Source organism: Streptomyces sp. NPDC059256, from assembly GCF_042753785.1.
Classification (GTDB): Bacteria; Actinomycetota; Actinomycetes; order Streptomycetales; family Streptomycetaceae; genus Streptomyces.
This window is the reverse complement of the sequence record NZ_JBHYZO010000010.1, coordinates 1-115,343: the sequence shown is the minus strand read 5'-3', so window position 1 is coordinate 115,343 and position 115,343 is coordinate 1. Positions and strand designations below refer to the sequence as shown.

99 protein-coding genes and 1 tRNA gene (1 of these 100 running past the window's edge) are annotated in these 115,343 nt (G+C 67.7%); 59 read left to right on the top strand and 41 right to left on the bottom strand.

What is annotated here, in order from left to right; translation table 11 throughout:
• Positions 1-2,436, top strand: the 3' portion of a protein-coding gene (locus ACFXJL_RS22180; RefSeq protein ID WP_384694935.1) for a SpaA isopeptide-forming pilin-related protein. Its footprint begins 1,116 nt before the window's first position; only the last 2,436 of its 3,552 coding nucleotides appear in the window; its start codon lies beyond the left edge, outside the window; the stop codon is at positions 2,434-2,436.
• A gap of 187 nt (positions 2,437-2,623) precedes the next feature.
• Here ACFXJL_RS22180 and ACFXJL_RS22175 read toward each other — a convergent pair whose 3' ends face one another.
• Positions 2,624-3,535: a LysR family transcriptional regulator gene (locus tag ACFXJL_RS22175; RefSeq protein ID WP_384638284.1), complete on the bottom strand. Its 912-nt coding sequence runs from the start codon at positions 3,533-3,535 to the stop codon at positions 2,624-2,626.
• Between the two features lie 187 nt (positions 3,536-3,722).
• Here ACFXJL_RS22175 and ACFXJL_RS22170 point away from each other — a divergent pair, with 187 nt between their 5' ends.
• Positions 3,723-4,964, top strand: a complete 1,242-nt coding sequence (locus ACFXJL_RS22170) for an MFS transporter (protein WP_384694932.1) — start codon at positions 3,723-3,725, stop codon at positions 4,962-4,964.
• A 125-nt stretch (positions 4,965-5,089) separates the two neighbouring features.
• Here the strand turns inward: ACFXJL_RS22170 and ACFXJL_RS22165 are convergent, their stop codons facing one another.
• A complete protein-coding gene (locus tag ACFXJL_RS22165; protein WP_384638290.1) occupies positions 5,090-5,704 on the bottom strand; it encodes an HAAS signaling domain-containing protein in 615 nt (204 codons plus the stop codon).
• Positions 5,701-6,057, bottom strand: coding sequence for a PadR family transcriptional regulator (locus ACFXJL_RS22160; protein WP_358879610.1), 357 nt, complete (start codon positions 6,055-6,057; stop codon positions 5,701-5,703). The genes ACFXJL_RS22165 and ACFXJL_RS22160 overlap by 4 nt, the downstream gene beginning before the upstream one ends.
• A 250-nt stretch (positions 6,058-6,307) precedes the next feature.
• On the opposite strand from ACFXJL_RS22160, the gene ACFXJL_RS22155 reads away from it, so the two are divergent.
• Positions 6,308-6,928: a TetR/AcrR family transcriptional regulator C-terminal domain-containing protein gene (locus ACFXJL_RS22155; protein ID WP_384694928.1), complete on the top strand. Its 621-nt coding sequence runs from the start codon at positions 6,308-6,310 to the stop codon at positions 6,926-6,928.
• 74 nt (positions 6,929-7,002) lie between these two features.
• On the opposite strand, the gene ACFXJL_RS22150 is transcribed toward ACFXJL_RS22155, so the two are convergent.
• The gene (locus ACFXJL_RS22150; RefSeq protein ID WP_384694925.1) at positions 7,003-7,701 is read right to left on the bottom strand and encodes an NAD(P)-dependent oxidoreductase; all 699 of its coding nucleotides are present in this window, start codon (positions 7,699-7,701) and stop codon (positions 7,003-7,005) included.
• Positions 7,702-8,501: 800 nt separating this feature from the next.
• Here ACFXJL_RS22150 and ACFXJL_RS22145 point away from each other — a divergent pair.
• From ACFXJL_RS22145 to ACFXJL_RS22135, 3 genes are read left to right on the top strand one after another with little or no spacing between them, the layout of a single operon-like run.
• Complete coding sequence (locus ACFXJL_RS22145; protein WP_384694922.1) at positions 8,502-9,752, top strand: nucleotide sugar dehydrogenase; 1,251 nt, start codon at positions 8,502-8,504, stop codon at positions 9,750-9,752.
• Positions 9,753-9,809: 57 nt separating this feature from the next.
• Entirely contained in the window at positions 9,810-9,983 is a 174-nt protein-coding gene (locus ACFXJL_RS22140; protein WP_329025371.1) for a hypothetical protein, read from the top strand.
• Entirely contained in the window at positions 9,980-11,572 is a 1,593-nt protein-coding gene (locus ACFXJL_RS22135; protein ID WP_384694918.1) for a glycosyltransferase, read from the top strand. The genes ACFXJL_RS22140 and ACFXJL_RS22135 overlap by 4 nt, the downstream gene beginning before the upstream one ends.
• Positions 11,573-11,692: 120 nt before the next feature.
• Here ACFXJL_RS22135 and ACFXJL_RS22130 read toward each other — a convergent pair whose 3' ends face one another.
• Positions 11,693-13,144, bottom strand: a complete 1,452-nt coding sequence (locus ACFXJL_RS22130) for an FGGY family carbohydrate kinase (protein ID WP_384694915.1) — start codon at positions 13,142-13,144, stop codon at positions 11,693-11,695.
• A 344-nt stretch (positions 13,145-13,488) separates the two neighbouring features.
• Here ACFXJL_RS22130 and ACFXJL_RS22125 point away from each other — a divergent pair, with 344 nt between their 5' ends.
• From ACFXJL_RS22125 to ACFXJL_RS22115, 3 genes are all read left to right on the top strand, one after another.
• Positions 13,489-14,487, top strand: a complete 999-nt coding sequence (locus ACFXJL_RS22125; protein ID WP_329025367.1) for a hypothetical protein — start codon at positions 13,489-13,491, stop codon at positions 14,485-14,487.
• Positions 14,488-14,539: 52 nt separating this feature from the next.
• On the top strand, positions 14,540-16,069 hold the full coding sequence (locus tag ACFXJL_RS22120; RefSeq protein ID WP_358879616.1) for an amino acid permease: 1,530 nt from the start codon (positions 14,540-14,542) through the stop codon (positions 16,067-16,069).
• A 138-nt stretch (positions 16,070-16,207) separates the two neighbouring features.
• Entirely contained in the window at positions 16,208-16,423 is a 216-nt protein-coding gene (locus ACFXJL_RS22115) for a hypothetical protein (protein WP_384638309.1), read from the top strand.
• Positions 16,424-16,642: 219 nt separating this feature from the next.
• On the opposite strand, the gene ACFXJL_RS22110 is transcribed toward ACFXJL_RS22115, so the two are convergent.
• Positions 16,643-17,068: a hypothetical protein gene (locus tag ACFXJL_RS22110; RefSeq protein ID WP_384694911.1), complete on the bottom strand. Its 426-nt coding sequence runs from the start codon at positions 17,066-17,068 to the stop codon at positions 16,643-16,645.
• Positions 17,069-18,067: 999 nt separating this feature from the next.
• On the opposite strand from ACFXJL_RS22110, the gene ACFXJL_RS22105 reads away from it, so the two are divergent.
• Entirely contained in the window at positions 18,068-18,976 is a 909-nt protein-coding gene (locus ACFXJL_RS22105; protein ID WP_329025359.1) for a glycoside hydrolase family 19 protein, read from the top strand.
• 310 nt (positions 18,977-19,286) lie between these two features.
• Complete coding sequence (locus ACFXJL_RS22100) at positions 19,287-19,529, top strand: DUF6411 family protein (RefSeq protein WP_329025358.1); 243 nt, start codon at positions 19,287-19,289, stop codon at positions 19,527-19,529.
• A gap of 59 nt (positions 19,530-19,588) precedes the next feature.
• Here the strand turns inward: ACFXJL_RS22100 and ACFXJL_RS22095 are convergent, their stop codons facing one another.
• Positions 19,589-20,554 (bottom strand): helix-turn-helix transcriptional regulator, encoded by a 966-nt coding sequence (locus ACFXJL_RS22095; protein WP_384694907.1) that lies wholly within the window; start codon positions 20,552-20,554, stop codon positions 19,589-19,591.
• 100 nt (positions 20,555-20,654) lie between these two features.
• Between ACFXJL_RS22095 and ACFXJL_RS22090 the strand changes: the two genes are divergently transcribed.
• Both ACFXJL_RS22090 and ACFXJL_RS22085 read left to right on the top strand, forming a co-directional pair.
• Positions 20,655-21,245, top strand: coding sequence for a TIGR03086 family metal-binding protein (locus tag ACFXJL_RS22090; RefSeq protein ID WP_384638316.1), 591 nt, complete (start codon positions 20,655-20,657; stop codon positions 21,243-21,245).
• Positions 21,246-21,634: 389 nt separating this feature from the next.
• Positions 21,635-22,507, top strand: a complete 873-nt coding sequence (locus ACFXJL_RS22085; RefSeq protein WP_384694904.1) for a DUF4394 domain-containing protein — start codon at positions 21,635-21,637, stop codon at positions 22,505-22,507.
• Between the two features lie 207 nt (positions 22,508-22,714).
• On the opposite strand, the gene ACFXJL_RS22080 is transcribed toward ACFXJL_RS22085, so the two are convergent.
• Together ACFXJL_RS22080 and ACFXJL_RS22075 are read right to left on the bottom strand one after the other, a co-directional pair.
• Complete coding sequence (locus ACFXJL_RS22080) at positions 22,715-23,368, bottom strand: fasciclin domain-containing protein (RefSeq protein ID WP_358879622.1); 654 nt, start codon at positions 23,366-23,368, stop codon at positions 22,715-22,717.
• A gap of 327 nt (positions 23,369-23,695) precedes the next feature.
• Positions 23,696-24,172: a DUF5680 domain-containing protein gene (locus tag ACFXJL_RS22075; RefSeq protein ID WP_384694901.1), complete on the bottom strand. Its 477-nt coding sequence runs from the start codon at positions 24,170-24,172 to the stop codon at positions 23,696-23,698.
• Positions 24,173-24,321: 149 nt separating this feature from the next.
• Here ACFXJL_RS22075 and ACFXJL_RS22070 point away from each other — a divergent pair, with 149 nt between their 5' ends.
• From ACFXJL_RS22070 to ACFXJL_RS22040, 7 genes are all read left to right on the top strand, one after another.
• Positions 24,322-25,254, top strand: a complete 933-nt coding sequence (locus tag ACFXJL_RS22070) for a TIGR03564 family F420-dependent LLM class oxidoreductase (protein ID WP_384694900.1) — start codon at positions 24,322-24,324, stop codon at positions 25,252-25,254.
• A gap of 327 nt (positions 25,255-25,581) precedes the next feature.
• Positions 25,582-25,917: a hypothetical protein gene (locus tag ACFXJL_RS22065; protein ID WP_358879625.1), complete on the top strand. Its 336-nt coding sequence runs from the start codon at positions 25,582-25,584 to the stop codon at positions 25,915-25,917.
• Positions 25,918-26,414: 497 nt separating this feature from the next.
• Positions 26,415-27,188 carry a DeoR/GlpR family DNA-binding transcription regulator gene (locus ACFXJL_RS22060; protein WP_384638329.1) on the top strand — a complete coding sequence of 258 codons (774 nt, stop codon included), beginning with the start codon at positions 26,415-26,417 and terminating at the stop codon, positions 27,186-27,188.
• 81 nt (positions 27,189-27,269) lie between these two features.
• Positions 27,270-28,823: an amino acid permease gene (locus tag ACFXJL_RS22055; RefSeq protein WP_358879627.1), complete on the top strand. Its 1,554-nt coding sequence runs from the start codon at positions 27,270-27,272 to the stop codon at positions 28,821-28,823.
• Positions 28,820-30,253 carry an FGGY family carbohydrate kinase gene (locus tag ACFXJL_RS22050; protein WP_384694897.1) on the top strand — a complete coding sequence of 478 codons (1,434 nt, stop codon included), beginning with the start codon at positions 28,820-28,822 and terminating at the stop codon, positions 30,251-30,253. The genes ACFXJL_RS22055 and ACFXJL_RS22050 overlap by 4 nt, the downstream gene beginning before the upstream one ends.
• Positions 30,250-31,713 (top strand): NAD(P)/FAD-dependent oxidoreductase, encoded by a 1,464-nt coding sequence (locus ACFXJL_RS22045; protein ID WP_384694895.1) that lies wholly within the window; start codon positions 30,250-30,252, stop codon positions 31,711-31,713. The genes ACFXJL_RS22050 and ACFXJL_RS22045 overlap by 4 nt, the downstream gene beginning before the upstream one ends.
• Positions 31,713-32,990 (top strand): NAD(P)/FAD-dependent oxidoreductase, encoded by a 1,278-nt coding sequence (locus tag ACFXJL_RS22040; protein WP_384694894.1) that lies wholly within the window; start codon positions 31,713-31,715, stop codon positions 32,988-32,990. Before ACFXJL_RS22045 ends, ACFXJL_RS22040 begins: the two co-directional genes overlap by 1 nt.
• A gap of 216 nt (positions 32,991-33,206) precedes the next feature.
• Here ACFXJL_RS22040 and ACFXJL_RS22035 read toward each other — a convergent pair whose 3' ends face one another.
• Positions 33,207-34,652 carry a glyceraldehyde-3-phosphate dehydrogenase gene (locus ACFXJL_RS22035; protein WP_358879631.1) on the bottom strand — a complete coding sequence of 482 codons (1,446 nt, stop codon included), beginning with the start codon at positions 34,650-34,652 and terminating at the stop codon, positions 33,207-33,209.
• A gap of 210 nt (positions 34,653-34,862) precedes the next feature.
• The gene (gene cobF, locus ACFXJL_RS22030; protein ID WP_384638345.1) at positions 34,863-35,618 is read right to left on the bottom strand and encodes a precorrin-6A synthase (deacetylating); all 756 of its coding nucleotides are present in this window, start codon (positions 35,616-35,618) and stop codon (positions 34,863-34,865) included.
• Between the two features lie 110 nt (positions 35,619-35,728).
• Between cobF and ACFXJL_RS22025 the strand changes: the two genes are divergently transcribed.
• Genes ACFXJL_RS22025 through ACFXJL_RS22015 form a run of 3 tightly spaced genes read left to right on the top strand, consistent with a single transcriptional unit; the run spans position 35,729 to position 38,510 of the window.
• On the top strand, positions 35,729-36,457 hold the full coding sequence (locus tag ACFXJL_RS22025; RefSeq protein WP_384638348.1) for a (Fe-S)-binding protein: 729 nt from the start codon (positions 35,729-35,731) through the stop codon (positions 36,455-36,457).
• A complete protein-coding gene (locus ACFXJL_RS22020) occupies positions 36,454-37,872 on the top strand; it encodes a lactate utilization protein B (RefSeq protein ID WP_384694890.1) in 1,419 nt (472 codons plus the stop codon). The genes ACFXJL_RS22025 and ACFXJL_RS22020 overlap by 4 nt, the downstream gene beginning before the upstream one ends.
• Positions 37,869-38,510 carry a lactate utilization protein C gene (locus tag ACFXJL_RS22015; protein WP_384694888.1) on the top strand — a complete coding sequence of 214 codons (642 nt, stop codon included), beginning with the start codon at positions 37,869-37,871 and terminating at the stop codon, positions 38,508-38,510. Before ACFXJL_RS22020 ends, ACFXJL_RS22015 begins: the two co-directional genes overlap by 4 nt.
• An 88-nt stretch (positions 38,511-38,598) precedes the next feature.
• On the opposite strand, the gene ACFXJL_RS22010 is transcribed toward ACFXJL_RS22015, so the two are convergent.
• Complete coding sequence (locus tag ACFXJL_RS22010) at positions 38,599-39,072, bottom strand: DUF309 domain-containing protein (RefSeq protein ID WP_358879636.1); 474 nt, start codon at positions 39,070-39,072, stop codon at positions 38,599-38,601.
• 114 nt (positions 39,073-39,186) lie between these two features.
• Here ACFXJL_RS22010 and ACFXJL_RS22005 point away from each other — a divergent pair.
• Positions 39,187-39,260: transfer RNA gene (locus ACFXJL_RS22005), tRNA-Pro, on the top strand.
• Between the two features lie 462 nt (positions 39,261-39,722).
• Here the strand turns inward: ACFXJL_RS22005 and ACFXJL_RS22000 are convergent.
• The 11 genes from ACFXJL_RS22000 to ACFXJL_RS21950 form a co-directional block, all read right to left on the bottom strand.
• Positions 39,723-40,775, bottom strand: a complete 1,053-nt coding sequence (locus ACFXJL_RS22000) for an AraC family transcriptional regulator (protein WP_384694884.1) — start codon at positions 40,773-40,775, stop codon at positions 39,723-39,725.
• A gap of 200 nt (positions 40,776-40,975) precedes the next feature.
• Positions 40,976-42,541 carry a carbamoyltransferase C-terminal domain-containing protein gene (locus ACFXJL_RS21995; protein ID WP_384694881.1) on the bottom strand — a complete coding sequence of 522 codons (1,566 nt, stop codon included), beginning with the start codon at positions 42,539-42,541 and terminating at the stop codon, positions 40,976-40,978.
• Between the two features lie 95 nt (positions 42,542-42,636).
• The gene (gene hisN / locus ACFXJL_RS21990) at positions 42,637-43,446 is read right to left on the bottom strand and encodes a histidinol-phosphatase (protein WP_384694878.1); all 810 of its coding nucleotides are present in this window, start codon (positions 43,444-43,446) and stop codon (positions 42,637-42,639) included.
• 79 nt (positions 43,447-43,525) lie between these two features.
• Positions 43,526-44,245 (bottom strand): methyltransferase, encoded by a 720-nt coding sequence (locus tag ACFXJL_RS21985; RefSeq protein WP_384694875.1) that lies wholly within the window; start codon positions 44,243-44,245, stop codon positions 43,526-43,528.
• Positions 44,242-45,531 carry a DegT/DnrJ/EryC1/StrS family aminotransferase gene (locus ACFXJL_RS21980; protein ID WP_384694872.1) on the bottom strand — a complete coding sequence of 430 codons (1,290 nt, stop codon included), beginning with the start codon at positions 45,529-45,531 and terminating at the stop codon, positions 44,242-44,244. Before ACFXJL_RS21980 ends, ACFXJL_RS21985 begins: the two co-directional genes overlap by 4 nt.
• A 259-nt stretch (positions 45,532-45,790) precedes the next feature.
• Positions 45,791-46,789 carry a Gfo/Idh/MocA family protein gene (locus ACFXJL_RS21975; protein ID WP_384694869.1) on the bottom strand — a complete coding sequence of 333 codons (999 nt, stop codon included), beginning with the start codon at positions 46,787-46,789 and terminating at the stop codon, positions 45,791-45,793.
• A gap of 117 nt (positions 46,790-46,906) precedes the next feature.
• On the bottom strand, positions 46,907-47,380 hold the full coding sequence (locus ACFXJL_RS21970) for an NUDIX hydrolase (protein ID WP_384694867.1): 474 nt from the start codon (positions 47,378-47,380) through the stop codon (positions 46,907-46,909).
• A gap of 174 nt (positions 47,381-47,554) precedes the next feature.
• Complete coding sequence (locus ACFXJL_RS21965) at positions 47,555-48,451, bottom strand: SAM-dependent methyltransferase (protein ID WP_384694864.1); 897 nt, start codon at positions 48,449-48,451, stop codon at positions 47,555-47,557.
• Positions 48,452-49,088: 637 nt separating this feature from the next.
• The gene (locus ACFXJL_RS21960) at positions 49,089-49,997 is read right to left on the bottom strand and encodes a LysR family transcriptional regulator (RefSeq protein ID WP_384694861.1); all 909 of its coding nucleotides are present in this window, start codon (positions 49,995-49,997) and stop codon (positions 49,089-49,091) included.
• Between the two features lie 139 nt (positions 49,998-50,136).
• Positions 50,137-50,565, bottom strand: coding sequence for an ester cyclase (locus ACFXJL_RS21955; protein ID WP_384694858.1), 429 nt, complete (start codon positions 50,563-50,565; stop codon positions 50,137-50,139).
• 1 nt (position 50,566) lies between these two features.
• The gene (locus ACFXJL_RS21950) at positions 50,567-50,767 is read right to left on the bottom strand and encodes a hypothetical protein (RefSeq protein ID WP_384694855.1); all 201 of its coding nucleotides are present in this window, start codon (positions 50,765-50,767) and stop codon (positions 50,567-50,569) included.
• Positions 50,768-50,986: 219 nt separating this feature from the next.
• Between ACFXJL_RS21950 and ACFXJL_RS21945 the strand changes: the two genes are divergently transcribed.
• The 17 genes from ACFXJL_RS21945 (at position 50,987) to ACFXJL_RS21865 (ending at position 71,807) form a co-directional block, all read left to right on the top strand.
• Positions 50,987-51,238 (top strand): acyl carrier protein, encoded by a 252-nt coding sequence (locus tag ACFXJL_RS21945; RefSeq protein WP_384638380.1) that lies wholly within the window; start codon positions 50,987-50,989, stop codon positions 51,236-51,238.
• On the top strand, positions 51,235-52,212 hold the full coding sequence (locus ACFXJL_RS21940) for a 3-oxoacyl-ACP synthase III family protein (RefSeq protein WP_384694851.1): 978 nt from the start codon (positions 51,235-51,237) through the stop codon (positions 52,210-52,212). The genes ACFXJL_RS21945 and ACFXJL_RS21940 overlap by 4 nt, the downstream gene beginning before the upstream one ends.
• A 212-nt stretch (positions 52,213-52,424) precedes the next feature.
• Positions 52,425-53,765 (top strand): cytochrome P450, encoded by a 1,341-nt coding sequence (locus ACFXJL_RS21935; RefSeq protein WP_384694848.1) that lies wholly within the window; start codon positions 52,425-52,427, stop codon positions 53,763-53,765.
• Between the two features lie 157 nt (positions 53,766-53,922).
• Entirely contained in the window at positions 53,923-54,969 is a 1,047-nt protein-coding gene (locus tag ACFXJL_RS21930) for a 3-oxoacyl-[acyl-carrier-protein] synthase III C-terminal domain-containing protein (protein WP_384694845.1), read from the top strand.
• Positions 54,970-54,988: 19 nt separating this feature from the next.
• Positions 54,989-57,610: an aminotransferase class III-fold pyridoxal phosphate-dependent enzyme gene (locus ACFXJL_RS21925; RefSeq protein ID WP_384694843.1), complete on the top strand. Its 2,622-nt coding sequence runs from the start codon at positions 54,989-54,991 to the stop codon at positions 57,608-57,610.
• Between the two features lie 784 nt (positions 57,611-58,394).
• A complete protein-coding gene (locus tag ACFXJL_RS21920) occupies positions 58,395-59,240 on the top strand; it encodes an IclR family transcriptional regulator (RefSeq protein ID WP_384638392.1) in 846 nt (281 codons plus the stop codon).
• Between the two features lie 679 nt (positions 59,241-59,919).
• A complete protein-coding gene (locus tag ACFXJL_RS21915) occupies positions 59,920-60,639 on the top strand; it encodes an aspartate/glutamate racemase family protein (RefSeq protein ID WP_329025285.1) in 720 nt (239 codons plus the stop codon).
• 49 nt (positions 60,640-60,688) lie between these two features.
• Entirely contained in the window at positions 60,689-61,672 is a 984-nt protein-coding gene (locus ACFXJL_RS21910) for a membrane dipeptidase (protein ID WP_384694839.1), read from the top strand.
• A 44-nt stretch (positions 61,673-61,716) separates the two neighbouring features.
• Positions 61,717-63,324, top strand: a complete 1,608-nt coding sequence (locus ACFXJL_RS21905) for an NAD(P)/FAD-dependent oxidoreductase (RefSeq protein ID WP_358879655.1) — start codon at positions 61,717-61,719, stop codon at positions 63,322-63,324.
• The gene (locus ACFXJL_RS21900; RefSeq protein ID WP_358879656.1) at positions 63,321-64,973 is read left to right on the top strand and encodes an ABC transporter substrate-binding protein; all 1,653 of its coding nucleotides are present in this window, start codon (positions 63,321-63,323) and stop codon (positions 64,971-64,973) included. Before ACFXJL_RS21905 ends, ACFXJL_RS21900 begins: the two co-directional genes overlap by 4 nt.
• Before the next feature lie 13 nt (positions 64,974-64,986).
• The gene (locus tag ACFXJL_RS21895; RefSeq protein WP_358879657.1) at positions 64,987-65,934 is read left to right on the top strand and encodes an ABC transporter permease; all 948 of its coding nucleotides are present in this window, start codon (positions 64,987-64,989) and stop codon (positions 65,932-65,934) included.
• Positions 65,935-65,953: 19 nt separating this feature from the next.
• On the top strand, positions 65,954-66,901 hold the full coding sequence (locus ACFXJL_RS21890) for an ABC transporter permease (RefSeq protein WP_329025275.1): 948 nt from the start codon (positions 65,954-65,956) through the stop codon (positions 66,899-66,901).
• Between the two features lie 14 nt (positions 66,902-66,915).
• The gene (locus ACFXJL_RS21885; RefSeq protein ID WP_358879658.1) at positions 66,916-67,938 is read left to right on the top strand and encodes an ABC transporter ATP-binding protein; all 1,023 of its coding nucleotides are present in this window, start codon (positions 66,916-66,918) and stop codon (positions 67,936-67,938) included.
• On the top strand, positions 67,935-68,972 hold the full coding sequence (locus ACFXJL_RS21880; protein ID WP_384638402.1) for an ABC transporter ATP-binding protein: 1,038 nt from the start codon (positions 67,935-67,937) through the stop codon (positions 68,970-68,972). The genes ACFXJL_RS21885 and ACFXJL_RS21880 overlap by 4 nt, the downstream gene beginning before the upstream one ends.
• Positions 68,969-70,450, top strand: a complete 1,482-nt coding sequence (locus tag ACFXJL_RS21875) for an aldehyde dehydrogenase (RefSeq protein WP_384694834.1) — start codon at positions 68,969-68,971, stop codon at positions 70,448-70,450. The genes ACFXJL_RS21880 and ACFXJL_RS21875 overlap by 4 nt, the downstream gene beginning before the upstream one ends.
• Positions 70,451-70,513: 63 nt before the next feature.
• Positions 70,514-70,801 carry a muconolactone Delta-isomerase family protein gene (locus ACFXJL_RS21870; protein WP_358879661.1) on the top strand — a complete coding sequence of 96 codons (288 nt, stop codon included), beginning with the start codon at positions 70,514-70,516 and terminating at the stop codon, positions 70,799-70,801.
• A 238-nt stretch (positions 70,802-71,039) separates the two neighbouring features.
• Positions 71,040-71,807, top strand: coding sequence for an aminoglycoside adenylyltransferase family protein (locus ACFXJL_RS21865; RefSeq protein WP_384694831.1), 768 nt, complete (start codon positions 71,040-71,042; stop codon positions 71,805-71,807).
• Between the two features lie 102 nt (positions 71,808-71,909).
• On the opposite strand, the gene ACFXJL_RS21860 is transcribed toward ACFXJL_RS21865, so the two are convergent.
• The 15 genes from ACFXJL_RS21860 to ACFXJL_RS21790 form a co-directional block, all read right to left on the bottom strand.
• Positions 71,910-72,425, bottom strand: coding sequence for a hypothetical protein (locus tag ACFXJL_RS21860; RefSeq protein ID WP_384694830.1), 516 nt, complete (start codon positions 72,423-72,425; stop codon positions 71,910-71,912).
• Positions 72,426-72,765: 340 nt separating this feature from the next.
• Positions 72,766-74,661 (bottom strand): ABC transporter ATP-binding protein, encoded by a 1,896-nt coding sequence (locus ACFXJL_RS21855; protein WP_384694827.1) that lies wholly within the window; start codon positions 74,659-74,661, stop codon positions 72,766-72,768.
• 24 nt (positions 74,662-74,685) lie between these two features.
• Positions 74,686-75,366 (bottom strand): lysophospholipid acyltransferase family protein, encoded by a 681-nt coding sequence (locus tag ACFXJL_RS21850; protein ID WP_358879665.1) that lies wholly within the window; start codon positions 75,364-75,366, stop codon positions 74,686-74,688.
• Between the two features lie 163 nt (positions 75,367-75,529).
• Complete coding sequence (locus tag ACFXJL_RS21845) at positions 75,530-75,772, bottom strand: hypothetical protein (RefSeq protein ID WP_384694824.1); 243 nt, start codon at positions 75,770-75,772, stop codon at positions 75,530-75,532.
• Between the two features lie 97 nt (positions 75,773-75,869).
• On the bottom strand, positions 75,870-77,336 hold the full coding sequence (locus ACFXJL_RS21840; RefSeq protein ID WP_384694821.1) for a hypothetical protein: 1,467 nt from the start codon (positions 77,334-77,336) through the stop codon (positions 75,870-75,872).
• Between the two features lie 303 nt (positions 77,337-77,639).
• Entirely contained in the window at positions 77,640-78,071 is a 432-nt protein-coding gene (locus ACFXJL_RS21835) for a nuclear transport factor 2 family protein (protein ID WP_358879668.1), read from the bottom strand.
• 154 nt (positions 78,072-78,225) lie between these two features.
• A complete protein-coding gene (locus ACFXJL_RS21830) occupies positions 78,226-78,942 on the bottom strand; it encodes an SDR family oxidoreductase (protein WP_358879669.1) in 717 nt (238 codons plus the stop codon).
• 63 nt (positions 78,943-79,005) lie between these two features.
• Positions 79,006-79,509, bottom strand: a complete 504-nt coding sequence (locus ACFXJL_RS21825; protein ID WP_358879670.1) for a DoxX family protein — start codon at positions 79,507-79,509, stop codon at positions 79,006-79,008.
• A 19-nt stretch (positions 79,510-79,528) separates the two neighbouring features.
• Positions 79,529-81,274 carry an FAD-dependent monooxygenase gene (locus ACFXJL_RS21820; protein WP_384694816.1) on the bottom strand — a complete coding sequence of 582 codons (1,746 nt, stop codon included), beginning with the start codon at positions 81,272-81,274 and terminating at the stop codon, positions 79,529-79,531.
• Positions 81,275-81,330: 56 nt separating this feature from the next.
• Entirely contained in the window at positions 81,331-82,254 is a 924-nt protein-coding gene (locus ACFXJL_RS21815; RefSeq protein WP_358879672.1) for a VOC family protein, read from the bottom strand.
• A gap of 745 nt (positions 82,255-82,999) precedes the next feature.
• Positions 83,000-83,470 carry an ATP-binding protein gene (locus ACFXJL_RS21810; RefSeq protein WP_384694813.1) on the bottom strand — a complete coding sequence of 157 codons (471 nt, stop codon included), beginning with the start codon at positions 83,468-83,470 and terminating at the stop codon, positions 83,000-83,002.
• A 383-nt stretch (positions 83,471-83,853) separates the two neighbouring features.
• On the bottom strand, positions 83,854-84,528 hold the full coding sequence (locus ACFXJL_RS21805) for a CoA transferase subunit B (protein ID WP_384638437.1): 675 nt from the start codon (positions 84,526-84,528) through the stop codon (positions 83,854-83,856).
• 70 nt (positions 84,529-84,598) lie between these two features.
• On the bottom strand, positions 84,599-85,387 hold the full coding sequence (locus ACFXJL_RS21800; RefSeq protein ID WP_358879675.1) for a CoA transferase subunit A: 789 nt from the start codon (positions 85,385-85,387) through the stop codon (positions 84,599-84,601).
• Positions 85,388-85,466: 79 nt separating this feature from the next.
• Positions 85,467-87,236, bottom strand: a complete 1,770-nt coding sequence (locus ACFXJL_RS21795; RefSeq protein ID WP_384694810.1) for an FAD-dependent monooxygenase — start codon at positions 87,234-87,236, stop codon at positions 85,467-85,469.
• A gap of 370 nt (positions 87,237-87,606) precedes the next feature.
• Positions 87,607-88,446 carry a fumarylacetoacetate hydrolase family protein gene (locus ACFXJL_RS21790; RefSeq protein WP_384638443.1) on the bottom strand — a complete coding sequence of 280 codons (840 nt, stop codon included), beginning with the start codon at positions 88,444-88,446 and terminating at the stop codon, positions 87,607-87,609.
• Between the two features lie 132 nt (positions 88,447-88,578).
• Between ACFXJL_RS21790 and ACFXJL_RS21785 the strand changes: the two genes are divergently transcribed.
• Positions 88,579-89,280 (top strand): GntR family transcriptional regulator, encoded by a 702-nt coding sequence (locus ACFXJL_RS21785; RefSeq protein WP_358879678.1) that lies wholly within the window; start codon positions 88,579-88,581, stop codon positions 89,278-89,280.
• A gap of 251 nt (positions 89,281-89,531) precedes the next feature.
• On the top strand, positions 89,532-91,892 hold the full coding sequence (locus tag ACFXJL_RS21780) for a SpoIIE family protein phosphatase (RefSeq protein ID WP_384694806.1): 2,361 nt from the start codon (positions 89,532-89,534) through the stop codon (positions 91,890-91,892).
• A 55-nt stretch (positions 91,893-91,947) separates the two neighbouring features.
• Here ACFXJL_RS21780 and ACFXJL_RS21775 read toward each other — a convergent pair whose 3' ends face one another.
• Both ACFXJL_RS21775 and ACFXJL_RS21770 read right to left on the bottom strand, forming a co-directional pair.
• A complete protein-coding gene (locus tag ACFXJL_RS21775) occupies positions 91,948-93,747 on the bottom strand; it encodes an ABC transporter ATP-binding protein (RefSeq protein WP_384694803.1) in 1,800 nt (599 codons plus the stop codon).
• Positions 93,744-95,510 (bottom strand): ABC transporter transmembrane domain-containing protein, encoded by a 1,767-nt coding sequence (locus tag ACFXJL_RS21770; protein WP_384694800.1) that lies wholly within the window; start codon positions 95,508-95,510, stop codon positions 93,744-93,746. Before ACFXJL_RS21770 ends, ACFXJL_RS21775 begins: the two co-directional genes overlap by 4 nt.
• Before the next feature lie 85 nt (positions 95,511-95,595).
• Between ACFXJL_RS21770 and ACFXJL_RS21765 the strand changes: the two genes are divergently transcribed.
• The 11 genes from ACFXJL_RS21765 (at position 95,596) to ACFXJL_RS21715 (ending at position 107,781) form a co-directional block, all read left to right on the top strand.
• A complete protein-coding gene (locus tag ACFXJL_RS21765; RefSeq protein WP_384694797.1) occupies positions 95,596-96,456 on the top strand; it encodes an AraC family transcriptional regulator in 861 nt (286 codons plus the stop codon).
• A 120-nt stretch (positions 96,457-96,576) separates the two neighbouring features.
• Positions 96,577-97,596 (top strand): ABC transporter substrate-binding protein, encoded by a 1,020-nt coding sequence (locus tag ACFXJL_RS21760; RefSeq protein ID WP_384694794.1) that lies wholly within the window; start codon positions 96,577-96,579, stop codon positions 97,594-97,596.
• Positions 97,593-98,480 (top strand): siderophore-interacting protein, encoded by an 888-nt coding sequence (locus ACFXJL_RS21755; RefSeq protein ID WP_384694792.1) that lies wholly within the window; start codon positions 97,593-97,595, stop codon positions 98,478-98,480. The genes ACFXJL_RS21760 and ACFXJL_RS21755 overlap by 4 nt, the downstream gene beginning before the upstream one ends.
• On the top strand, positions 98,477-99,592 hold the full coding sequence (locus ACFXJL_RS21750; protein ID WP_384694789.1) for an iron chelate uptake ABC transporter family permease subunit: 1,116 nt from the start codon (positions 98,477-98,479) through the stop codon (positions 99,590-99,592). Before ACFXJL_RS21755 ends, ACFXJL_RS21750 begins: the two co-directional genes overlap by 4 nt.
• Positions 99,589-100,644 carry a FecCD family ABC transporter permease gene (locus ACFXJL_RS21745; RefSeq protein ID WP_384694786.1) on the top strand — a complete coding sequence of 352 codons (1,056 nt, stop codon included), beginning with the start codon at positions 99,589-99,591 and terminating at the stop codon, positions 100,642-100,644. The genes ACFXJL_RS21750 and ACFXJL_RS21745 overlap by 4 nt, the downstream gene beginning before the upstream one ends.
• A 28-nt stretch (positions 100,645-100,672) precedes the next feature.
• A complete protein-coding gene (locus ACFXJL_RS21740) occupies positions 100,673-101,536 on the top strand; it encodes an ABC transporter ATP-binding protein (protein WP_384694783.1) in 864 nt (287 codons plus the stop codon).
• A gap of 423 nt (positions 101,537-101,959) precedes the next feature.
• Positions 101,960-103,153, top strand: coding sequence for a lipid II:glycine glycyltransferase FemX (locus ACFXJL_RS21735; protein WP_384638473.1), 1,194 nt, complete (start codon positions 101,960-101,962; stop codon positions 103,151-103,153).
• A complete protein-coding gene (murJ, locus tag ACFXJL_RS21730; RefSeq protein WP_384638476.1) occupies positions 103,150-104,913 on the top strand; it encodes a murein biosynthesis integral membrane protein MurJ in 1,764 nt (587 codons plus the stop codon). The genes ACFXJL_RS21735 and murJ overlap by 4 nt, the downstream gene beginning before the upstream one ends.
• A gap of 23 nt (positions 104,914-104,936) precedes the next feature.
• The gene (locus ACFXJL_RS21725; protein WP_358879691.1) at positions 104,937-105,620 is read left to right on the top strand and encodes a response regulator transcription factor; all 684 of its coding nucleotides are present in this window, start codon (positions 104,937-104,939) and stop codon (positions 105,618-105,620) included.
• A 113-nt stretch (positions 105,621-105,733) separates the two neighbouring features.
• Complete coding sequence (locus tag ACFXJL_RS21720; protein WP_384638504.1) at positions 105,734-107,155, top strand: ATP-binding protein; 1,422 nt, start codon at positions 105,734-105,736, stop codon at positions 107,153-107,155.
• On the top strand, positions 107,152-107,781 hold the full coding sequence (locus ACFXJL_RS21715; RefSeq protein ID WP_384638480.1) for a hypothetical protein: 630 nt from the start codon (positions 107,152-107,154) through the stop codon (positions 107,779-107,781). The genes ACFXJL_RS21720 and ACFXJL_RS21715 overlap by 4 nt, the downstream gene beginning before the upstream one ends.
• Before the next feature lie 157 nt (positions 107,782-107,938).
• Here ACFXJL_RS21715 and ACFXJL_RS21710 read toward each other — a convergent pair whose 3' ends face one another.
• Positions 107,939-109,378, bottom strand: a complete 1,440-nt coding sequence (locus tag ACFXJL_RS21710; RefSeq protein WP_358879693.1) for an MFS transporter — start codon at positions 109,376-109,378, stop codon at positions 107,939-107,941.
• A gap of 1,555 nt (positions 109,379-110,933) precedes the next feature.
• Here ACFXJL_RS21710 and ACFXJL_RS21705 point away from each other — a divergent pair.
• The 5 genes from ACFXJL_RS21705 (at position 110,934) to ACFXJL_RS21685 (ending at position 115,285) form a co-directional block, all read left to right on the top strand.
• Positions 110,934-111,617, top strand: a complete 684-nt coding sequence (locus tag ACFXJL_RS21705; protein WP_384695080.1) for an LmbU family transcriptional regulator — start codon at positions 110,934-110,936, stop codon at positions 111,615-111,617.
• Between the two features lie 284 nt (positions 111,618-111,901).
• Positions 111,902-112,405 carry a hypothetical protein gene (locus ACFXJL_RS21700; protein WP_384638490.1) on the top strand — a complete coding sequence of 168 codons (504 nt, stop codon included), beginning with the start codon at positions 111,902-111,904 and terminating at the stop codon, positions 112,403-112,405.
• Positions 112,406-112,447: 42 nt separating this feature from the next.
• Positions 112,448-113,305: a DUF4097 family beta strand repeat-containing protein gene (locus ACFXJL_RS21695; RefSeq protein WP_329025210.1), complete on the top strand. Its 858-nt coding sequence runs from the start codon at positions 112,448-112,450 to the stop codon at positions 113,303-113,305.
• 175 nt (positions 113,306-113,480) lie between these two features.
• Positions 113,481-114,440, top strand: coding sequence for an ABC transporter ATP-binding protein (locus ACFXJL_RS21690; protein WP_358879696.1), 960 nt, complete (start codon positions 113,481-113,483; stop codon positions 114,438-114,440).
• A complete protein-coding gene (locus ACFXJL_RS21685) occupies positions 114,437-115,285 on the top strand; it encodes an ABC transporter permease (protein WP_358879697.1) in 849 nt (282 codons plus the stop codon). The genes ACFXJL_RS21690 and ACFXJL_RS21685 overlap by 4 nt, the downstream gene beginning before the upstream one ends.
• Positions 115,286-115,343 lie beyond the last annotated feature (58 nt).

Genomic DNA, 115,343 nt, shown 5'->3' with positions numbered 1-115,343 from the left:
AAGCTCACCGATGTCACCGTCTCCGGCGCAGCGAACAGTGTGGGCATCGGTGTCGACCTGGCCCGCGCCACATCGGTGACCATCGACAACCCGAACATCAGTGGCCTACGCACCGGTGTCAGACAGGTCTGGGTCCGCACGTCCGGGCATCCGCTGGCCGGTCCCGTGGTGACCGGGGGCACCTTCACCGATGTCGCGACCGGCATCGTCGTCGCCAACAACTCGGGCTTCCGGGTCACCGGCACCTCCATGAAGCTCGTCGCCGGCGGGGCGGGCGGCGGTGGCATCGGAATCGGGGGCTACGAGAACACGGACGTGGTGATCAGCGGTGTGACCGTCGAGGGGTACGAGAACCCCGACGATGTGCGCCGGGGCTCCGCCGCCGTCCGCTTCTACTACTCGGACCACATCAAGGTCCAGAACTCGACCTTCACCGGCGGTGCGAACGCCTTCTACTGGGACATGACAACGGACGTGACGGTCACCGAGGCCACCGTCAGCGGCATCGACTGGTGGGCGACGTACACCGAGTCCGTCATTCGGCTGACCGTGCAGAACAGCACCTTCACCGACAACGCGGGCGTGGCGAACCTGACGATCAACCCGTCCGCGAGCGCCGACGGACTGGACGTCATCCAGAACAGCAGCGACATCACCTTCACCGACAACGAACTGGCCGACAACCCCGCCGGCATCCTCTTCCCGTACGGCGGGAACACGCTCGACTACCTCCGCAACCACGTGAGCGGGGGTCCCGCGTACTACGTCGTGTACGCGGTACCGGCGCACCATGTGGTCGTCACGGACAACGAGATCTCCTTCAGCCCGCTGGAGGACAACTCGGCGGCGATTCGCGCGGGCACGGCGTTGGAGAACCTGGACCCGGCGACCTTCCCCAACACCCCCGAGGACCAGCAGTCGCGTTCGTCCTCGGACATCGACGTCCTCGGCAATGTCTTCACCGGTACGGGACCGATGGTCCAACTCGGTGAGAAGGAGGGCACCTGGCGCGTCATGCGGGACACCGTCCTCGTGCGGGGCAATGTCTTCCCCAAGGACTCAGTCGCCATCCGCACCTTCCCCAACGCCGAAACGGGGCAGGACAGCAACACCGAGAACGACATGATCGGCGGAAACGTCGCCGTCGACGCCCGGGACACTCCGGCGGCGGGGACCACCACCGAGCAGGAGGTCGGCCAGCGCGGCAGCAACGACTGGGGCAGCCCCTGCGGGCCCCGGGTCACCGTCGGCGACACCTACACACCGGCCGACACCCTGATCTACGACGGTGGAGGCGCCTGGATCCATGAGACGCGCGAGCCGCAGACGCTGTATCCGACCCGCTGCGCGGACATCGGGCTGAGCGTCACCAAGACCGTCGACTCCCCCACTTACACACCCGGCCAGACGCTGACGTACACGGTGACGGTCGCCAATGCGGGTCCTCAGGACGCGCACGCCGTCCGGGTGGTCGATGAGCAGCCGACGACGCTGACGGACTTCACGTGGACGTGTGAGTCCGAGGGGACAGCGAGCGCCTGCACCGATCCGTCCGGCACCGGCTCCATCGACACCTTGGTGGACATCGCGGCGGGAGGCCGGATCACCTTCGTCATCACCGCCACCACGGCGGCGGACGCCTCGGGCGACATCGAGAACACGGTCACCGTCACCCCGGCCGTCGGCACCGACGATCCCGGTTGCGAACCGAGTTGCAGTGCCGGTGTGATCACTCCCAGGACACCGGTCGTGGGTACGGTCTCCGTGACCAAGACCGATGCGGACTCCGGCACTGCTCTGGCGGGTGCGGTCTTCGAGTTGTGGGCGGAGACCAACGGCGTTCCCGGTCTCCAGACCACCGGTGCGGTCCCCGACAGCCAGGTCGGCGCGGTGTGCACGACCGGCCCGAGCGGAGGGTGCACCCGTACCGTCGGCGTCGGCACGTACTACTGGCGGGAGACACAGGCACCTGAGGGCTACGAACTCCCGGCCGACCCCGTCTTCGGGCCCCTCGTCCTCACGGAGGAGAACGCCGGTCAAGGGGTTGCCGTCAGCGCCGAGAACACCAAGGCCACCGTCACCGGCACCATCAAGGTCCTCAAGACCGACGCCAAGAACGACGAGGCCCTGGCGGGCGCTGTCTTCGAGTTGTGGCGCGAGACCAACGGCGTCGATGGACTCCAGACCAGCGCCTCCGGTTCCACACCGGCCGACACACGTGTGGGCAACGGCTGTGCGACCGACGACGAAGGCATCTGCCTCTTCGACGACCTTCCCACCGGGGAGTACTACCTGCGCGAGACGGCTGTCCCGGAGGGCTACGTACTGCCTGGCAACCCCGTCAGCGGTCCGTTCGAGATCACCGATGCCAATGCCGACGAAACCGTTCTCGTCAGTGTGGCCAATGAGAGAGGAGAACCCCCCAAGGGCAAGTAGTCGCGCCCGGGAGGCGGAAGCCCGCTGCGAACCGTCCCGCCCGGGCACGACATCTCGTTCGGCCCGCGCCCCGAAGCGCGGGCCGAACCGTTGTGATCGTCCTGGCATCGGGTTCGCCCGTCACGTACTGACAGAGTCCGGGTGGGAGGCGGTACGGGGACGCCGGGTGTATTGCCCCCAGGGTTGCTTACGTGGGCGACTGGTCGGTGTCCACCACCCGGGCGTCGATCAGATCGAGCAGAGCGCGGACAGCTGCGGTGGGCCGTCGGGTCGCCGAGGTGGCGACGGAGAGGCTCCACCGGAGCGGGGCGTCCGCGACCGTCAACGTCCGCAGACCGGGATCGTCCGGGATCGCGAACCGGGGCACGAACGCAACGCCCAGCCCCTCGCGCACGAACGCCGCAGCGGTGGTGAAGTCCGGCACCTCCAGGGTGACGCGTCGCTGTACCGCCGATGCGAGGAAGGCTTGGTCGGCGAGCTCGCGGTTGCCGTAGCCGGGCGGGAAGTCGATGAAGGGCTGTTCCGCCAGCTCCCCCAGTGACACTTCGTTGCGCTGGGCCAGCGGATGCCCCGTCGGTACGAGCAGGCGCAGGGGGTCCGCCAGCACCTCGCGGGCCGCCACCCCGGCCGGCACACGGCCGGGGAAGGACAGGAAGGCGGCGTCCAGCTCGCCCGCGAGCAGTGACCGGGTCAGACCGGCGGAGCCTGTCGGATCCAGCCGTAGTCTCACGGTGACCTGCGGATGCTGTGCGTTGAGCCGTCCCAACAGCCGTGGCAGATCGATGCCGACCCGGCCGATCCCGATGATGACGCCCACGGTGACGGTGCCGCTCAGGCTGCCGTAGGAGTCACGGACCGCATCGCGGGCCGCCTGCGCGGCGTCCAGGGTGGCGCGCGCTTCCGGGAGCAGTGCGAGACCTGCGGTGGTCAGTGTCACCTTCTGCGAGGTCCGCTCGAACAGGGCGGCGCCCAGCTCCCGCTCCAGCGAGCGGATCGCGGTGGACACGCCGGACTGGGCGACGTGCAGCCTCCGCGACGCACGGGTGAAGCTCAGCTCTTGCGCAACGGCGGCGAAGTACTCCAGGTGCCGCAGTTCCATGACGACGCACCTCTCTAAAGATCTATCTCTCAATCGTATCGAATGCATCCGAAACTATCGTTGGACTCGATCCATCGATGGCGTGACGATGGGCGGTACGCAACCGACCGAGGAGTGGATGGGTGTGTCCGTGTCACCTTCACCGGCACCGTCGAGAACCGGCCCGGCGCCGTCGACGGCGAGGTTCATGACGTCAGCCGCCGGCCAGCACACCAGGGCCGACACCGACCTTGCGACGCGCGCATCACACCATCGCGGCTTCTGGTTCGCGGCCGTGGCGTTCACGGTGCTGATGGCCTTCGGCACCGCGCCGACACCGCTGTGGCCCCTGTACGCGGCACGGGACGGCTTCGGCACGACCACAATGACCATCGCGTTCACCGGCATGGTCGCCGGTGCCGCGGTGAGCTTCTTGACCCTGGGGCATCTGTCCGACCGGTTCGGGCGTCGCCGGATCATCGTGCCGGCCCTGGTCGTCGGCCTGGTCGCGGCCGTCGTACTGATCGCATGGCCGACCCTGCCTGGTCTGCTGACCGGACGGGTGCTGAACGGCGTCGGGGTGGGGCTGATGGCCTCGACCGCCACGACGTATTTGCACGACCTGTACCGCGAGGCGCACCCCGAGCGCCGCTTCTCCGTCCTGCCCGCGACCGTCGCCACCGCGGCGAACCTCGGTGGACTGGCACTCGGCCCGCTGGTCGCCGGGGCCATGGCCCAGTGGGCGCCGTCGCCCTTGGTCACCACACAGGCCGTGTTCGCCGCTGCGATGGCCGTCTCCCTGGTGCTCGTGCTGTCCAGCCCCGAGACCGTCGACCGGCAGCTCCAGGAGCAGCGCCCGAGCCGGTTCGCCCTGCTGCCCGGCGCTCGGAGGGTGTTCGTCGCTGCCGCGGCGATGGGCTTCGTCTCCTTCGCACTGCTCGGCTTTGTCTCTTCGCTCGGTGCGACCCTGATCCATGACCGGCTGCACATCGACTCCCACCTGATCACCGGTCTCACCCCGTTCCTGATGTTCGCGTCCGCGGCGCTGGCCCAACTCGCTGCCGGACGGCTCGGCCTACCCCGTACCTTGCGGACCGGAGCGGTCGTCTTCCCCATCGGTCTGACCCTGACCGCGCTGTCGCTCTACCACCCGGCCCTCTGGCTCCTGCTCATCGCGGTCTCCGTCGCGGGTGCCGGCGCGGGCCTGCTGTTCAAGAGCGGTGTCACGATCGGCGCGACGGTCGCCGAGCCCGCGTCCCGTGCCGGTGTGCTCTCGGTGTACTTCGTCATCGGCTACATCGGCATGGGTGTGCCCTCGATCCTGTTCAGCATCGCCACCCAGCACATCGGCCTCGGCAGTGCCGTGATCGGTCTGGCGAGCGTACTGGCGATTGGTGCCGCCCTGTCCGTGGCCCTGGCCACCTCCGCACGCCAGAGCATCCGAGGCTGATCCGCCAGCCGGTCCATTCGGCGAGGACACCCGCACTGGACGCCCCGGCCTTGGGACGGCAGCAACCCCAACGGCCCGTACCGTGCCCGCGAAGGGCTGGTACGGGCCGTTGGGCATTGCGCAGGTCAGAAGGTCGGGGCGCTGGCAGCGCCCGAGGGCTCGAAGAACCCGTCCAAGGGCGGCGAGGTGGGTTCGATGCCCCCGTCCGACGGCCACTCACTCGGAAGCGCACCCTCGGATGAGCTGATGGCCGGTTCCAGATACGCGGGTGATTCCTGGGGATGCCCGCTCTCTGCCATGGCAAGGCCGAAGACCACGAAGCCCGCCATGAGTACGGCGATGGTCAGCCCGGTCAGGAGGAACACTCTGCCTCGCGAGACCGAAGCCGGCGCGGGTGCGGGCGGTCCCTCCTTGTCGTCCTGTGCTTGTCGAGCAGCCTGCTCGATCGGTTCCTCCGCGGCCACCTCGACCGGGGGATCCGTCGGTGTGACCACGGGGGTCGAGCCGGTGGACCCTCGATCGGCCAGCTCGGCGGCCACGATGTCCGCGGGCGGTCCCAGTCGTTCCAGGACCCCGCGAACCGCTTCGATGTGTTGGGCGTCCGCCTCCTCCAGACCGATGTCTATGTGCTCGACGATCTCCTGCCGCAACTCTGCGCGCCGATCGCCGGCGAGAAAGACGGAAGCGTTGTCGAAGCGGTGCAGATAGTCGTCTACGAGTTGATCTCGCCTCAAGGTCACTGGTGACCCTCCTCACGGTCCAAGAGGTTGTCCACGGCAGTTCTGAAGGGTTCCCACTCACCGGCGAACTCGCTCAGCGCCCGTCGCCCGGTTGCGGTCAGGGTGTAGTAGCGGCGTGGCGGACCCGAGTCGGACTCCCGCCAGGACGAGTTGACCCATCCCTCCTTCCGGAGTCGTGACAGCAGTGGGTAGATGGTGCCTTCGCTGGTCACGAGCCCATGCGCGTCGCACAGCTCCCGTACCAGCTCGAAGGCGTACCGCTCGCCGTCACGCAGCAGCGCCAGAACACAGAACTGTAGGACTCCACGACGGAGTTGACTCACCCCGGAACGCGCTCCACCCGGCAGTACCATGCACAACAAGGTACCTGCCGCCGACTGGAACCGCCAGCACGATGGCCCGAAGGGCAGTCCGTCTGGGGCCGGTAGCGGCATGGAAGGCCGATGTCACAGCGACCGTGCGCCATGAGCCGCCCCATACAATGGGCGGGAAAGGTGGGTGGTCGTCGACGTGGGCAAGTCGCGGGGAAACGGTCTTACGGGCTCGGGTTCCGGGCAGAGCGTCTGGTTGCGCCGGCCATCTGCACCGCGCCAGGAGCCCCCGTTGACCAGGGAGCGCATCACCGAGGCGGCCATCGCCCTGCTGGACGAAGAGGGTATCGAGCGGCTGACCATGCGTCATCTCGCGGAGCGCATGGGCATCGGCGCCACGACTCTGTACTGGCACATCGACACCAAGGACGACGTCGTCGACCTGGCGACCGATGCCATCTTCGCGGAGGCACCACTCCCCGACGGGAGCGAGCAGACCTGGCAGGAGAGTGTCGTCGCCCTCCTCTCCGGGTGTCGGTCCATGCTCCTGCGGCACCCGTGGTCCGCCGCGCTACCACTGCGTCAGCGACCCTCGATCGGGCCGAACTTCCTCACCTGGCTGGAGTTCCTCCAAGCCACACTGTCACGCGCCGGCTGCGGAGCACAGCAGACGCAAGCCGTCTGCTGGCTGCTGTACAACCATGTGCTCGGCTCCGCGGCGAGCCAGTCCAACTTCCAGTGGTCGAAGGCCGAACGGGTCGCCGCACAGGAGCAGTTGCGGACGGAGGGCGACAAGTACCCCACGCTTGTGGCGTATGAGTATCCGCTCGACGAGGATTGGGAGGCGAATTTCCGACTGGGCGTGAAGCTCGTCCTTGCTGGCCTCGCATCACAACTGCCGGCAGACGACTGACTCCCGTCTCGCCCATCGGCGGTCGGTGCCCGACCGCGTCCACCCATCTGGTCGTCAGCAATCCCGCCGCCGACTCACTTCTTGCCGATATGCAGGGCCTCCCTGAGGAAGACCTGGAAGTAGCTGGGAACGCCCTCGGTGGTGATGACCTCGACTCGGGACTTCGGGTTGAGGTTGTCGACCGCCTCGCGCACCAGCACGTCAGCCAGGTCCCTGCGCGAGGTGAACCAACCGGGGTGGCGAAGCGTGCTGACGGTGTAGTCGCTCACGGTCGTGGCGTCAAAGAGACCCGCAGGACGGACGACCGTCCAGTCCAGGCCGCTGGCGCTGACGATGTCCTCCATCCGACTCGTGTCCTCGTAGAGGGGGCGGCCCATCCTGAGCAGGATCGGAACGATGACCTTGCGGAAGACGAGCGCTTCACCCGGTGCGTCCTCGTAGTTGGCTCCGATCGAGCTGACGCAGACCAGACGACGAATGCCATGCGCGTCCATCGCCTTGATGACGTTGGCGGTGCCTTCCGAGTAGACGGTCACCGGCTCCTTCGTATACGGAATACCGACGGTGGAGATGACTCCGTCGTGGCCGGCGACCACACGGTGCACTCCATCAGGGTCGAGGACATCCGCCTTGACCACATCTAATCGGGTGTCATCGAGCGGGAAGGCATCGGGCCGCCGAGTCACCGCAGTGACCTCGTGGCCTTCCGTGATCGCCTGTTCGACAGCCAGCCGGCCCGTAGGGCCGCTCGCGCCGAAGATGACCAGCTTCATGTGTTCCTCCTGTGTGGCGCACGGCCGGCTCGATAGGGGTGTGGGCCCGTGCAGGTGCCCATAGGGATCGTGCGGGTGCCCAAAGGGATAGGGAGCCGACCGGCGCGGATCCGATCACCAGGGTGTGGGGCGGAGGCGGACCGTGCGAACCCTCCCGTCCACGCACCGGGTGTTCCGCCGCTCCTTGTGCAGGCTTGCATCGCCCCCGCCCTTCATCCCGGAAAGGCGATTCACTGCCGGGCACCGCTTCACTGCCGAACATCGTTCGACCACTAGAACATTGATCCATAACTCGATCAATGTACCACCGTCGAACGGGGATCGACCGGCCCAACTCCCCTACAGAGAGGTGATGTTCCCGCGACAAGCGGGAGGGGAGCCTGGCGCCGAGCGGCACGCCGGCGCACCCACCAGCGTTGAACGGGCGCCATCCGACCGGGCGACCCACCGCGATTCGATGGGCAGCCCTGCGGAACGGGCCCGATGGATTCGATGAGCACGGATCACCGCAAGATGAGAACTGGCCAATGTGCGTCATGGAACGGCAAAAGAGCGCCACACCGGCCACTTCGATCGGCTGAAATCTCAGCTACACCTCGGGCTTCACGGTGTCCATCGATCGAACGGTCATGACACGGACCCATGCCCCCAACCGAGAGGCCGGCCATCTCCCCGCAGACATCCCACCCCGTGGGCCACCTCAAGGACCGTCGCCACGGGCCCGGTCATCCCTTCGGCTCTCCCCCCGGCCGATACGACTCGCGCACTTCCGCACCGCCGGCAGAAAGACCCCCACCCCCATGAACATCACCGTACTGGGACAAGGCTATGTAGGACTCCCCCTGGCCATGCGTGCGGCTGAGGTCGGACACCACGTCATCGGCTACGAACCGGACCTCGCCCGCTGCGCGCTCCTCGACTCCGGCGAGTCGTACGTCGAGGACGTACCGTCCCACCGACTGCGGAACGCGATCGACGCCCACACCTACCGAGCGACGTCCGACGCGGCCGACCTCAAGGGCTTCGACGTCGCGGTCATCACGGTCCCCACCCCGCTCACCGATCGCGCACCGGACCTGACCTGTGTCCGTGCCGCAGCCCGCACGCTGGCGGGATACATCGAACCGGGTTGCACCGTGGTGCTGGAGTCGACGACCCACCCGGGCACCACCCGCGATGTCCTCATCCCCCTCCTCGAAGAGGGTTCAGGCTTCATCGCCGGCCGTGACTTCTCGGTCGGGTTCAGCCCGGAGCGCATCGATCCGGGCAATGCCGTCTGGCGCTTCGAGAACACGCCCAAGGTCGTCGCGGGGCTCACCGCCGACTGCCTCCACCGGGTCCGTGCCTTCTACGACTCGATCGTCGAGCAGACCGTGCCCGCCCGGGGGTTGGAGGAGGCCGAACTCGCCAAGGTCTTCGAGAACACCTTTCGCCATGTCAACATCGCGCTGGTCAACGAACTCGCCAAGCTCGGACATCTGCTGGGCATCGACGTCGGGGACGCCCTCGACTGCGCCGGGACGAAGCCGTTCGGATTTATGCGGTTCACACCGGGCCCCGGGGTGGGCGGGCACTGCCTGCCCATCGATCCCGTGTACCTCTCCCACCACGTACGGCAGCAACTCGGTGAGACCTTCCGCTTCGTCGAGCTCGCGCAGGAGGTGAACGAGCGCCAACCGGCCTATGTCGTGGAGCGTCTCCAGAACTCCCTGAACCAGAGGGGCAAGTGCCTCAAGGGCGCCCGAATCCTCGCGCTGGGCCTGACCTACAAGGCGGGAACGTCCGACACCCGCGAGTCCCCGGCGCGGAGCGTCGTCGACCTCCTCATCGCCAAGGGCGCGCACTGCACCACGGTCGACCCCCATCTCCCCACGACGCCCGAGGCCGGCCACCTGGCCGAGATGACTCCCGAGGACCTCGCGGCGGCGGACGCGGTCATCGTGCTCACCGACCACCCCGAGTTCGACTTCGATGCCGTGCGCCGGCTGGCCCCGTACGTCCTGGACACCCGCCGGGTGGTTCCGGTCGGCGATCACATCGAACACCTCTAGGACGTGTCCGACACATGGCGCCGTCCGCCCGAACCCCATGATCAGAGCGAGGCATACATGTCCGAGAACTCCCAGCTCGCCCGTACCGGCTCGGCAGCCGGCGCCATCATCGTCGGCGGGACGGTGGTCACCGGATGGTGGCTCCTGGGCATCGCCGCCCTCGTCGTCTGTGCGGGTGCGGTCATGATCCGATTGGGCTTCCGTCGCGACCGCACGGCCGGCGAACGATGACCCCGAGACCCCTGGCCGCCCACCCGCACCATTCCGGCACGGTGCTCGCCGGAGCCATCGCCTTGACCGCGGCTGCTGCCTGGGCGGCGCAGCACGCCATCGCCGCGACCCACTTCGGCGATGCGACCCGCGGTCGGCTCGGCGCCGTCTGGGCGGTCACCTTCGTCCTGCTGATGGCCCAGACGGTCATGTACCACTTCGACCGGCCCTATCGCGCCACTCCCCGCACTGCCCGACGGTTGGCGGACCTCCATGTCGCCGTCCTCGTCCCCGTGTACAACGAGGACGACGGCTATCTCCGCCTCGGACTGCAATCCCTCCTGGACCAGACGAGGCTGCCCGACAGCGTGCACATCGTCGACGATGGATCGACCAACACCCAGTACCCCGAGGTGCGGCAGTGGTGGCTGGCAGCGGCCAGGCGGGCCGGTGTGCACACCACCTGGCGCCGTGTGGACAACGGAGGCAAACGCCATGCCCAGGGACACGGGGTACGGGCGAGCCCGGAGGCCGATGTCTATGTCACGCTCGACAGCGACAGTTGCCTCGCACCGAACGCCATAGCGGAGATACTCATCCCGTTCCGGCGGCGTTCCGTGCAGTCCGTGGCGGGAATCGTCCTCGCCACCAACCACCGGGTCAATCTGCTGGCCCGGATCACCGACCTCTGGCTGTTGACCGGCCAGCTGGTCGACCGCTCGGCGCTGTCCACCGTCGGTGCGGTACTCGTCAACTCCGGTCCGCTGGCCGCCTATCGGGCCGAGGTCATCCGTGACAATCTACACGCCTATCTGAGCGAGACCTTCCGTGGTCGGCCCGTGACCATGTCGGACGACAGTCTCCTGACCCTGTACGCACTTCTGCGCGGAAGGACCGTCCAGCAGCCCACCGCTGTCGTCTTCTCCGCCATGCCCGAGAAGTTCGGCCATCTGTGCCGGATGTACCTGCGCTGGATGCGCGGCTCGACCATCCGCTCCCTGTGGCGCATGCGCTATCTGCCACTGGACGGCGTCGCCTACTGGATCCATCTGCTCCGCTGGTTCCAGGTCGCCCTGTCGACATCGGTTCTGGTCTGGCTGCTGCTGGTCGAACCGCTGAAGTACGGCAACGCACCGGACGCCTCGTTCTTGCTGATCCCCTTTCTCATCGGTTGGGCCCAGGGGTTGCGCTATCTGAGCATCATCCGCTCCGATGAACGCATCCGTTCGAGGATCGTGACCTGGATGCTGATGCCGCTGGCAGTGGTGTTCGCCTGGACCGTACTGCGCTTCATGCGCTGGTACGGGGCCGCCACCTGCGCCAACACCGGTTGGGGCACGCGGCAAGGGGGTGCCGAGGTCTCCTTGGACGGCGCTTCGGCCTCCGCTGCACAACCATCGGGCACCCCAGCTGACGCCGAACCGTCCCCTGCCGGACAGTCCCCTGCCGGGCAGTCCTACGGCGGGCAGTCCGGTACAGGACAGCCCGGCGCAGGGCCGGTCGACACCGAGCCATGGGCACCCGCGTACCACTACCCGTCCCCCACGCATCCGGAGTCGCTCGTGGAGATGACCCTTGAGCTGCGCGTCCTTCCGGTCCGAGCGGGGTGAGCGGCCGGTTCCCCGGCGGGGCCGACGCGTGCGGACCGTTCGTCATGGGTTCGGCCGGGCAGGTGCAGCCGACCGCGGCGCACCCACCTGCCCCGTCGACGGGCGGTCCTGAGCTCGGAGCTACCGGTTGGGCCGGCCGCCCGACCAGTCGAGCAACTGGTCCACATGCATACGGAATCGTTCGAGGCGCTGCGCCGCCTCGTCCGCGCTGATGGCGGGCTCGTACACGGCTGCGGGCTCCCATCGGGGCACCGCCTGTTCGATGGTGAGCCCCGGGACGATCCCCATCCGGGCGACTGCCCCGACACCGAGCGCGGTGGCGTCGGGCAGCGCCGAGACCTCGATCGGGATCTGGAGCAGGTCGGCCTGGGTCTGCATCAGCAGTGCGGACCGGGTCAATCCGCCGTCCACCCGCAGCACGGAGAGCGGTTGGCCCAGATCGCCAGCGGCAGCCGCGGCCAACTCGGTGATCTGGGCCGCGATGCCCTCGCACAGGGCGCGCACCACATGGCCGGGAGAGGTGTCCAGACCGATTCCAGTGAGCGAACCGCGAACGTCACCGCGCCACCACGGGGCGGCCAGGCCGGCCAGTGCGGGCACGAACGTCACTCCCCCGGTGTCCGGTACGCCCGATCCGATCGGGTCGAGGTCGGCAGCCCCGGAGATCACTCCGAGTTCGGTGAGCCATCGCACGGCAGAGGCGACCGTGTACACCTGACCGTCGAGGCAGTAGTCGGTGCGCCCGCCCAATCGCCAGGCGACACAGCTGACGAGACCGCTGCTGGTGCGCAGGGGGGACTTCCCGGTCTGGGCCATGAGGAAGGCCCCGGTCCCGTAGGTGCACTTGGCCGTCCCCGGTTCCGTAACGCTCTGCGCCAACAGGGCCGCCTGCTGGTCGACGAGCAGACCGGTGAGCGGAACGGTCGCACCGAAGGCGGTCGTGGTGCCCACCGGCCCTGCCGAGTCGACGACGTCCGGCATGCGTTCCGAACCGAGCCCGAAGAGTTCTTGTGCCCGCGCCGACCAGGTGACGTCATCGAGGTCGAGCAACTGGGTCCGGCCGGCGGTGGCCGCGTCGGTCACGAAGGCGCCCGTCAGCTGGTGGACCAGCCAGGCATCGCTGGTGGTGACCACACCCTCACGGGTCCGCTCCCGCCGTATCCAGGCCATCTTCCCCGCCGCGAAGTAGGGGTCGAGGGGCAGACCGGTGAGCTGGGCGAGCTCATCGGCGTACGGGGCCAGCTCGGTGCAGATGGACTCGGCCCGACGGTCCTGCCACACGATGGCCTCGGTCAGGGGTGCACCGCTTGAGGGGTCCCAGGCAAGCACCGTCTCCCCTTGATTGGCCAGACCGACGGCGGCCACGGGCTCGCCGGCCTCTGCGAGGGCCTGCCGACCCGCCGCAATGACGGAGTCGAGAAGTGACATCGGATCCACTTCCACCCGGTCGCCGGGACCGTACCGCGGGTACACCGGTACGGACCCAGTGCCGATCACCCCACGCTCGGGGCAGATGACCAGGGCTTTGGTGCCCGAAGTGCCTTGGTCAACGGCAAGTACGGCGCTGGACATGGGTCACCCGGTTCTTCAGCTGACGGGACCCTCGATCATCACGAATGCGTCAAGAACCCCTTGATCAATGATCGTTGACGACATGCCAGGGTGGATCAGGCGTCGCGCTACGTCAAGGTACGCCCCTGGTAGGGGCGTTGATCGCTAACGCACACGGCTTCATCGATCCGTAGCAATCAACTTCTTGTCGTTGTCGTCGGGTTGAGTAAGATCGGCGCGCATACGCGGAGTGGATCGAGACATACCCACTCCGCTCCCACCCCCCACCCGTCCCTATGAGGACCCATGACGACCTTTGTGCGACATCCAAGCCGACGCAGACCGATGGGGGCGGCGGCGGACTGATGTCCCAGGACCAGTTTCGCCCGGTATACCACCCGGCGGGCCATGACAACGAGCTGCGCTCCGCCATGCAGGATTTAAGGACGGGCCGCTGGTTGTCGATGCGCAACCTGCTGAACTCCACTGCCGATTGGGGCATGTGGACACAGCGCACCCAGGTGTTGGCCGCAGTTGCGGCGGGCTCCGATGCAGTGCACGCCTGGCGGACCGAGGAGCCCGCCTCCCTGTCGGCGATCGTGATGCACTGCCGGGTGTCGGTCGAGCGCGCGCTCAGGGCTCATCGCGAGGGCCATGCGCGGACCCAGGATCTGTGGCACGAGGCTTGGGACGCCTGCCGTATCGCCGCCCACCAGGCACCCAACGACCCGGTGCCGTGGGTCTGCCTGCTCGCACTCGCCCAACTCGACGACAAGCAGAGGCTGGAGGAACACCGACAGGTCCCCCCGGGCCCCATGCTGTTCCCCGGCCCCTGGGGGCTACTGGCAGAGGCCCACAAGCGGGACCCGTTCAACCGCGAGGCGTACCACCGGATGCTCCAGTTCGTGTACAGCCGCAAATCCGGGAACGGACATCTCTCGGAGGCGGTGAACTTCGTGCTGTGGGCCGCCTCCGCCGCTCCCGTCGGCTCCGCAATCCTGGCGCTCCCGCTCTATGTACGGGTGGAGCGCTACCGCAGGGACAACGGGCACGAGCGGGCGCTCGATCTGCACTGGGTGACCGACGATGCAACGCGTGAGGCCGTTGTGGCGTTGGAGTCGTGGTTCGACCAGGTCGACTCCACCAAGTCCTCGCTGCTGGACCTCAACCATCTCGCCCACGCCCTGTGGGGAGCAGGACGGTTCATCGAGGCCGCTCGGGTCTTCAGGGCTCTGGGCCCCTATTACACAGCACCCCCCTGGCTGTACCGCTCGCAAAGTCCCGGTGACTCGGCCCTCGCGGAGGACGTCTACCTCCGCGCCCGTGCCCGGTGTCTGAGCGCCGCTCGCGACGCGGGCCTCTGACCACTCATCCATCGCCTTTCCATGACATCACCCTTCCCCCGGAGGTATTTCCATGTCCATACCCGGACCAAGATGGTCGAATTCGACCTCTGCGGCCCCGATCGACGAAGAGGAACGGCTGAGAGAACTGGGCTACCAGCCCGTTCTCGCCCGCCGAATGGGAGGCTTCGGCAACTTCGCCATCAGCTTCTCCGTGATCTCCATCCTCTCCGGATGCATGACGCTGTACGCCTTCGGCATGAACACCGGTGGACCGGCGGTCATGATGTGGGGCTGGGCGATCGTCGGTCTGTTCGTCCTCTGTGTGGGCATGGCACTGGCCGAGGTGACCAGTGCGTACCCCACGTCGGGTGCGCTGTACTACATGGCGGACCGGCTCGGCGGGCGTAAGTGGGGTTGGTACACGGGCTGGTTGAACCTCCTCGGGCTGCTCGGAGCCATCGCCGGCATCGACTACGGAGCCGCCCTGTTCACCGGTGCACTGCTCCACCTCCAGTGGGGGTTCGAACCCACCCCGGGCACCACGATGCTCATCTTCATCTGCATCCTGCTGCTCCACGCCACGCTGAACCTCTTCGGTGTGAGGCTGGTCAGCGTGCTCAACTCGATCAGCGTCTGGTGGCATCTGGGGGGCGTCGCCCTGATCGTCGGCGTACTGGCCGTCGTGCCGAAGAACCACCAGTCCCCCGAGTTCGTGTTCACCGAGTTCGTCAACAACACCGGATGGGAGAACCCCATCTACGTCGCGGCGATCGGTCTGCTGCTCGCCCAATACACCTTCTCGGGATACGACGCGTCGGCGCACCTATCGGAGGAGACCTCCAACGCCTCGGTGACCGCCGCCCAAGGCATCGTGCGCGCGATCTGGGTCTCATGGATCGCGGGATTCGCCCTGCTCGCGGGGCTCACGTTCGCCATCCAGGATTACGACGGCGCTCTCAACAGCTCGACCGGGGTACCCCCGGCCCAGATCCTGTTGGACGCACTCGGAACCGGTGGTGCCACCGCACTGCTGCTCGTGATCATCGTCGCCCAGTTGTTCTGCGGCAACGCCGAGGTAGCCGCGGCGAGCCGCATGGTCTTCGCCTTCAGTCGGGACAATGCACTGCCCGGGTCGGCGCTGTGGCGCAAGGTCAGCAGCAAGACGCAGACCCCCGTGCCCGCGGTGTGGCTGTCGGTGGGATTCGCCTGTGTGCTGGCGCTGCCTTCGCTCTACTCCTCGACCGCCTACGGCGCGGTGACCGCGATCAACGTCATCGGCATCACTCCCGCCTATGTGATCCCGGTCTACCTCAAGCTGCGGGCGGGCGACCGGTTCGAGCCGGGGCCATGGACCCTCGGCAAGTGGAGCAAGCCCATCGGTTGGATCGCCGTGGTGTGGGTGGCCTTCGTGACCGTCCTCTTCCTGCTGCCGCAGTCGAGTCCGGTCACGGTGGACACCATGAACTACGCGTCGGTGGCACTGGTCACGGTGTTGACCCTGGCGACCGTCTGGTGGTTCGTCGCCCGCGGATCCTATGGAACGCCGAAGGCGTACGGGTCGGCGCGCGAGCAGGCCGAACTGGAAGACCAGATCGTCTGACGCCTTCGAGGTGAAGCCCCACGGGGTCCGGCCCACTCGGACGGAGGGCCGGGCCCCGTGCTGCTGTGTGCCGACTCGGCGATGTCAGTGCGGCACGAGATGCTGACGGTCCGACATCTCGTCCCCCGGGAGGCTGACATGACCCATCGTGAGCTCGCTGCCGCGCAGGCGTATCTACGGCTGCTCCAGACCACCCGCGCCGTGCTCGACGGACCGACACACACTCCGGCGGCCCTGCCCCTACTGGCCGTGCCCATCTCGGAGGTCGACAAGGCTCTCGGTGAACTGGGCATGGCAGGAAACGAGGCCGCGTTCTTCCGGCTGGTGGCAGAGCTCCAGTCGGGTCCGGGCTAGCTCCGCTCGGGCCGTTGCAGGTGCCGGACGGGCGATGGCTCTCGTGAGCCGGCGGGAGCGCAGCTCGACTGCTCCGCACCCCGCTGGCTGCCTTAGACCGTGCCCCTGCCCCTGCCCCTGGCCCTGTCTCCTCGTCGCAGGGCGCAGCTTCGTGTGCGTGAACTCACTTGCGTTCGGCTTCATTCGCCTGCGTTCGCCTGCGGTAGCCCGCGTTCGCCTTCATTCGTCGACGAAGATGTTCCGCTCCCATCGGGAGAGGCGGTCCCGGTCCTGCACCGCTCGTCCCGCGGAGTACGAGGTGCCGCCTGCCGGGACCTCCAGTACCTGATGGTGGAAGAAGAACAGCCACCTCACGTTGCTCAGACGGGCCCGACCGGAGAAGACGGCCATGAGGAATGCCTCCAGATGCTCCACCACGACATGGTCGAACACCCAGTCGTCGAACAGCACCCGGATCACGTCAGGGTGACGCCCATGGCCCATGAGGCCGATGCACAGCTCGATGCCGTCCAGGTCACCGCCCCAGTCGGCGAACCAGGCTTCTCCGTCCGCCCGTTCGGTCCACTCGTCGCCCGCAGCGCCCAGGGACCGCAGGGCCGCATCGACCCTCCGCACCGGCTCGAAACGCGACTGGGAAGGTCCCACTCCGGCTCCCCTCTGATCGACTGCTTCACGGTGTTCGATGCCCGTCGAGTGTGCCGCGGGGGGTGCATGAGAAGCCAGTGGAAGTTGGCAAGTACCGGAGGTTCGATGTGCTTGCTGTGGCTCAGGGGGTGCAGCGGGTCGATGTGAAGTGTGGGTTCGATGGCCTGAGCAACGGTCCACGCCCCACCGAAGCCCCACCGAATCGGAGCACCTCCATATGACTGGAACGCAGGGCGCGGCCCGATCTACTCTTGCTCCAGAACGGCGGCCCCGGTGCATGTTCCGCTCTGGATTTTGGCAGTAACTTTCATTGCCTTCGCGAGTCTCTACCAATATCCTTGATCGTCGATCATGCTCAGTCGAACACTTCGACCCCCCTTCCGGGATCTCCCTCTGCGGGCTCACCGGGCGCCAGCAGAGCCCGTCAACGCATCGAGGACACATCGGCGGCACTCATCCCCCGGCTTCACGGTCGAGCGTCGGGGGTGGGGCAGCGCCACCTCGTATCTCGTCGCGAGTCATGAGCAGTTGCCCCTCACAGCCCCCTCAGCGCTTCAGGTCTACCGCGGTTTCACCTTTTCCTCTAGCAGTCGACCTGCCTGTACGACCCTCGCTCCCACGCTGGCGACGGCATCGAAGGACATCTGGATCACTGCCGACAATCGCCTCCTCGCAGGTGCAAATACGACCGGCCCACACCGTGCGCCCCCCGATCCACCGGCCGCACCACCATCGGAGACACAGGTGCCCGCTGACCCCGAGCGATCCATCGCGGAGCGCCGGAAAAACGGCCGAGCCGGCTCGGCCTTCGCACCTCTTTGCAGGCCAACGGCCCCTGGAAATTGGCTCGTTGTTTCAGAAACTTCATTGGTCTATACCTTGACTCGCCCCCACTCGGGACGCTTCAGTGTGATCTACACCCCCGCCACGGAGTGCCTGGCGAACCCGGTTCCATCGGGCTTCGCAGGCATGTCCGCTGACGCACGAAAGGGAAAACTCGTGCTCAAAGATCGTATGAAGGCGCTGATGGTCGGCGTGGTCGCGGCCGGTTCCTTGGCAGCGACGGTTCTCGTGCCGACCGCAACGGCTTCTGCCGCTTCGCCGGCGGACGATTGCGCCATCGCACCCAGTTGGGTCGCCGGCGCGAACTACCAGACCGGCGACATCGTCAAGTACAACGACGGTGAGGTGTACATCGCCGAGCGCAACAACCCGGGCTACAACCCGGTGGTCAGCACGCACTACTGGGACCCGTACACCTGCGGCACGGGTGGGAACCCGAACCCCAACAGCTTCGTGGTGAGCGAGGAACAGTTCAACCAGATGTTCCCTCGCCGGAATCCGTTCTACACCTACAAGGGTCTGACGGACGCCATGAAGGCGTTCCCCAAGTTCGCCCACACCGGCACGGACACGATGCGCAAGCAGGAGGCCGCGGCCTTCCTCGCCAACATCAGTCATGAGAGCGGTGGGCTCTTCTACATCACGGAGATCAACAAGGACAACTACCCCCACTACTGCGACACCACCCAGCCCTACGGCTGTCCTGCGGGCGGTTCGGCCTACTACGGCCGCGGCCCCATTCAGCTGAGCTGGAACTTCAACTACAAGGCCGTCGGTGACTGGCTCGGCATCGATCTGTTGAACCACCCGGAGAAGGTGGAGACGGACCCCGCGATCAGCATGATGACGGCCCTTTGGTACTGGAACACGCAGGACGGTCCCGGCCCGGTCACCGGCCATGACGCCATGGTCAGCGGCGCCGGCTTCGGCCAGACGATCCGCTCGATCAATGGCTTCCTGGAGTGCGACGGCAAGAACCCAGCGCAGGTCCAGAGCCGGATCAACCGGTACAAGAACTTCACCCAGATCCTGGGCGTGCCCACCGGCGCGAACATCTCGTGCTGATCAGCTCACCCGCTGATCAACCGATGTACTGAAGGTGAGGAACGGGCCGGAGGGACACCCTCCGGCCCGTTCTGCCGTTCACCACCGCGCGAGGGACCCGACCCGGTCCAGCATGTCCCATCGACGGCACATCTCCTTTCGTTTCGGCGAGTGCGGCACGGCATCGCGGGCAGACGCAGTTCAGCGAGGGGATGAGCCCCCCGCACCCCGGTCCCGTACCGGATCTGCCCGCTCACCGCCCTGGGCTCCGAGGACCGACACACCGGTGTCGGTGCCGGGCGAGTGATCGAACCGAAGTGAGGAGTCACCGATGATTGTTGTAGGCATCATCGCCGTCTGCGTGGTACTGGCCGTCCTGGCCTTCTTCGTGCCCCGCCTCTCCCGCCATCCCGAACGCGGGACCCAACGCACGCTCGGCCTCGGCTCTCGCGCCGGCGGCAAGGCGCCCGGGATACTGGGGCGCATCCTCAGCAAGCCGTTCCACAGCAGCTCGCGTGCCGTGAGTCGGAGCAGTTCCGCCGGTCGTCGGGCCCGCTGGCGGCTGCCGTTCTAAGGGCCGCCGCCCCCCGCTCGCCGGGGGGTGCCTGATCCCTTGGCACCCCGTACGGCGTCTCACGTCGCACCGACGGCGTACACCCCCGCCACCGAGGCCGCCAACCGTGCCAACTCCTCACGTACAGCCGGCGGCGAAAGCACTTCCAGCTGGTCACCGAGTGCCAGCAGCACCCCGGTCTCCAAAATGTTGTCAAACACCAGATCGGCCCGCAGCCAGTCCTCTCCCTCCGGGGTGACCTCCCCGGTGGTCCGGCCAGAGGTCAGGCACTGGAAGCGCACCAGGGCGTCCTTGCGCAGCCGTACCGCCACCAGCAGGGGGAGACGGCGTTGTTCGGCTTCGTACCGCATCGTCTTCCACACGTCGGCGAGCTCCCAACCGGGCCTTCTGCGCACCGGCTCGTCGATGAGGGACGCCTTGACCACACGGTCGGCACGGAACAGCCGCGGAGAGCCGGCCTTGTCGGCCACCAAGTACCAGACACCCGCTTTCACCACGAGCCCGTAAGGGTCGAGGACGTAGTCGCCGGGCTCGACTGCGCCACTGCGGCGATAGCGCAGGGCCAGTCGACGGTCCGTGAACACGGCCGAGTTGAGTACGTCGAGATCGACTGCGGGTCTGGGCCTCATCATCCAGCGTTCCGGATCGACCAGGATGCGCCGACTCGTCAGCTCTGCCGCTGGTCGGTGCGGTTCCGGTATCGCCGCCATGACCTTGCGGAGCGCGGACCCCAACGCCGCATCGAGCCCGAGGGCTGCATGGGTTCCGCGTGCGGCGAGGACGAACAGGGCCCTCGACTCGTCCTCGGTCAGCCCTGTGACGTCGGTGCGAAACCCCGGCATCAGCGCAATGCCTCCGTGACGCCCCCGCTCGGTGTAGATGGGAATGCCGGAGGTGGAAAGTGCCTCGACATCGCGGTAGATGGTTCGGACGGACACCTCAAGGCGCTCGGCGAGTTCGGCTGCTTGCACCAGACCGCGCGTCTGGAGGAGCAGGATGATCGAGAGCAGGCGGTCGGACTTCACGGGCGCAGACTCTCCGGGGAAACATGACGGGAGTTGTCAGGTTACTCCTCGAAGGTACGGGCGTCAGAGCACCTGATCCGACGCACAGGAGACCCACCAGATGAACGACCCACGTCCGTTGTACGAACGAGCAGCCGCCCAGTTCGCCGTGCTGCTGGAAGCCGTGACTCCGTCCCGGCTAGGCGATCCGACGCCCTGTTCGGAGTTCGACGTTCGGGCACTGCTCTCGCACAGTGTGAACGGGCTGTACTTGATGGCGCACATCGGTGAGAACGGGGACTGGAAGTCGGCTCCCCCACCGGTGTCGGACTTCGCCGACGACGCCTGGCGCGAATCGTATCGGGATGCGCACCAACGCTTCGGCGAGGCGTGGTCGGACGATGCGATGTTGAGCTCGACGGTCTCTTCGCCCTGGGGCGAGGAGACCTCCGGGCATGCGATGGTGGGTTTCGCCCTCCTGGAGACCGTTGCGCACGGCTGGGACCTCTCCGAGGCCCTCGGCCGGCCGGTGGAGTTGGATCCCGTGCTCGCCGAAGCGGTCATTCCCATGGCCCACGACGCGCTCCCTGCCGCCAGCCGTGGCGGCCCGGTGCCCTTCGGTGCCGTACGGGAGGCACCCGTGGGGGCTGATGCGTACGACCGGCTGGCCGCGTGGTTGGGCCGGGAGGTGCCCGACCGTTCCCACGGCTGAATCGGCCGATTCCTGGTAGCGGGGGGCCGGTAGCCCTCAGAAGCGACGTGCTCGCCCTCACAACGCTCCGCCCCTCCCGTGCGCACAGCCGCCGGGTGGGGCGGAGCTCTGCTCGGGACCACCGACGAAGCGGTGCACCGAGCTCGGGCTGCTGCTACTGCTCCGCATGCTCGTCACGACCACCTCAGCCACGATGCCCATCGCAGGGCCGGGGTGATCCATGGGCGGGATACAGGCCCGCGATCGCCACGGCTGGCCCCCATTTGTATCTGTCCACGACGGCCATCGGAGTGATTTCGAACGTTTCGCCCAAACTCGGGCGTTCTTTGCTCCGAACCCTGTACGGACAACCGCCCATTCCGGGCGAACCTCCTACAAGGAGCACGAGCATGCGAATCTCCGTCGTCGCGGTCCCCGTCTGTCTGGTCGCGGCTCTTGCCGTCCCCGCAGCCGCCTTCGCAGAGTCAGGGGCGGAGCGTCACCACGGCCGCACCACAGCCGCACCGAAGGCTCTGGTCGCGTACGGCCTGACAACCGACCAGCGATTGGTCCGGTTCGGTGTCGACAAGCCGTCGGCTGCCACTTCGGTGGGCGCGGTCAGCGGGCTGGCGGGAGACAGCAAGTTGGTCGGCATCGACTTCCGGGTCCAGAACCTCAAGCTGTACGGGGTCGGCGACCAGGGCGGGGTCTACACCATCGCCACCAACGACGCGCGTGCGGTGAAGGTCTCCCAGCTCACGACCGCACTCTCCGGGACCTTGTTCGGTGTGGACTTCAACCCGGCGGCCAACCGGCTGCGGGTGGTGAGTGACACCGGGCAGAACCTGCGCCACAACATCAATGACAGCACGGGGACGCTCGGTACCGTTGTCGATGGAGAGCTGACCAATCCGACGGTGCCGCCCACCACGGCGAAGGGAATCACCGGGGCCGCCTACACCAACAACGACCTGAACACCGCGACCGCGACGACCCTGTTCGACATCGACACGCTGGCTGATCGAGTCTCCCTCCAGTCACCGGCCAACGCCGGCACCCTCGCCCCCACGGGAGGGCTCGGCATCCACGCCGATCCCAACGCTGGATTCGACATCTACTTCGAACCCACACAGGGCACGAACCACGGCTTCGCCACACTGCGCAGCGGCAGCACCCACCGCCTCTACGAGGTCAACCTGCTGACGGGTGCGGCCCGCAGTCTCGGTTCGTTCCCCGCCGATCGGCAGGTCACTGACATCGCCCTGCCACTCGACCAGAGCTAGCGTCCCGGCTGCAACAGCCAAGCGGCGTTGACGGGCTGGCGTCGGCTTCGGCTTCGGGTGCACCCACAGTGGAGCCGGGCCCGGCTCGTTCAGAAGGTCCGTTCCAGAGGGCGGCGCGAGGAGGCATGGCGGTACGGAGGTGGGTCCTCGATCACTGTGGAGTGATCGAGGACCCACCTCCGAAGCGCTCACCACCCCGGATGCGAACTACTTGGGCATCAGTACGGTGTCGACGATGTAGACCGTCGCATTGGCAGTCTTCACATTGCCGCAGACGACCTTGGAGGTGTTGTTGACCGTGTACGCCTCACCAGAGCCGGTGGCGGTGATCTTGCCCTTCTGGAGGGTTTCGAAGTTGCCGTTCTCCAACTGCGCGGGGGTCACGCCCTGGCCGACGACGTGGTACGTGAGGATCTTCGTCAGCATGGCCTTGTCCGCGAGAACCTTGTCGAGGTCGGCCTTCGGGATCTTCGCGAAGGCGTCGTTCGTGGGTGCGAAGACGGTGATCCCCTGGGCGTTGTTGAGGGTGTCGACCAGTCCGGCCTGCTTGACGGCGGCAACGAGGGTCGACAGCGCGGGGTTGTTCGAGGCGGCCGTGGCGACGGGGTCCTTGGACATTCCGTCGAAGGAGCCCGACCCCTGCTTCGGGACGGAGGCGCAGGCGGTGCCGAACGGCTGGTCGCCCGCCGCCGCGTCATCGGGCGCGGCGGATTCCTGAGACTGCGAGTCATCCTTGCTCGCCTCGGTCGCGGAATCGGCGGACGTGTCCTTGCCCGAATCCGAACAGGCTGCCAGGGCGAAGGGCAGGACGGTCACGGCGGCGACGGCGACGGCGGTGCGGCGGAAGCGAAGGGCGTTCATCGAAACTCCATGAGATGTCGAGTTCTTCGGCAGGGCTGCGAGCCGTCTGGTGTTGGGAGGAACGGCGGTCTGTCATGACTGCGCTCCTCTCGACGGGCAGAACCTGCTCACACTCGGCATTCGGAGCCGACGGCCAGGCGGATTGGTCAGTCAACGGATCGAATGACGGCGGGCGGACGAGTTGACGAGGCGACGGCCGGCCGGAGAGCCTCCATTCGAGCTTCCCCGACCCGGCGTCGGTGTGCCGCCCACCCGTCACCCATGGACGTGGCCGCCGTACGACGCGCATGGGTCATGCCACGCCCGCACGGCCTCGCCTACGGGTCCTCAGTCCAGCACTCGGCCCCCGTGGTACCGCAGTTCATAGGCTCGGACTCCCTCGGCCGTGGTGATGTGCTCGACGCCTTGGAAGCGCAGCACGTCGCCGGTGTTCTCATCGACGTACGACAGCCCGTCGACGGTATGGCGAAAGCCGCCGAGGAATCTGTTCTGGCGGTACAGCTGTGTCAGAGCCCCCTTGATGGTCTCGCCCGCGGTGTAGGCGTCGATGTCGTCGCTCAGCAGATATCCGTAGTAGTTCATCCCCCACACGGGCCGGTCCGCGTGGTGCACGGTCTCCTGCCCCAGGAAGTCCGTACCGCCGAAGTAGCTGTCCCGATAGACCAGCTCACCCTCTCGGTACTCCAGATCGTGTGAGGCGGTCCGGGCCGGGGCAACCTTGCCGGTACCCCCGACATAGGTGGCGGCCTTGGCCCGAACGACAAATGCCTCCAGCGTGGAAGCGGTGAGCGTCAACGTATCCATGGTCGCGTTCTACCAGCAGGGTCTGACAGTCGACGGGGACATCGCGCCCTCCTTCAGAGCATGGGGCGGTCTGGCCGCGGCTGCGGTGGAAACATGTTTGTCACAATTGAACCGGAATAGAGCCTCAACTCCGTTAGTTCCAGGCAGATATGAATGTGGGAGTGGCTCTCAACGCCATCGATTCCGACAACCAAGTCGACGCCACCGTCCGGTTAGCCGCGGAGGCAAAAACGGCGGGGCTCCGATCCGCATGGTTCGGGCAGGGCTTCGGCATCGACTCGCCCCAGCTGGCGGCGATCGTCGGACGCGAAGTACCCGGTCTCCAGGTGGGGACGGCCGCGATCCCCGTCTTCGGGCGTCATCCGCTGGTGGTCTCCAGCCAAGCACTCACCGCCCAGGCGGCCACGCACGGTCGCTACCACCTCGGGCTCGCACTCGGTACGCGACTGCTGACCGAGGACGGCATGGGCATCCCCTTCGAACGGCCCATCGCCCGACTGCGTGAGTTCCTGGTGGTCCTGCGACAGCTGATCGAGACCGGCACCAGCGAGTTCCGGGGCGAACTGATCAGCGCGGCCACCCCGCTCCCCGCCCGGGTGCCCGGAGCCACGACGGGCGTACCACTGCTCGTGGCCGCCATGGGTCCCCAGGCGCTGCGGGTCAGCGGTGAGCTGGCGGACGGGATCCTGCCCTATCTGGCCGGACCACGTGCCTTGGCAGAGCACATCGTGCCGGCGGTCACGGTGGCTGCCGCGGCGGCCGGTCGTCCCACGCCGAGGATCGTGGCCTTCGTGAACGGGGTGGTCACCGACGATGTCGAGTCCGTACGGGCCCGGGCCGCCGAACGGCTCGCCTTCTACGAGCAGATCCCTTCCTACGCACGGGTGATCGAACTGTCCGGCGCCAAGAGCGCCGTGGACGTGACCGCGATCGGCAACGAGGCGACGGTACGGGCGGAGGTCCAGCGCTATCTGGACGCCGGGGCGACGGAGGTCGTGTTCGCGAGTACGGAGATCGCCGGGGACGCCGACCGGCACCGAACTTGGTCACTGCTCGGCGAACTCGCCGCCGAGCGGCCCTAGTACCAGCCGTACCGGACACCCATCGATCCGACGTCCCGCTCCACCCGAAGGGCCCGGCGCGTACCCTCGTGCGTGCCGGGCTGTTCGGTCAGGCGATGTGAGGCCAACGGCCTTGCGGAGAAGCGAGGCGAAGGTGCTCGCGGGTGAGGTGGGTTGGGGCGATCGATTCACCGAACGTGCGTTGAACACCTGCCCCCGCACCCTCCTGGGGTGTGCGCGGCCTCACGCCCCTGCTGCCGTGAAGGTCGGGTGGACGTTCTCCAGCGGAGGCGGATCGGTACGCAGCCCGATGCTCCTCCCTTGGCCAAGTGAAGTTGGTGTGCACGGATGGTCTTGCCTGAGTGGCTCGCGACGGTGTTTGAGCACGAGTTCAACGAGAGCCAGCGATCCAGAGTCGCCGAGGTGATCACGGCCGTCAACGCATCCACCCTCAGTGCAGCTGAGATTGAGCGTGGATACGGAGTGATCGAAGGGAACGCACGATTCCTTGGCGCGGTCATCCTCCTCCACAGAGAGGGTGATGACCTTGAGGAGACCCTGGAGACGGCAACCTGGGACTGGCGGGATCTCCTGTTGGGTACCGGGCTTGAACATGAGGACTGGCCGAACGTCCTCGCGGAAAAGCTTGGCGGACCCTCTGATGGTGACCCCCTGAGGGGCTGACCCTCGCAGTATCACTTGACGAGTCGGAATCTCCGCGATCGCGCATCGCGCACCTGTCTGACCGTTGGAGTCGAGCCGCCGAGGGTGTTCCGCCCGAAGTTCGCGTCCTACCGGCTCCCGCGCTATCACTTTCGATCCGGTCGATCAGCGGCAGGTCGTGCTCTGCGCGGACGCGCATCAGCTCCGCTCCCATCCGGATAGCAGGGTGCGATGACGCGGCCCCGGCCCGAGCCGTCGAGCACGAGGGTCGGTGCGGCAGCCGCCGTCCCCGCAGCACAGGGCAACGGAGACAAGGGCCGCAGCCTCCAGCTGGACGAGTCCCCGGCCCCAGGGCTGGGTAGCCACAGCCCGGCACCGCCCTGCCTCGCGATCGGACTCGATCACCCTTCACCCCAGTACGGGTGATTTTCGCCCTACCTCTTGACGGTTTTCGGGCAACAATCCACACTTCCAGTCATGCCCGGTCATTTTCGGGCGATGGCGATCAGGAGTCAGTGATGCTTCCCGCAGAACGACATCGGCGGATCTCCGCCGTGGTGGACCGCGTCGGCACCATCAGCAGCGAGGATCTCGCCGAGCAGTTGCACGTCTCCGTGGAGACCGTGCGTCGGGACCTCGGACAGATGGAGAAGCGCGGTGCCCTGCGGAGGGTGCGCGGTGGGGCAGCGTCGTTCGCGGTGGTGCAGGGGGTCAGCGGTGAGGAGGCGTCGTTCGCCGACCGCTCCGAGTCGCAGACCCTCGCCAAAGCGGCCATCGGCAAGGCAGCGGCCAAGCTCGTCCTGCCCGGGATGACCGTGGTGATCGACGTCGGAACGACAGCCGTGGAGATCGCACGGGCCCTCCCGCTGGACTTTCGGGGCACGATCGCCACCCCCTCGCTCCTGGTGGCCCAGGTGGTCTCCGTACTTCCCCAGGTCTCGGTGCTGCTGCCCGGTGGGCGACTGCGCGCGGGGGATCTGGTGTGTTCCGGGCCGCAGACCGTGCACTTCTTCGCAGATATCTACCCTGACCTGGCCTTCCTTGGTTCCGGTGGCATCGACCACACCGCCGGGGTGACCGATTTCCACTTCGAGGAAATCGCCACCAAGAAGCAGATCCTGTCGTGCAGCGCCCGTACCTACGTACTGGCGGACGGCAGCAAGTGGGGACGGGTCGCCGGACATCGCGTCTGCGGGTTCGGGGACCTCACGGGGGTCATCACCGACACGGCGGCGGAGGACGACATCACCGCGGCCGTGAAGGACACCGGATGCGAGGTCGTGGTGGCGTGAGCGCCGCCTTAGCCCCCGTACGGTACATACCGATTGTTTTCCACCCTCCCAGCGAGCAGGGTTTCGAAAGGGATCACTCCTATGGCCACCCATGAGTCAGTGGACACCGGCGGCGCCAGACCCGGCGCAGGCGCACCGGACGAAAAGAAGGAGATGAAGCGGGAGCTCACCCGCTACGCCTCCTTCGCCATGGCCTTCGGCTTTGTGTCGATCGCCACCGGCATCTTCACCACCTACGGATCGGTGCTCAACAGTTCCGGCCCGCGCGGAATATTCGCCTGGCCCATCGCGGTCATCGGCCAACTCTCCGTGGCGCTCGTCTTCGGCGCCCTCGCCGCCCGCATCCCCATCAGCGGCTACGCCTACCAGTGGGTCTCCCGCCTGGTGAACCCCGTATGGGGTTGGATCATGGGCTGGATCTCCTTCTCCTTCCTCGGTGTGGTCGTCGTCGCCGTCGACTACACCATCGCGTCGACGATCCTCCCCGAGCTCCTCCAGTACCAGGGGACGCAGGAGAACGCATGGGCGATCACGGCCGTGGTGATCCTCGTCCAGGCGGTCCTGGTCGCGCTGTCCACCCGGGTCACCCACCAGGTCAACAAGACCGCGGTGACGATCCAGCTGATCGGCATGATCGGGCTGACCGTGCTGCTGTTCGTCGTCGGCGCGGCCTCCGGCAAGCTGGACTTCTCCACCCTCTTCCAGTCCGCTCCGGTGGCGGAGGCCGGCTACTACAGCCTCGGCTCGGCCGGTGAGGTCGGCCCGTTCGCGTTGGCGTTCCTCCTCGGCGCGTTCACCATCGTCGGCTTCGAGTCCGCTGCCAACCTCGCCGAGGAGACGCGCGACCCCGCCCGGGTGATCCCCAAGGCGATGGTGCAGGCCGTCCTCTCCCTCGGTGTCCTCGGCTTCCTCTTCCTGATCGCGGTGACCGCGCTCATCGAGGACCCGGTGAAGCTGGCCGAGTCGGCCACCCCGGTGGCCACCGTGATCACTGCGGTCCTCGGGTCGGGTGTCGGCAAGGCCCTGCTGGTCCTCGTCGTGGTCTCGATCTTCTCCTGCGGTCTGGTGATCACCATGAGCGGTACGCGCCTGGTCTGGGCGATGTCCCGCGACGAGCGCTTCCCCGGCTGGCAGTCCCTGCGGAAGATCAACGTTTCCCGGGGCACTCCGCTCAACGCCACGCTGTTCATCTTCGTGGTGGGCGAACTGGTGCTGGCATCGTTCGCGATGTCCACGGACGCCTTGTTCTCCCTCTTCTCCGCGGCCACCCTGTTGCCCGCGATCATCTACGCGGGCACCGTGCTGATGTACATCGTCAAGCGCAAGTCGCTGCCGCCGACCCAGGGCTTCTCGCTGGGTCGTTGGGAGATCCCCGTCATCGTGATCGCCTCCGTCTGGCTCGTCTACGAGTTGCTGATCTTCCGTGATGAGTCCTTCCGCGACCCGTGGCTGTACGTCCTCGTGCTGTTCGCCATCGGCGCCGTGTACTTCGCGTACCTGCTGGCCCGCCGCGGTGTCGCCGGGCTCACCATGCCCGACATGGCCGACGTCGACCGCACCCTCGACGCCGACGACACCACGACCGGAGCGGTCAAGACCCCGGTGACCTCGCCAGGGGAGGTGTCAGACCGATGACCGTGGTCCTCGCCATCGACCAGGGGACGTCCGGCACCAAGGCGGTGGTAGTGGACGCATCGGGCGCGGTGGCCGCCATCGCCGAAGCCGAACTGCGTCCCCGCTACGGCGACGGCGGTCTGGTCGAACAGGACCCGCGGGCGCTGCTCGCATCGGTCCTGGAAACCGGCCGCCGCGCCATCGCCGAGGCGGGGCTCCCGATCGACGTCGTCGCCCTGGCCAACCAGGGCGAGACGGTCCTGGCCTGGGACCCTGCGACCGGTACTCCGCTGTCGGAGGCGATCGTGTGGCAGGACCGTCGGGCGGAGTCGGTGGTCGCGGGGATGCGGCAGCACGCCGACGCCATCGCGGCCCGCACCGGTCTCGTCCTGGACTCCTACTTCTCCGCGCCCAAGATGACCTGGCTGCGCCGGAACGTGACGCGCGAAGGCGTCGTCACCACCTCGGACACCTGGCTCCTGCACCACCTCACCGGGGAGTTCGTCACCGACGCCTCGACCGCCAGCCGCTCCCTGCTGCTCGACCTCGACACCGTCGAGTGGGCACCCGACCTGGCCGACCTGTTCGACCTGGGAGGGGAGCGGCTGCCCCGGATCGCCGCCGGCGACGAGATCATCGGCACCACCGGGGCGTTCGGCGGTCGGATCCCGGTGGCGGGGCTGATCGTGGACCAGCAGGCGGCGCTCCTCGCCGAGAGTTGCTTCGACGCGGGCACCGCCAAGTGCACCTTCGGCACCGGTGCCTTCGTCCTCGCCAACACCGGCACCAGCCCGGTCCGCTCCACCTCGGGGCTGACCACGTCCGTCGCCTGGCGGGCCGCCGGGAACACCCCGTACTGCATCGACGGACAGGTGTACACGGCGGCTTCCGCGGTGCGTTGGATGCGGGACCTCGGGTTCATAGGGTCAGCGGCGGAGCTGGACACGGTCGCCGCGAAGGAGTCCGACGGCACCCTGTGCGTACCCGCCCTGGCGGGTCTCGCCGCGCCCTGGTGGCGACCCGACGCCACCGCCACCTTCGCCGGAATGACACTCTCCACCCGCCCCGGGCATCTGGTGCTCGCGGTGCTCCAAGGCATCGCCGCCCAGGTGGCCGAGGTGTGCCAGTCGGTGGCCGTCGACCTCGGCGCACCGCTGACCAGTCTGCGCGCGGACGGCGGCCTCACCCGCAGCCGTACCCTGATGCAGGCGCAGGCCGATCTGGCCCAGATGCCGGTGGAGATCTATCCCTCGGCCCACGCCACCCCGTTGGGCGCCGCCGCGCTGGCCCGACTCGCCCTCAACCCGGGCATGACGCTCCCGGAGGCCGTCGGCAGCTGGAAGCCGGCGGCGTTCTTCGAGCCGCAGTGGTCGGCGGATCGGGCAGCAGAGTTTCGCACGTCATGGACGGCGGTCGCCGAGACGGCCGTCCGCAAGGGAGATCTCACATGAGTCACACCCCAGGCAGCACCACTCCTGGGCGCGGTCCGGCTCCCGTTCACGACATCATCGTGATCGGGGGCGGGATCGTCGGATCCGCCATCGCCCGCGAACTCGCGGGACACGCGGTGTCCGTCGCACTGGTGGAGGCGCGCTCCGACATCGGGGACGGTACGAGCAAGGCGAACACCGCCATCCTCCACACCGGCTTCGACGCCACCCCCGGCACCCTCGAATCCCGACTGGTCGCCCGGGGGTACGACCTGCTCTCCGACTACGCCCGCGAGACCGGAATCCCGGTGGAACACACCGGGGCCATCCTGGTCGCCTGGAACGAGGAGGAACTCGCCGCGCTCCCCGCGCTCCGGGACAAGGCCGAGGCCAACGGCTATCACCACAGTCGGCTCATCGGTCCGGACGAGGTGTACGCCGAGGTCCCGGCGCTCGGCGAAGGCGTGCTCGGCGGGCTGACCGTGCCCGACGAATCGATCATCTGCACCTGGACGACCAATCTCGCCCTGGCCACCGACGCCCACCGGCGCGGCACGGACATCCTCCTCGATCATGCGGTCACCGCCATCACCGTCGCGGACGACATCACCACCCTGCACACGCGCGGCGGTGACGTCCACGGACGGTGGATCATCAATGCCGCAGGTCTCGGCGCAGACCGTCTTGACGCGCTCTTCGGGTACGACCGGTTCACTGTCACCCCGCGCCGCGGCGAGTTGTTCGTCTTTGACAAGTTGGCCCGCCCGCTGGTGGACCGCATCGTCCTTCCCGTACCCACCAAGCGGGGCAAGGGCGTCCTCGTCTCCCCCACCGTCTACGGCAATGTGATGCTCGGCCCCACCTCCGAGGACCTCACCGACCGCACCGCCACCGGGACCTCGGAAGACGGCTTCGCCTTCCTCCTCGGCAAGGGTGAACGGCTGATGCCGCGCCTGCTGGAGGAGGAGGTCACCGCCACGTACGCGGGCCTGCGCGCCGCCATCGACCGCTCGGATTACCTCATCGAGGCCGATGCAGACCAGCGCTATCTCCTCGTGGGCGGCATCCGCTCCACCGGTCTGACCGCGGGCATGGCGATCGCCGAGTACGTCGGCGAGATGCTGACCGCGTCCGGTGTCGTCCTCAAGGAACGCGACGCACTGCCACCGCCACCGGCAATGCCCTACATCGGCGAGGCGGGCGTACGTCCGTACGAGGACGCCGCACGGATCGCCGAAGACCCCGCGTACGGGGAGATCGTCTGCTTCTGCGAACGAGTGAGCGCCGGTGAGATCCGGGACGCCTGTAACGCTCCGCTGCCCGCCCGGACACTCGACGGGTTGCGCCGTCGCACCCGTGCCATGAACGGGCGCTGCCAGGGCTTCTTCTGCGGCTCCGCCGTCCAGCAACTCCTGAACGACCACACCGACCACGACACAGGGCGCGGCTGTGCCCGTCCGTGCCACGAGGTGACCTCCTGATGACCGACGCGCGTACCGAGCAAGCACCTCCCATGACCCTCACCCCTGACGTACTGGTCATCGGTGGCGGACCGGCCGGTCTCAGCGCCGCCGCGGCCCTCGCCCCCCGGGTCACCGGTGATGTCCTCGTACTGGACCGGGAGAAGGAGGCCGGGGGCATCCCCCGGCACAGCGACCACACCGGATACGGGCTGCGGGATCTGCACCGGGTGCTGACGGGGCCCGCATACGCACGCCGGCTCACCGAGACCGCGCGGCGGGCGGGTGCCGTCATCCATACCAACGCCATGGTCACCCACTGGGCATCGGGGCTGGCCGTGGACGTCACCAGTCCGCAGGGCCGGTTTCGGGTCGAGCCCCGGGCCGTGGTCCTCGCCACCGGAGCCCGCGAGAGGCCGCGCACCGCCCGGCGTATCCCGGGGGACCGCCCGGCCGGCGTCTACACCACCGGCCAGTTGCAGAACGCCGTCCACCTCCACCACCAGCGGGTGGGCGAGCGCGCCGTCATCGTCGGCGGTGAGCTGGTCAGTTGGTCGGCCGCGCTCACCCTGCGGGAGGCGGGTTGCTCGGTCGCCGCGATGGTCAGCCAGTACGAGCACACCGAGTCGTACGGTGCCTTCAACCTCGGCGGCAAGGTCGTCCTGGGCGTGCCGGTGATCAATCGGTCCCGCGTGGTGCGGGTGATCGGCAAGCCTCGGGTGGAAGGGGTCGAGATCGAGGACCTCGACACCGGTCGGCGTCAGGTACTCGCCTGTGACACGGTCGTCTTCACCGGTGACTGGATCCCCGACAACGAACTCGTCCGCACCGGTGACATCGCCCTGGACCCGCACACGCTCGGCCCCGTCGTGGACACCGCGCTGCGCACCAGCCGTCCCGGGGTGTTCGCGGCCGGGAACATGCTCCATCCGGTCGACACCGCCGACATCGCCGCGCTCGACGGTCGGCACGTCGCCGATCAGGTGGTGCGTTGGTTGGCCACGGACTCCTTCCCGCACTCCTCCCCCGCAGTGCCACTGCTCGCCGAGAAGCCGTTGCGTTGGGTGTCGCCCAGCCTGCTGCGTCCCGGTGACCCGGCTCCACCGCGTGGTCGACTGTTGTTGTGGACCGATGAGTTCATGCGCGTACCGCGGGTCACGGCCCGTCAGGGGGGTGAGGTCCTCTCCGAACGGCGGCTGGCCTGGCCCGCTGCTCCCGGCCGGGTGTTCCGGGTGCCGTGGTCCATCCTGCGGGGAATCAGCCCACACCGCGGGCCCGTCACCCTCACCGTGCGCTGATCGGTGCTCCTGCCCCGGGACGCATCGATGCGTCCGGGGCCGGGGCGGATGCGGACGACGGGACCCGTACCGGCATCGGGCGCTGGGCCAGGCCGCCGGGCGGACGCGGTGCACGTGCAGAGACGAAGACGCCGTTGACGTCATCAGGGAGATGGCGTCAACGGCGTTGCCGTGTGGGTCCGGGCGGCTGGGGTTCCGCCCGGACCGACCGCGGAATCAGGCGACGGGAGCCGGGTAGGTCGGGTACTCCACCCCGGACACATGCTGCACGACACGGATGACCTGGCAGGAGTAGCCGAACTCGTTGTCGTACCAGAGGTAGAGGATCGCGTTGTCTCCGTCGACCTTGGTGGCACCCGCGTCCACGATCGACGCGTGGCGCGAGCCGATGAAGTCGCTCGACACCGCGTCCGGGGCACTGGTGAAGTCGATCTGGCGCTTGAGCGGCGAGGTCAGCGACACCTGACGAAGGTGGTCGAGGACCTCTTCGCGGGTGGTCTCGCGGGCGAGCTGCAAGCTGAGGATCGCGATGGAGACGTCCGGTACGGGGACGCGGATCGAACTGCCGGTGATCTTGGCGTTCAGTTCCGGCAGCGCCTTGGCCACCGCGGAGGCCGCGCCCGTCTCGGTGATGACCATATTCAACGGCGCCGAACGGCCACGGCGGTCCGAGTTGTGGTAGTTGTCCAGCAGGTTCTGATCGTTGGTGAACGAGTGGACGGTCTCCACGTGCCCGCGCAGCACGCCGTACTCGTCCGCCATCGCCTTCAGCGGCGGGACGATGGCGTTGGTGGTGCAGGACGCACAGGAGAGGATCTGCTCATCCGGCTTGATCATGTCGTGGTTGACGCCGTGGACGACATTGGGCACGTCCCCCTTGCCGGGCGCGGTCAGGACGACCTTGGCGATGCCCGGCTGGAGGTGCTTCGACAGACCCTCGCGGTCGCGCCACTTACCGGTGTTGTCGATGAGGATGGCGTCCTTGATGCCGTACTCCGTGTAGTCCACGGACGTCGGATCGTCGGAGTAGATCACCTGGATCTCATTGCCATTGGCAATGATCTTGCCGCTCTCCTCGTCCACGGAGATCGTCCCGTTGAACTGGCCGTGGATGGAATCACGGCGCAGCAGCGAAGCGCGCTTGACGAGGTCCTGGCCGGCTCCCTTGCGGACAACGATGGCACGCAGCCGCAGACCGTTGCCGGACCCTGCCTTCTCGATGAGCAGCCGGGTGAGCAGCCGGCCGATGCGTCCGAAACCGTAGAGGACGACGTCGCGCGGCTCACTGCGTTCGATCTTGTTGGCGCCGGTGGCGCCGACGACGGCACGCGCGGTGAACTCCGCCACCGACAGCCCGTGACCATCGGTGCGGTAGGTCGCGGCGAGCATGCCGATGTCGATCTGGGACGGACCGAGATCGAGGGTGGTGAGTGCCTCAAGGAAGGGCAGCGTCTCGGTGACCGAGAGTTCTTCACCGGCGATCTGCCGGGCGAATCGGTGGGTCTTGAGGATGCTGACCACTGACTTGTTCACCAAGGAGCGGCTGTGCAGCAGAATCGTTACGTCCCGCTCCCGGTGTAGCTTGCCGATGATCGGAATCATCGACTCCGCGATCTCTTCGCGGTTCTTCCAGTTGATGAACGAGTCCTCGTTGACAGTCACAGATTCATCTTTCGAGCTAGGCGGCGCTCATATGCTAACCCGCCGCCGTTTTGATCATTCAGGCGGTGCCACCCGAGCCGGCTCGCACGATCGGGCCGTACGTGCAGATCAGGGCGGGAGCAGGGCCCGTTCCCCCGTCGTCCGGGCCCCTTTCCCGGCACCACTTCCGGGCCCCACTTACCCCAGGACCCCTCCCTGGGGCCGGAACGGCTACCCCCGCCGCAGCAGATACGTATCCATGATCCAGCCCTTGCGTTCCCTCGCCTCGGCACGCAGTCGCTCGATGCGATCCGATACGTCCGCAAGCCGACCTGAGACGAGGATCTCGTCCTTCGTCCCCACGTACGCGCCCCAGTAGATGAAGAGGTCCTGATCCAGATGGCGGGTGAACGCCTGGCGCGCGTCCAGCATCACCACCACGTCGTCCACGTCCTCGGGCCACCCCTCGGCCAACCGGCGGCCGGTGGTGATCTGGACCGGGCGGGCCACCCTGTTCAACCCGGTGCGGTGGCGCGCCAGCAATGCCGAGACACTGCTGATCCCGGGCACCACCTCATGGTCGAATGCCACATTGCCCCGGCGCAGCACCTCCTCCAGGGACCCCAGGGTCGAGTCATAGAGGGAGGGGTCGCCCCAGACGAGGAAGGCACCGCACTCGTCTTCCGCCAGGTCCTCCGCGATGAACCGTTCGAACAGGTCCGCGCGGCGGCGACGCCAGTCCTCGACCGCCGGGGCGTAGTCGGACGTCACCCGGTCGCGCTCGGGGTCCCGCCCCTCGACCAGTCGGTAGGACCCGTCCTCGACGTGCGCATCGAGGATGTCCCGCCGCAGTTGGATCAGGTCTGACTTGTCCTCGCCCTTGTCGAGGATGAAGAACGCGTCCGCGGCGTTCAACGCCTTCACGGCCTGGAGCGTCAGTTGGTCGGGATCACCCGATCCAATACCGATGACATAGATTTTCCTCACCCGCCGAGTCTGCCTCACGCGCGCCGCCCATCGGTCCCCAGGGTGATGTCGCCGCCAAGTACTGCGCCCTCCTCGGCCCACGGGGCACCGGCTGCCCCTATCCTCCCGCTATGCGTGTCGCCCTCTTCGTCACCTGCCTGAACGACGCCCTGTTTCCCGCCACCGGTGTCGCGACCGTGAAGCTGCTGGAGCGCCTCGGTGTCAGCGTGGACTTCCCCACGGCGCAATCGTGCTGCGGACAGCCCCATTTCAACACCGGCTACCGAGGCGCCGCGGAGAAGCTCGTCCAGCACACGGCACGCGCCTTCGCGGACTACGACCATGTCGTGACCCCCTCGGGCTCCTGCGCCGCCATGGTCCGTGAGCAGTACCCGCGGTGGGGGGAGACCTCCCTGGCTTCGCGGACCCACGAGCTCACCGAGTTCCTCGTCGACATCCTCAAGGTCACCGATGTCGGTGCGTACTTTCCACACACGGTCACCTATCACCCCTCGTGTCATGGATTGCGCACCTTGCGCCTCGGGAGTCGGCCGCACCGGCTGCTGCAAGCGGTCAAAGGGCTGGAACTGCGGGAACTACCAGGCGCCGAGGAGTGTTGTGGATTCGGCGGTACCTTCGCCGTGAAGAACGCGGCGGTGTCGACCGCGATGGGGCAGGACAAGATCCGTAGCGCTCTCGCGACCCGCGCCGAGGTGCTCTGTGCCGCCGACAACTCCTGTCTGATGCACCTCGGCGGTCTGATCCGTCGCCAGGACGAGCCACTGCGCCCCCTCCACATCGCGGAAATCCTCGGTTCCACCGAAGAGGACCCCTATCGCCCCGAGGAGCCCACCTCATGAGTGCCGCCTTCCTGGGGATGCCACCGTTTCCCCGAGCGGCCGAGGAGGCCGTGCACAACACCATCCTCCGCGCCAATCTGCGCCACGCGACCCATACGATCCGCGCCAAACGCGCCAAGGCAGTCGCCGAACTGTCCGACTGGGAGCAGCTGCGGGAGGCGGGACGGCAGATCAAGGACCACACCCTGCGCCATCTCGACCGCTATCTGATCCAGTTGGAGGCAGCGGTCACCGAGGCAGGCGGCACGGTCCACTGGGCCGCCGACGCCACCGAGGCCAACCGCATCGTCGCCGACCTGGTGAAGGCCACGGGCGAGACCGAGGTGGTCAAGGTCAAGTCGATGGCCACCCAGGAGATCGGTCTCAACGAAGCACTCGCCGCGGAGGGCATCACCGCGTACGAGACGGATCTCGCCGAACTCATCGTCCAGCTCGGTGATGATCGGCCCTCCCACATCCTGGTCCCGGCGATCCACCGCAACCGCGCCGAGATCCGTTCGCTCTTCGCCGATGAGATGGGCAAATGGGGCAGGGCGGCGCCGCACGGGCTCACCGATTCCCCGGCCGATCTCGCCGAGGCCGCCCGTCTCCATCTGCGGGAGAAGTTCCTCCGAGCCCGCGTCGGCATCTCGGGGGCCAACTTCATGGTCGCCGAGACCGGCACGCTCGTCGTCGTCGAGTCCGAGGGCAACGGGCGGATGTGCCTCACGCTCCCCCGCACCCTGATCTCCGTCGTCGGCATCGAGAAGACCGTGCCCACCTGGCGGGACCTGGAGGTCTTCCTCCAGACGCTGCCGCGCTCCTCCACGGCCGAGCGGATGAACCCCTACACCTCGCTGTGGACGGGAACCACTGACGACGACGGGCCCCGCGAGTTCCACCTGGTCCTCCTCGACAACGGTCGCACCGACGTACTCGCCGACGAGGTGGGACGCCAGGCCCTTCGATGCATCCGCTGCTCGGCCTGCCTCAACGTCTGCCCCGTGTACGAACGAGCCGGAGGTCACGCGTACGGCTCCGTCTATCCCGGCCCGATCGGGGCCATCCTCACGCCCCAACTCCGGGGGACCGGCAGCGCGATCGACGCCTCACTCCCCTATGCGTCCACGCTGTGCGGTGCGTGCTACGAGGTGTGCCCCGTCGCCATCGATATCCCCGAGGTCCTGCTCCACCTGCGTGGACGCATCGCCGAACGAGGCGGGCCCGGCCATCGTGTCGAGCGGGCCGCCCTCGCTGCCACCGGCTGGGTCCTGCGTCATCCGACCGTACTGGCGGTGGCCGAGAAGTTGGCCACGGCGACGCGTGGGCTGCACCCGCGCAGACCACCCGGCAGCGGCGCCTGGACCGCGAGCCGCGAACTGCCCGACGTACCGGCCCGGTCCTTCCGCGACTGGTGGCAGGAGAACCGCCGATGACCGACACCTCCCGCGAGCGCATCCTCTCCCGTATCCGGGCAGCGGTCGACCGGGCCCAGGACGTGCCCCCGCCCGAGCGCGACTACCTCATCACCCACACGAGCGACGACCCGATCCAGAACACGGAACTGCTCCAACGCAATCTCAGCGACTACCGGGCCGTGGTTCACCGGGTGACACCACCCGGACTCCCCGGCCTCATCGCCGAACGCCTGGCCGCCCACCGCGCGAGGTCGATCGTCGTCCCCGACGCGGTGCCCGACTTCTGGCTGAGCGCCTCCACCGTCGCCCGCCACCGGGACGAGGGACCCTTGACCCCCGCCGTACTCGACACCGTGGACGCGGTGCTCACGGGTTGCGCGCTCGCCGTCGCGGAGACCGGCACCATCGTGCTGGACGGCGGCCCTGACCAGGGACGCAGGGCCCTGACCCTCATCCCCGACCTCCATATCTGTGTGGTCCGGGCACCCGACCAGATCGTGTCGTCGGTGCCACAGGCCCTGCCCCTGCTGTCCCCGAGCGCCCCGCTGACGTGGATCTCCGGCCCCTCAGCCACCAGTGACATCGAACTGGACCGGGTGGAGGGAGTACACGGCCCGCGCAGACTGGAGGTCATCCTGCTGGGTGCCGTCCCCTAGTCCGTTTTGTGGCTCACGAGGTCTTCGAGGATGCCTGGAAGTCTGGCCCGGAGTCGTCGTGGACCCGCAGGGGACTGCGGGTCCGTCCTCAGCGGTCCAGGGTGAGCCGGGGGGCCTCGGCCCGGGCGTCCACCGGCCCGCTCAGCCGGGAGGCCAGATCACGGGCCCACGCCGCCAGCCCCGACACATCGACCCCATGGGGATCGCCGAAGCCCTCGATGTGCCCGGCCCCCCGCAGGAGGAGCCGCTTCCCGCCCATCACATTGCCGCGTGCGGCGTGCGTGAGGCCGACCGCCAACTGTGCGAGCCCCCGCCACAGCTCACGCTCCGGTTCCGGGCCCGACTTCCAGGCATCCTCGAAGACCTCGTGAGCATGGAAGGGCTTGCCCGCATCCAACAGTCGCTGCGCCTCCTTCAAACTCTGGTCGGGGCTACGCACCACTCCCTCTGGCTGCCGCTCCACCCCAGGCACGCCATAGGGGAGCGGGCGTCCCAGTCCATCGCGAGGGCGGGCGCTTCGGGCACGCCCTTCGTCGTCGCGGTCTCTCGGCGCCTTATCCACTCCTCGATTCTCCCCGAACCGGGTGCCCGCCCGCAGGCCGGACGCTCAGTCCGTGCCGCGAGTGGGGTAATGTTGTCTTGCGCGCCGGGCCTTGGGTACAAAACCGGCGCACATCGGGACGTGGCGCAGCTTGGTAGCGCACTTGACTGGGGGTCAAGGGGTCGCAGGTTCAAATCCTGTCGTCCCGACTTGTGTTTTCGCAGGTCGTGAGCGGTATCGGAGAGATCCGGTACCGCTTTTTCGTATGTCGCGGGGACCAGTTGGGGACCAGTTGGGGGCCACACGGTCCAGCGGCGCCTTCCGGGGCGGGCTGGACAGCCAGGCCGAGGGGGCGCACGGACAAGGTTGAGGTGGGCGGTGAGGGCTGTCCCAGCGCTGGTGATCTGGGAAGTGTCTGAGTCGAGGCAGCGCCGGGTGGTGAGGCAACGCCGGGTGGTGAGCAGCGATCCGTGTCCGGCGATCTCGCGGGTGCGTGGGCGGGGGCTCTCGCGGAGGACGTGGGCGGGGACTTCCGGCGTCGGCGAACCAGGTGAGTCCGGTGTGGCGCAGGTCCTGGTGGCGCAGGCGCCACCTCATCTGCGAGCAAAGGCCGCCAGACGTCCTGCGACAGGAACACAGCCGGGCAGCGCGGGTCACAAACGTCGGTCTGATCACAGGAGCTGGGCGTCCACCGACTGGTGTCCGGCTCCTCCTGGCCCAGGTGACCTGCTGAATGCTGCGGCAATCGCTCGTTCGACCTCGCTGCGCTCACGTGGCACGCGAGCGGCGTCCCGGAAACGCTTGGGGGCGACTCCGGTCTCCCTTTTGAAGGCGTGGCTGAAGGCGCTCTCGGAGGCATAGCCGAGGGAGAGGGCCAGTTGCGACACAGGCGTGTTCGTCTGGAGCAAGGTCTGTTCGGCCAGGCGCATGCGCCATTGGTGGAGGTAGGTGAGCGGTGGCACACCCGCGACGGAGGTGAATACTCCGGCGTATGCGCTACGGGACATGGCCGCGGCTTGGGCGAGTTCGGCGAGTTGCCAGGGCCGAGCGGGATCGGTGTGCATCAGCCGCAGTGTTGGAGCGATGCGCTCGTCGGCCAAGGCTCGGAGCCAGCCCGCGGGATACGACTCACCCCGGGCGAGGTAGTCACGCAGGACATGGGCGAAAACCAGTTGGGAGAGGTACTCAGTCACCCTGCTCCCCCCGGGGCGATCGGAGCTCATCTCCCGCAGCAACTGTTCGAGATGCTGGCAGAGCGTGGGCGCCTCCTCTCCGGTGTGGGGCATGTGAATCACCGGAGGGAGGACCTGGAGCAGTAAGTCCGCGCCGGCTGTGTTCAGTTCGAAATGAGCGCCGATCGACACGACATCCGTGACGCTCTCCTCCCCCGCGTGTGCGAAGAGGTGGGGAGAGGTCGCGAGCAGCGTCAGCGCGTCCTGTGGAGGTGTATCCGGATCGGCGGCCAGTACATAGGGCAAGCTCCCGTCGAAGGTCACGACATCTCCCGGCTCCAAGAGCACCGGGCTTGCCCAGCCGTCGACCGTCAGCCAGGTGACGCCGTGTAGTACGGCGTGGACCTTGAGTCTGCCGGGGGCCGGAAATCGCAAGGCCCATGCTCCTCCGGCGGTGAGACCTCGGGCGAGCACGCACCGCGCACCGGTAACACTGAGGGTGTGGGTGAGCGGGTCAGGACTGGTCGATCCCAAATACGGTGGTGTGCCCATGGAAATACCCTCGCGCAACTTATCTGCACTGACAAGCATTTATCACGGATGGCTGTCGTTTAATCCCTGATTGCCCCCACAGTGAGATTGACAGGCGTCACAAAGCATCAAGACACCATGAGTTTCTCGCACACTTACGGCATCTTCTTGTACGGGACGACGAAATGATCCCTGCGAAGCCTACTTCTGCGGCTGGCACACTATCGCCGCGGGGTAATGAAGGTGTCATTGACGACGTATCCATCCAGCCCATGGAGTTCGCCGTACGCAATCAGATCGCTGTTGCGATTGATGAAGCCGCGCCCCGAATAGTTGAGCGAGGTGTTGCAGAGGACGCTGAATCCCGTCAATTCACCGAAGGCTGTCAGCAGATCGGCCATTTTCGGGTTCGCCTTCGGGTCGACGGTTTGGGTGCGAGCGGTTCCGTCAACGTGCGTCACCGCCCGTAGATCGTTGGACTCGACCTGGGTGAAGTACAGCATGTAGGGGTCAGGGACGCCTCCTGCGAACCAGCGGTCGGCGTCCTGCTCCAGACAGATCGGGGCGATGGGTCGATAGCTCTCGCGTTGCTTGATCTTGTTGAGCCTGACTGTTGTCTCGACGGTGAAGGGAGCGGCCAGGATCGAACGGTTTCCGAGTGCGCGAGGGCCGATTTCCCAGCGACCCTGCGCCCAGCCGATGATGTTTCCGTCGCGGAGGTAGCGGGCGACCTCCGCATGGCGCACCGGGCGGACTTCGTAGCGCTGGGGGTCGAACTCGATGTCCTCGACGAACTCGCCGCCCGCATAGACGTCCCAGTCCAGATCCGCTGACCCGGTGTAGAAGTGCTGGGCGTCGATGGCGGTCCCGATCGCAGAGCCGCTGTCGTTGGGGCACGGCGGGACGAAGACAGCGGGGAAGAGTCCGCACTCGCGCCAACGGCGATTCCACTCGCAATTGAGTCCACAGCCCCCTGAGATGAGCAGCGGGAGACCCTCCGTCAAATGCTCCCGAGCGTACGCGTGGAACCGCTCGAAGATGGCGTTCGACAGACGGGCGGCGAGGCTCTTGTACGCATCGGATTCCACGCCGATGTTATGGAAGGGGGACTCGGCCATCCGGTCCTTCAGGTTGCCGGTGATGACCGTCTCCTGGCCGAGGATGAAGTCGATCGCTTCCTGTTCTGCTGTGGTCGCAGCCCGGTTCTCGGCGAATCCGGCCAGGGCCATCTGCTTGCCCGCGTCCTGGAATCGGACAAATTCTTGGTGCGGACTGAACTTGGGGTCTGCGAGCGCGAAACCGTAGGAGTACTTGTTGCCCGGGTGGTTGAGCACCTCCCTGAGATGGGTCACCTTCCCATGCTCGTCGATTCGGTAGAACGAGCCGATGTTTCCCTCCCATACCAGGCTGTAGAAGGGTTGGTCCCGACGCAATGCTGACATCCCGTAGGACGTCATGATGTGGGAGCGCTCATGTGTGGAGGAAAAGACGCGCACGGCCTTCCCGAAGAACCGGCCGGCCTCGTCCGAAATCGCGGATTCGCCCACACCGTAGTAGCCGGTACGCGAGGGTTGGTCCGTGGCCTGGGTTCCCTTGATCCAGCCGCTCATCGCGATGACGTCCGGCTGCTTGTCCAGTCGGTCCGCCGCTACGGCGAACACTTCGGCGGTCAGGCCGCTGTAGCGGATGAACGTGTCCTTTTCGGCCTCCAGGGAGAAGAGCAGCTTGCCGTCCTCAACGGCTGCCATTGCCCCGTCGTGGCCCTCCTTGAGGGAAAGAATCAGCATGGTGGTCCATTTCTCTGAGGATGTCCGACCTGACAGTTGGGCGCCGGTGATGGGGCGGGATCGGCCGCCCGGCGCGAAAGCACGGGGGTGGCGACTCAGTGATCGAAGGTGGCACCAGGTGGGGCCGAGAGGGCTCTCAGGGCGAGCTGATGCAACCGCGGATTGGCCGAGAGCGCGCCGGTGCCGCTTTGGGGCGGGGCCCCCAGGAGATCGGTGCAGACACCGCCGGCTTCCTCCACGAGGATCTGGACGGCGGTGATGTCCCAGGGGTTCACGACGGGTTCGGCCGCGATGTCGAGGGTTCCTTCGGCGACCATGCAGTGTTGGAGGAAGTCCCCGAAGGCACGGTCTTCCCAGCATGCTTCGGCCAGGCGTAGATATGCCTCGCGAGAGTGGAAGATGTCCCAGGTCCGTGTGCTGGTGGTGGACAGGTATGCCTCGGCGAGACGGGTGTTGCCGGAGACGCGTAGGGGCAGGGGCGCGCTGTCGACGGCCCCGCGGCGCAGCCAGGCTCCCCCTTGGGCCGCCGCCCACCAGCGGCTGTGCAGGGCGGGGGCGCTGATCACACCGACGGTGGGCCGCCCGCCCTCCAACAAGGCGATCAGTGTGGCCCAGACGGGTACCCCGCGCAGGAAGTTCTTGGTGCCGTCGATGGGGTCGACCATCCAGGTGCGCCCGGCCGTGACCGAGCCGCCGGTCTCCTCCCCAGCGAAGGCGTCAGCTGGGCGGGCGGACCTCAGTGCTTCGCGTACGGCCGTTTCGACGGCGGTGTCCGCGTCGGTCACGGGCGTTCGGTCCAGCTTCTCGTGGACTCGCAGGTCGCGGGATTGGAATCGACGGCTGGTGATGCTGTCGGCGATATCGCCGAGTCGCAAGGCCAGTTCGAGATCGGCATGTTGTGACATCGAGTGCCTCACCGCACACTTCGTAGGTTTCGGTCCCGGTCCCCGGAACGGTCCGGGCGGGGCGCCGAGGGCTCCCGGATCACTTCGCGTGCAGTTCGAGCACGTGGTACTCCATGACCCGTACTTCTTCGATCCGACGCACTCGGTGCAGCAGCTCGACCCGCATACCGGCTTCCTCGGCGAGGGCATCGAGGCGTTGGCGGTCCCCGAGGTCGGCCGTGCCCAGCAGCAGCCTGCCGCCTTCGACCAAATGCTCCGGAGCGCCGGCGATGTACCGGGCCTGGCCCTGGTAGCCGGGGTCGAAGACAGCGGAGTGCAGATCCGTGGAGAGTGAGAATCCGTCCTCCACATAGGTCCAGGGCACGTTCCAGAAGATCGTGTCGAAGCGCTCCGTGGGCTCAAGCGCCGTGTACATGTCGCTGTGCAGGACCCGTACCCGGTCGCTCACACCGTGCAGCTCGGCGTTGGCCGCCGTGTTGGCCACTGCCTTGTCGTTGATGTCCAGCGCGGTGACGGAGGCACAGCCGCTGAGTGCGGCCATCACGGAGATGACGCCCGTACCGCAGCCGACCTCCAGGAACGAGCCACCGTCGGGATAGGGCACGATCGAGGCCATCACCTCGGTGGCGGCGCTCAGGGTGCCGGGGAACACACCTCTGTGCAGGCTCCACTCCCGTCCCACCAGGGTGAAGGAGTCCGGCAGGTCGTCACCGACGAGGGCGTGCTGCAGGACCTGGGCCACATCCTCGGGGGACTCCTTGAACGTCATGGTCTCCACCTGTTCGCTGGTGTTGGTCATCGGGACGGGTCGGTCGCGTACCGCACGAGCGCTGCGCGGTGACGACCGACCTTGCGGAAGGCGTCGGCGTACTGGTCGATGAGCGACTTGTCCTCGGGCCAGTTGGAGAAGGTCGGCAGGGACAGCGCGTGCTGCTCGACGTACTCGGCGTGTGAACCGGTCTCCGGTGCGATGCCCTTCTTCGGCGTTCCGGGGAAGAGGGGGTTCTCCGAGCGGGCGTAGAGCGGCAGGGTCGACAGTCGGGGGCCGGAGGGGGCACCCACTTCCATCCCTTCGGCGCGCAGCGCCTCGATGAGCACGGAGCGCGGAACACCGTCGAGGGCCTCGGGCCGGTAGAGCGGTTTGTAGCCGTACCAGGCACCCATGTCGACGTGGTCGGCAGTGTGTACCGGCTCCAGATAGGTCACGTCACCGAGGCGCTCACTGAAGTAGCGCAGACAGCGGTGTCGAGCCTCCTTGCGTGCGGGGAACGCTGCAAGCGCGTGCCGGGCGACGATGGCGTTGAACGGGGACATGCGCAGCTTGAGCCCGAAGCCGGTGACCCAGTGCGCGCGCAGATCCTCGTCGAGGACGGTGTCCCGCGAGCGATCCCGGTAGTGCCCGAGGAGCGTGGCGCGGTCGTGCACCTGGGGGTCGCTCGTGACGAGGATGCCGCCCTCTCCCGCGTAGACGGCCTTGTTGGCCTGGAGGGAGAAGACCGCGGCGTCGCCGAACGTACCGACGGGCTTGCCCTTGTAGCGGCTGCCATGGGCGTGGGAGCAGTCCTCCAGAACGCGCAGCCCGTGTCGCTCGGCGATCCGCAAGATCGCGTCCATATCGCAGGGGTGGCCCCACTGGTGGACGACCGTGATGACCTTGGTGTGCTCGGTGAGCGCGGCTTGAAGTGCTTTGGGTTCCAGACAACGGGTGTCGGGGTCGATGTCGGCCAGGACCACGTCACCGCGGAGCGCGAAGACGGGACTCAGCGCCGCATGATAGGTGAGCGCCGGTCCTACGACATCCACGCCTTCGCGTACGCCGAGCGCGAAGTAGGCGGCGAGGAGGGCACTGGTACCGGAGTTGAAGGTGATCGCGAAGCGGGCTCCGTCGTCCAGGAAGGCGAGGAAGTCGGCCTCAAGCCGGCCGATGGGACCGCTGTTGCCCTTGATGGAGATGTCGGTGTTCCGTTGCTCGGCCAGTTCGGAGAGCTCCACTGCGTCAGCGGGAGGAGGCCAGACCTCGTGCGGCAGCGGTCGTGTAATTGCGGGTGCGCCTCCGAGGAGGGCGAGTGGTTCGGCAGTGGTCATGTGTCCTTCCTGCTTTCGAGGATGGGTTTGGACACCCGGCACGGCTGGAATGCCGGTGCCCTGCGGTGCTGGTCCTCCGGTATCGGTGGAGGTGGGGGTTGGCCCCCAGGGGTGTCCGAGCGGATTTCGAACTCGAACGGCCATGGCTTCGCCCCCTGCGGTTCCTCCCTCCCACACCTCTGCGTCCCCACCGGGGATGCGCTGCCGTTCAGTGCCCGGGTCCGGTCAGCGCGCTCGCCAACTGCCTCGAAGGGTGTGGTCAGGCGCACCGGTCGGCGAGGGCGTTCCGGTCACGTAGTCGGTCGCGGTAGATCCTGTCGATCGTCCGCACGGTGACGAGTTGACGTTGAAAGTGGTCCCGGCGGTAGTTGCGGTCGTCAAGATGTCCCAGATGGTGGGAGAGCATGGAACGTACGGCGTCGACCTTGGGGCCTTCCCAGGTGTAGCCCTCCAACGGCAGCCCTCCGACGGAGTGCAGGGTGGCGACCCCGGGTGAGACGTTCAACGCGCCCTCTGTGCCGAGCACGCAGAGGTGTTCGATCTTCTCGTGGTTGTGGCGTGAGATGCGGAGCGAGCCGGTCAGTCCCGTTGAGGGGTAGCTGCACATGAGGCTGACGAGATCCTCCAGTCGACGATCCCGCATCTCCTGGAACTGGTGCACGAATGCGGAGTGCACTCGGAGTGGGCCGGGTTCGGGGAACATTCCGCTGAGCACGTCGATCAGGTGGTAGCCCATGTCGAGGAGCACACCGCCCATCGCCTGCTCCCTGAATGCGCGCCAACCTGTAGTCGGATGAGCCAGGTTGAAGTGGTAGTCGTAGGAGAACCAGTGGGGCTCCCCGATGCGAGCAAGATTCGCTTGGGCGAACTGGAACACCGGGTTGAAGTTCCGTTGCAGGAGCGTGAAGACGCTGCGGTCGGCGCGTTGGGCCAGGTGTATCAGTTGCCGGGCTTCCCCTTCGGTGACGGCGAACGGCTTCTCCTTGATGACGTGTATGCCACGCGCCAGGAGTCTCGTGCAGACCGGGAAGTGCTCACTATGCGGCACGGTGACCACTGCGGCGTCGAAGTCGACCTTCTCGAATGCCTTACTGAGGATTTCGAAATGAGGGAATCCCCATTCATCGGCGAGCGAGGAGGCCGCCGGGGCTGGGTCGACGCCACCGACGATATCTGCACTCTCCCGAACGATCGGCAGATACTCCTTTCCTTGATGCCCAGCAAAACCGACCACCAGTACCCGCAGTCGCGGACGCACGTTCTCTAACCTGTCACCGAGCATGCAAAGTATCCCCTCGCAGAATTTCATTCGAGGACGACGCAGGTAGTCACCATTGGCTTGTAGGTATCCGGATCGGAATTCTGGCGGCAGACGTCAGAGGGCTCCGCGGCTCCTCCCCGAGGTGTTGGCGAGCCAGGTGTGTGCGGCGGTCACCACGTCCTTGATGAAGGTGCTTCCGCTGCGCCGTTCGTTCTCGTCGAGCAGCGAGACTCCCCCGGCCGCCACCCAGGCGAACTCGGTGTGCTTGTCCCGTTCGAGCTCGGGCGACGAAAGGTCCCCGTCCACCTCGACGACATAGTCCGACTCGATGTGCCGTAGTCCCTTCGCCGTCCACTCCTCGTGTGCCACCCGGGCGAGAACGCGTCGCAGCCGCCACCCGGTTTCCTCTGCTATCTCCCTGTGGAGCGCGTCCAGGAGGGACTCCCCTTCCTCCACGGCGCCGCCGACGACGTCCCAGCACTCGGGGAAGAGGCGCCGGCCCGCTGAGCGACGCTGGACGAAGATCCGGTCGCAGGGGTCACGGATCAGCGCGCCGACCACCAGCCGGGGTTCGGCCATCTCGGTCATGTCAGGAGCCATCGGGCCCCGCCGATGTACAGACGGCCACTCGTTTCTCCTCAACAATCATTCTTCGCCCTGTTGGCCTTCCTGCGGTCAAATAGTTCGGCTTGATCGACCACTTGTCGTGACTCGGTGTCGTCCATCGACATCAAGGCCCTTTCACCCCCGGGCCCGTCGCCCCTACCTGCCGGCAGGGTCCTGTAGTAGCGCCCTTGCTCTGCTGGGCAGGGCCTTGCCTTCACGGCGGGCAACCAGGAAGGCATAGCCGATCTGTGGGAGCGCACCGAACCTGGGCAGGAAGCGGGTGGAGTTGAAGAACTCGTGATGACGGTCATCGGCAGAGGGCGCAATATCGCCGAATGCATCGGCGAACGCCTGGTAGGTGCGCCGGACATGCTCACCGATGTCGTTGAACACCACCAACTTCAGACCCGCACGGTTGAGGGCCGTGCGAAGCTCATCCGGTTCGGGGAGCGAAGGGGACTGGAAAGCCCGGCATGTCTGGCGAACAATCTCCGCGGAGTGCCCGGTCACTGGCGACCGGAGCAACACATCGGTGATGACCAGGGTGCTACCGGGGCGCAGGGTTCGGGCGATCTCGGTCAGGGCGACGGTCCGATCGGGGATGTGCATCATGGACTCGATCGCCCAGGCCCCGTCGAAGGACTCGGCTTCGAAGGGCAGTGCACAGGCGTCCGCGTACCGGAAGTCCACCCGGTCGGCGAGCGAGGTGGCATTCGCCCGCGTCCGGGCGAGGTCGATGTCCTGGTTGCTGACCGAGATTCCGGAAACACGGGCGCCGCTGGCCCGGGCGATACGCAGGGCGGGCCGCCCGGTTCCGCAGCCGACGTCCAGCAGGTGCTGGCCGGGTGCGGCGGCCAGCCGTTCCGCCACGAGGTCGGTGAGCCGGTCGGTGGCTTGGTTGAGGGAGCGGTCGTCCGCGGCGCTGTCCCAGTAGCCGACGTGGATGTTCCCGTCGACGGCCGCGCCGTCCGCGATCTCCGTTTGCTCGTCATGGAGCCGGCCGGCTTCCAGTGACGACGGGACGGTGCGGTGCACGGATGAGTCATGGGGCATTGAGTTCTCCCGAGCATGGGCGGTGTGGCGGGTGGCGCAGGGGCCCGTCTATCGCCTCGCCGCCGTGAGCAAGCCTCCGGCAGCGCACCGCCATGATCCGCTGCTCGTCTGCTGATCTCTTCCGGGCCGGGGTTGCGGTTGGCCCGTACGATCGCGTTGACGGCGGGCCGACGCATCCTGTCGTATCAACGCGGCCGGGACACGGGCCGCTGGACTTGGCAATACCCATGGCGACCGCCGTTCTACTGGGGCATCCGAGAACCTGGCCGTGGACCAACGGCCCGGCATCAGCGTCGGGTTGGCGATCGGTGCCGTCCAATACGCAGGGGTGATGGCAACCGTCATCATCCGTGATGGCACCTGGACCACGGGCGGGTGCGGGGGTGGGGCCGCCGTGCGATGTCACCCGTTCGGGGCGGGCGTCGCGTGCCGGGACCGGTCGGCGCCGACTGCGCGTCGAAGACCTGGCGGGAGGATCGCCGTACGCGCCTCGGTGACTGCTGGTCCTACGCCCCGAGGGTGGGCGCCGGGGGTCCACGGGTCCTGGCGATTTCCTCCAACCCACCGTTGGATGGGACCGGTCGGGCCGTGCTGATGGTGCCCTGGCGCCCCGTGGCTGGGATGAAGCGAGGCGGAGCTAGGTGGTCGCTCCGGCGAGCGTCGGCCCGTCGGACAGCTCGGTCCACAGGTCGAGAATGGTCCTCAGCGGCGCGCTGAGTTGTGGGCCCAGCCTCCAGACGAAGACCTTTCGCAAGCGGATGGCGGGTTCCAGGGGTACGACGACGAACCGTGGATCAGCGGTGAGAACGGGACTCGCGTGGGAGGTCAGGGCGATGCCGACGCCTTCCGCTACCAGGGCGATCTGAAGGGCCACATCGTTCGTCGCGTACGCGATGTCCAACTGGATTGCCTTGGCCGCGAAGGCATCGCGGATGAACGCATGGACTCCGCTGTCAGGGCCGTAGCTGATCAACGGACTCCGAGCTGCCTCGTGCAGGCGCAGCGGGCGGTTCGCTGCCCTGCCTCCGGCGGGGAGGACCGCGACGATGCGGTCCTCCAGGAGGACCCGGGACCCCACGGATGCGGGCAGGCCCTCGGGTGGGGATGCGACCACGGCAGCATCGATGCCCCCGTCGCGGACCTTCGTCAGCAGGGACGGGCTTGACGCCCCGGTGAGACTCACGGAAACGCCGGGATAGCGGCGGTGGTACTCCCCGAGCAGCCGGGGAATGTACGTCCCTTCCAAACCGCCGACGGTCCCCAGCGCGAGCGAGCCGCTGAGCAGCCCCGACCGATCCGCGAACTCCAGTGCGGCTGCCGCAGCCGCGGCCAGACAGGATCGGGCGTGCGGCAGAAGAGCGGCGCCTCCCGAAGTGAGGACCACCTGACGGGGCAACCGCTCAAACAGCGGCTCGCCCAGCTCCTTCTCCAATCCCTGGATCTGCTGACTGATCGCAGGCTGAACGACATGACACCGGGCCGCAGCCTTGGTGAACGAGCCCTCCTCCGCCACCGCGACGAAGTACTCAAGTGTGCGGAGCTCCATGTCAGGAGGCTAGCAACCCCCCGTACAGGTAGGGGCGTCGTGAGGCCAACCCTGGTCTTGTCCGCATTCCCAGCGGGCTCCTGTGTCCCTCCCGTTGCCTTGCGTGACCCATGGCGGGGCACGTGAGGACCGGCCGACGTCAGTGGCCGGTGGAAGTTGGCGAGATCTGCTGCATCAGGCTGAGCAGGTCCGGAGCGACCCATTCCTCCGCGATCCGATGGCCATCGAAGCGATAGACCTCGACGCTTCGGTATCCGACCTGCCGGCCCGTCGCCTCGAACTGCTGGAACACACCCAGGTGCGTGCCGTGCATGTGGAGCAGCACTGTCACCTTGTCATCGACACCGAACATGTCCTGGACGTCGATCTTCAGGTCGGGGAAGGCGTCCTTCATGACCTTCGTGCCCTGCCGCCATATCTCCCGGCCACGCAGCGGCGCCGGGCTTCCGGGGACGTTGGCGATGAAGTCCTCGGTCAGCAGCTGAGCGGCCTCCTCTAGGTCCCCGCTCTCCACAAGCTGATATGCCGTGCGTATCAGGGCCATGTTCCTGTCCGCAGATGCGGTCATCTCAAAGGTCCTCTCGGGGATCGCCCGCGTGCTCGGCGAGCACTTCGGCCGGGACGAGGCTCAGTACAAACCATGACGTCGCGACAAGGTCAAACCGGTCGAGGGCACCACCGTCGAACATCCCCTTGAGACTCCCGGCGGCACACAGCGCGGGCCGGCCCATCGGGGCCTTGGGTGAGCGAGCCAGGATGCGGCCGTGCACGCAAACAATGGACTCTCACGCATCTTAAATGGACTGACAAGCATTTACCGCAGATTCACGTCGTCGCATCCTGAACAAGGTAGGCGCAGCCGCCGATGGGGCGTCACGGACACGATGATCCCATCTCGGCTTCGTATGAAGTCATGAAGCAGGCGCGTTCAGGCTACGCATGCCCGAGGATTCCCCATCGAGATTGGAGACTCCATGACACCCTCAGAAATGGAAAAGCTCATCACCACCCTTGTGCACGGCGAAAACCACCCAGCTGACCGAGTGGTGAGACTCTCAGAAAGCGATCTGGACAAGACCTTTGACCAATTGGACGTCGACTCGCTGGCACGGGCGGAAATGGTGGAGACGATCAGCGACACCTACCAGATCGAGATCAGCGATGCGCAGGCCGGAGAACTGGGAACCCCACGTGCGGTGTTGGAGTTCGTAGCGGCACACGGCACACGGAAGGATCTGTGACCATCGAGGGGCGATCGTGCAGGATCGTGGCCGCGGGCGCGTACCGTCCACCCCAGGTGGATTCCCAGGCGACAGCCGAGCAACTGGGAGTGAGCCGGGAGTGGATCGTGTCACGGACCGGTGTGGAGTCCCGCTGTGTGGCCGGACCGACCGACTCGGTGGTCGCCATGGCCGTCCACGCCGCGCAGGACGCGCTGTCCACCGCAGGCGTGTCAGCGGACGTGGTGGGCGCCGTTCTGGTCGCGACATCGACCAATCCACAACTGTGTCCGGCCATCGCCCCTCAGGTCGCCGCAGCACTGGACCTACAGGTGGCGGCCTTCGACATCAACATCGCCTGTTCCGGATTCTGCTACACGCTGCATGTGGCCAGATCGCTTATCGTCGCCGGCAGTTGCGACACGGTGCTTGTGGTCGGCGCGGACAGAATGCTCGACATGGTCAACCCCAGCGATCGGGCCACTGCCCCGGTCTTCGCCGACGGGGCGGGCGCAGTCCTGGTCACCGCGACAGACGGAACGCCCGGAGTGGGGCCGGTGGTGTGGGGCTCGGCCGGGGACCGGGCGACCGCCCTGGAAATGCGGCCGACCCTGTTCGAGGCCAACAACAGCTCCCTGCGAGCGGAGTTGAAGATGGACGGTCTCGCGGTCACTCGTTGGGCCTGCTCCACCGTGCCGGCCGTTGTGCGTGAAATCCTCTCGGTGACCGGTATCGGCTGGGATGACGTGGCCATGTTCATCCCGCATCAGGCGAACGGGAAACTCATCCAAAAGATCGCCAAAGCCCTCCACCTCCCCGAAAGCGTGACGGTAGCCGACGATGTGCGGCTCACGGGCAACACCAGTTCCGCATCGGTCCCGTTGGCTTTGCACCGGCTGCTGAGCACCGGCCCTTCTCGCTCCGGCCAGTGGGCAGTGCTGGTCGGATTCGGCTCTGGTCTGGCCTACGCCGGGCAAGCCGTCCGCCTTCCCTGAACGAATCCACCGGCAGAGATCGAACGGCGACACGGGAGCAATTCGACAATTGATGGAGCCCAGTGCTGGTACTGACTGGGGCACATCGGACTGATGCCTCCCCCCTCTGCTCGCTCGCTGCGCCATACCAAAAGGGCGCACGCCTCGTTCATACCCGTGGCACAGCTGTCGATGGGATCTCTGATATCCAAAAAGGGAGACACAGTAACTTGTTGATCAGGACGATCGAAAGTGGCGAGGCACACGGGCCACCACCGCCCGGTCCGCGCCTGCCATCGCCGGTGCAGACAGTTATCTTCACTTGGAAACGCCAGCGATGGGCGAACAGACTGCGCGACAAATACGGTGATGTGGTCGCGTTAAAAGTCTTCCCGTGGGGTCCCGTGATCCTCGTCTTCAAGGCGGAGCACATCGGGGCCATGTTCAGCTCACCACCGTCCAGATTCCATGGCGGTGAAGGCAATAGGGTGCTGGTGCCCGTGTTCGGCGAGCACGCACTGATCACTTCGGACGGTGACGATCACCAGCGACTACGCAAGACGCTGGCGCCACTGTTCGGCAAGGCCGCCGTGCGCGGCTACCAGGACGCGGTGCGTGAGCTGACCGAGCAAGAGTTGGCTCGATGGCCCGTCGGAAGGCCCTTCAAGAGCCTCGACCGGTGCCGCGTGCTGATCCTCGACATCATCTGGCGAGTCGTCCTCGGCGCCGATGACAGCCCGGACGACGGGCGCCTGCACCGGCTTGTCGGACGACTTCCGGTCGTGGATCTCATGATCCTGATGGGGCTCAACAGCCCTCAAGCACGACGTTTGTGGCCATGGAGACGAGCGGCCAGAATGCTCGACCGAATGGACGTGCTGCTCTACCAGGCGATTGAGCGACGGAGATCCGCACCGGACCTGGCACAGCGTACGGATGTCCTGTCCCGTCTGGTCAGTCTTGAGGGGGCGGAGCGGCTGCGCCCCGTCGAGATTCGCGATCAGGTCGTGACGCTGCTGTTCGCGGGCCACGAGCCCACGGCCACGGCATTGGCCTGGACGTTGCACGAGCTGGCCCGCAATCCGCGGGTGGCGAGGGATGCCACCCGGGCCGCGCTCATCGACGACTCCGCCTATCTGGAAGCTGTGGTGAAGGAGTCCCTGCGACGGCGCCCGGCAATCTTCGAGTCCATCTGGACCCTGGCCGAGGACGTCGAGCTGGCCGGTCTCCGGCTGCCCAAGGGAGCCACCGTGATGCCGATGCTCGGAGTCGTGCACTCGGACCCCGAGAACTACCGCGCACCGGATGAGTTTCGCCCCGAGCGCTTCCTCGAGGACGAGATTCCCCCGCATGCATTCATCCCTTTCGGTGGTGGTGCACGCCGCTGCATCGGCGCGCACCTGTCTGTGATGCAGGCCACCGAGGTCCTGCGGGTGCTGTTGTCCAGCCGTGTCATCACCACCGATCTGGAGAAGCCCGAAAAGCCGATCGCCAGAAACGTCACCATCTCGCCCGGAGAAGGCGCACGAATCATCGTGCGGCCACTCTCCGAGGTCAGCCACGAACCGTCGTGACCCGCGGAACCAGGTCAGTTGGGTCCCCCAACGCCTGACGATCAGCCCGTCGGGCAGACCACTCGCGGCGCGTGCACCACTACCCAACAGTCCACCGATCACCTGATCACCCGACGACCGACACCGGGGTTCTCAGGGACAACAGGAGTGCTGTGAAATGAAACTCCGTGCCGTATCGGCCGCACTTCCCTCTCGCAAGGTCACCAACGCCGACATCCTGGAACTCATCGGCGAGCACAGTGCCGATCACTTCACCGGTGACCTGCAAAGGGTGCAACGCAAGGTGGGCAATCTGCTGAGCTACACAGGCTCGGACACACGCTACTGGCTCGGCGCCGACGAGCGACCCATCGATCTACTGCGCGCCGCTGCTGATTCCGCGATGGCTCAGTCCGACATCAGCCCTGAGCAGGTCGAACTATTGATCTACACGGGAGTCGGGCGCGGATTCCTTGAGCCCGGAGGCGCTTACCACTCGGCAGCCGCCATCGGGCTGCGCAACGCACACTGCTTCGACATCCTCGACGCCTGTATGAGCTGGACGAGGGCGGTGCAGCTCGCGGAGTCCCTGTTCCGGACCGGGCAGTACCGCAATGCCATGATCGTCAATGCCGAGTTCGCCGTGAGCCGGGGTGGGGCGGTGGTGCCTCATGTGTTTCGGCTTGAGCGCCTTGAGGATCTGAGATCAACCCTGCCTGCCTACACGCTTGGTGAGGCAGCAACAGCCACCGTACTCACTGCGGACGACACCAACGAACCATGGCGGTTCCGTTTCATTTCGCGGCCGGAGCTCGCGCCGTTGTGCAACATCACTCTCGACGGTTACGAGGGCTACTGCGACCCCTCCGACAAGCTGGCCCACAACGGCATCGGTGTCTTCACCTCCTTCGGCTTCGACATGCACGAGGTGGGCAGGGACGAGGTCCAGGCCGTGTTCGATCAGCTGAACCCGCCGGTCGACGAAGTGGCGGCATTGTTCACTCACGCGTCGAGCAAGCGCCTGTGGCAGGACTTCGCCGACACGATCGGGCTGGGCTCGGTGATCCACCATGTGTACGACCGGATCGGCAATGTCGTATCAGCCTCGGTGCCAGCGGCTGTCGCATCCGCCATCGAGACCGGGCAATTGCGGCCAGGACAGCGCGCGGTCGGTCTGGTGGGCAGCGCGGGAATGTCCTTCGGCGCCTTCACCTTCGTTCTCTGACCACCGAACAGGAGCCGACGTGTTGCCACACCTGGCCAAAGCGGCCTCTGCGATCCTGGTAGGTGCGGCCAAGTACGGGTTTGCATGCGTGCGCGCACGCGGTGCCGGGACACGCAACCAGCGCCGTGCCGACGCCATCCTGACCTTCCTGACCCGCATGGGCCCGCTCTACATCAAGATGGGCCAGATCGCCGCCACCCGCTCGGACCTGCTGCCGGCTGAGTGGGTGAGCACACTGCGGAGTCTGCACGACCGGACACCACACATGTCACCGCAGCGCACCCGCCGAGCGATCGAACGGGAACTGAGCGATTCACTCGAATCCGGCTTCAGCGCCTTCGAACTGCGGCCAGTGGCCAGCGCGTCAGTGGCCCAGGTGCACGTGGCCCATCTGCACAACGGACGCAAGGTGGCCGTCAAACTGGTCAAGGACGGAGTTCCCGCACAGATCGAGGAGAGCCTCCGTACCCTCGGTGCACTCGTCACACTGGTGCACCGCCTTGTGCCGCGGGCACGGAGGCTCAACCTTCCAACACGCTTCGACGAGCTTGCGCGACTACTCCGGCCGCAGGCTGACATGAAGCACGAGGCAGGCCGGCAGCAGCGCATTCACGCGAACTTCGCCGAGCACCCATATGTGCGGGTGCCTGCCGTGTTTCCGGAGCTGGTGACCGAGCGGATGCTCGTCATGGAGTACATGGACGGCATCCCGGGAAACCGCGCCGAAACGGTCGGGTTTCCGCGCGAGAGGCTGGCCCGTCGGCTACAGGACGTCGTATACACCATGCTGTACATGCATGGACTCAGCCACGGAGATCCTCATCCGGGAAACGTCCTGTTCACCCCCGACGGCGAGTTGGTACTGCTCGACTTCGGCGTCACCGTGGAACTGAGCGAGCACGAGAAATGGGGGCTCTCCTCGTTCTACTACGCCTGTATCCGCAAGGAGTGGACCCTGGCGAGTGAGCGCTTCACCAGGCACTTCGTGCTGACGAGCCCGGAGCTGGAAGCCCGACGAACCGAGTACGACCGGCACATGATGGAGATCCTGCGCCATCACTTCGACATCAGCTCGACCCGGTGGTCTTCCATGGCCTACGTGGGCGACGTACTGAAGCTGCTGGGGAACTTCCATGCCCAGTACACCACCAATTTCACCAAGGTCGAGCTGGTCTTTCTGTCCAGCGAAGGTTTCGTCACCCAGATCGACCCCGACATCGACATCTGGTCCAACGCGCGCAAATTCACCGACCGCTACTCCCCCTACATGAGCGCAGAGGTGGAGAGTCGATTCGCAGCCGACTTCGCCCGGCAGATGCCCGCCACACTGCAACTACGCGAACGTGCCCGCGACACACTGGTGGCCCCCGGCCACGCCGACCGCTACTTCTTCCCGAGCGCCTTCCCCGTCTTCGTACGGCAGGCGACGGGCGGCCGGGTGCGCGACTTCGATGACAACGAATACCTCGACCTCTGCGGCGGATACGGTCCTCATCTACTCGGCTACGCGCACCCCGCCATCAACGCGGCGATCTCCGCGAGTCTTGGGAACGGACTGGTCAACGGCATCGGCAACCCCCACGAAGTCGAGTTGGCCGAACTGCTCGTCGCATCCTTGCCCTCGGCGGAGAAGGCCCTGATGTGCAATTCCGGCACCGAGGCCATCCTGTTCGCCATCCGGATGTGTCGCGGGTATCGACGGCGCAACAAGGTCGCCAAGTTCGAGGGCCACTACCACGGCTTCTCCGACCAGGGCATGGTGAGTTCCTGGTTTCGATTCTCCGGAGAAACAGACCGGCCGCAGCCCATCGCGGGATCGCTGGGCACCGATCCCGACACGGTCGACAACACGCTGGTACTGCAGTACGGCGATCTGTGCGGTTTGACGCGGCTGCGTGAGCACGCCGAGGAACTGGCCTGCGTGGTCTTGGAACCGATGCCGACCTCGGTGGTCACACTCGACGTGCCCTTCCTCACCGAACTGCGAGCTCTCTGCACCGAACTGAACATCCCCCTGATCTTCGACGAGGTGGTCAGCGGCTTCCGGGTCGCCTACGGAGGAGTTCAGAACCTGGTCGATATCCACCCGGACCTCACCTGCCTCGGCAAAGTGATCGGCGGTGGCCTGCCGTGCGGTGCGGTGGTCGGCCGCGCGACGTTCATCGACATGGCGAAGAGCTCCCAGGACCCGTTCTACGACTACGAGAACAAGGTCTTCGCCGGCGGCACACTCAGCGGGAACTCCCTGACCTGCGCCGCGGGCACAGCCGTCCTACGGCACCTCGACGCGAACCCACAGCTCTACACCCAGTTGGATGACAAGACTCAACGGCTCGCCGCCATGCTCCGCCAGTCCACGAGTCAGCGCGACATCGCCTGCAAGATCAATGCCCGCAACTCCATCTTCTCGCTCACCTTCAGCCATCGCGAAGCGAGGCTCTATCGAGAACGCATGGCAGGCAGCAACTTCAAAGCCACCATCGCGCTCGCCTACTACATGCGCAAGCACCGGGTGTACCTGCCGGAACTGCACAGCTTTCTCATCAGCGCCGCCCACACCACCGAGGACCTGCACCAGATCGCCCTCGCTTTTGAGAGAAGCCTCGACGAAATGCTCGCCGACGGGCTCTTCGTACTCTGACTCCGCCAGGTGACTCCGCCAGGTGCCCTGGGCGGGATCGGGTACAGCCACACGTGCGACGACGAGAGCGCCTTCGTCGGCCAGCCGGGCGAACTCGCTCATCCGGTCCAGCGCATCTCGATCCGGGCAGTCGGGTTCCCCAGCTCCGCTGCGGCGGCGAAGTCCGAGACGGTGCGGACGCGGTCGGAGTCTCCGGCCGGCTCCACCAGGGCGACAGCGAGCCGCCGCCCGGGCCGGGCTGGTGTGCGTGGTCGATCCGACCGCCGGTCTGAGCCGTCCCAGGGCGTGGTCGACGCGGCCTCCGGCCAGTGCGGCGACGCGTTCGGCCATGCCGTCGCCGTAGTCGGTCACCCGGGCGACGATCTCCCCCGGGGCTGCGGCCCGCGTCGGCCCGGCGGTGGCGATCACCCGGACACCCCGGTAAATGTGAAAGCCCGGACCGCCACCCATCGCATAGGGGAGGCCCCGGCCGTCGGGCCGAACACACGGTCGCAGACCTCGTCCGCGCCCGGGCTGCTGCACGCGGTCCAGGGCGCTCGCACGGCACCGAGTCGAACGCCGTTCGGAGCGGGCCGGGCTTCGACCAGGTCACGGGAGTCGGGGACGTGCTCCGGTGCAAGCGGCGGGACCGCTCGTACCAACACTCGGAAGTGACTCCTCCTGGTCGCTGTGTGATAATCGCGAACGATCACTCGATACGGCACTGTCCGACAGCGGAGGGCGCCTTCGCTACGCGGATCCCACAACGGGCTTCCGTCGTTCACAGGGAGAGGAACCGGTCTCCATGGCGACCGAACCAGGGTCGGAGCCTGCGGAGACGGCCTGGCCGCGACCCGAGTCGGAGCCATCGCCCACCGCGGAAGAACCCATCGCGCCGAGCACCAACACGGTGCAGATCGTGGACCACGCGCTTCTGGTCCTCAAGGCGATCGCCGAGGCCGACAGGCCCCGCGGCGTCCGTGAGCTGAGTCGCGACCTGGTGATCAGCAAGAGCTCCACCCAGCGGATCCTGGCCTCTTTGGAGCGGGTGGGCCTCGCGGTGTTGGAGGAGCACTCCCGGAAGTACGTCATCGGGCCGGCAGCGCTCACCCTCGCCTGGAAGCACGCGGCCAACAGCGATCTGGTGGGCGCCGCTGCCGAGGCCACGACCCGGATCGCAGCGGTGACGGGCGAGACGGCCTGCGTGTCCACCGTGGTCGACGGCCGTCGGGTGACGGTGTTCGAGGCGGAGAGTTCACAACCCCTGCGTCTGATCACCGGAGTCGGTCGCCCGTACTCCCTCTTCTCCGGCGCCACGGGGCGCATTCTGCTCTCCATGCTGCCCGAGCCGGAGTTGGAACGGCTGGTGCAGGCCCACGAGGCGAGCGGCGCGGGCGCGGCAGCCGACTCCCGGGAGCTCATCGATCGGATCGCCGCCGCCCGGGACCTCGGATACGCGGTGAGCCGCGGCGAGTGGATCAACGGTGGGTGCGGAGTCGCGGTCCCCATCGGGACCCAGGGGAACATCACCGCGGCCTTGAGCATCTACGGCCCGGAGGCACGGCTCAGCGACCAGCGGATGCGGGATCTGGTGCCGGCCCTGCGGTCCGCGGCGACGCAGATCGCCGTTCACTGGCGTCAGCCCGGCTAGACGTCCCCTCCTCCTCTTCTTCTTCCTGACGCGTCGTGTGGCGTCCGCGCATCGAGAGTCATACTCCCCTGCCGGTGTTGGACACACTGATTTTCGGGGCTCGACCCCGCGCTGCGCCGGCATGGGACATCCGCTTGCGGGATGGGTGCGGATGTCACCGGTGCTGGTTGCTCCTCAGGCCCCAGGTGCGTTCCGTGGGCGACGCCGTTGTGTCGTGAGGATTCCCTGCGCGTAGGGAGGCCGTGACCGCGCCGGCTCCCCCGCCCGGCTTCCGCGTCGACGCGGACCCCTGGGTGTTGTGCCGGATGTGTTGTCAGGCCGTCGGCGCGCCTGCCGTGAGTCCGTCGTCCCCCTGGTGACGCTCTCTCATCGTGGTCCGGATCGTGGTTGCGGCCGACACAGCGGATACGGCCCGCCCGACGGACGAGTTCGACGTTCGTCATGGCATACCCATTGACCTGGCCGAAAGCCGTCGGTACGTTGTCCCAAACGATCTGGTCCACTGTCCCAGATCGCTGGACACGGCGAATGAGGACCGGCTGATCCCGGTGCCCATCGGGCGTTCCAGCCACACCCGGAGCCATAGCCCGGACGTCATGCAGTCACTCCGTCGACCCGGGCGGCACACTGCCGGGTGCTAGGACAGTTCCGTACATATTCCGATGTTGAGGAGATTCCCATGATGCTCGGCTGGCGTGCACGAATCGGGCAGATCCGCCCGGCCACCGCGATCGAGGGGGCAGAGGAGTGGCGATCGGTCGCTCCCACCGGAGTCGCCTTCGCCGACGCCCGGACCATCGTCCCCCGGGTCGATGCGGAAGGGCTCAAGGAGATGATGGGTCAGGTCCTCGAAGCCTCGCGGCAACTCGCAACCGCCAAGGTGGACCTGATCGTGCAGTGCGGTGCACCGGGCACCTTCATCCCGGGCCCCGGCACCGACCAGAAGGTCACCGACGAGATCACCGAGGAAACGGGCATCCCGGCGATCACCATGATGCAGGCGACCGTCGACGCCCTGCGCGCGGTCGGTGCCACATCGGTCGCCGTCGGCAGCATCTACACCGACGAGGTCAACGAGGCCCTGCGGGACTACCTCACCGCGCTCGGCTTCGAGGTGCCGGTGATGGAGGGCCTCCAGATGACCGATCCGTACGAGGCCAGCGTGCACGACGCCGACAGTGCGTACCGGCTCGGGCGACGCCTGCACAAGGCGGCCCCGGACGCGGACGCCCTGCTGATCTCCTGCGGCACCTACCGGACCTTCGAAATCCTGCCCTACCTGGAGATGGACACCGGTGTACCCGTGGTGACCAGCAACCAGGCGTCGTTGTGGAAGGCACTGCGCCACCTCGGTCTGCGCGACGAGATCGCAACGCTCGGCCGACTCGGCCGAATCTAAGCACTCCCGACCCCAGCCCTTGCGACCGGACCAGCAGAGGAAGTAATCCGTGCTCATCGATGCACTCCAGTTCGTCAAGCCCTCCCGCGAGCGTTTTGAGGAGTGGCACACTGCCGGCATCTCCGCAGTTCACGCCACCGTGGCGATCTGGGAGGACTCCACCGAGACCATGCGCGAGGTGGGTCGTTGGCAGCGGCTGCTCGCCGAGAACACCGATCTGCTCCGTGAGGGACGCTCCGGCGACGACATCCGCGCGGCCGATCAGGACGGGCGTACCGCCATCGTCCTCGGGTTCCAGAACAGCAGCCCCTTCGAGGACGACCTCGATCTGGTCGGTGCCTTCCACCAGGCCGGCGTCCGCATAGCCCAGCTGACCTACAACACCCAGAACTCCGCGGGTGCCGGCTGCTGGGAGGGCGACGACGCAGGGCTCTCCCGCACCTACGGCGTCAATCTGATCCGTGAGATGAACCAGGTCGGGATGCTCATCGACATCTCGCACTGCAATGAGCGCACTTCCCTCGAAGCCCTGGAGGCGTCGGAGCGCCCGGTGGCGATCACCCACTCCAACCCCAGGGAATTCGTCGGCGAGAACGTCGAGCTCGCTTTCCGCAACAAGTCCGACACGGTCCTGAAGAAGGCAGCGGAGAAGGGCGGGGTGGTGGGTCTGAGCATGTATCCGCGCATTGCCCCGCAGGGCATTGCGTGCACGATCGGCGAGTTCTGTGACATGGTCTCCTACACCGTCGAACTGATCGGTGTGGACCATGTCGGTCTCGGCTCCGACTACTACGCGGGGCAGGGCGACGAGGAACTCCACTGGTGGCGTCAGGGCCGCTGGAGCCGTAAGCCGATGGTGCCGATATCCGGGCCCGTGGAGTTTCCCGAGTGGTTCGCCGCCGGCAGCGGATACGGCCCCGTTCTGGAGGAGCTGCGCAGGCGCGGATTCAGCGAGTCCGAAGTCACGAAGATCTCCGGCGGCAATTGGCTGCGGATGTTCGACGACGGATTTGCCGCCGGTTCGCCGAGCTGATGTCCAAGAGCTCGGGAATCGGCGTGGAGAGGAGCGGAGCCGGCATGAACCGGTTTGATGTGGTGGTCGTCGGCGGCGGTCACAACGGGCTCGTGACGGCGGCCTATCTGGGACGGGCAGGGCTGAGCGTCGCCGTGCTCGAATCCCGCCCGGGCCTCGGCGGTCCGTGCGGAGCGTATGAGTTCCTACCGGGGCGCAGCCTCTCGTTCACCAACTCCCCGGGCTCGCTCAATCCGGCGGTCGTGCGGGAACTGCGACTCGCGGAGTACGGCCTTCGGTTCGTTCGGGCGGATCCGACCGTGGTCCAGCAGTTCGACGGGGAGTGCTTCCTCGGCTGGCGCGATCAGTCGCTGGTGGACCGGCAACTCGATGCGTTCGCACCGGGAGAGGCCGACCGCTATCGGGGGTTGATCAGCGCCCTGGAGCGCCTCGGCGCGAGCCTCGGCGTATCGCTGGACGAGCCGCCGCCCGCCCTGGGCGATCTACGGGAGCGGCTGACCGATCCCGATGAGCTCAAACTCTTCACCGCCGTCTTCGAAGGCAGCCTGTCCGGACTGCTCGCCGAGCACCTCAGGTCCGACCAGGCCAAGGCGCTGCTGGCGCTGCTCGCCCTGAACGCGCAGTTGGTCTCGCCGTCCGCCCCGGGAACGGCCATCGGGCTGATGATGCGCCCGTTCGCGCTTGCCGCGGCGGCGGGCACGGATCCCGGTGGCGCGGCCGAGCGGGTCGCCCTGCGCGGCTCGACCGGTCTCCCGGTCGGATCCATGAGCGCGATCATCGATGCGTTGGAGGGGTGCTGTCGCCACTACGGCGTGCAGATACGCACGGGCACCGCGGTGGAGCGAATACTGTACGACGCGGCAGGTGCGCGCGGGGTGGTCACATCGACCGGCGAGGAATTGACCGCCGACCGTGTGGTGGCGGCCGTCAATCCCGTGCACCTGTTCCGCGATCTGCTCGACGACGGGGCCATGGGTGCTCCCGTACGGAAGGCGGTGACGGGCACCGAGATGCGGGGATCGGCCTTCAAACTGGTCCTCGAAGTCGACTCGCTGCCCGCTTATGCGGGGCTTCCCGACGGTGTCGATCCGGATCAGGTGAGAGCCTGCCAATTCCGTGTCGGTTCCTCACTCGGTCGCATCGAGGAGTCCATTGCGGGCGCCCTGTCGGGGCGTCCTTCCGAGCACCCGTTGATGTGGGGTCTCATTCCCACACTCACCTCCCCGGAACTCACGCCCGGAAACACCCATCTCATCAGTGTCAATGCCTGGCACGCCCCCTACCGTCCGCATGACGGGGAGTGGGACGGCCGGCGGACCGAAGAATTCGGTCGGCGGTGCATCGACGAACTCTCACAGCTGATGCCGGGCATCGCCGATCGCATCGTCGACTACCGGTTGATGAATCCGGTCGACATCGAAAGCGAACTGGGGCTCGTGGAAAGCAACATCACCCACGGCGACATGCTTCCGGAGAACCTCTTCGGAAGCCGCCCCCATCCCGCCCTGGCCGGATACCGCACCCCTCTCGCCGGTTTCTATCTCACCGGCGGAGGGACCTGGCCCGGTGGCTATGTCACCGGAACACCCGGCAGGAACGCGGCCACCGCGATTCTCCGCGACCTTTCCGACAAGCAAAGGCGACAAGCATGAGGCTTTCGCACCGCAGTGGGTCGGCGCACCCACGCACACGACGTCTGCGCAGCGCTGTCGGCTGCGCGGTCGTCGCCGCCGTCCTGCTCACCGGTTGCAGTACGAACCCCGGGTTCGGTCGCGACCCCCAGACCGTGGTCATCGGCGCCGAAGGCGAGATACCCGCCCTGGACCCGCACCGGCTCTCGGGAACGGTGGGACTTCGACTCGTCGACGCCCTCTTCGACCCCCTCATCCGCGAGGACCTCGGCCGTACGACGGAGCAGGCACCCGCCCTCCGTCCCGCCCTGGCCGAGTCCTGGAAGACCTCCCCGGACGCTCTGACCTACACCTTCGCCCTCCGCAAGGGCGTCACCTTCGCCGACGGCACCCCGTTCGACGCCACGGCCGTCAAGGTGAACTTCGACCGGATCATGAACGAGGACGCGGACGTCTACGACGCGACCGCCGGCGGGAACATGAAGTTCCTGACCCGTTGGATCGAACGCGTCGCCGTCACGGACCCGCACACCCTGTCCCTCACGCTCACCCGTCCGTACGCGGGTCTCCCCCGGCTGCTCACCGATCGGCGCATGTCGATCGTCAGCCCCAAGGCCCTGCGCGACCACCGACCCGATGACATCGGCCTCCATCCGGTGGGGACGGGTCCCTTCTCCCAACGACACGCCGACCACGGCAAGCGGATCAAGATGGAGCGGAACACCGACTACTGGGGCGGAGCCCCGAAGGCCCCCTCCATCATCGTCGAGTCGGTGACCGACCCCACCACGCTGGCGATTGCCGCCCAGACCGGCGAGGTCGATGCGATCCTCAGCGCGGGCGCCCAGCAGGTGGAGCAGCTCACCCACGACGACATCATGTCCGTGCAGTACCCGGAACCGGCGAACCAGTACTTCCTGCGCCTCAACACGAAGATCGCCCCGACCAATGACACCACCTTCCGGCAGGCGCTGAACTACGCCGTGGACCGCAAGGCCATCGCCACCCTCACCGGTGGGCAGGTCACACCGTCCACGGGGCCCCTGCCGCGCGGCAACGAGGCGTACTCCGCCGCAGCGGCCTCACGCACGAGCTCGGGGAACGCACCGTACGCCCACGATCCCGAGCGGGCGCGGCAGCTCATCCGCGAGAGCGGGGTGAAGACACCGATCCGGCTGAGGCTGCTCGCACCCGACAGTGGACCGGGCTTCTCCCAGGCCACCGAGATCATGTCGTTGGTGCAGCAGGACCTCAAGGCGGTGGGGGTGCAACTGGAGCTCCAGTACATGGAGTTCGCCTCACTGGTCGCCGAGGAGGGCAAGGGGTACAACGGAAAGACCCACGGCTCCTTCAACGGTTGGACGACCGGTGCGGACGCCGCGGACTTCCTGGAGCGGATGTTCAGCGGTGAGCTCCATCCGCCCAACGGGGTCAACCGCGGGTGGTACCGCAACACCGACGTGGACGCACTCTTCGACCGTGCGCGCGCCGAGCCCGACAACAGCCGCCGCATGGCGCTCTACCAGGAAGCCGCTGCCGACATCGCATCGGACGCCCCTTGGCTCTTCCTGTACCAGGACCGATTGCCTCGGCTGCTGAGCCACAAGGTCAGCGGGGTCACCTCCGCCGCATCGGCCTACATCGACTACACCACCATCCGCCGTCGGTGAGGAGAAACCAGCCATGAAGGCCCCTGTGGCAATCGGCCCCGACACTGCGGGGGCCACGCGTTCCCGCTGGCGGGACCGGTTCCGCGTCAACGCGGGAGGCGGTCGTGCCACCGCCGTCATCGGTGGCGTCATCGTCGCCACCACCGTCCTCGTCGCCGTCCTTGCGCCGCTCATCGCCCCGTACGACCCCCTCGACACCAATCCGTCGTCGGTCGGTCTCGGACCCTTCAGCGACGGCCATCTGCTCGGCACCGACGAAGTCGGTCGGGACATCCTCAGCCGACTGATGTACGGGGCCAGGCTCGCCCTGCTGGTCGCGGTCCTGCCGACGCTGCTGGCCCTGGTGGTCGGCGGCTGTCTCGGACTGCTCTCGGGCTATGTGGGCGGCTGGCTCGACAGCACCCTGATGCGGATCTTCGACGTGATGTTCTCGTTCCCGGGCATCCTGCTCGCCCTGGGCATCAGCGTCGCGCTCGGCCCCGGCATCACCTCGATGATCATTGCGATGGTCGTGGTGACGGTCCCGGAGTTCGGACGGATCGTGAGGGGCTATGTCGTCGCCCTGCGCGAAGAGCAGTACGTGGAGGCGGCCGGCGCCCTCGGCTACGGACATCTGCGCATCGCCCTGCGGCACATCACCCCCAACCTCCTGGGCGGTGTGGTCGTCTTCGCCACCCTCCAGACCGGTCGCAACGTCATCCTCAGCTCAAGCCTCGCCTTCCTGGGCCTCGGAGCCCAGCCCCCGACCCCCGACTGGGGACAGATGCTCAGCGGTGGGCGCGCCCTGTTGGTGACGGCACAACACGTCGCCACCATCCCCGGTCTCGCGATCGTGGTGCTCGCGGTCGGGTTCAACCTCCTCGGGGACGGCATCCGCGACCGCCTCGACCCGCGCACCCGGCAGTCCCGGGCGGCACGCGGAAGCAAGCCCACGCTACGGACCCGGTGGAGCCGGTCATGAACAGTCCTGGAGATTCGGCATGCTGACCTTCACCCTGCGCCGCGCCCTACAGATGCTCCCGGTCATCCTGGGCGTCACCATCGCCACCTTCGGCCTCGGCCAGATCATCCCCGGAGACCAGGCGAGCGCACTGCTGGGCCCGAGCTCCTCGGAAGAGGACCGACAGGCGCTCCGCGAGGACCTCGGACTCGACGAGCCAGCGCTGTCGCGCTACTTCAGCTATCTCGGCAGTCTCTTCAGCGGGGATCTGGGGCGTTCGCTGTCCTTCGGGCGACCCGTTTCGGAAGTGCTGTCCGAGCGTCTGCTCAACACGGTTCTGCTCTCCGGCACCGCCATCGTGGTGGCGGCCGTGGTCGGTGTCGCGATCGGCACCTGGGCCGCGCAGAAGCCGGGTTCGGCCCGTGACCGCGGGCTGACGGTGGGGGTCCTGTTCTTCAACTCCGTACCCTCGTTCTGGTTCGGACTGGTGCTGATCGTCGTCTTCTCCCTCCAGTTGCGGGTGCTTCCCGCCACCGGGATGACCTCGATCGGTGGGGGCGGTGCCCTGGACGTTGCCGCGCACATGGTGCTGCCGGTGATCACGCTCGCGGCCTGGTCGCTCGCCGTGATCGCACGGATGACCCGCTCGGCGGTGCTTGAGGTGATCGGCAACGACTATGTGCGGACCGCCAGGTCCCGTGGCGTCGGCGAGTTCCGCGTCATCGTCCGCCATGTGCTGCCCAACGCCATGCCTTCGGTCATCACCGTCATCGGCCTCCAGGCGGGCTTCCTGCTGAGCGGCGCGGTGCTGACCGAGACGGTGTTCTCCTGGCCCGGCATCGGACTCGCGCTCCACCAGGCCATCTCCACCCGGGACATCCCGCTCGTCCAGGGCGGAATCCTGATCATCGCCATCGCATTCGTACTGATCAACTTTCTGGTCGACGTGCTCCAGGCGTACTTCAACCCCAAGATCAAACTGGCGTAGAGGGAGGGATCACCATGACCATTTTGGAAGTAGAGCACCTCAAGGTCGCCTACCGCGGCCAGGACGCACGGCACAGCACCCCCCTGGAGACCGTGCGCGACGTGTCCTTCAGCGTGGCGGCGGGCGAGTCGCTCGGAGTCGTCGGCGAGTCGGGCTGTGGCAAGAGTCAGACCATGTTGGCCGTGCTCCGCATGCTCGGGAGCAGTGGAGTCGACATATCGGGCCGTGTCGACTTCGACGGCAAGGACCTCACCTCGCTCACCCCGCGGCAGATGCGGGCGGTCCGCGGTTCGGGCATCGGACTCGTCTCCCAGGACGCCCTGTCCGCCCTCAACCCCGCCATGACCATCGGCGCCCAGATGGCCGAACCCCTCATCCACTACGACGGGTTCAGCCGGCGGGCCGCAGCCGAGCGGTGTGCCGAGCTCCTGGACATGGTGGGCCTTCCTTCGGCCCGTGAGCGACTGCGCAACCATCCGCACGAACTGTCCGGTGGAATGCGCCAGCGGGTACTGATCGCGATGGCGATCAGTCGCAACCCCCAGGTCCTGATCGCGGACGAGCCCACCACCGCGCTCGACGTCACCATCCAGTCGCAGGTGCTCCAACTCATCGACCGGCTCCGCAAGGAGCTCCAGATGGCGCTGATCCTCATCACCCACGATCTGGGTGTGGTCGCCGGCATCACCGATCGCATCGCCGTGATGTACGCGGGACGGATCGTGGAGCTGGCACCCACCACGGCGCTGTTCGACACGCCCAGCCACCCCTACACCCGCGCCCTGATGGAATCGATCCCGCGGATGGACCGCGACCGCGTGGAACACCTCCCCGCGATCCCCGGGTTTCCGCCCGACCCCGCCGCACCCCCGCCGGGCTGCGCGTTCCAGCCCCGTTGCTCGGTCGCCCGCTCCGAGTGCGCGGAGTCCGTACCTCCGCTCCTGCGCCCGGCCGAGGCAGTCCCCGGGCACTACGTCCGCTGCCCGTTCACCTCCCCGGCGCTCGTCGGTGCGGCTGACCGAGGAGAGAGCGCATGACAACCGAGACATCCCCGGCCGACGCCGTCGTCGTCGAGGACCTGGCGGTTCGCTTCCCGATCCGCACCGGAGTGCTGCGCCGGGTGACCGGCACCGCGCACGCCGTCGACGGGGTGTCCTTCACCGTCCCCGCACGGAGCATCGTCACCATCGTCGGGGAGAGCGGCAGCGGGAAGACGACCACGGGACGCGCCCTGGTCGGACTGTCGCCGATCGCCTCGGGGCGGGTCCGGGTGGAGGGCGAAGAACTCGCCGAACTCCGTCGCGACAAACGGCTCCCACGGCTGGCCCAGATCGTCTACCAGGACCCGTACGCGAGCCTCAACCCCCGGATGACCATACGAGCGATGATCCGCGAGGTCATCACCGTGCACCGCACGGTCGACCGGGAAGCGGTCTCGGAGCGGGTCGAGGAACTGCTGGGTCAGGTGGGCATCCGTCCCGAACTCGCCGATCGCTATCCGCACGAACTCTCCGGCGGGCAGCGGCAACGTGCGGCGATAGCCCGTGCGCTGGCGGTGGAGCCCCGCTTCATCGTCTGCGACGAGATCGTCTCCGCCCTCGACGTCAGCATCCAGGGGCAGATCGTCAATCTGCTCAAGGACCTGCGTCGGGACCGCGACGTCAGCTTCCTCTTCATCTCCCACGACATGAGCGTGGTGCGGCACATCTCCGACCAGGTCGTGGTGATGTACGGCGGGAAGATCATGGAGAGCGCTCCGTGCGACGAGTTGTTCTCCGCGCCGCGCCATCCGTACACCCATGCGCTGCTCGGTGCCGTTCCGGTTCCCGACCCGCGCTCCCCCGGCCTCAGAAGCGGCATACGAACCCGCGCAGAACCGCCGGACCCCGCCGCTCCGCTGGCGGGATGTCGCTTTCAGCGGTCGTGTCCCTTCGCCACCGACGTGTGCCGTGAGGGTGACTCGCCCCCGCAGGTGTCCGTCGGCACCTCGGGCCACACCGTGGCCTGCCACCACTTCGACACACCGGCCGTTCGCGAAGCCCTGTCCCTGGAAAGGACCCCCGCGCCATGACCTCCCCCACCCCCACCGCCGAGGACTACACCTCGCACACGCAAGGCCGACGCCGGGCACCCGCCGGGACCGTCGTGCCCCTGGTCGATCCGGCGACGGGAGCGGTCTGGGCCCGGGCGCACCAGGATCCCGACGCCGTCGACGACGCGGTCCGCGGCGCCCGTGAGGCGTTCCTCGCACCGTCCTGGGGAGGGCTCCCGGCGCACGCCCGCGCCGATCTGCTGTACCGCCTCGGGGACGTACTGGTCACCCACACCGATGAACTGGCGTCGTTGGAGACCCTGGCCAACGGCAAACCGTTGGCGGCCACCCGCGGTGAAGTGGGCGCGCTGGCCCGTTGGTACCGCTACTTCGCGGCGGCGGCCGAAACCCTGGAGAGTCGCTCCCGTCCGCTCAGCGGTACCGCCGCGGCCCTGATCACCCATGAACCGTTGGGAGTGGTGGCCGCGCTCACGCCGTTCAACGGCGCCCTCTCACTGGGCTCGTGGAAGCTCGCGCCCGCCCTGGCCGCGGGCAACACGGTGATCCTCAAGCCCCCGCCGCAGGCTCCGGCGTCCTCCGTCCGGCTCGCCGAACTGGCGTTGGAAGCGGGATTCCCGCCCGGGGTGGTCAGTGTGGTGATCGGCGGTGCGGAAGAGGGGCAGCGGCTGGTCCAGCACCCCGATGTCGCGATGGTGACCTTCACGGGGAGCACCGCGGTCGCCAGGACTCTCGGTGCGCAGGCGGCAGCTCAGATGAAACGTTACGTCTGTGAGGCGGGCGGGAAGTCGGCACACATCGTCTTCGCCGACGGAGATCTCGACGCCGCCGTCATCGCCGCCCGGCAGGGCGCCTTCTCGGCAGCCGGGCAGACCTGTGTGGCGGGCTCCCGCATCCTCGTCCAGCGCGAGGTGTACGAGGAGTTCCTCACCCGCTATGTGGACGCGGTGGCGCGGCTGCGCGTCGGCGATCCGCGTGATCCCCGCACCCACATCGGACCGGTGGCTTCGGCCGCGGCGGTGGAACGCATCGAATCCCTGGTCGACGACGCCCTGAGCCGCGGGGCCAAGGCGGCAACGGGCGGTCGACGGGCCACCGTCGCCGATGCGGAGGCCGGATTCTGGTACGAGCCGACCGTGCTGGTCGACGCGGATCGAGAGCTCGCGGTCTGCCGTGAAGAGGTGTTCGGCCCGGTGGTCACCGTCCATCCGTTCGACACCGAGGACGAGGCCGTCGCGATCGCCAACTCCGTGGAGTTCGGGCTGGCAGCGGGCTTCTGGACCGCGGACAGTGCGCGGGCGCACCGGGTGGCCAAACGCTTGGAGGCCGGTGTGGTCTGGGTGAACACCTACCGTCTGCTGCACTGGAGCGTGCCGTTCGGCGGCTACAAGCAGTCCGGCATCGGGCGTGAGAACGGCGTCGAGGCGGTCGCCGAGTTCCTCCAGACGAAGTCCGTCATCACCGAGCACGGCACACCGGCGGACCCCTTCGGCGACTGACCACGGCCAGCACGGCACCGTGCCGTCGCCCCTCTCCCGACACCGAACAGTAAGGAAGTACCGATGGAGTTCCTCGTCAACATCCGGATCTCATGGCCCGATGGCATGGAGCCCGAGCGCAAGGAGTCGATCTCCGAGGCCGAACGCCTGCGGGCGGCCGAACTCGTGGATGCAGGGCATCTGGTGCGCATGTGGCGCGTACCCGGGCGCACGGAGAACTGGGGACTCTGGCGGGCCGCGGATCCCACCGAGATGCACACCATCATCTCCTCCCTGCCGGTGTGGCCGTGGATGGACGTCACCGTCCACGCCATGGCCACCCATCCGGTTGATCCGGGACCGGTGGCCTGAGATCGCACGGAGCGTGGTGCGGGCGGCTGTGTCCCGCCGTGTCGCAGTCGCCCGCACCCGCTCCACGATCACTCACGCACCACCCGTTCGCATGCGAGTGTTCGTCGACGGCTGTCCGCACCCCGGTGAATCCGCTTGTTCGGGGCCGGCCCGCTGTCTACGATCTGCCCTTCCTTGTGTCAACGGGCCGCGCGCCCGAGCAGCGCGGCGCCGAGTGCGTACGAAGGAGGGGTTCGGCTTGTCCCAGACGAGCGACGTCATCACCCTGGTCCACCGGGTGCTCGGCCCTCGGGTCGTCGGTGTGTACTCCCACGGTTCCGCGGTGCTCGGCGGGTTGCGTCCACACAGCGATGTCGATGTGTTCGTACTCATCGCCGAGCGGACCACGGACGCCGAGCGGCGGGAGTTGGTCGACGGTCTGCTCCTCCTGTCGAGCCCCGACGCCCGAACCGGTGTACGCCCCGTGGAACTCACCGTCGCCGTACGGTCCGATGTGCGGCCGTGGCGCTATCCGCCGCGGCGGGAGTTCCAGTACGGCGAGTGGTTGCGCGACTCCTACGAGGACGGTTGGACTCCCTCGCCGACGTCGGACCCCGATCTCGCCCTGCTGATCACGATGGTGCTCCAGGCTGACAGTCCGTTGTCCGGTCCGTCACCGGGAGAGGTCCTCCCGCCCGTCCCGCGTGAGGACATCGTCAAGGCGCTGGTGGCGGGGGTGCCCGAGTTGCTCGACGAACTGCACTCCGACACACGCAATGTGGTTCTCACCCTCGCCCGAATCTGGTTGACCCTGGAGACCGGCACCATCGGTTCCAAGGAGGCCGCGGCCGACTGGGCACTCCCGCGGCTGCCGTCCGATCACCGGCCCGTACTCGTCCATGCATGCGCGGTGTACCGGGGAGACACCGAGGAGCACTGGGGCGATTTCACGGCGCAGTTGGAGCCGTTCGCGGCACGGATCGTCCAGGCCATCAACACGCTGGTCGACGACGCGGCCGAGCGGTGATCGAGCACCTTCGTCCGAGGTGGGGACACGAGCGGTGACGGGTGCACGGGGTTGTGCCAGGGGTACGGGGTTGTGCCAAATGGTACGAGGTTGTGCCAGGGGTCACTGTTCGCTCCAGCCGCACACCTTCGCCTTCTGCACCGGTTCACTGGTGATCTGTCCATCGAGTCCGGTGACCAACTCGTACTCGATGGAGACCGTCACCTGACCGTCGTAGAAGGACGCTTCGCCGCTCATCAGGCTGAACTCGCCGCTGTAGCGGCCGTCAGCGGATGTCGCCTCCACCACCTGGGCCGATACGGAGTAGCCGCGACGCAGCTCGATGGTGTTGGTGCCGTCGGAGAATGCCTTCGGGGACTGGTCGGAGGCGGGCAGTGTGTAGGAGGCGCAGTTCCCCACCGGCTCATCGGCGGCATCCGCGCCGCTGGTGTCGCTGCTGTCGGTGTCACTGGCGCTGCCGCTGTCCACCGAGGTGTCGGAGGAGGAACCGCCCGTCGTGTCGGGTGCGGATGACGACACCGATGTGTCTCCGTCCGAACCGTCTCCACCGCCGTCGTCGCCACAGCCGGTCAGCAGTTGCACGGTGAGCAACACCACGGCCAGGAGCCCGAAGGACATCGGGCGCCGGTTTGGATTCATTGGTTCCCCCCAAAGAACGGAATCGACGAGCGGTGTCCCCTGTTGTACGGATCGAACGACCAGGGCGACAGATCATTGCCCGACGATGCGTCAGGAACCGTCCACCGGAACTCGGCCACACCATGCGATGTCCGTAGGTGAATTCATCCCTGGGTGTCCGCACATCATGACCGATGTCGTACATGGGCAACGGCGAGAAGTCGGCTGGTGCAGCGCGCTTCCCCCGGGCCGCAGCCCCACCGCGGTTGGCCGGCGGTGCGGCAACCCTTCGTACCCCGGCCCGAGGTCCATGGCCGGGGTACGAAGGGTTGCCGCACGGTCACACCAGTGCACGGGATCCGGCTGACCGCTCCCCGGACTCGGCGAACTGTGTCCGGTACAGCTCCGCGTACCGGCCCTCCAGTGCCAACAGGCTCTCGTGAGTGCCGCGTTCGACGATGCGTCCTCCCTCCACGACCAGGATCAGATCCGCAGCGCGTACCGTCGACAGCCGATGGGCGATCACCACGGCGGTACGGTCCTCCAGGGCTTCGGCGAGCGCCGCCTGCACCGCCGCTTCCGAGGTGTTGTCGAGATGGGCGGTGGCCTCGTCGAGGATGACGACGCGCTGCCTGGCCAGCAGCAGCCGGGCGATCGTCATCCGTTGGCGCTCACCGCCCGACAGACGGTAGCCGCGCTCCCCGACGATCGTGTCGAGGCCCTCGGGCAGTGCCCGTACCAACTGGTCGAGCCGAGCGCGGCGCAGTGCGTCCCAGAGGTCGTCCTCGGACGCCCCGGGCCGGGCGAGAAGCAGATTGTCGCGCACGGATTCATGGAAGAGGTGCCCGTCCTGGGTCACCATGCCCAGGGTGGAGCGCAGGGATTCGGCCGAGAGATCGCGCACGTCGACCCCACCGATGCGGACCGCGCCTTCGTCCACGTCGTACAGCCGAGGCAGCAGGCTGGCCAGGGTGGACTTGCCCGCCCCTGAGGAACCAACGAGGGCCACGGTCTGCCCCGGCTCCACCCGGAAGGAGATCCCCCGCAGGACCTCTTCGCCACCTCGGGTGTCGAGGGCGGCGGTCTCCTCCAGTGATGCGAGGGACACCTTGTCCGCGGAGGGGTAGCTGAACCGCACATCGTGGAACTCCACCGACACCGGTCCGTCGGGCACCGGCCGTGCGTCCGTCTTCTCTTCGATCAGCGGCTTGAGGTCGAGGACCTCGAAGACCCGCTCAAAGCTGACGAGTGCGCTCATCACCTCGACGCGTGCACCGGCCAGGGTCGTCAGGGGTGCGTACAGCCGGGTCAGGAGCAGTGCGAGGGAGACGACGGCGCCGGGTTCCAGACTGCCCCGCAGGGCGTAGTAGCCACCGAGGCCGTAGACGAGTGCGAGGGCTAGGGCGGAGACCAGGGTGAGCGCGGTGACGAAGGCGGAGTAGGCGAGGGAGGTGCGGACGCCGATGTCACGCACCCGATCCGCGCGGGCGGCGAATTCACGCGACTCGTCTCCCGGCCGTCCGAACAGCTTGACCAGGGTCGCGCCCGGTGCGGAGAACCGCTCGGTCATCCGGGTGCCCATGGCCGCGTCCAGTTGGGACGCCTCGCGCCGTAGCCGTGCCATCCGGGTGCCCATCAGTCGAGCGGGCACCACGAACACCGGTAGCAGGACCAGCGCGAGCAGGGTGATCTGCCAGGACAGGGTGAGCATGACGACGAGTGTGAGCACCAGGGTGACCAGGTCGCTCACCACACTGGACAGGGTGTTGCTGAAGGCCCGTTGGGCACCGATCACATCGTTGTTGAGCCGGCTGACCAGCGCTCCGGTGCGGGTGCGGGTGAAGAAGGCGACGGGCATCCGTTGTACGTGGTCGAAGACGGCACGTCGCAGATCGAGGATCAATCCTTCGCCGAGGGTGGCGGAGAGCCAGCGTTCCACCAGGCCGAGGGCGGCTTCGGCGACCGCTATCACCGCGATGAGCAGGGCAAGTTGGACGACGATTCTCGATTCGCCACCGGAGACGATGACATTGACGACGCGTCCGGCCAGCACGGGTGTGGCCACCGCGAGCAGTGCGGTGAGGACGCTGAGCAGCACAAACTGGAGGATGCGACGACGGTGCGGACGGGCGAAGGCGGCGATGCGGCGCAGCGTGGCACGGGCGAAGGGGCGCCGTTCCTGCTGGGCGTTGACGACGGACTGGACCTGTGTCCAAGCGGTGACTTCGATGCTCATGAGCACGAAGGTAGAACCTCAAGTTTAGTTGAGGTCAAGGCTCGACTTCGTGCGTGCGGCCGGTTCGTCGAGATGTCCGGCTGCCGTTCGCCAGGCGGAGGTGACCGCTTCATGGGCACGCGCGGTGGGGAACGGGTGCTCGTCCGACACCAGGACGGACGCCCCGATGTGAACGTGGAGCGCAGGCCGGCGCAGCGGCGCGGTGATCGCTCCGGCGATCTGCTTCAGCCGGCTCCCCGAGGTGATCCGTCGGGCACCCGCCTGCCCCAGGGGGATGATCGGGGCTCCGGTGCGCTGCACGAGCCGGGCCAGTCCACTGCGGAAGGGCTCCGGGGCGGCTTCCGCGACGTCCCTGCGTCGCGGCAGACCGCCTTCACCGTAGATCAGGACGATGCGGCCCCGGGCCAGCGCTTCGGCGGCACCGTCCAGGGCATCAGCGGCTCGACGGTCCCTCCGGTACACGGGTATGTGCCCCTCGCGGGTGAGCGCCCGGCCGAGGAGCGGTATGCGCCAGAGGCCCGCAGCGGCCATGATGACCGGCTCTATCCCCAACTGACGTAGAGCGGCGACCACGACCACGGGGTCGGCCAGCGAGGTGTGGTTGGCGGCGATGATGCTGCCCGGCGCGAAGTCGGTGTCGGCGTCGACGGTGACCGACAGACGACCGAAGGCGGGCACCAGGGTGCCGGCGAGACGGCTGAGCATATGCGGGTCCTCGGGGTCTCGAAACGATGTGGTCCCCATCGTCGCCCGAGCCACCACTTCGGACGTGAGTACGAGTACTCAACCCGCTCGTCCCACTTCCACGGACAGAACTGGGGTGTTGGGGAGCGATGGGGGGTCAGGTCTTGATGTCGGTGGGATGCTCCTACACAAGACGCGGGGCGAGTGGCTCCGGTTGCTGGGCGCGGTCGTCGTCGCCGTCGCCGTCGCCGTTGTCGTTATCGCACCACGGGCACCAGGGGCCGTACTTGCTGTGGTGGTAGTCCTGAAGGGTGATGAGGAGCAGGAGGACCAGCGCGCACTCCTGGAGGACGATGCGCAGGAGCCCGGAGGTGAACAGCACACCACCCGTCGTCGCCATGACGCAGACCACGGCGACGGTCGTCATGAACCCGGAGCCGTAGAGGATGTGCCCGGCGCGCAGGGGGACGCGTACGGACGGGGAGGCCGCCCGCTCCTGCGGGTTCAGGGCCCGAGGAGCGCGGTCAACTGGTGATGTGCCCGCTGGGCATGGCGATGCCGAACTGGGCGTCCACGGAGTGCACCGTCAGACCGACCTGCCGTCCGCAGAGATTGACGGAACCGCCGACGGCGGGCCCCGACGGTGTCCCACGGGCGATCCACACGCACCCGTCGGCGTTCTCGCCGGGGATGCCCACGACGGTTTCCGCCCGACCGTCCCTGTTGAGGTCGGCGAGATGGACCGTCGAGCCGAAGAAGTCGTACCGCTCGGAGGCTCCCGGCAGGCCCACCGTGTTCTGTGTGTAGCCGACGGCCTTCACCGTGGTCAGTCCCCGGGCCGAGCCCCGCAGTATCGCGACCGAGCCTGCGGACGGGAGTGTGCCCACCGCCTCACTGGACGAGCCCACGATGACATCGGCGTACCGGTCTCCGTTGATGTCCGCCACGCTCAGGGCCTCGCCGAAGAAGTCGGTGTGCTCCGCCGTACCGGGGACACCGGCGGTGTCCTGGTGGAACACCTTGGGGCGTTGGGTAGTCGCGATGCCCCGGGCGCTGCCGTGGAGGACCTGGATCTCTCCCCCGCGATGGGCCGCACCGCTCTGCCCTTCGAGGTAGCCGTCGTCGGGTATCCCGGTGATCAGATCTCCGAAGCCGTCGCCGTTCACATCGCCGACCTGTCCGGTGTGACCGTCCGCGTGGGGCAGTCTGGTGAGGACACCGGCAGTCGGGCCGAACCCGTCCAGGTACACCGGCCCTCGCAGATCACCGGCCACTGAACCGGGCAGCCAGAACCGTTCGGCCTTGCCGTCGCGGTTCACATCGCCCATCACCACCCCGCGGACTCCTCCGGGTACTGCCAGTCGCGTGCTGGAGCGGGGTTTGCCCGCGCGGGTGAACGGACCGGTGTACGAGGAGCCCTCGCAGAGGGACGCGACGCTCACTTCGGGAGCGCCGTCGCCGTTGGTGTCGCCCGTGGCCAGGTTCACTCCGAAGGCGCAGTAGGTGTCACCGTTGCCGAATCCGGTGGGCGGGGTGATGTCCGCTCCGCCCTTGAGTCCACCCGGGCCGCCCCACACGACGGTGAGCGAACCGGATGCCGTACGGGTGCTCACTGCTTCCTGTGGGGTGCCCACCAGCAGATCGGCATAGCCGTCGCGGTCGAGGTCCGCGCTGGCGACGGCGGAGCCGAAACCGTCCCCGCGCTCGGCGGTGCCCGGTATTCCGGCGCTCGCCTGCGTGATCACCGAACGTCGGGCGGTGCCCACGGATGTGGCGGACCCGTAGAGGACCACGACCGCGCCCGCTCCTGTCACGGTGCCGTTGGCCGCTCCGGACGCGCCGATCGCCAGATCGCGGTAGCCGTCGCCGTTGAAGTCGTCCTGGACGGACTTGGTGTTCGCCCCCCGGTAGGGGGTCGTCGCGGATGCCGTGGGGATGAGGGTGAGTGCCAGCGCCGTGAGCACGGGCACGGCGATCAGTGGTCTGCGCACGGGGACTCCTTGAGCGGAGGGGAGAGACGCATCGACTCGCGCGGACTCCGTACGGCTGGCGTCCACGGGCAGCCAACCACCTTGGACGGAAGGCTACTTGTCCACCTGGACGGATGAGCCATGCCAAAGGTTGTACGGCAGTCGAGGGCTCACCCGGTGGGCAGCCCCCGGCGCTGCCCACCCGCTGCGGTCCCACGATCGGCCGCTCCACCGACCGAGGCACGCTCCCTGAGCACATGCCCATGCCCCGTTCAACTCCCAGGAACGGGACTCGAAGGCGGGGCCAGGCCGTACGACTGCTCGTCAGACAGTCGTGAGCCAGGGATAGCGCGCGATGTCGGCATCGCCGTAGTCCGGGTCCAGGTAGATGTGGAGCCGCTGGATCTTTCCGTCCCGGATCTCGAACACATTGCAGAATCGTCCGCCGAGCCCTTCGGTGGCACGCCACTGCGTTCCGTCGGCCAGGACGCCGTGCGTGGTCCCTTCCACTATCAGGAAGTCCCCCTGGGCGATGTAGTTGAAGTACGCGATCTCGTGCACCACCGAGCGGAACAGCACGAAGATGTCACCAAAGAGGGCTCTGACCTCCTCAAGACCCCTGGCAGGTGTGTGCTTCGGGAAACACACGTAAGCATCGTCCGCGAAGAGGTCGAGGAAGTCCTGTCCGGCGTCCATGCGTTTGAAGTAGGCATCCGCTACGGCCCGGGGAGAGGGGTGCGAAGTGCTGTCGCTCATGACGGTGTTCCTTTCGGGAGAAGGCATCGGTGTCGGTGGAGAAGGGACGGCAGAAAAGGGGCGGCGCAGAAGGGGCGGCGGGCGTCCGCTTCCGGGCATCGCGCCCGGCTGCCGCGGGGTTTCCGGCGGAACGGCCGCCCGGTGACGCCCGTGGTCAGGCGAGGTGCATTCCCGCGTCCACCACGAGGTTGGCACCGTTGATGCCACGGCATTCGAGGAGGAACAGGGTCGACTCGACGATGTCCTCGGCGCTGGGGAGGCGCTTGGCCGGGGTGCGCTGGCGCATCGCTTCGAACCACTCGGTTCGCACCTCGTCCGCGTCGTCCACGGCGGCCGTTCCGGTGACGATGCCCGGTGTGATGGCGTTCACCCGCACCGGGGGGACCTCTACCGCGAGGGAGTTGACCAGGCCGATGATGCCGGCGTTGGCCATGGAGATGGTGGTCGACCCGGGTACCGGACGCCACATGGAGAGCCCGCTGAACATCACCACGGACGCGTCGTCGGTGAACTTCGGCAGGGCCTCGTGCACCGCCGTCGCATAGCCGACCGTCTTCATCAAGGTCGTACGGGCACAGTCGTCCGGACGGAAGTCGGCGATGGTGTTGAAGTCCCGGTCCAAAGCGGTGAGCACGAGGTGGTCCACACTGTCCATCTCGGCGAACAGCTGCTTGATGGAGCTCCAGTCCGTGAGTTCGCAGACGGCGCCGGCGGCGAGGGGGCCGAGTTCCTCGGCTCGGGCCTGTACCGATGCCTTGTCGCGTCCGGTGATGGTGACGCGCGCACCGCGTGCCAGACACGCCTTGGCGACCTCGTACCCCAGCCCTTTGGTGCCGCCGATGACGACGACGTGACTACCTGATCCGATCATGAGTGGTGCCCTTCGCTTTCGGCGCGAGAAGTTGTGGTGTGGGGACGACGAGGAACCGTACGGTTACGCACCATGGCGGCGGCGCTCACGAGCCGCTCTGGCGATGGCGATCGACCCGGTGACCAGGCCGAGTGCCAGAGCCGCGGCGCCCCAACCCGCGCCGGACAGCTCCTCCCACCCCAGTGCGTGATCGAGCGACCACTCCCCCGGGCCGGTGAATCCGAGCCCGAGTGCGAGCCCGCCGTACACCAGCGGGAGTTCGTAGCCGCCGCTCTGGGCCCAGAGTCCCTTCGACACATTGACCGAGCCCGCGACCAGCATCGTGCCGAGTGCAACGGCAGCGCCCAGGGGTGTCAGCAGCCCGAGGACGATCAGTGCCGCCGCGACCAACTCGCAGCCGGCGGCCAGCAGGACCAGGGGCTTGCCTGGGCGGAATCCCCAGGTCTCGAAGACCGCGCCGGTGCCTTCGGGGCCGTGGCCCCGGAACCATCCGAACATCTTCTGTGCGGCATGGCCGAAGAGGAGGGCTCCGAGGAGCACTCGCAGGAGGAGCAGGCCGATTTCCATGATGGTTCTCCTTGGGTGCTCAGCCGAGGCCGAGTAGTTGCCGCATGACGCCCCGCAGGGTCTGGGCGGGATCGTCGGTCATGTCCTGGGAACGCCAGGCGATATGACGGTCCGGGCGGACGAGCAGACAGCCGCGGTCGTCGACCTCCCGCAGCCGGCTCCAGTCGCCGTAGACGTCGTCGTACGCCAGGCGGTAGCCCACGGGACGGGGCACTATCTCGACGCCGAGTTCGCTCGACACCTTTTCCGCCGCGGCAAGCCACGGCTCGCCGCCGATGCCCGTGAGCAGGGCGAAGTCACCATGTCCCGCGAGATCGAGGGTGGAGATGCGCACCCCCGCGTGCTCCAGCCACACGTGCGGCAGGCTGGCGCCAGGGTGGGTCGTGGGCTGGTGGAAGAGCTCCGGGTCACGCCCGTGTGCGGGTTCGGTCGTCCCGTCGGGGACCACCGCGCTCGACGCATAGCGCTGGCCGAGCTCCACGCCGTGGGCGTTGAAGTGGTAGTCGTTCTCGCGCAGGATCGCTTCCAGCTTGCGTCTGCGCTCTCTGCCCTGCTCGCTGTCGCTGAAGAACTCGGCGAGGGCCGCTTTCCCCTCCTCATCGCTCTGACCTGCGCGGACACCGAGCACGGAGGGGATCTCAGCGACCAGCCCGACGCTCTTCAACGCCCGGTCGACGACCTGTCGGCCGACCGGCTGCCGCTCGTCGTGATAGCTGTCGAGAAGTCCGTCGCCGGCCTTGCCCCGCACCGCCAGGGCGATCTTCCAGGCGAGGTTGTACGAGTCCTGGACGGAGGTGTTGGTACCGAGACCGTTCGCCGGAGGATGCCGGTGGGCCGCGTCACCGGCGAGGAAGACACGTCCCTTGCGGTACTCGCGGGCGAGTACGTGGTTCATCTGCCACTGGCTGATGTCCTTGATGCGCACCTCGACCGAGGGATCGCCGATCGTGGCGTGCACTCGGGCGAGCATGGCCTCCTCGCTGAGGTCGAGCTGCTCCACCGCGGGGTCGTAGACGACGATGAGCACCCATTCGGTCCAGGGCTTCAGACAGATGTACGTGCCGGCGCCCAGCCAGAAGTCCTTCCCCGGCTGAACGGTGAAGAACAACGTCCCGGGCCGGTGCTCCCGGTATCGCGTGAGATCGGCTTCCAGCCAGACGTTGACCGCGTGCCCCAGTCCGGTCTCGCCCTCCAGGGAGAACCCGAGGCGCTCGGCCACGGTGCTCCGCCCGCCGTCGGTGCCGAGCGCGTACGCGGCCTTGATGCGGTACGTCTCTCCCGTGGCCCGGTCCAGGACGGTGCCGTACACCGCGTCCTCGTCCTGGGTGATGTCCAGCAGTTCGTGTCCGAAGCGGATGTCCGCCCCGTTCTCCCGTGCGGATTCGAGGATGAGCGGTTCCAACAGGTGCTGTCCGACGTTGCTCATGGTGCACGGGCTGGCCGCCTCGTAGTCGGCCTTGCGGTCGACCCGGGTTCCCCACGCCTTCATCCGGGCGAGTTCCTGCCCGGCGAAGCTGGTGGCCCACACGTTGTCGCCCATCAGCTCACCCGGCGTGGCCACCGCGCGCACCCGGTCCTCGATGCCCAGGTCGCGATAGATCTCCATCGCCCGCTGGTTGGTGATGTGCGCACGCGGGGTGTGTGCCGTGGCGGGGTACTTGGTGACGGTGACGGCATCGATGCCGGAGCGTGCAAGGAGTGCGGAAGCGGTGAGTCCGGCGGGGCCTGCGCCCACGATGAGGACATCGGTCTCAACAGTGCGCATGGGCGTGGCAGCCTCTCTTACGGACGGTTCCCCGGAGGTGGTGGATGACGTGGTGGTCATGACGCCTGGTGCGATCCGGTCATCAACGCCGCGAGGTCTTCCGGGTGGAGGAAGGACGCCGGGGGCGGCGGACCCCAGCTGAAGAGGCCCTTGGCGCCCTCCAACGTCTCGGGCGTCCACAGTTGGTCGTCGAGAATGGTGTCCATGTCGGAGTAGTACTCGGAGAAGTTCCCGGCCGGGTCCTTCAGGTACCAGAAGAAGTTCGACCCCGCGTGGTGGCGGCCGAGCCCCCACACATGTCGCTCGGGATGCTCCTCCAACATGGAGAACGCGCCCCTGCCCACCTCGTCTATGTCCTCGACCTGCCATGAGGTGTGGTGCAGGAAGTTCACCGGGGCGGCGAGCACGAGGACGTTGTGGTGGTCGGTCGAGCAGCGCATGAAGGTCCCGTGGTCCTTGATGGCATCGCTCGTCTTGAACCCCAGTCCGTCGGTGAAGAAGCGCCGGGTCACCGTGTGGTCGGTCGAGCCGATGACGACGTGGCCCAGTTTGCGGGGGCGGACGGGGTGCTCGCGCAGGACGCCGGGGGCACGGCCGGGACCGCGCTCCCTTCGGCCGGGCCCGTTGTAGGGCGTCGGCGGCTCCTCGGCCTGGGTGAGGCGGTGGGCGACGCGGATCACGGCCCGGAACCCGGCGACGGGCTCGTGGCTCACCAACGCGGCGCCCTCGCGCCAGGAGGGGATGTCGAGCTTCGCCAGCCGGCTGGCGATCCGGTCCAGGTCGTCGGGGTCGTCGACACCCATGCTCAGTTCGAGCAGACGACGTGTGGGTGCGTGCTCGATCTTGAGCTGTTGTCCGGCATCACGGGTGGTGAACCATCCCGTGTCGTCCTGGGTCAGGCCGAAGTCGGAGTAGTAGGCGGCCGTCTCGCCGACGTTGGGAACGCCGATGACAAGAGAGTTGAGGCGGTGGAGCGGCATCGTTCCACACTCCTTACGGATGCTGAATTGATCTCAGAAGCTCCGTGCTGCGGCCCTCTGCGCGCAGTTCGCGGATGTCCCGTGTGTGGTGGGGCGGGGTCGTGGCCCACTGGCGGACCGAGGGCGTTCCTTGCCGCACAAGGCGGCTGGACGACGCTCACGGATGGTGTTCGCGACCTCGTCACCGGGTGACCGCCCGCTTCGGCGGTCGTTCCGGATGTCATATGTGTACGGCACCACATTCGGCGAGTCAATAAGCTTTCGAAAGTTGTCATAACTTTCGCCTGCACGATCCGCCAGGCTCCAGCACTGGCCGCCATGCGGCCTTCCGCCAGCGCCGACGGGCGTCCATCGGCCCGCAACCAGTGCCGGCCGGGGCGACCGCACGAGGCTCGATCGCCAGGCGTCAGCCCGAAAGGCGACGGAATCCACAATTCACGAATCTGGATGAAACTTTCGAAAGTATCTTGACGTTCCGAACCGGGCGGGACTAGAACGGATCCCACGACGAACGGCCCGACGCACCCCGCCGCCGCCCGGGCGCACCTCCCCCGGAGCGACCGATCGGCGACCGAGGCAGGGCGCACAGGCGCCCGAGAGCTCGGAGGTGCGACTCCTGTCCCTGCCCTGGCGTGGAGTCGCACCTCCGGACCGATGGACCCGACGGCAACCGAGGCGCGCTCGACGCCACCGTCCGTCGATCGCTGCGGGAACACGGGCGACCACTGCGCGACCACAGGCCGACCTACCCTTGCCCGTCTCGGGCGGTGGCGGCCACCGGCAGCGCCACGCTGACCTGACAGCCGTGCTCCTTGAACTCGATGTGCACCCGATGCGCCAGGGCGTCCACGATGGGCGCGCCGCGCCCGTGCTCATCGGGATCGAACCCGTCCTGTTCTTCCGCCGGGTGGTGCGCAACGCACGCGCCGGAGTCGACGACGGCGATCAGCAGCACGCCGTCCTCCAACGCCATCACCAGCGTGGTGTCGGCGTGGCCGTGCTGGACGGCGTTGACGGCCAACTCGTCCACGATGAGCACCGCGGAGTCCCGGCCCTCTTCGTCGATCCGCCAGGCGCGGAGCAGATCAGAGGTGAAGTGACGGGCCGTGCGCACCCACTCACCCTGGGAGGGGAGGGCCAGCAGGGCGTGCCGACTGGTGGGGCGGGGACAGGGGATGGGGGTGGTCAGGGTCTTGGCGGTGCCGGAGGAGAACATCGTCGTCCTCTCACAGAGGGTTGACCGACGAGAGAGGGCAGCCGCCGTGCGGCACTGGCGGTTGCCGGGATCCGAAGGCCGAAGGGGGCCTTTCGCCGTGCGGGAGCGTCGATCCGTCCAGCCGTGGCGAGGCCCCCGTGGGTCGCTGTTCAGGTGCCGCTTCGAACAGCTCTACCTCGAATCTTTTTGTATGCGCATGAATGTAACATGCCGGCTTTTCACACTATTCCCATCCAAGTTGCGAGGATGCTCCAGATGTGCGGGTGAGCTGACGTCGTACGAGCCCCGTCCCGCCCCGCCATGCACTCCTTGACCCCTGGGCGGGACCACCCAGGTGCGGTCGGTCGCGCACCCCGATGCGCGCCCCGGGTGGACGCGACCCGTCAGGCCGCACGGGCCAGAGGAACCACCATGGTGGCGGGTGGCGCAGGCATCAGCAGCGGAGGCTGTGTACGGTCGCGCACATACTCGGGGGTGACCCCGGGAGCCAGTTCCCGAAGCACCAGACCCTCCGGTTCGACGTCGAGGACCGCCAGGTCCGTGATGATGCGTTGGACGACACCACGACCGGTGAGCGGCAGGGTGCAGGAGTCGACGATCCGGTGGGCGCCGTCCCTGGTGAGGTGTTCCATCAGCACGATCACGCGTCGAGCACCGTGCACCAGATCCATCGCCCCGCCCATGCCCTTGACCATCTTCCCGGGGACGACCCAGTTGGCCAGATCGCCGCGGGCGGACACCTGCATCCCGCCCAGCACCGCGACGTCCAGATGCCCGCCCCGGATCATCCCGAAGCTCAGGGCCGAATCGAAGAACGCGGCTCCCGGCACCGTGGTGACCGTCTCCTTGCCCGCGTTGATCAGATCCGGGTCCACATCCTCGGGGGACGGGTAGGAGCCCACGCCGAGAATGCCGTTCTCGCTGTGCAGCATCACCTCCACGCCGTCGGGAAGGTGGTTGGGGAGAAGGGTCGGTAGGCCGATTCCAAGATTGACGTACTGGCCGTCCGAGAGTTCCCGTGCCGCCCGGGCGGCCATCTGCTCCCTGTTCAGAGACACGCGCTCGCTCCTTGTGTGCATGACGACGGATGGAAGCCTGGCTCCCCGCACGAGCGGGGTGGGTACTCGGTCACGGTGCCGTTGGTGTTGCCGGATCGCGGGGCGCGCTCACGGTTCGCCTCTCCACCCGCTTGGCGGCCCGCGGATCGCTGGCCGCGGCCACGACGATCCGCTGGACGAACACACCGGGGAGGTGGATCTCATCCGGGTCCAACTCACCCGGTTCGACGAGCTCCTCGGTCTCCACGATCGTGGTCCTCCCCGCCATCGCCACGAGCGGGTTGAAGTTGCGCGCCGAAGCGTGGAACACCAGATTGCCGTGCCGGTCCGCCCGTGCGGCCCGTACCAGTGCGAAGTCGGTGGTGATGGCCCGTTCCAACACATGGACCCGGTCCTCGAAGGTCCTCAGCTCTCCGGGAGGTGAGGCGACGGCCACCTGTCCGTCCGGCCCGTACCGCCAGGGCAGTCCGCCCTCCGCGACCTGGGTGCCGACCCCTGCGGGCGTGTAGAAGGCCGGCACGCCCACACCACCGGCGCGCAGCCGCTCGGCGAGGGTGCCCTGGGGGGTGAGCTCCAACTCCAGTTCCCCTGCGAGGTATTGGCGCGCGAACTCCTTGTTCTCACCCACGTACGAAGCGGTGACTCGGGATATGCGACCGGCGGCGAGGAGCAGACCGAGCCCCCAGTCGTCCACACCGCAGTTGTTCGACACCACGGAGAGTCCGCGTGCGCCGGAGTCGAGTAGTGCTCCGATCAGCACACTGGGGATTCCGCAGAGGCCGAAGCCGCCGGCCGCGATGGAGGCTCCATCGCCGATGTCGCCCACCGCTCGTGCGGCGGAGGGCACTGTCTTGTCCATGTGACCTCTTCGGGAGGGGTGTTGTCAGGGTCGTCCCGCCCGGAGGTGCACTGCACCCGGTTCGGACGGGGTACGCGGCTCAGGGCGCGGGGCGGCGCACCGCGGCGGGGTGGGCGAGGATCTGGTCGAGGGCGTTCCGTAGTTGTTGTTCGGGGTCGGTGGTGAGGTCGTGGCTGCGCCAGGCGATGTGCCGGTCGGGCCGGATCAGTAGGCAGCCGCGTTCGGCGATCTCGCGGAGGCGGGCCCAGTCGCCGAGGACGTCGTCGTAGTCGCATCGGACGCCGACGCGGTGGGCGGGCAGTTCGATGCCGTACTCGACGGCCAGTTTCTGCGCTGCGTCGAGCCAGGGCTCACCACCGATCCCGGTGATCAGGCAGAACGTTCCCCCTCCGGCGAGGTCGAGGGTGGAGACGCGCTCGGTGCCGTGTTGGAGCCAGGCATGCGGGAGGTAGGCCCCGGGGTGGGTGGTGGGGTGGTAGTAGAGCTCGGGATCACGGGTGAAGGGCGGGTAGGGACTGCCGTCGTCGATCACCGCTCCGGAGTCGTAGCGCTGCCCCATCTCCACACCGTGGCAGTTGAACTGGTAGTTCTGGAGTTCCACCGCCTCATCCAGCTCGGTGCGCCGCCGGCGCCCGGTGTCACTGTCGCCGAAGAGTTCGGCCAGGCTGGCCCAACCCTCCTCGGCGCTCTGACCCGGCCGGAAACCCAACGCCTGGGAGACGGGCAGCATATCGGCCACGCTGCGCATCGCACGGTCCACGACCTGGCGTCCCACCGGACGGCGCTCCTGCTCGTAGCTGTCGAGCAGTTCGGTGCCCGCCTGGCCATGGATCACGGCGGCGAGCTTCCAGGCGAGGTTGTAGGAGTCCTGGATGGAGGTGTTCGAGCCCAGGCCGTTGGCCGGTGGATGGCGGTGCGCCGCGTCACCGACCAGGAACGCACGCCCTTTGCGGTACTCACGGGCCACCACCCGGTTGATCTCCCACCGGCTGACCGCCTTGATGCGGACATCGACGGACGGGTCACCGATGGTCGTACGGGCCCGAGCGAGCACCGCCTCCTCACTGATGTCCGGCTCACCCTCCGCAGGGTCATACATGAAGAGCAGGACCCATTCGGTCCATGGCTTGACGCAAATGAAGGTCCCGCTGCCGACCCAGTAGTCATTGCCCGGCTGACACATCCAGTACAACGCTCCAGGGCGGTGCGCGGTGTGAGCGGTGAGATCGGCCTCCAGCCACACGTTCACCGCTGCGCCGAGTCCGCTCTCGCCTTCGAAGGAGAAGCCGAGTTCGGTGGCGACCGTGCTCCGGCCCCCGTCGGCTCCGATCACGTAGTGGGCGCGGATGGCGTACTCGGAGCCGGTGGTGCGTTCCCGGACGGTGGCCAACACACCGTCGTCGTCCTGGTGGATCGCCACGAGTTCCGTGTTGAACCGAATGTCCGCCCCGGCCTCCTGGCCGGCTTCGAGGAGCACGGGTTCCAGGACGTGTTGGGGTGCGTTGCACATCGAAGAGGGGCTGGACGCTTCGTAGTCGGCGCGGCGGTCGATGCCCGCACCCCAGGTCATCAGCCGGGCGATCTCCTGGCCGGTGAAGCTGGTGGCCCACACGTTGTTCCCCATCAGATGGTGGGGGGTGGCGAGCGCGGCCACACGGTCCTCGATCCCGAGATCCCTGAAGACCTCGCCCGAGCGCTGGTTGGTGATGTGGGCACGGGGCGAGTTCGCCGTTCCCGCGTACTTGGTCACGGTGATCGTCTGGACGCCCGAGCGCGCAAGCAGAGCAGTGGCCGTCAGACCGGCCGGCCCGGCCCCGACGACGAGGACGGAGGTGTCAAGGGTACGCATCGAAGCCTCTCCCTACTGAGCTGGTACGAGGGTGTCGCAGTGCTGCTGGGCACGGTTCGCCATATGAACGGGGGATGGGTGGGGTGGGAGGAGGGACGGCGGAGTGGGCCGCCCTCCTCCCACCCCGTGCGTCCGGTGGCCGGCGTTCGTTGGCGTCGGCCCGCCGGACGCGGATCGAGGTCGGCCGACCCCGACCTCGTGGACACCACCGCGCTGTGCGACCGAGCACGGCGGTGGCGCGGCGACCCGGGTGCGGCCGGGTCGCCGTTGTGGACCGGGGCCCTCGACGGGTTGCCGGTGGTGAGATGGGTGGGTGGGTGTTCCGGGCGCGCTCACGAAAGGAGCGGGGCGCAGCCGGTTACGGGCTGGCTCAGTTGCGGATCATCCGGTGCCGCATCTCACCGATTCCCTCGATGTAGCTGACGAGCTCTTCGCCTTCGGCCAGATACCGCGGGGGGCGCCGACCGAGTCCCACTCCGGCCGGCGTGCCCGTGAAGATCACGTCTCCGGGGAGCAGGGGCAGCACGGCGGAGAGCCGGGCGATCAGTACGGGCACGGAGAAGATCAGGTCCGCGGTACGGCCCTTCTGCATCTCCTCACCGTCGATCGCACAGCCCAGTTCGAGGTTGTCGGGATCGTCGAACTCGTCCGGGGTCACCAGAAAGGGGCCCATCGGGGCGAAGCCGGGGTGCGACTTGCCCAGACTGAACTGCGGTACGGGGCCGGAGAGTTGCTTGTCCCGTTCGGAGAGGTCCTGGCCGATGGTGAGACCTGCGATGTGTTCCCAGGCGTGTTCCTCGTCCACCTGCCAGGCCGTGCGGCCGATGACGGCGACGAGTTCCACCTCCCAGTCCACGCTTCCTTCGGGCATGACGACATCGCCGTACGGGCCGCTGATCGACGACACGAACTTGGTGAACACCGGAGGGTGCTCGGGGACGGCGAACCCCGACTCGCCGGCGTGGTCGCGGTAGTTCAGGCCGATCGCCAGCACTTGGCGCGGGCTGGGGGCCGGAGACCGCAGTTCGGCCGGGTTCAGCTCGACATCGCCGCCCGGCGGCGCCGATTCCGCCCAGTCACGGAACTCATCCCACTGCTCGAAGAGCTGCTGGGGGTCGGCCGGGAACCGGCCACCGCTGGCCCGCTCCACGTCCGTCCACCCCCCGTCCGTCAGCAGCGCCGCCCGTCCTGCCACATTCGCCACACGCATCGCACGCTCCTGGAGTGGTTCGTCTCGATGTCGTCACCGAGAAGTACTCCACCGTTCTAAGCGGCCAGATTCGATGAGTCAATAGACTTTCGAAAGTTTGCACTCGATTCGATCCATCGTTACACTACGCGCATGGCGATCAAGGGTGGCAAGCAGACGCTGAGTGACGACGTGCGGGCACGACTGCGCGCCGACATTCTGAGCGGCCGGCTCCTGCCCGGTTACCGACTGAAGTTCCCCCTGCTCAGCGCGCGCTACGACGTCAGCGTCAGCGTGCTCAGGGAGGCCCTCGTACGACTCGCGGAACAGGGCCTCGTCCAGTCCGAGCCCCATCAGGGCTTCGTGGTCACCCCCCTCTCCAGGGAGACCCTCGGCGAGTTGACCGATGCACGCATCGAGTTGGAGACGCTGGTCCTGCGCCGCTCCGTGGTCGAAGGCGACCTCGCCTGGGAATCAAGCCTCGTCGCGGCCCACCACACACTGGAACGCACTCCCTACACCGCCCAGGGCGACGAGGACCGCATCGACGACTGCTGGTCCGAGGCCCACGCCGACTTCCACAAGGCCCTGCTCAACGGCTGCGCCAATCGGCGCCTGCTCCAGATGGCGCTGGGCCTACGGGACGAGGCCGAGCTGTACCGTCGCTGGTCACAGCCCCTCGGCGATGAACCCAGCCGGGATCTGGCGGGGGAACACCGCGCCCTGCTGGATGCCGCGCTGGCCCGGGACCCCGAGGCTTCGGCCCAGGCGCTGTGCACCCACGTCCGACACACCACCGAACTGTTGCTGTCCGCCGCAGACCGGCTCGACCGGCACACCACCCCCCTGGGGTGACCCGATCGCAGGGAGCGACGGCGGGGCGTTGGACACCTCGCCCGCCCTCGCCGCCGACACCACGGGCGGCCCAGGGACGGCCGTGACACAAGCCGCCGCGACCCACACTCAGCAGGCCCCAAACCATCGCCCCGCGTGTTCGTCCTCCCCCCTGCAGGGGAACACCTAAAGAGGGGGAGAAATGGTGCGATATGCCTGATTTTTTGGAGAATTTGAGTGGCCAATCGGCCCCTCTGATGCCCTACAGCCCCATGGTCACCACGGATGGCGGTGGCACGGTCACGGAGTGGGACGAGAGGGCACGCACACTACTGGGTCACCCCCGCGCGCAAACCGTCGGACGATCCGCAGCCGAGGTCTTCGGTGAGCAGGTGTCCCACGAGGTGGGCGAGGCACTCCAGGAGCGGGCCCTTTGGATCGGCACGGCCCCCATCCGCCATCGCGACGGGCACTTCGTCAGCACCTGGCTCATGGCCAAGCGGCAGGAGGGTGGCGACGGCACCGAGTGGTTGCTGTCGGCCAGCCCCAAGGCAGGCCCCCTGGCCGAGGAGGACCGCACGCTCGCGGAGTGGGGGTTCAACCGGTCCCCCCACCACATCGGACTCTTCGACACCGACATGCGGGCCATGCGGGTCAATGTCGCCTTCGAACGCGCCGCAGCCCTCCCCGAGGACCAGATACGCGGACTGCTCCCCTCGGACATCGTCGTGAGCGAGGCCAGCCCACAGGTCGACCAGGCCATGCGCGAAGTGATCGAGACCGGGGAAGAGCGGCAGGTGGACACCTACGCCCGGGTGCCGGGCGAGAGCGCGGAGCACGCCTGGTCCATCGCGCTCGCACCCCTCACCAATCCCGAAGGCGTGGTGTGCGGTGCGCTCCTCACCGCATCCGACCGGACAAAGCACTACTGGGCCCGGCGGCGGCTCCAGTTGGTCAACGAGGCCGGCAGCCGTATCGGCAGCACCCTGGACATCACCCGCACCGCCCAGGAACTCGTCGACGTGACCATGCCCAGGTTCGCGGACTACGTCGCCGTTGACCTGCTCAGCTTTATCCACCAGGGCGACGAACCGCCGTCCGCTCCACCGGCCGGCCCCGTGCGGATGCGCCGGACGGCCATGGGCTCGGTGAGCAGTGAATTCCCGGACGGCACGCTGCACCCGGGCGATCCGACCGACTACCCGATGGCGTCACCGGTGGCCGAAGCCCTGGCCAGGGGACGCCCGGCCATGTACGAGATCACCGAGTCCGCTCTCGCCCACTGGGCGGTCCACGACCCTGAGCGGGCGACCCGGATCCGTCTCTACGGCGCACACTCCGTCATGGCCGTCCCGATGCGCGCCCGCGGAGTGACCCTGGGAGTGGCGTTGTTCGCCCGCAAGGAGAGCCCGACGCCGTTCCAGTCCGACGACATGCTCCTCGCCGAGGAGATCACCGCCCGAGCAGCCGTGTGCATCGACAACGCCCGCCGCTACGAGCGCGAGCGCCAGACCGCCGTGACCTTGCAGCGCAGCCTGCTCCCCCAGGCCCTGCCCGAGCAGGCCGCCCTGGAGATCGCCTCCCGCTATCTGCCGGCCGGTGGCCAGGCGGGCGTCGGCGGCGACTGGTTTGACATCATTCCGCTCTCCGGTGCCAGGGTCGGCCTGGTCGTCGGTGATGTCGTCGGCCACGGCATCCAGGCCGCAGCGACGATGGGACGGCTGCGTGGAGCCGTCCGTACGCTCGCCGACATCGACCTGCCGCCCGACGAACTGCTCACCCATCTCGACGACGTGGTCATCCGACTGGGCGCCGAGGACTTCGCTGCGGAAGCAGAAACCACCGGCGACATCGGGGCCACCTGCCTCTACGCGGTGTACGACCCCGTCATCGGCCGTTGTTCGATCGCCAGCGCGGGCCACCCCCTGCCGGCCGTCGTCCGCCCCGACGGCACCGCTCACACACTCGACGCACCCATCGGCCCCCCGCTCGGCCTGGGCGCCCTGCCCTTCGAGACCGCTGAGTTCGACCTTCCGGTAGGCAGCCTTCTCGCCCTCTACACCGATGGTCTGATCGAGGCCCGCAGCCATGATGTGGACGCGGGGCGCGCCACACTGCTCCACGTGCTCGACTGCCCCGAGGACTCCACGCCCTCACTTGACGACCTCTGCGACGATGCGTTCGCGGCCCTGCTCCCCGATCGCCCTGACGACGACAGCGTTCTTCTGATCGCGCGCACCCGGCGCCTCGACGAGGGCCAGGTCGCCACCTGGGAGGTGCCGTCCGATCCGGCCGCGGTTGCGCAGGCCCGTACGGACGCCGTCCGTAGGCTGGCGGATTGGGAACTGGACGACGACATCAGGTTCACCGCCGAGTTGGTGGTGAGCGAGTTGGTCACCAACGCCATCCGCTACGGGCTGCCGCCCATCCAGCTGCGCCTCATCCATGAGCGGGCCGTTATCTGTGAAGTGTCCGATGCCAGCTACACCTCCCCGCGGCTGCGTCGGGCGCGCGTCTTCGACGAGGGCGGACGCGGTCTGCTGCTCGTCGCCCAACTCACCCAGCGTTGGGGCACCCGCTACACGCCCACCGGGAAGACGATCTGGGCTGACATCTCCGCCCTGGCCGGCTGAGGGAACACCGGTGGCGCGCCGCGGGGTGGTGTCCGGTCCCACGGGAGGATGCACGTCAGCGGCCCCACGCCCATGCCTCCCATAGCCGTGCGTACTGGCCTGCGGCACGTACCAGTTCCGCGTGGGTGCCACACTCGACGGCCCGGCCGCGTTCCATGACGACGATCCGGTCGGCGTGCGCGGCCTGGCTGAGGCGATGCGCTATCACCAGACCGGTGCGTCCGGCCAAGGCGACGGACGCGGCCCGGTCGAGCAGACCTGCGTCCGAGCTCCCCGCCTCGGCGGTTGCTTCGTCGAGGACGGCGACGGAGGGCGAGACCAGGGCGAGTCGAAGCAGCGCCAGGTGTTGTGACTGGGCGGCGGTCAACTCATGACCGCCCGCACCGACCGAGGTGTCGAGACCATCGGGGAGTTCGGCGATCCAGGAGGCGTCGAGCCGTTCGGCCGTCTGTTGGATCTGATCGTGTGTGACACCGGGGGCGAAGAGGCGCAGATCCTCCATGACGGTCCCGTCGAACACATGGACCTCCTGGCTGACCAGGACGACCCGGGTGCCACCGTCCGTGAACGACGACCCGGCCGGTTTGCCGTCGATGGTGAGCTCACCGCTGTCGGGGACCAGCACACCGGCGATGAGTTTGGCGAGGGTCGTCTTGCCGGCCCCGCTCGCGCCGACGATCGCCACGGTCTCACCGGGCTCGACGGTCAACGAGACCCGGTCGAGCGTCGGCCGACCCGGACCGTACGAGTAGGAGACCTGGTCAAGGACGACGCGGCCGGGCCGCTGCGGTCCGGGGTCGACCGTGGGTTGTGCCGTGGATGGCCGCGGCAGTGCGGCGACCCCGATGAGACGCGCCAGCCCCGCTCCTGCGTCCTGGAGTTCGTCGACGTTGGACAGCAGCACGCCGACCGGGCCGAACAGTTGGTGGAAGTAGAGGGCTGCGGCGGTGGCCGCACCCAGGCTCACCGTGGAGTCGGTGACCAGCCGGAAGCCGACCGCCAGCACGGCGGCGAGTCCGATCAGCTCGGCGATGTTCAGCAGCCCGTAGAAGTTGGCGCGCAGCCTCACGGCGTTCAGTTCATGGCCGATGGCACGCTCGGACGAGTCGGCGATCCTGGCGAGGTGCCGGCTCTGGCCGCGGAGTGCGCTCACGGTCTCGGCACCGTTGAGGGTCTCGATGATCTCCTGCCCGCGTGCCGCCTCGGCCCGGCGCAGGGCCCGGTAGACCGGGCCCGACCCGGCCAGGAAGCGGCGTAGTGCGAAGAGTTGGAGGGGCGCTGCGGCCAGGACGGCGACGGCGAAGCGCCAGTCGATGACACCGATGCCGATCAAGGTCAGGGCGATGGTGAACAGCGCGGAGACGAAGGCGGGCAGCACCCGCCCGATGACGGTGTTGACGGCTTCCGCGTCACCTGCGACACGGGAGACGAGGTCACCCGTCCCTGCCTTCTCCAGTACGGCGGCGGGCTGGGCGACCGCGGTGGCGAAGACGTCCTCGCGCAGTGCGGCAAGGGTGTGCTGTGCGGTTTGGGCGAGGAGGAGTCGGCCCCATCGGCCAAGGGCGGCGCTCAGGAGGGTCGTCGCGAGCACCCCACCGGCCGGGAGCAGCAGTTCCGTCCAGGGGCGCTTCGCCACCACGGTGTTGACCATCACTCCGAGGAGAGCGGGTGCCACCAGGGCGAACGCGGCGGTGGCGAGCAGTACCACGACGGTTGCGGCGAGCCGGGCGCGATGGGGTGCGAGGAGTCGAAGGGTGCTGGTGGTGGTCTCCCGGGCGGAGGCGACGGGGAGCAGGACCGGCCCTGTCGTGCGGAGTTCCGTGGGGTCGTGGTGATCCATCGGTGTGGTGGTCATCGTGCGGCCACCGCGTCCGGAAGCGTACCGGGCTCCGGTTCGGTCTTCGACGGCGCCGGATCGGGGAGTTCGTGGGTCCGGTCGCAGGCGTCGAGGAGGGCGGGGCTGGTGGTGATGAGGATGATCGCCCGGTCGCCGAATCCGCGCAGCGCGCGGCCGATGCGGTCTTCCGTGACGCTGTCGACGGAGGTGGTCGGCTCGTGCAGGACGAGTACGGGCTGGGGTTGGTGCAGGGCTCGTGCGAGCAACAGTCGCTGTCGTTGTCCTCCGGAGAGGAATCGGCCCTGTTCACCGACGGCGGATGCGGTCCCGTCCGGCAGTTGGGTGAGGACGTCGTCCAGTCCGGCTGCGGTGAGCAGGGCCGGGTCCACGCTCTCGGTCGCGAGGTTGTCGGCGATGCTGCCCGTGAACACAACGGGGTCGTGCGGTGGGGCGAAGACGGTACGACGGGCCTCGTCGGGCGGAAGCGTGGCGGCGTCCCGCCCGTCCAGTGTGTACTGGCCGGCTTCCGGGGCCCGACGGCAGGCGATCAGGTCGGCCACTTCCACGGCGGTCTCGCCGCGGGCATGGATGCCGATGACTTCGCCCCGCCGTGCCGTGATGACGTGGTCGTCGTGGCGCAGGGTGAGGAGTTCCCCGCGGGGAGCATCGTGGTCGCAGGCATGGGCGGCAGGGCCGGTCGTGGCGGAGGGGTGCGGGTCGGGGACCCGGTGGGGGATGGCGAGGAGTTCGGCGAGTCTGCGGGCGGAGCCGCGTTTGGAGGCGATGGCGGCGCCCAGGAATCCGAGTGTCTCCATCGGGCCGGCGACGACTTGGGCGAGCCCCACGGCGGTGACGAGGTTGCCGACGGTGATCGTGCCGTTCAGCGCCATGGAGCCCGCGGCCAGCGCGATGCCCGTGAGGAAGACCCCGGACAGTGCGGAGTTCAGGGCGGACAGGTCCGCCAGGGAGCGGACTCGGCGCAGTGCCGCGCGGACGGACTCCTGGCTGGCGTCCCGGTAGCGGTCGGCGGCGGTCCGTTCGGCACCGAACCCCTTGAGTACGCGCAGTCCACCGGTGAAGTCGGTCGCGAGCGCCCCGGCCCGTGCGGCGCCGCTCTGTTCGGCGTAGACGCGTTGCTCCAGCGGCCCGCTCAGCAGGTGGAGCAAGAGCAGTTGTACGGCGGAGACCACCAGGACGACTGCGGCGAGTTGCCAGGAGATCAGGAGCAGCGCGATCGTCGCCGTGACCAGCCCGGCGAGTGCTCCGCCCTGTTCTGCGAGTACCCAGGCGAGTCCGGACACATTGGACGCATCCGAGGTCGCGACCGTCAGCACCTCCCCCGGGGCGCGTTTCGTCGCCATGCCCCTGGGGTGCAGCACCCGGCCGGCCGCCATGAGACGCAACTCGTGTTCCCCGTAGGAGTACACCCGGGTGGCGAGTTGACTCCCGGTTCGCCAGCAGAGGATCAGGACGAGGAACAGGGCTGCCAGTGCGGTCAACCAGTTCAGCAGTGCGCCCGGGTCACCTTCGCGGATGGCCCGGTCGATGACCACCCCGATGAGCACGGGAACCATTGCCTCCGCGATCTGGTGTCCCGCGAATCCGGCACTCGCCACCCCGAGGCGCCAGCCTCTTCCGGCGCTGAACGACCCGTGCCGGATCAGCGCACCAGGGCCGGGCGGGTCTTGGGATCGCCGTACGGGCCGGGACGGTCCGGTGGGGTGCGCGGCCAGGGCGGTTCCCGGTGTCGAGGAAGCGGGAGGGGTGTCGGGAGCGGTCACCGCCTCACGCTAGGAACGCGGACGATCACAACACAAGCAGGTATCGTGACATGTTATGACGGTAAAGCGACAAAGGACGTCCGCCGTGCGCCTGTGGGGAGCACCCACCTTGGAACCGGACGAGTGGACCGCCTACATCCCGAGCGGGGAACGCCAGGTCGAGGACCCCTGGCTGCTCACCACGAGCACCTTCACCGCCCCCGAGCCGATGGAGTGGGAGCGGATGTCACATCCCGAGCCCGAACTTCTCTGGTCCAGCACGGGCAATGTGACGGTCGAGGCAGCCGGGCATGTGTGGCTCGTACCGCCGGCGTTGGGGATCTGGCTGCCCGCCGGAATGCCACACCGGGTCAAGGCGAGCGCGGACACGGTCACGTACGCCACCTTCCTCAACCCCGATCTGACCCACATGAGCTGGCACACCGTCACGGGCATCCCGCTGAGCCGCCTCCTGCGCGAGGTGCTGCTCCACAACCAGCGGGAGCCGATGCCCGACGAGGTCAGGCTGCGGCTCCAACAGGTCGGCGTGGACCTGATCAAGCCGGTCCAGGCCGCTTCGCTCGACATCCCCCTCCCGAAGACGCCGGAGTTGCGGGCGGTCGCGGACCGGATCATCGCCGACCCGGCCGACGACCGGACCACGGAGGAGTGGGCGAGGGAGCTCGGGCTGAGCGGGCGCACCCTGATGCGCTGGTTCCAGCGGGACACCGGCGTCAGCCTCACCCAGTGGCGCATCCTGGTCCGGGTCCGGTCGGCCCTCATCGACATCGCGGCGGGCAAGCCGGTGGTGGCCGTGTCCCGGCGTCTCGGCTATGCCAATCCGAGCACCTTCATCGATCTGTTCCGCCAGGTCACAGGCCACACGCCCGCCGCGTACTTCCGGTCGATGAGCGGCGGGGAAGACATGGCGCCGTTAGCCGAGCTCCCCCGAGCCCGGGTGTCGTGAAACCAGAACAAAGTGTCGCCATACCCTCATGGGAACTGAGTTACCTTACTTAGGCAAGCCTGCCCTAAGCCCGTATTCGCCGGTCATCGGACCGTCGTACGGGGTCCCTGAAGGAGTCCGATGACACCCCGCACCACCCGTGGATCCCGCCCGTCGCGACGGAGGTTCCTCGCGACGGCAGCCGCGAGCGCCACCGCCGTGCTGATCATGAGCGCCTGCTCGACGGGCGGAACGCAAACCGCGAAGACCTCGGGGGCCGAGACCCGTACGGTCACCGACATCGCCGGCAAGGTCAAGGTCCCCGCGAAGCCGCAGCGCATCGTCTCCGTCGACTTCTACTCCCCCGCGACCCTCGTCGACCTCGGGATCAAGCCGATCGGGGTCGTCGAGGGGTTCAACGACCCCGATCCGGATCTGCGCCCCAAGCGCTACCACGAAGCGCTCAAGAAGACCGCGACCGTCGGAACCTACTACGAGCTCAACGTGGAGGCCGTGGCCAAGCAGGACCCCGACATGATCTTCGCCGAGACGCGGTTCCTCCGGAAGGGCGAGTTGGAGCGGCTCCAGGGCATCGCCCCCGTGGTCCAACTCGACGCATCGGGCGTCGGTGCCTGGGAGGACCGGACGCTGATGATCGCCGCGGCCGTGGGCAAGGCGGAGGAGGGCAAGCAGCAGCAGGCGACGTTCAGGAAGCGCGCCGACGAACTGAAGGCCAAGTACGCGGACGTCCTGGCCAACAACACCATCGCCGTGTTCGGCTACGGCCAGTCCATGTCCACCTGGGGCACCTACCCCACCGGCCACTTCTACGTCCCCGGCTGGGACGCCGTCGGCGCCAAGTTCCGCCCCTTCACCCCGGGCGAGCACAAGGGCGAGCCGGGCACGGTGAGCCAGTGGCTGTCCCTCGAACAGATCGGCAAGCTGTCCAACGCGGACATCCTGATCCATTCGCACGGCGCCGGGGACTTCGTCACCTCCCTCGCCAAGAACAAGGTGTGGCAGAACCTTCCGGCCGTGAAGAACGGGCTCGTCTTCGAGAACACCCCGGCCGCGGTCGTCTCCTCCTTCGAGTGGGGCACGGAGAACCTCAACCACCTCGACCGCGTCCTCGCGAAGATCGACGCCAAGGTCACCTCATGACCGGGGCTCCCGCGTACGTCCTCGCGGAAGTGACCGCGCTGCAACTGCTCTCCCCGGGCATGACCCGGGTCACCCTGGCCAGTGACGCGCTGCGCTCGTACCCCTCGACCAGGGTCGGCGACGAGTACGTTCGCGTCCACTTCCCCGAAGAGGGCGCCGAACCCCTCCTGCCGGAGATCGGCGAAGACGGCAACTGGCACTACCCCGACGACCGCTACCCCCATGTCGCGCCGTACACGATCCGGCGGTTCGATCCGGCGGCCGGCGAGGTGGACATCGACTTCGTCCTGCACGGACACGGTCGTGCGGCGGGCTGGGCGAACCGCGCCCGAACCGGCGACCGCATCGTCTTCGGTCCACCCCGACGCCTGTACGAGCCCCCCACCGGGGCCGCCCGACAGGTCTTCGTCACCGACGCCACCGGACTGCCCGCCCTGGGCCGCCTCCTCGAACAGCTCGACCCCTCGACCGAGGCCACGGCCGTCATCGAGGTCGCCGAGCCCTCACACACCATCGAACTCAGCAGCCCCGCCCGCCGGCTCGATGTGCGCTGGATCCCCGGCCGCGGCAACGGCGTCGGCCCCAGCGCCATCACCGAGGCACTGCGCCAACTCGCCATCGCCCCCGGCACCTATGTCTGGGTGGCCGGCGAGTCGAAGGAACTGCGGAACGCACGACGGTATCTGCGCCATGAACTCCAACTGCCGACCGAGTGGTACCAGGTGATCGGCTACTGGACCTTCAAACACGAGGAGTGGCTCAAGCGGTACCAGGCCCTCGACGGCGAGACCGTGGACCGGCTGGAGGGCATCTGGGAGCAGACCAGCGACGAGGAACTCGGACGCGACCTCTACGAAGTGCAGTTGGAGCGTCTGGGGCTATGAGCACGACAGTGGCCGCCGCTCCGGCCGGGCGGCCCGGGCGGCACCAGGCCCCGCCGACCGGGCCGTCCGACCAGGGCGGCGGAGCGCGCCGAGAGCGCCGACCAGGACTGGTGAGCACCAACGCGGGGCGCACGCTCGGGCTCCTCGCCTGCCTCGCCGTCCTGGCCGCGTGCCTGGTGCTGAGCCTGGCCTTCGGCGCCAAGTCCATCCCCTTCACCGACGTCTGGAACGCCCTCACCGCCCATGACGGCTCGGAGGACGCCTTCATCGTGCGCGACCTGAGAGTGCCACGGGCCTTCCTCGGGCTGATCGTCGGAGCGGCCCTCGGAGTCTCCGGGGCCCTCATCCAAGCCCTCACCCGCAACCCGCTCGCCGACCCCGGCATCCTCGGCGTCAACGCGGGCGCCGGGTTCGCCGTCACCATCGGTATCGCCTTCCTCGGGCTCTCCTCGATCGGGGAGTACCTCGGCATGTCCTTCGCCGGGGCGGTCGTCACCACCACCGTGGTCTACATCCTCGGATCGGCCGGACGTGCCGGGGCGACACCGGTGCAACTGACCCTCGTCGGCGTGGCACTCAGCGCGGTGCTCGCGGGGGTGGCGGCGGCCATCACCCTGTTGAAGCCCGAGGTCCTGGACGCCATGCGGGGTTGGGCCGCGGGATCGCTCGCTGCCCGGGACTGGAGCGTCTTCTGGACCATCTTCCCCTTCGTCGTCGCAGGTCTGCTGCTTGCCCTGGCCTCGGCGCGCTCCCTGAACGCGATCGCACTCGGCGACGACCTCGCCAGGTCGCTGGGCGCGGGCATCGGCCGTACCCGGGTGACCGTGATCGTCGCCGTCACCCTGCTGGCCGGCGCCGCCACCGCAGCGGCCGGCCCCATCGGCTTCATCGGCCTCATGGTCCCCCATGTGGCCCGCTGGTTCGTGGGACCGGACCAGCGCTGGATCATCCCCTACACCATCGTCTGCGCGCCGATCCTGCTGATCGTCTCCGACACCGTCGGCAGAATCGTCCTCACCCCCCAGGAACTCCAGGTCGGCATCGTGACCGCATTCATCGGCGCACCCGTGCTGATCCTCCTCGTACGCCGCAAGAAGGCGAGCGGACTGTGAGCAGCACACCCGTCGACTTCGGCAAGCCCGTCGTCGTCTCCCGCGGCCCCAGTTGGTCGTTCCGCTTCGATGTGCGCACCGCCGTGGCCTGCGCGGTCTTCCTGGCGCTCACAGCCGGAACGGTCCTGGTCTCGCTCGCGTACGGAACGTACGAGATCCCCCTGGGCGAGGTGATCCGGACGCTGCTGGGAAGCGGTGAGGGCGGCACCAGGAAGATCATCATCGAGTGGCGGCTGCCCCGCGCACTCCTCGCGGTGCTCTTCGGCGCGGCCCTGGCCATCGCCGGGGCGATCTTCCAGTCCGTCAGCAGGAACCCCCTCGGCTCCCCCGACATCATCGGCTTCTCCTCCGGTTCCTACACCGGCGCCCTCGTCGTCATGCTGCTGACCGGTGGCGGCTACTACCAGGTGGCGGCGGGGTCCCTGCTCGGTGGCATCGCAACCGCCTTCCTGGTCTTCGTCCTCGCCTACCGCGGGGGAACGCAGGCATTCCAGTTGATCATCGTCGGCATCGCGATCTCCGCCATGCTCGGCGCGTTCAACACCTGGCTGGTGCTGAGGGCCGACATCGAGGAGGCCATGCTCGCCGCGGTCTGGGGCGGTGGCTCCCTCAACAGCCTGGGGTACGAACAACTCTGGCCCGTCCTGGGTATCCTCGCGGTGCTCGTGCCCCTGGTCCTGGCAACCGGTCCCGCCATGCGGCAACTCGAACTCGGGGACGATGCGGCAGCGGCACTGGGGACCCGCACCCATGCCGTTCGGCTCGTCGTGGTGGTCCTGGGCGTATCGCTGACCGCGTTGGTGACGGCTTCGGCAGGGCCCATCGCCTTCATCTCCCTCGTGGCACCGCAGATCGCCCGGCGCGTCACCCGCTCCGCATCGGTCGCCCTGTTGCCTTCGGCCGTGCTGGGGGCGTTCCTGCTGGTCCTCGCCGATCTGATCGGCCAGCGCCTCTTCGCCCCGGTCCAGCTTCCGGTCGGCATCGTGACCGTCTCGGTCGGCGGGCTGTACTTCGTGTGGCTGCTGGTGCGCGAAGCCCGCAGGGCCAACTGATCCGACCACCCAGCCAAGGAACTCAGAAATGAAGCAGACGCTCCACCACGAGGCGCCGGACACGGCACCGGCCAGGCTGCGGGCCGAGGGCATCACCATCGGCTACGACCGACACACCATCTCGCGCGACCTGTCCGTCCGGATTCCCGACGGCTCGTTCACGGTCATCGTCGGGCCGAACGCCTGCGGGAAGTCCACACTGCTGCGGGGCCTGTCCAAGCTCCTCAAGCCGTCCAGCGGCCAGGTCGTCCTGGACGGCAAGGCCATCACCTCCTACCGCGCCAAGGAGGTGGCCCGGGTGCTCGGCCTGCTTCCGCAGACCTCCCTCGCCCCGGACGGGATCACCGTCGCCGACCTCATCGCCCGCGGCCGGCACCCCCATCAGAAACTGATCAAGCAGTGGTCGGTGGCGGACGAGGCCGCTCTGCTGCGGGCCATGGAGGCGACCGATGTGTCCGCGCTCTCGGGCCGCCCCGTGGATGAACTGTCCGGCGGTCAGCGTCAGCGCGTATGGGTGGCGATGGTCCTCGCGCAGGAGACCCCGCTACTGCTGCTCGACGAACCGACCACCTTCCTCGACATCGCCCACCAGATCGAGTTGCTGGAACTGTTCACGCGCCTCAACCGGGAGGGCCGTACCCTCGTGGCGGTGCTGCACGACCTCAACCAGGCCGCTCGCTATGGAACGCACATCATCGCGATGAAGGACGGAGCCGTCGTCGCCGAGGGGCCTCCCGCGCAGATCATCACCAGGGAACTGGTCGAAGAGGTCTTCGAGCTGCCCTGCACCATCATCGAGGACCCCGTCGCCGGCAGCCCTCTCGTCATTCCCCTGGGCAGTGTGGGGGCGGCGCGGAGTCGCCCGGTCGACGTCTCCAGCGGTCGCGGCTGACCCGTCACCGTTGCACGACCCGACACCAACCGCCAGCCCGGACACCCGGCGTTCGCCACCCGGTCTCAGCGCGGCGCGCTGCGCTGCTGCCACTGTTCGAAGAAGACGAACAGGCCGTCAGGACGAGTGGGGCGAGCGGGGCGGCGGCCATCGTTGGGCGCGCGGTGGTGCGGCGTACGGGGCGCGCGGATATCGGGGCAACGGAGACCTCCATGGGAGTCGGTCGGGCTGGCTGGTGGTCGGCCGCATCGGCGACCCATGAGGTAACCGTGCGGACGAGCGCCCCGGTTGCCCCATGACGGCCTCGGTGGGAAACGGTCATCGTCCCGTCACATGCGCCGCTCGGGACGGTCACGGAGCGGTGTGAGCATCCATGGCGTCCCCGCGACAGGCCGGGGTCGGGGTGGAAGAAAGGCTCACACTGTGGCAGCGCTCCTTGTGACACCCGGCCGGGACGACCAGCGCCACCAGCCGAGAGTACGGCTCGAACCCGTCGGCGCCGATGCGTACCGTGCGTTCCTGGCCTCCCGTCCCGGCGCCGCCCTGGGCGCCGGATTCCTTCAGTGCCCCTCGTGGGCCCAGGTCAAGGACGGCTGGCGGCCCCTGCTGCTCGGCTGGGGTCCGGCTCCATCGGCAGGCGCACTCACCGGGGTCGCCCTGGTGCTGCTCCGGCAGTTCCCCGGCACCCGGCGTCACTTCGCCTATCTGCCCGAGGGCCCGGTGGTGGACTGGGCTGAGCCGGACATCGACGCCTGGCTCGACCCGCTGTTGCGGCATCTGCGGGACGCGGGGGCCTTCGCGGTGCGCATCGGGCCTGCCCCCGCGCACCGCCGTTGGGACGCCCGACCGCTCAAGGAACGCAGCGGCCCGGGCGGACACATCACGGACGTCCTCGACTGCGCTGTCGACCCGTTGGGTACGGCGGTCGCGGAGCGGTTGCGCGCCCGCGGTTGGCGTCGTTGCGGTGAGGGTTCGGGCGGCGACGGGGACGCACAGCCCCGTCATGTCTTTCGGATACCACTGACCGGCCGCAGCCGTGAGGACCTGTGGTCCGGGCTCAACCAGGAGTGGCGACGCAATGTGCGCCGTGCCCAGAAGTCCGGTGTGGAGGTGGTGGTGGGCAGTGCGGCCGACCTGCCCGAGTTCTACCGCTTGCTCTGCATCACCGAGAAGCGGGACGGTTTTCGACTCGGCCGGGCACTGGCGTACTACGAGCGCCAGTACGCGGCTCTCAACGCGGAGGAACCGGGCCGGATGAAGTTGTATCTGGCCCGCCACGACGGTGAGGTGCTCGCCGCGCACACCATGGTGACGGTGGGACGGCGGGTCTGGTACCAGACCGGCGCCTCGGCCGATCACCGTCGGGAGGTCCGTCCCTCCAACGCCCTCCAGTGGCGGATGCTGCTGGATGCGCACGCCCTGGGCGCGGAGGTGTACGACATGCGCGGGGTACCCTCCACACTCGATCCCGCCGATCGTTCGTACGGGCTGCTGCGTTGGAAGCTGGGCACCGGAGGTCAGGTCGTGGAAACCCTGGGGGAATGGGAGATACCGTTGGGTGGCACCGCCAATCACGCGCTGTACCGCGCTTTCCACGCCTATCTGGCACGCCGATGAGCGCGCCACCCGAGGCAGTTGCGTCGACCGGGACGGCGGACAGCGGGAAGCCCGAGCGGTCCGTCGCCCGCAGTGGCGCGATCATGGCGGCCGGATCGATGGTGTCCCGCGCCACCGGATTCGTACGGTCATCGGTGGTCGCGGCTGCGCTCGGCATCGGACTCGCCGCCGACGGCTACGCCGTGGCCAACGCGGTACCCGCGATCCTCTACATGCTGCTCGTCGGCGGCGCCCTGAACGCCGTCTTCGTACCGGAACTGGTCCGGGTCGCCAAGGAGCACGAGGACGGCGGAGCCGCGTACACCGACCGGTTGCTCACCATCTGCTTCGCCGTGTTGTTGGTGATCACCGCGGGTGCGGTGTGGGCGGCACCCGCCATCGTGGATGCGTACACCGGCTACAGCGGACGGCAGGCGGAGATGACGGTCGCCTTCGCGCGGTACTGCCTCCCGCAGATCTTCTTCCTCGGACTGTTCACGCTCCTGGGACAGGTGCTGAACGCCCGTGGCCGGTTCGGCGCGATGATGTGGACGCCCGTCCTGAACAACATCGTGGTGATCGCCGTGTTCGGCCTCTATCTGGCGACCGCCGACGGTGCCGCGCTGACCGATGCGGAGATCGCGCTCCTCGGCTGGGGCACCACCGCGGGCATCGCACTCCAAGCCCTCGCCCTCGCACCCGTCCTTCGTGCGGCACGTTTTCGTTGGCGGCCCCGCTTCGACTGGCGCGGCCAGGGCATGACCAGGCCCTTGCGTGCGGCCGGCTGGCTGGTGCTGCTCGTCCTGTCCAACCAGGTCGCGTACTGGGTCGTCACCCGGTTGGCGACGGCGGCGGGCGAGCGGGCGGCGGCCGAAGGCATCGACGGCGGCGCGGGCTTCAGCGCGTACAGCAATGCCTATCTGCTGTGGGCCGTGCCGCACGGGATCGTCACGGTCTCCCTCGTCACCGCGTTGCTGCCCCGGATGAGCCGGGCCGCGGCGGACGGCGACCTGGCAGGTGTGCGACGCGATGTGTCCTACGCCCTACGGACCAGTGCGGCCCTCATCGTCCCGGCGGCCTGCGCCCTGCTGGCTCTGGCGCAGCCCTTGATGACGGTCGTCTTCGGCTACGGCAGGACCGACGAGGACGGCATCGTCATGATGGCGGGAATCCTGATGGCCTTCGCCCCCGGACTGATCGCCTTCTCCGGTCAGTACGTGCTCTGCCGCGCCTTCTACGCGCTCTCCGACACCCGTACCCCCTTCCTGCTCAACCTGGTGATCGCCGGACTGAACGCGACCCTGTCGCTGACCGCCTACACACTGCTGCCGGTGCGGTGGGCGGTGACGGGGATGGCCGGGGCGTACTCCCTGGCGCTGACGATCGGCTGGGTGGTGACGGCGATCGTCCTGCGCCGCAGACTGACTTCCCCGAGCGAAGGCGCGGTGCCGGCACCGCGCGAAGGCGAAGCACCGCTGTCCGGAACCGAATCCGAGCGGGCCGGCCGGGGCACCCACCGGGCGAAGAGCCGCGGAATGTGGCGGTCCGCCGCGGTCGGGGCCCAGGCCCGACTGTTGCTCGCCGGAGCCATCGCCGCAACCCTCGGACATATCGCCGCGACCCGGGCCGCGTCCCTGGGCGCCGTGGGCGCGGGCCTCGTCGGCGCCGCGGCCATCGGACTGGTCTTCGCAACGCTGGCCCGACCGCTGCGGCTCACCGAACTCGAAGCCGCACTCTCCAGCCTCACCCAGCGCATTCGCAGACGCCCCACCAGGCACTGACACCCCTTTGGAATACTGCGCTCATGCCACGCGTGCTGCTCATCGAAGACGACCCCTCCGTACGCGAGGGAGTCGAACTCGGCCTGCGCCGACGCGGGCACGACGTCCGGACCGCCGCCACCGGGGAGGCCGGACTCGCCGCCCTCGACGAGTTCCGGCCCGATCTCCTGCTGCTCGATCTGATGCTGCCCGGGGTCAACGGTGTGGAGGTCTGCCGCCGGGTACGGGAGAGCAGCCAACTACCGATCATCATGCTCACCGCCCGCGGTGACGACTTCGACGTCGTCATCGGCCTTGAGGCAGGCGCGGACGACTACATCGTCAAGCCGGCCCGCACCCAGGTGATCGAGGCCCGCATCCGGGCCGTGCTGCGGCGGTTCGACGAACCGGCAACCGGGCGACCTGCCGTGGAGTTCCACGGCGACCTCTCCATCGACCGCGCAGGTCTCACCATCACCAAGTCGGGTCGACGACTGGCGCTCGCACCCTCCGAGATGCGTCTGCTGCTGCACCTCAGCGCCACCCCCGAGCAGGTCTTCAGCCGTCAACAACTGCTGGAGCACGTCTGGGAACACAGCTACCACGGTGACGCGAGATTGGTCGACGCCTGTGTCCGGCGGCTGCGCAACAAGATCGAGGACATACCGGGAAACCCCCACTACATCCAGACCCTGCGCGGTTTCGGCTATCGCTTCGGACCACTGTGAAGCGCCCGGGGAAACGCGCCGGCCGGCAGACCGAGACGGTCGGCACATCGGCCACGGACCCCACCGTCGGCGATGACGACAGACGCATCACCCCGTTCGGTCTGCGCACCCGGATGGTCCTCGCGTTCCTGCTCGTCGCAGCCGTCAGCGCCGTCACCACCGCCGGTCTCACCTATCGCGAGGCACGCAGTTCCGTACTCCAGGCGACGCAGGACACCGCGGTCTCCTCCTTCCGCGACCAGATCCAACAGTCGCCCCTCGAACTGCCCGTACGGCGGGACAGCCTGGAGCGGACCCTGCGCAACATCGCCAGCAAGGGCAAGCCCCGTCCGTGGTACGTCTTCGCCGAGTACGGCACGATGCGCGTCTCGTCAGGCACCAACCCCGTCTCCACCGTCATCACTCCCGCGCTGCGCCGCAAGGTGACCGGCTATCCGCACGGCAGCTTCGAACGGGTCATCAAGGACGGGATTCCCTATCTCGCCGTCGGAATGCCCGTCGTGCACAAGTCCGAGTCGGGCGGCACACTGCCCAGCGGACTCGTTCTCTACGCCACCATGCGGCTGTCCGAGGAACAGACCCAGATCGAAGCCCTGGTGACAGCGGCCCGCAACGGCGCGATACCGGGACTCGCGATCGCACTGATCCCCGCGCTGCTCGCCGCCCGCAGCGTGCTGCGTCCGGTGCGTGAACTGCGACGGGCAGCCCACGACATGGGCAAGGGCAGGCTGGACACCCGCATCAGGGTCCGCGGAAACGACGAACTCGCCGGCCTCGCCCGTACCTTCAACGCATCCGCCGGCGAACTGGACCGTTCCGTCACGGAGCTGCGACAGGCCGAGGCCCGGGCCCGGCGTTTCGCCGCCGATGTCTCACACGAACTGCGCACCCCCCTCGCCGGGATGCTGGCCGTGACCGAGGTGCTCGACGAGGACGCCAGCCGCCTCGACCCCGACACCGCCCAGGCCGTCAGGCTGATCAGCGCCGAGACCGGAAAGCTGGCCGTGCTCGTGGAGGACCTGATGGAGATCTCCCGGTTCGACGCCCGCGCCGCCGAGCTCAACACGGACGAGATCGACGCCGCCGAGACCATCCGCAGGACGCTGGCGACCCGGCACTGGACGGACCTGGTGCACACCGATCTACCGGACGGCATCCGGGCCAGGCTCGACCCCCGCCGCTTCGATGTCGTGATCGCCAATCTGGTGGGCAACGCCCTGCGGCACGGCGACGCACCCGTCACCGTACGGCTGCGCTCCTCGACCGGCCCGGGCGGCGCGGCGCCCGTGCTGATCGCCGAGATCATCGACTCGGGCCCGGGCATCAGGACCGAAGCCCTCCCGCACATCTTCGACCGCTTCTACAAGGCGGATGCGGCCCGTACCCGTTCGACGGGCAGCGGGCTGGGACTCGCGATCACCCAGGAGAACGTCCGGCTCCACGGCGGCACGGTCCACGCCGGGAACGTCCCCGGTGGGCGGGGTGCGGTCTTCACCGTCGAGATTCCCCTGGGCACCGGAAGGGCGGACGTATGAGGGGGCCGCTGCGAACCGGGGTCACCACCCTGCTGCTCACCGCGCTGCTCACGGGTTGCGGCATCAGCGCGACCGACCCGGTCGAGGCGGGCGACCCCGCTTCGATCGAGGTGTCTCCCGGCCAGCCGGAGCGGATGTTCCTCTTCTTCCGGTCACCGGCCGGCGCTCTGGTTCCGGTGCCCCTGGTCGTAGCCGGCTGGGGAGAACAGACCCCGCGATACGTGGCGAGCTCCAAGTTCCTCGCCATGCTGTTCGCGGGACCGCAACCCGAGGAACGCGCCGCCGGGCTGACGGACGGGCTGCCGGACCTTCCCCCGGGCAGCAGGATCGTCGTCGTGCCGGCCGAGGAAGGTGGGAACACGGTCCACCTGCCGATTCCCCTGGCTGATCTCGACGACACGGCGGTCCGTCAGCTGGTCTGCACCACTGCCTACTTGGTGGCCCCCGACAGTCCGGGAGAGGTACGCCTCAGCGGCAAGGACGGAACGACGGAGTCCACCACCTGCGACGCGGACACCACGGCAGCCACGGTGGCCCCTCGACCGAGCACGATGTCCGACGAGCTGGATCGGAAGTGGCACACCGAGGCCCCGCAGCCCAGCCAGTCGAGCGCCGAGGCACCCTGAACCTCCTCGCGTCCGCACATCGCGGTGGTGCCCCATCGATCCCGCATGGCTCCGTCCGGCGAATGCGCCGGACGGAGCTGGCACGGCAACACCCCGCGGAAGGCGGTCCCGTACGGTCGGTGGACGGCAGCGGCAGACCACCGGGGAGCGGGGAGCGTCAGCCCGGGGACGGCACGTCGGCGATGGGGCTCACCCCGCTGCGCTCACCCGTGCTACTGATCGGCTGAACATTGCGGCTGAACAGAATGGCGAACGCGGACAGCAGGATGGGCAGGCAGCCCCAGATCAGACCGGAGCGTATCCAGGCATCGGCCTGCTCCTGCGAGCCCGAACCAGCGGCCGACAGCGTCGCCGTGAACAGGGCACCGCCGATGATCGCCCCCACCTGACCGAGGGAGTTGATGAACGAGCTGCCGGTGGCACGGGTCTCCACCGGAAACGATTCGCCCGTGAAGAACAGCACGGCCGCGTACGGACCGATCAGGAAGAAGGTGCCCACCGCATACGCACTGACCAGCAGCGGAAAGTTGCCGGCCGGTCCCAGCACCATGATCGTGAAACAGCAGGCCGAGATGAGCCATCCCGCGAAGATCGTCGTCCGACGATTGATGCGATCGCCGAGCCAACCGTGGAAGAGATAGCCGAGGAACCCGGCCGCATTGGAGACGATGAGCACCTCCAACGCTCCGGTGAAGGAGACCTCCTTGCCGTTGACCAGGATCAACGTCCCCTGGAAGGCGAAGGCCAAGATGCCGAGCCAGTTCAACAGGAAGGCGGCCGACAGGGAGACGGTCGCGCGCAGCGACGGTCCGCGGAAGAGACCGCCGAGCCCTGCCTTGTGTTCGATGTGGTCCTGCCCGGTGAGCCTGGCCAGTTCGGCGGCTTCCTCGGCCCGGCCCTCGGCCGTGAGCTCTGCGATCCGCCGTCGGGCGACGAAGACCGGGCTCTCCTTGAGACGGCGCGCTGCGAACAGCATGAAGATCGCGGGGAACACGGCCACGACGAAGCACAGTTCCCAGCCGCCGATCGGCTCCAGGATGTAGATCGAGAGTGCGGCGAGCACCGCGCCGACGGGCCAGCCGCCCTGCACGATGGAGAACAGGAAGCCACGGCGTCTGATGGACTTCTCGTCCGTGTACACGTGCGCGAACATCTCGTTGAGGTAGGTCGCGTTGACCGCCTGTTCGCTGTATCCGACGCCGGCCAGGGCCCTGATCAGCACCAGTAGAACGATGCCCGCGGTGCCGATGGCACCGGCCGCATAGCCGCCGAACCAGGTGAGGAGCGAGGCGATCGCCGCCCCGACGACGCAGCCCACGATCCCGGCCCGCCGTCCGAACCGGTCCACGAAGGGGCCGACCATGAGTGCCACGACAGCGGTGCCCGCCGTGACCCAGGTGTTGATGCCGGTGGCCCGTGCGCTCGTCCAGTCGAGTTCGTCGCTGATGACGGGCAGCAGATTGGCGAAGAGGATGAAGTCGTACACGGCGAACGTCCAGGCGAGAAAGCAGATGACGATCGATCGTTTGACGTCTTTGAGCGTCACACTCGCATGGATGCGTTCGGCCTCGCGCTGAACACTGGTTAATGCATTCATGACCTGACTCCTTGGCGCACCGGGGGTTGCAAGGAACCGCGCTTGGCCCCCTGGTGCACTGACACGCCGGGCAGTGACCGCACTTCAGGGTCACCCCGGGCAGCGGACCGTACGGAAGTGCTCCTGCCCGCCCGGGCGATCTCAGCCCGGTGCGGGGAGGAGGTTCGGCAGCAGCAGCGTCCTGATGGGCGCGGCTTTGCTGACGAGCCCCGGGCGGGCGGGCACAGACTGCCTGAACCCGGGGAAGACAGGGGGTGGATACGTGGCCGCCGCTGGCTGCCCTGACCGCGCTTGCGGGGGCATGGCTGTCGAGCCGCACCGGCGGTTCCACCACCGGGCCGGGTACCGCCGGCCGCTTCGACGACAAGTCCGTCCAATCCCATGACGTACAGGGGCTCCGGTGGGCCGGAGTCGAGCAGGCCAAGGGTCGTGCGGACCACCGGCAGCGGAGTGCGGGGCACTCCGGCACCCAGGACCGTTACCCGCCCCGGGCCGACGGAATGCCTTCCCGGACCCATCACGCGGCCGATCGGTTCGACAGCATTCCGAGGAATCGCTGCCGAAGCCGGACCGCCTGATGTCAGGTGAGGTTCCCGGGCTCGGGTCACCCTGGTCGAGCTCCGGACGATCGAGGACTCCCCGCGCAGCCCAATGGCTCGATCACATCGGCAGCAGGGTCCGCCGAGTCGACGTCGCCGACGGCATCTCAGCCATGGCGTAAACCCTTCTCGCCACGATTGCCAATGGCTGAATCTCGACTCCGCCACTCGATGAGAAGACGACACAGGGCCGTCGAGCATGCGTCAGGGCCGTGGGCGGTGCACACGGATGGTCTGCTGGGTCGAGGCTCCGTTCACCGTCCGGCGAAGCGTCGAGGAGCCCGGCCGGAGAGCGCTGGATCATCGGCTCTCATCGTGAGCAATCGATCGATCGCCCCTCCGGTACGCGTTTCGGAGCGACCTCGACAGGGGCGGCTCCCCCGCCCGGCACTGGGCGGAGCCCTGGGGGGATTGCGCAAATCCGGTCTGCCCCACCGTCAGGCCCCATGATCCGCTTCGCCCGCGGAATGCCAGCAGTTGCACGCTCAACGACCACCGCGCCCCGCTCCTCGTACGCATGCGATGACGACTGCCCCCAGGCACAAGATCGACATATCAGACCCTGGCGATCTGTTCCGCATCGCACCACGACAGCCCAAGCGCGACCTAAACAACGATGGAAAAGAATGAGTGGATCCTGTCGCTCAGACGACCCGTTGAGACAATCAGAAAGGGGCATTGCGAAGCCAAAAGATTGTGCATATCTTTAGCGTATGCAATAGTAACCTTCGGCTTAATCTAGTACGAGGGGCGATGCTGGGCGGATAATCGGGCGGCTATTTCCGCCGAATCAGGCATCTCCCCCTCTTGTGCGCAGCCAGGACTCTCACTACGGGGTGATTCGGATGGATGCCACCACAAACGTCCAGGACGCAAGGGTCGTAAGACCGCGCCGGCCGGTTCCTCTGACGCTTCGGCGGCAGAGACAGGGAAGCGAGCGACCCGTTCGCACTCAGGTGCTCACCACAGGGGTGGGCCTTGAGATTCCCGTGGACCTCTCGTTCGAAGACTGGGAACGTGCAGGTCAACAGCTGTCTGGCGTCGTCAACTCATCGGTCTGGTGGCTTGGCGACTGGCTGGTGCACGGAAAGGAGAACTTCTCCGACCGCTATAAACGGGGAGTTCGCGAAGCCGGCCTCAGCTATCAGACCCTGCGGAACTACGCCTGGGTTTCCCGTCGCTTCGAATTAAGCCGCCGACGGTCGGGCCTCAGCTTTCAGCACCATGCGGAAGTGGCATCTCTTTCGATCCCTGAGCAAGAATTGTGGCTCGACCGTTCCGAGCAAATGCAATGGAACACAAAGCAGCTGCGAAATGCTATTCGCGAGGCTCACGACGGCGCCTCAGGGTACGACAAGAAATCATCGGAAGTGCAGCGTCTCGCGGTCCCCGCGAAACGACTCCAGTGGTGGCGCGAGGCAGCCGAGCGGTCGGGGGTCGACTTCGAGAAATGGGTACTCGAAACCCTCGACGGAGCGGCCAGGCAAGCACTCGACGACACAGAAGATACCGACGGCGTGTCGGCGTTGAGCGAGGGACTGACCTCCTGCGACCCGCCTGAACTCCATGAACCTCCGAAGGCCGCACGGCCTCCTGGAGACGTGGCCCAGCCGACCGTCTACGTCGCCGGCTGGATGTAACAGACCTGCACCACCGCACCCTTCTCCATGACCGCCCCTTTTCTCTCGCAACGGCGCGGGTGCGGCGCCAGGTTCCCATGTGGCGTCACTTTGTCCTGTCGACCGGACAGAGTGGCGCCCTCTTGGCGTCATCGACGACCACGGTAGAGCAAGAGTGACGTCATCTCAATGGGTCCTGAATTCGTGCAGGTTGGCCCGCCCAGAAGGTTCCTGGGCCCAGTGGCGGCGATGGAGGTGCCGCCATGGTGATTGTTCTGGCGCCATAGATGTGCCACTATGACGTCATGGACTTGACGCCCTATGTCGACAGCCTTCGCCGTGACTTCCTGGCCGCGGCGGAGGCACGTGGCGAGGAAGCACTCGCAGTCGGGGAAGAGCTCACCGCGGCGTTCGACTCGTCAGTCCGGCTCACGCTGCTCAAAGCGCTGTCGGATGCGGCTGAAGAGATCACCACCGACCTGGTACCGGGGTCGGTCCAGGTGCGCCTGCGCGGCCTCGACCTGCGATTCGTGGTGATTCCACCACCGCCCGAACCCTCACCCGAAGGCGACGACGCCGGGTACGGCGACGAGAGCGCGCCGGCGGAAGCGGGGGGTGAGACCGCCCGGATTACCTTCCGTCCGTCCGAAGGCATCAAGGCCCAGGTCGAGAAGGTGGCGAGCCGGGAGGGACTCTCGGTCAACGCCTGGCTGGTGCGGACCGTCACAGCTGCACTGCGGGTCGGCAGCCGGCGCACCGAACGGCGGGGACCTCCTGGGACCAGGCGCTACACCGGCTGGGCGCGATAGCAGCCATGACACGCAAGCGGGCGCATGACGGAAGGACCGGCAGTGGCCAGTTTCGATACCCCCGAACCGATCACCGCAGTGTTTGAGATCGGCATCGGGGACATCAGGCTTAGAGCGAGTGACCGTGTGGACACTGTCGTAGAGGTACGCCCGACGGACAGTTCCAAGGTGTCCGACGTGGCAGCCGCCAAACAGGTACGGGTCAATTTCTCCCGAGGGAAGTTGCAGGTCAAGACGGACTGGCGACTGCTTCGGCGGTCCAGTGCGTCTCCCGAGGAGGGCGGTTCGGTCGAGGTGAGCGTCGAACTGCCCGAGGGGTCCCAGGTGCGGGGAGGCTCGGCCTGGGCGGGACTGTACGCGGAGGGCCGTCTCGGCGAGTGCCAGTTCGAGACGGTGGAGAGCGACATCCTGCTCGACCAGACGGGGCCGCTGCGCCTCACCGCCATCTCCGGTGACATCACGGTGGCCCGGATGACGGGCCACGGTGAGATCACCAAGAAGTCCGGGACGGTCCGGATCGGTGAGATCGAGGGCAGCGCGGTGATCAAGAACGACCACGGTGCCAACTCCGTGGGAGAGGTCACCGGGACCCTCCGGGTGACCGGGGCCAACGGCGACATCGACATCACCCGCGCCTACGGCGGCGTCGAGGCCAAGACGGCCTCCGGGTGCATCCGGATCGGCGAGGTCAGACGCGGACTGGTGCTACTGACCGCCGCTTCGGGTGATGTCGAGGTCGGCATCCGCGAGGGCAGCGCAGTGAAGTACGACGTGAGCACGGTCTTCGGCACCGTGCACAACGAGCTGGATTCGGCCGAAGGACCCGGCGACTCGGTGGACGTCGTCGAAGTGAGGGTACGCACCTTCGACGGAGACGTGGCGATCCGTCGGTCCGAGTAACCCAGACCTGTCGGCGGGACGGACGACCACCCGGCCGGCGTCAGCGCGGCGGCCCGGAGCCGATCCATCCCCCGTTCGGTACCCGGGCCGCCGCAACCCCAAGGCCGCTCTCCCCATGCGCGGGCGGTCCACGCGGTTCTTGGACGACGGCTCCTTGACGAGGAAAGGAACAACCATGCACACGAGCGAGGAGGTCGTGCTCGATGTCGAGGGCCTGCGCATGCGCTATGGCACCACTGACGTCCTGCACGACGTGACCTTCCAGGTGCGGCAGGGCGAAGTGATGTGTTTACTCGGCCCCAACGGCGCCGGGAAGACCACCACGATCGAGGTCCTGGAGGGCTTCAGAATGCGGTCGGCCGGCCGGGTCGAGGTGCTGGGCACCGACCCGGCGCACGGCGACGAGCGGTGGCGGGCGCGGGTCGGAGTCGTACTCCAGTCATGGCGCGACCACGGGCGCTGGTACGTGCGCGAACTGCTCGCGCACCTCGGCAGCTACTACGCCGCCTACTCCACCGACACGATCAAGCGGCCCTGGGACCCGGATGAGCTCGTCGCGTCCGTCGGCCTCACCGAGCACGCCCACAAGAAGGTGAGGATGCTCTCCGGCGGTCAGCGCCGCAGGCTCGACGTGGCGGTCGGCATCGCGGGGCGCCCCGAACTCCTCTTCCTGGACGAGCCCACCGCGGGCCTCGACCCGGTGGCCCGCCATGAGTTCCACGAGCTCGTCGGCCGCCTCGCCCGCGAACACGAGACGACGATCCTGCTCACCACTCACGATCTACCGGAAGCCGAGAAGCTCGCGGACCGCATCATGATCCTCGACGGCGGTCGGATCATCGGCGACGGCACGGCGGAGGAGCTCTCCCGGCGCATCGCCGGTGCGGACACAGTCCGCTGGACCCGGCAGGGGCGGCAGTACGAGCAGTCGACCGTCGACTCCACGGGGTTCGCCTTCGGGCTGTTCAAGGAGTTCGGCGAGGAGATCGCCGATCTGGAGGTCCGCAGGGCCTCGCTTGAGGACACGTACCTCGCCATGGTCCGGAAGGCCGAAACGAGCGACGGAACGACGTCGGAGGAGCCTGTGGAGCCGGCGGGCGAGACCGCAGCCGTGAACGAAGGAGCGGCCCGATGAACCCGACGACGACGGCCCTGCGCGCGGGCTGGACCCGCGGTGTGATCGAGATCCGGCAGTCCGTCACCAACGCCGGAGACATCTTCAACCACTTCTTCTGGCCCGTGCTGATGCTGGTCGTCATGTTCTTCATGCGCGACGTCGACTTCGGCAGCAGCGGGTTCATGCTCGGCACCCTGGTGCTCCCCAGCATCCTCGGCATGAACGCGTCGATGGCCATCATCACCATGAGCCAGCACCTCACGGCCGACCGGGAGGACGGCACCCTGCTGCGGGCGAAGGCCACGCCGAACGGCATGGTGGGCTATCTCACCGGCAAGATCGTATCGGTCTCCGGCTGTCTGATCATCGACCTCGCGATCTTCCTGATCCCCGGCCTGATCATCATCGACGGCCTGTCCGTCGGCAGCAGCGGAGCCTGGCTGACGCTCGCCTGGGTGCTCGCACTCGGGCTGATGGCCACCCTGCCGATCGGCGCGGTGCTCGGCTCGATCTTCACCAGTGCGCGCAGCCAAGGGATCCTCATGCTGCCGATCCTCGCCATGATCGGCATCTCCGGCATCTTCTACCCGATCACCTCCCTGCCCGACTGGGTCCAGGGCCTCGCGCAGGTGTTCCCCGTCTACTGGCTCGGCCTCGGGATGCGCTCCGCCCTATTGCCCGACGCTGCGGCAAGCGTCGAGATCGGCGACTCCTGGCGGCATCTGGAAACCGTGGCCGTACTCGGCGGTTGGGCGGTGGTCGGTCTGCTCCTCGCCCCCGTCCTGCTGCGCCGCATGGCGCGCCGCGAATCCGGGTCGAGCGTGGCAGCGCGGAAGGAGAAGGCACTCCAGCGCGTGGGCTAACAGCGGTTCGTACGGACTTGTTGGGGCTCGTCACCCGGCCGATCGGCCGGGTGACGAG

Excerpts from the sequence above, each read along its gene's own strand:
- ACFXJL_RS21825 (WP_358879670.1), bottom strand. The coding sequence starts at position 79,509 with ATGGAAATCGGCCTGCTCCTCCTGCGAGTGCTCCTCGGAGCCCTCCTC.
- ACFXJL_RS21760 (WP_384694794.1), top strand. The coding sequence starts at position 96,577 with ATGACACCCCGCACCACCCGTGGATCCCGCCCGTCGCGACGGAGGTTC.
- ACFXJL_RS21780 (WP_384694806.1), top strand. The coding sequence starts at position 89,532 with ATGGTCACCACGGATGGCGGTGGCACGGTCACGGAGTGGGACGAGAGG.
- ACFXJL_RS22080 (WP_358879622.1), bottom strand. The coding sequence starts at position 23,368 with ATGAACGCCCTTCGCTTCCGCCGCACCGCCGTCGCCGTCGCCGCCGTG.
- ACFXJL_RS21995 (WP_384694881.1), bottom strand. The coding sequence starts at position 42,541 with ATGCTGATTCTTTCCCTCAAGGAGGGCCACGACGGGGCAATGGCAGCC.
- ACFXJL_RS21945 (WP_384638380.1), top strand. The coding sequence starts at position 50,987 with ATGGAAAAGCTCATCACCACCCTTGTGCACGGCGAAAACCACCCAGCT.
- ACFXJL_RS22060 (WP_384638329.1), top strand. The coding sequence starts at position 26,415 with ATGCTTCCCGCAGAACGACATCGGCGGATCTCCGCCGTGGTGGACCGC.
- ACFXJL_RS21785 (WP_358879678.1), top strand. The coding sequence starts at position 88,579 with ATGGCGATCAAGGGTGGCAAGCAGACGCTGAGTGACGACGTGCGGGCA.
- ACFXJL_RS22085 (WP_384694904.1), top strand. The coding sequence starts at position 21,635 with ATGCGAATCTCCGTCGTCGCGGTCCCCGTCTGTCTGGTCGCGGCTCTT.
- ACFXJL_RS21830 (WP_358879669.1), bottom strand. The coding sequence starts at position 78,942 with ATGATCGGATCAGGTAGTCACGTCGTCGTCATCGGCGGCACCAAAGGG.
- ACFXJL_RS22125 (WP_329025367.1), top strand. The coding sequence starts at position 13,489 with ATGTCCCAGGACCAGTTTCGCCCGGTATACCACCCGGCGGGCCATGAC.
- ACFXJL_RS22050 (WP_384694897.1), top strand. The coding sequence starts at position 28,820 with ATGACCGTGGTCCTCGCCATCGACCAGGGGACGTCCGGCACCAAGGCG.
- ACFXJL_RS22135 (WP_384694918.1), top strand. The coding sequence starts at position 9,980 with ATGACCCCGAGACCCCTGGCCGCCCACCCGCACCATTCCGGCACGGTG.
- ACFXJL_RS21755 (WP_384694792.1), top strand. The coding sequence starts at position 97,593 with ATGACCGGGGCTCCCGCGTACGTCCTCGCGGAAGTGACCGCGCTGCAA.
- murJ (WP_384638476.1), top strand. The coding sequence starts at position 103,150 with ATGAGCGCGCCACCCGAGGCAGTTGCGTCGACCGGGACGGCGGACAGC.
- ACFXJL_RS21930 (WP_384694845.1), top strand. The coding sequence starts at position 53,923 with ATGAAACTCCGTGCCGTATCGGCCGCACTTCCCTCTCGCAAGGTCACC.
- ACFXJL_RS22175 (WP_384638284.1), bottom strand. The coding sequence starts at position 3,535 with ATGGAACTGCGGCACCTGGAGTACTTCGCCGCCGTTGCGCAAGAGCTG.
- ACFXJL_RS21915 (WP_329025285.1), top strand. The coding sequence starts at position 59,920 with ATGATGCTCGGCTGGCGTGCACGAATCGGGCAGATCCGCCCGGCCACC.
- ACFXJL_RS21725 (WP_358879691.1), top strand. The coding sequence starts at position 104,937 with ATGCCACGCGTGCTGCTCATCGAAGACGACCCCTCCGTACGCGAGGGA.
- ACFXJL_RS21815 (WP_358879672.1), bottom strand. The coding sequence starts at position 82,254 with ATGCCGCTCCACCGCCTCAACTCTCTTGTCATCGGCGTTCCCAACGTC.
- ACFXJL_RS21850 (WP_358879665.1), bottom strand. The coding sequence starts at position 75,366 with ATGCTCAGCCGTCTCGCCGGCACCCTGGTGCCCGCCTTCGGTCGTCTG.
- ACFXJL_RS22115 (WP_384638309.1), top strand. The coding sequence starts at position 16,208 with ATGACCCATCGTGAGCTCGCTGCCGCGCAGGCGTATCTACGGCTGCTC.
- ACFXJL_RS22040 (WP_384694894.1), top strand. The coding sequence starts at position 31,713 with ATGACCGACGCGCGTACCGAGCAAGCACCTCCCATGACCCTCACCCCT.
- ACFXJL_RS22000 (WP_384694884.1), bottom strand. The coding sequence starts at position 40,775 with ATGGGCACACCACCGTATTTGGGATCGACCAGTCCTGACCCGCTCACC.
- ACFXJL_RS21795 (WP_384694810.1), bottom strand. The coding sequence starts at position 87,236 with ATGCGTACCCTTGACACCTCCGTCCTCGTCGTCGGGGCCGGGCCGGCC.
- hisN (WP_384694878.1), bottom strand. The coding sequence starts at position 43,446 with ATGTCACAACATGCCGATCTCGAACTGGCCTTGCGACTCGGCGATATC.
- ACFXJL_RS21880 (WP_384638402.1), top strand. The coding sequence starts at position 67,935 with ATGACAACCGAGACATCCCCGGCCGACGCCGTCGTCGTCGAGGACCTG.
- ACFXJL_RS22160 (WP_358879610.1), bottom strand. The coding sequence starts at position 6,057 with ATGGTACTGCCGGGTGGAGCGCGTTCCGGGGTGAGTCAACTCCGTCGT.
- ACFXJL_RS21740 (WP_384694783.1), top strand. The coding sequence starts at position 100,673 with ATGAAGCAGACGCTCCACCACGAGGCGCCGGACACGGCACCGGCCAGG.
- ACFXJL_RS21710 (WP_358879693.1), bottom strand. The coding sequence starts at position 109,378 with ATGAATGCATTAACCAGTGTTCAGCGCGAGGCCGAACGCATCCATGCG.
- ACFXJL_RS21965 (WP_384694864.1), bottom strand. The coding sequence starts at position 48,451 with ATGCCCCATGACTCATCCGTGCACCGCACCGTCCCGTCGTCACTGGAA.
- ACFXJL_RS22170 (WP_384694932.1), top strand. The coding sequence starts at position 3,723 with ATGACGTCAGCCGCCGGCCAGCACACCAGGGCCGACACCGACCTTGCG.
- ACFXJL_RS21955 (WP_384694858.1), bottom strand. The coding sequence starts at position 50,565 with ATGACCGCATCTGCGGACAGGAACATGGCCCTGATACGCACGGCATAT.
- ACFXJL_RS22090 (WP_384638316.1), top strand. The coding sequence starts at position 20,655 with ATGAACGACCCACGTCCGTTGTACGAACGAGCAGCCGCCCAGTTCGCC.
- ACFXJL_RS21790 (WP_384638443.1), bottom strand. The coding sequence starts at position 88,446 with ATGCGTGTGGCGAATGTGGCAGGACGGGCGGCGCTGCTGACGGACGGG.
- ACFXJL_RS21750 (WP_384694789.1), top strand. The coding sequence starts at position 98,477 with ATGAGCACGACAGTGGCCGCCGCTCCGGCCGGGCGGCCCGGGCGGCAC.
- ACFXJL_RS21845 (WP_384694824.1), bottom strand. The coding sequence starts at position 75,772 with ATGACGACCGTCGCCGTGGTCTGCGTCATGGCGACGACGGGTGGTGTG.
- ACFXJL_RS22120 (WP_358879616.1), top strand. The coding sequence starts at position 14,540 with ATGTCCATACCCGGACCAAGATGGTCGAATTCGACCTCTGCGGCCCCG.
- ACFXJL_RS22075 (WP_384694901.1), bottom strand. The coding sequence starts at position 24,172 with ATGGATACGTTGACGCTCACCGCTTCCACGCTGGAGGCATTTGTCGTT.
- ACFXJL_RS22055 (WP_358879627.1), top strand. The coding sequence starts at position 27,270 with ATGGCCACCCATGAGTCAGTGGACACCGGCGGCGCCAGACCCGGCGCA.
- ACFXJL_RS21685 (WP_358879697.1), top strand. The coding sequence starts at position 114,437 with ATGAACCCGACGACGACGGCCCTGCGCGCGGGCTGGACCCGCGGTGTG.
- ACFXJL_RS21890 (WP_329025275.1), top strand. The coding sequence starts at position 65,954 with ATGCTGACCTTCACCCTGCGCCGCGCCCTACAGATGCTCCCGGTCATC.
- ACFXJL_RS22065 (WP_358879625.1), top strand. The coding sequence starts at position 25,582 with ATGGTCTTGCCTGAGTGGCTCGCGACGGTGTTTGAGCACGAGTTCAAC.
- ACFXJL_RS21905 (WP_358879655.1), top strand. The coding sequence starts at position 61,717 with ATGAACCGGTTTGATGTGGTGGTCGTCGGCGGCGGTCACAACGGGCTC.
- ACFXJL_RS22100 (WP_329025358.1), top strand. The coding sequence starts at position 19,287 with ATGATTGTTGTAGGCATCATCGCCGTCTGCGTGGTACTGGCCGTCCTG.
- ACFXJL_RS22025 (WP_384638348.1), top strand. The coding sequence starts at position 35,729 with ATGCGTGTCGCCCTCTTCGTCACCTGCCTGAACGACGCCCTGTTTCCC.
- ACFXJL_RS22145 (WP_384694922.1), top strand. The coding sequence starts at position 8,502 with ATGAACATCACCGTACTGGGACAAGGCTATGTAGGACTCCCCCTGGCC.
- ACFXJL_RS21720 (WP_384638504.1), top strand. The coding sequence starts at position 105,734 with ATGGTCCTCGCGTTCCTGCTCGTCGCAGCCGTCAGCGCCGTCACCACC.
- ACFXJL_RS22150 (WP_384694925.1), bottom strand. The coding sequence starts at position 7,701 with ATGAAGCTGGTCATCTTCGGCGCGAGCGGCCCTACGGGCCGGCTGGCT.
- ACFXJL_RS21985 (WP_384694875.1), bottom strand. The coding sequence starts at position 44,245 with ATGACCAACACCAGCGAACAGGTGGAGACCATGACGTTCAAGGAGTCC.
- ACFXJL_RS22015 (WP_384694888.1), top strand. The coding sequence starts at position 37,869 with ATGACCGACACCTCCCGCGAGCGCATCCTCTCCCGTATCCGGGCAGCG.
- ACFXJL_RS21690 (WP_358879696.1), top strand. The coding sequence starts at position 113,481 with ATGCACACGAGCGAGGAGGTCGTGCTCGATGTCGAGGGCCTGCGCATG.
- ACFXJL_RS21970 (WP_384694867.1), bottom strand. The coding sequence starts at position 47,380 with ATGACCGAGATGGCCGAACCCCGGCTGGTGGTCGGCGCGCTGATCCGT.
- ACFXJL_RS21980 (WP_384694872.1), bottom strand. The coding sequence starts at position 45,531 with ATGACCACTGCCGAACCACTCGCCCTCCTCGGAGGCGCACCCGCAATT.
- ACFXJL_RS22045 (WP_384694895.1), top strand. The coding sequence starts at position 30,250 with ATGAGTCACACCCCAGGCAGCACCACTCCTGGGCGCGGTCCGGCTCCC.
- ACFXJL_RS21860 (WP_384694830.1), bottom strand. The coding sequence starts at position 72,425 with ATGTCCTTCGGGCTCCTGGCCGTGGTGTTGCTCACCGTGCAACTGCTG.
- ACFXJL_RS21700 (WP_384638490.1), top strand. The coding sequence starts at position 111,902 with ATGGACTTGACGCCCTATGTCGACAGCCTTCGCCGTGACTTCCTGGCC.
- ACFXJL_RS21900 (WP_358879656.1), top strand. The coding sequence starts at position 63,321 with ATGAGGCTTTCGCACCGCAGTGGGTCGGCGCACCCACGCACACGACGT.
- ACFXJL_RS21870 (WP_358879661.1), top strand. The coding sequence starts at position 70,514 with ATGGAGTTCCTCGTCAACATCCGGATCTCATGGCCCGATGGCATGGAG.
- ACFXJL_RS21855 (WP_384694827.1), bottom strand. The coding sequence starts at position 74,661 with ATGAGCATCGAAGTCACCGCTTGGACACAGGTCCAGTCCGTCGTCAAC.
- ACFXJL_RS21920 (WP_384638392.1), top strand. The coding sequence starts at position 58,395 with ATGGCGACCGAACCAGGGTCGGAGCCTGCGGAGACGGCCTGGCCGCGA.
- ACFXJL_RS21875 (WP_384694834.1), top strand. The coding sequence starts at position 68,969 with ATGACCTCCCCCACCCCCACCGCCGAGGACTACACCTCGCACACGCAA.
- ACFXJL_RS21960 (WP_384694861.1), bottom strand. The coding sequence starts at position 49,997 with ATGGAGCTCCGCACACTTGAGTACTTCGTCGCGGTGGCGGAGGAGGGC.
- ACFXJL_RS21885 (WP_358879658.1), top strand. The coding sequence starts at position 66,916 with ATGACCATTTTGGAAGTAGAGCACCTCAAGGTCGCCTACCGCGGCCAG.
- ACFXJL_RS22140 (WP_329025371.1), top strand. The coding sequence starts at position 9,810 with ATGTCCGAGAACTCCCAGCTCGCCCGTACCGGCTCGGCAGCCGGCGCC.
- ACFXJL_RS21820 (WP_384694816.1), bottom strand. The coding sequence starts at position 81,274 with ATGCGCACTGTTGAGACCGATGTCCTCATCGTGGGCGCAGGCCCCGCC.
- ACFXJL_RS22070 (WP_384694900.1), top strand. The coding sequence starts at position 24,322 with ATGAATGTGGGAGTGGCTCTCAACGCCATCGATTCCGACAACCAAGTC.
- ACFXJL_RS21810 (WP_384694813.1), bottom strand. The coding sequence starts at position 83,470 with ATGTTCTCCTCCGGCACCGCCAAGACCCTGACCACCCCCATCCCCTGT.
- ACFXJL_RS21715 (WP_384638480.1), top strand. The coding sequence starts at position 107,152 with ATGAGGGGGCCGCTGCGAACCGGGGTCACCACCCTGCTGCTCACCGCG.
- ACFXJL_RS21775 (WP_384694803.1), bottom strand. The coding sequence starts at position 93,747 with ATGACCACCACACCGATGGATCACCACGACCCCACGGAACTCCGCACG.
- ACFXJL_RS21835 (WP_358879668.1), bottom strand. The coding sequence starts at position 78,071 with ATGAGCGACAGCACTTCGCACCCCTCTCCCCGGGCCGTAGCGGATGCC.
- ACFXJL_RS22130 (WP_384694915.1), bottom strand. The coding sequence starts at position 13,144 with ATGTCCAGCGCCGTACTTGCCGTTGACCAAGGCACTTCGGGCACCAAA.
- ACFXJL_RS22020 (WP_384694890.1), top strand. The coding sequence starts at position 36,454 with ATGAGTGCCGCCTTCCTGGGGATGCCACCGTTTCCCCGAGCGGCCGAG.
- ACFXJL_RS21800 (WP_358879675.1), bottom strand. The coding sequence starts at position 85,387 with ATGGACAAGACAGTGCCCTCCGCCGCACGAGCGGTGGGCGACATCGGC.
- ACFXJL_RS21895 (WP_358879657.1), top strand. The coding sequence starts at position 64,987 with ATGAAGGCCCCTGTGGCAATCGGCCCCGACACTGCGGGGGCCACGCGT.